Consider the following 114,736-nt stretch of genomic DNA (forward strand, 5'->3'; position numbering starts at 1 on the left):
GGCGCATCAGACAGCATCAAGCGGCTGAGCCTCGAACTTGGCGGCAACGCGCCGTTCATCGTCTTCGACGACGCAGATCTCGACCTAGCCGTCGAGGGCGCGATTGCCTCGAAGTTCCGAAACGGCGGGCAGACCTGTGTCTGCGCCAACCGCATCCTGGTTCAGTCGGGCGTGTATGACGCCTTCGCCGAAAAGCTTTCCGCCCGCGTTTCCACCCTGAAAGTGGGGCGCGGAACGGACGCCGGCGTCGATATCGGCCCGATGATCAACCGAGCGGCGATCGAAAAGATCAATCGCCATGTCGAAGACGCCCTCGCAAAGGGAGCGCGTATCATCTCGACCCCGCCCGCCCTGCCAGACGGCGACCAGTATACGGCGCCGATCGTCCTCGGCGACGCGACGACGGACATGCAGCTTGCTAGCGAGGAGACTTTCGGCCCCGTGGCTCCCCTCTTCCGTTTCGGTAAAGAAGAGGAGGCGATCCGGATCGCCAATGCCACACCTTTCGGGCTGGCCGCCTATTTCTACACCGAAAGCCTCAAACGCTCCTGGCGCGTTGGCGAGGCGCTTGAATTCGGCATGATCGGCCTGAACACCGGAGCCATCTCGACGGAAGTCGCTCCCTTCGGCGGCGTCAAGCAATCCGGCCTCGGCCGCGAAGGCGCCCAATGTGGCATCGAGGAATATTTAGAAATGAAGAGCTTCCACATCGGCGGGCTTGGCTGACACGGCCATCGCGCTTGACGGCATCCTCGATGGTATTGAACGCATGAGCAAACCCACTCATGCGTCGAGATCCCACGGGTTGACGATGATGGCACCAGTGTCTTCGAAGTCCGTGATATTCCGCGTGACAACGATGAGATCGTGTACGATCGCCGTCGCGGCGATCAAACCATCGACATCGCCACGGGGACGGATCGCTGCGATGCGACCCCATTCGACCGCAATCTGGTCTGCTACGGGTAGAATGCGCTCAGCATGATCGTGACGCAATTTGCGGAGCCACTCCGCAAGATGGCCAGCCGATTTCGGGTCGTTCTTCTGCTTGAGGGCTATGCCCCGCATGATTTCGCCCCAGCGTGAGCACGTTCAAATGGACCGCCAGAGGATCCACCGATCGCAGCCATAATACGGCCTGAGGCGTGCCACGGCGCGCCTCTGAGATGACATTCATATCCAGGAGATACATCAGAAGGCGACTTCTCGGCTTGGCGTCCTTGAGCGCTCAGCAACCGCTTCTGAGAAGTCGTCATCCCAAGCAGGTCCCGACAACAGATCATCCACCAGAGTCGGTTCCGCCAGCGCGCAACGCGTCGTAGTCGCGGGCCGACAGCACGACCGCTGTGCGTTGGCCACGTACGGTGACCACCCGCGGCCCGTCGACCCGAGTTTTCTGAACGACTTTCGAGAATTGGTTCTTAGCGTCCTTTAACTGCCATTCCATGATTCTGATCCAAGCTAGACTGTCTAGCTATGTGGCGTGTCTAGTTGCCGGGATCAATCTCAAGAGCGGTGCAGCAGCCCAAGTGGTTCGCGTGCGGCGTGCCTCGACGAACCTGAGCGGTCCAGTATTTTGGTCGGCCCCATGTTCGCAGATGGACGTCCTGGCCTTGCGTGGCAAACCGACCGTTTGCGTGACGGACGGAGTTTTCAGTATTCGATGGATGGTCCCTACTGAAACCGGTCGAGCGTCTTGTAATACAAGCCCACCAACGGCAGGAACCATGGCTTGCCGAAATGCCCGGGAACAGCCGGCCAGTCGAGCCCCTTGAGAGGGTTGCGGTCGGCCTTGCCCAGGATGGCATCGGCCATGATCATGCCGAGATGCGTAGACAATTGCGCGCCGTGCCCGGAATAGCCCATGGCGTACCAGACACCGTCGACGTAACCGGCGCGCGGATAGCGATCCTTGGTCATATCGACGAGCCCGCCCCAGCAATAGTCGATCTCGACGCCGGAGAGTTGCGGGAAGGTCTGAAGCAGGCTCGCCCGAAGGATCTCTCCGCTCTTTGCATCCGAACGCTGGTCGGATGTTGCGGAAAACCGAGCGCGGCCACCGAAGATCAGCCGGTTGTCAGGTGCCAGCCGGAAATAGTTGCCGATGTTCATCGACGTGACGCAGGTCCGGTTTCCAGGAATCGTCGCTGCAATTTCGGCATCGGTCAGAGGACGCGTGGCGATAATGAAGCTTCCGACAGAAACAATCCGGCGGCGGAAATAGCCGAAGATCGGAGGCGTATAAGCACCTGTCGCGACGAGCACGTGATCGGCCGTAATCGTCCCCCGAGCCGTCGTCAGGCTGTGCCGCCCGTTGCCTTGGCGATGATCGGTCACCGCTGCCTTCTCGAAAATGGTTGCGCCATGACGAGCAGCGGCGGTGGCGAGCCCCACGACATAGCGCCCCATATGCATCATCGCGCTCTTTTTCGACAGCATGGCGCCGTGGAAAGGCGAGCCGACCTCAACCTTGAGGTCAGCCGCAGTCAGAAGTGCCGTGTCCGGATCAACCTCGGCGTGGACGGCCTCGAAATTGCGGGCGATCGTATCGAAATGCTGCGGCTTGGACGCGAGTTTGAGCTTTCCGGCACGGCGGAAATTGCAATCGATCCCCTCCTCCGCAACGATCGCTTCGATCGCATCGATCGAGTCATCAAGCGCCCGATAAAGCGCGATGGCACGCTCCCTGCCGAGTTCGGCCTTGGCGGCAATGAAGCTGTGGGCAAGGCCGTTGTTGAGATGACCGCCGTTGCGGCCCGAAGCACCCCAGCCCACGCGTTCCGCCTCCAGCACCACGACCCGAACGCCAGCCTTTGCAAGATGGCGCGCTGCGGCAAGGCCGGTGAAGCCGCCACCGACAATGGCGACATCGTAATGTCCTTCGACCGGACCTTGCGCAGCACCTTCGAAGGTGGGGGCCGTGTCATGCCAGTAGGATTGGAACTTCATCGCCATGTCTTTCTCAAAGCCCGACGACGCCCGGCAAACCCGAGATATCGGCAATTTCAACATAGCCGTAATAGGGGTTCGCCGGTTCATGGCCACGATTGACCCAGACCTTGTTCTTGATTCCAAGGTCGTGGGCAGACATCAGATCGTAGCGGAAGGAGGACGAGCAGTGCAGCACATCCTCTGGACCGCAGCCCAGCATGTCGAACATATGTTCGAAGGCCTTGAACCGCGGCTTGTAGGCATTTGCCTGCTGCGCGGTATAGACGGCATGGAAGGGTGCGCCCAGCTTTTCGACATTCGACATGATTTGCGAATTCATCGCGTTGGAAAGGATGACCAGCGGGATTTCCTTGGCAACCCTGGCAAGACCCGCCGGTACGTCCGGATGCGGTCCCCATGACGGTACGCGTTCGTAAACTATCCTCGCGTCTTCTTCGCGGAAGGCCACACCGTTCTTCTTGCAGGTCCGCTCGATGGCATTGTGAACGACCTCGTTGTAAGGCTTCCAGTCCCCCAGAACTTCATCGAGGCGGTAGGCAGCGAAGTTCTTGATGAATTGCGCCATCTGCGTCTCGTCGAGTTGATTGCCGTAAAGATCGCGCGCAGCCTCGGCCATCTGGAAATTGGTGAGCGTCCCGTAGCAGTCGAAGGTGATGTATTTCGGACGGAAGTGAGCCATGAGAGGATCCTGTAAGTTTTCCTGAAGCGATTTCGTCTCTGCACATCATAAGCCGAGGTCTGGCCGCCCGGTCGACTGAAATCGGAACCGGCAAAGCAGATTGTTTCGTATCCGGCATGCTCTTTGGCAGAGAGTTGTGCGACGACAATCACCAGACAGGCTCGCAACCCGGATATGGCCGATACCCGCGGCATAAGATGCGGCGAACTGGCGAGGCTACGGCGGAAGATACCGCCGAAGACCTGTCCTTGGGACGATCTTCTGACGGCCCCGGTCTAATACTAAAAGAAACGGACTAGGGATCCCTCCATGAAGACAACCCAGATCGATCTTGCGGCTTTTGGCCCTGAACATCTCGACGGTGCCGTCGCACTTTCGCGCCAGGCTGGGTGGCCCCACCGCCTGGAGGACTGGCGGTTGATGCTTGCACTAAGCAGCGGCACAGTGGCCATCGAGGATAAAGGCCGCGTTGTCGGGACGGTCCTTGTGACGCGCTATGGCGACGATTGTGCTGCGATCAACATGGTCATTGTCGATGAAGCTATGCGCGGCCGCGGTCTTGGCCGAAAGCTGATGGATTGCGCCTTGATGATTGCGGGGAACAGGCCGCTTCGTCTGGTCGCGACGAACGACGGCCAGCCGCTTTATGAGAAGCTCGGCTTCCGGGAAACCGGTTCGGTCCTGCAGTATCAGGGCAGTGTGCCTGCAATCGAGCGGCCAGGTGGCGTGGCGCCTGCCGATCACGATGATCTCGATGCCATTGTAGCGCTCGACCGCGCGGCCTTCGGCGCGGAACGCCGTAGCCTCCTCGAATATCTCGCAAAGGTTGGGCAATTCGCGGTAGTCCGCGAAGCTGGCCGGGTTCGGGGTTTCGCAGCGCTTCGCACCTTCGGCCGTGGCGAAGTGATCGGGCCTGTCGTCGCCGCAAATGCCAGCGATGCCTGTGCCCTGATTTCCTTTTTCATTGCCAGCCGTCCCGGTGCTTTCCTGCGCGTTGACACGACAGCCGACACCGGTCTTGCACCCTGGCTTGCTGAACACGGCTTTGCCCATGCCGGCGGCGGCATCACCATGCGGACCGGCGGCATCGAGCCGTCGACAAGTCCCGCGCTGAAAACCTTCGCACTCGCCAACCAAGCCCTCGGCTGACCTGGAGACATTCATGTTTAGCAATTCCCTGATCGAACTCGACCGCGCACACCTGGTTCATCCGGTTGCGTCCTATCGCAGTCACGAAAATCTGGGCGTACGGGTCCTGGCGTCCGCCTCCGGCGCGACTGTCACCGATGCGAGCGGCAAACAACTGATTGACGGTTTCGCGGGCCTCTGGTGCGTCAATGCGGGCTACGGACATGAAAGCATTGTCGAGGCCGCGGCAAGGCAGATGCGTGAGCTCCCTTATGCGACCGCCTATTTCGGCCTTGGCTCCGAGCCGGCAATCCGGCTTGCCGCAGAACTCGCCGATCGCGCGCCGGGTGACCTCAATCATGTCTATTTCACGCTCGGCGGTTCGGATGCCATCGACAGCACAATCCGCTTCATCCGTTACTATTGGAACGCGCGCAGGCTGCCTGGAAAAGACCAGTTCATTTCTGTCGAACAGGGCTATCACGGCTCCTCGACGGTCGGCGCCGGCCTGACCGCCTTGCCCGCTTTTCATGCTGGTTTCGGATTGCCTTTCGACTGGCAGCACAAAATTCCGTCTCACTATGCCTATCGAAACCCCGCCGGCGCTGATCCGGAGGCAATCATCGCTGCCTCTGTTGCGGCATTGAAGCAAAAGATCGAAGAACTGGGCGGCGCCGATCGCGTTGCGGCATTCTATGCCGAACCGATCCAGGGATCGGGCGGCGTGCTTGTGCCGCCCAGAGGCTGGATGAAGGCGATGCGCGACGTCTGCCGCGATCTCGATATCCTCTTTGTCGCCGACGAAGTCATCACCGGCTTCGGCCGCACCGGCCCGCTGTTTGCTTGCTCGGAGGACGAGATCGTGCCGGACTTCCTGACGGTCGCCAAAGGCCTCACCTCCGGCTATGTGCCGATGGGTGCCCTCTTCATGTCCGAGCATGTCTATCAGACGATCGCCGACGGCGCCGGTGCTTCAGCGGTCGGGCATGGATATACCTATTCGGCCCATCCCGTCAGCGCCGCCGTCGGCCTTGAGGTTCTGCGGCTCTACGAGGGGGGTCTGCTCCAAAACGGCCGGAAGGCAGGAGCGCGCCTGATGGCCGGGCTTGAGAGCCTGAAGGACCATCCGCTCGTCGGCGATGTCCGCGGTCGCAGCATGCTGGCTGCCGTCGAGCTCGTCGTCGACAAGGAACACAAGACGCCGCTTCCGGCCGCTGCCGAGCCGGCGCGGCGCATCTTCGACCGTGCCTGGAACAACGGTCTCGTCATCCGCGCCTTCGCCAACGGCGTGCTCGGCTATGCCCCACCGCTCTGCTGCAGCGATACGGAGATCGACGCCATCGTCGAACGTACGCGCCGGACGCTTGACGAGACACTGGACGATCCGGCCGTGCGCGCCCTGGTGGCATGAGCGGGAGAATGAACTCCCGGCAGAGTTTTGCGTGGTCGTCGAAATTCCGTGAAGCTGTCATATTCGCAATTTTGTGCCGCAGAGCAGGTTCTTTTCGGAGAATCCAGTGGGCGATAGCTGCGAAACTGAAGGGAAGAAGAAAGCGGGAACCCCGAAAAATCGGGCTTTTGCAGGAAGAAAAAATACCTGCCGCGTCCACAGCAGCATTTAATTCTGTAGGCGACCCACAGCTGCGGCAATGAGGCGCTCACGAGAGAGGAATTGCACTTTGGCAAAGAACTTCGCGGATTTCCGATACCTCAGTTTTGATGTCGTCGGCACGCTGATCGACTTTGAAGGGGGCATCAAGGATTGCCTTGCCGGTATCTGTGCGGAGGCAGGCGTGAAAGTGGACGGCGAAGAAGCGCTGACGCTCTACCGTGAAGCGCGCTATTCTGAGAATGCCGATCTCTTCCCGGACGACCTCGTGCGCGTCTATCTGGTGATCGCCCCGAAACTTGGTCTTCCCGCGGAGCCGGCATATGGCGAGCGGCTTCGAGACTCCGCCAGGGATTGGAAAGGTTTTGACGACAGCAAAGACGCCCTGGTCCGACTTTCCAAGAAGTATCGGCTGATCGCCATGACGAATGCCCGGCGCTGGGCGTTCGAGCACTTTGCCGAGGAACTTGGCAATCCATTCTATGCGGCCTTCACAGCCGACGATACGGGCACCGAAAAGCCCGATCCGGCCTTTTTCGAAAGGGTGTTCGATTTCGTCGCCAGGGAAGGCAACACAAAAGAGGATATCCTGCATGTGGCGCAGAGCCAGTACCACGACATCGGCATCTCGCGCCGTCTCGGCATGACGAATTGCTGGATCGAGCGGCGTCATTCACAAAAGGGCTACGGCGGCACGATCGAGCCGGAGCAGTTCACCCAACCTGATTATCACTTCACGTCCATGGTAGGCCTCGCCAATGCCATGGAGGAGGCCGACATTTAAAACCAACCTCTCAAACGGACAAAATCCGCCGCAATAAGGCGGACGCCACAGACAATTCAACAAAAGGGGAATGCCATGAACGCCAAGATCACGAACTGGACCAAAGCAGACGACATGATGGTGGAAAACGCCATCCGCCGCGGTGCAACCCGGCGCGAATTGCTTCAACTGATGCTGGCTGGCGGTGTCGCCACGGCGGCAGGCGGCCTCATTCTCGGACGGGCGTCGAAGGCAGTAGCCGCCGCGCCGGTTTCGGGCGGCACCCTGAAGGCGGCCGGCTGGTCGTCCTCGACCGCTGATACGCTCGACCCAGCCAAGGCGTCGCTCTCGACCGACTATGTGCGCTGTTGCTCTTTCTACAACCGCCTCACCTTCCTCGATAAGAGCGGCACACCGCAGATGGAGCTTGCCGAAGCGATCGAGTCCAAAGATGCGAAGACCTGGACCGTCAAACTTAGAAGCGGTGTTACCTTCCACGATGGAAAGCCGCTCACGGCAGACGACGTCGTCTTCTCGCTGAAGCGGCATCTCGACCCGTCGGTCGGCTCGAAGGTCGCGAAGATCGCCGCCCAAATGACGGGTTTCAAGGCAATCGACAAGCAGACGATCGAGATCACGCTTGCAAATCCGAACGCCGACCTGCCGACCATCCTGTCGATGCATCACTTCATGATTGTCGCAGATGGCACCACCGACTTCTCCAAGGCCAACGGCACTGGCGCTTTCGTCAAGGAAGTCTTCGAGCCAGGCGTGCGCTCGGTCGGCGTCAAGAACAAGAACTACTGGAAATCCGGCCCGAACGTTGATTCCTTCGAATACTTCGCCATCAGCGACGACAATGCCCGCGTCAACGCGCTGCTTTCGGGTGATATCCACCTTGCTGCCGCGATCAATCCGCGCTCGAGGCGCCTTGTTGAGACCCAAGGGGACAGCTTCGTGCTATCGAAGACGACCTCCGGCAACTACACCAACCTCAACATGCGGCTGGACATGGAGCCTGGCAATAAGCGGGATTTCATCGAGGGAATGAAGTATCTCGTGAACCGCGAGCAGATCGTCAAGTCGGCGTTGCGCGGCCTCGGCGAGGTCGGCAACGACCAGCCAGTGTCGCCCGCCAACTTCTATCGCAATGCCGATCTCAAGCCGAAAACCTTCGATCCGGACAAGGCGAAATTCCTTTTCGAGAAGGCCGGCGTCCTTGGTCAGTCGATCCCCGTGATCGCCTCCGAAGCAGCCTCCTCCTCGATCGACATGGCGATGATCATCCAGGCCGCCGGCGCCGAGATCGGCATGAAGCTCGACGTCCAGCGCGTTCCTTCGGACGGTTACTGGGATAATTACTGGCTCAAGGCGCCGATCCACTTTGGCAACATCAATCCACGCCCTACGCCAGACATCTTATTCTCGCTGCTTTACACCTCGGAAGCGCCCTGGAACGAGAGCCAGTACAAGTCCGCGAAGTTCGACAAGATGCTGATCGAAGCCCGCGGCTCCCTTGATCAGGCGAAGCGCAAGGAAATCTACAACGACATGCAGATCATGGTCGCCGAGGAAGCCGGCACGATCATCCCGGCCTATATCTCCAATGTCGACGCCACGACGGCCAAGCTCAGGGGCTTGGAAGCCAACCCGCTTGGCGGCCAGATGGGTTATGCCTTCGCGGAATATGTTTGGCTCGAAGCCTGATGAAGCAAGGGGCCGGGGCGAAAACCGTCCCCGCTCCGCTTTCAGATTGCGCTATAGTCCTCCAGCCGAACGCCTAAGGGAGCGCGCGTGTGAACCAGCAAGTCCTATCCCTCATCTCGAGCCGATTGCTTATCGCTCTGATCACGCTGGTGATCGTGTCGTTTGCGGTCTTCTTCGCCACGACGATGCTGCCTGGCGACACGGCGTCGATCCTCCTTGGCCAAGCCGCCACGCCGGAAGCCGTCGAAGGGCTTCGCAAGGCCATGCATCTGGATGAGCCGGCGATCTTGCGTTTCCTGCGCTGGCTCTCCGGCCTCGTGACAGGTGATCTTGGCACATCCTACGCCAACGACATGCCGATCGGCGAATTGATCGGCGGGCGCTTCGTCAACACGCTGAAGCTCGCCGGCGTAACCGCACTGTTTTCGGTCCCGATCGCGCTGACGCTCGGCATTACCGCGGCAATGCTGCGCGGCTCCCTTTACGACCGGATTGTCACCATTGTGACGATCGGCGTGATTTCGGTTCCGGAATTCATGGTTGCGACTTCGGCCGTCCTTCTCTTCGCTGTCTACCTCAAATGGCTGCCGGCGCTCTCGCTTGCCAATGAAGTCCATTCCCTTGCAGACGTGCTCCGGGTCTATGCCATGCCGGTCATCACGCTGACCTTCGTGGTTTCCGCACAGATGATCCGCATGACGCGTGCAGCGGTCGTGGAAACGCTCACCACACCCTATGTCGAAATGGCTCTTTTGAAGGGCGCTTCCCGGGGCCGCATCGTGCTTAAGCATGCGCTGCCGAATGCGCTTGGCCCGATCGTCAACGCGATTGCTCTCTCCCTCTCCTATCTGCTCGGCGGCGTGATTATCGTCGAGACCATATTCAACTACCCCGGCATCGCAAAATTGATGGTTGACGCGGTCGCCACGCGCGATCTGCCTCTGATCCAGAGCTGCGCGATGATCTTCTGTCTCGGCTATCTGGTCTTGACCACGCTTGCCGACATTATCGCCATTCTTTCCAATCCGAGGCTCAGATGACGACAGATATTCAACAACAGCAGCCAGCCGCACGCCGGATCGGCTACCGCTTCAATCTCGTCGGGGCCCTGGGGCTCAGCGTCATTCTCTTTTGGGCCTTTATCGCTATTTTTGCGCCGCTTCTCATTCCTTATCCAGTTGGCGAAATCGTCGACTTCGATTATTTCGGCCCGAGGTCGGCGCAGTTCTGGATGGGATCGGACTATCTCGGCCGCGATATCTTCTCGCGCATCCTAATGGGCGCGCGCTACACGGTCGGCATATCGCTCGCTGCCGTTTCAATCGCCTGCGTCACCGGCGTTGTCCTCGGCATGGTCGCCGCCGTAGCCGGCGGATGGACCGACTCACTTCTCAGCCGGTTTCTCGACGCGCTGCACTCCATCCCAAGCAAGCTGTTCGGGCTTGTCGTCGTGGCGGCCGTGGGTTCGTCGATCCCGGTCCTGATCCTCACGCTTTCGGTAGTTTACATCCCCGGTGCCTATCGTTTCGCCCGGGCCCTGGCAGTCAATGTCAACGCCATGGATTTCATCACCGTTGCGCGTATCCGCGGTGAAAATGTCTTCTATCTCATCGGCTCGGAAATCCTGCCGAACATCTTGGGTCCAGTGCTTGCCGATCTCGGCCTTCGTTTCGTGTTCATCGTGCTGCTCTTGTCTGGCCTCTCCTTCCTCGGCCTCGGCGTCCAGCCGCCCTATGCAGATTGGGGTGCGCTCGTGCGCGAGAATATCGGCGGTCTGCCTTTCGGCGCGCCAGCGGTGATCTTTCCATCGATCGCGATCGCAAGCCTTACGATCAGCGTCAACCTTTTGATCGACAACTTGCCCCAAAAGATCCGGGACCGGAGCGCATGATGGCTAACCTCGTTGAAATCCGTAATCTGAAGGTCGAGGCGAAGACCGATTCCGGCCGGATCGTCGAAATCATCAAGGACGTCAGTTTCGACGTCGCGGCGGGTGAGATCGTCGCGCTGATCGGCGAAAGCGGATCGGGAAAGACCACCATTGCGCTGACCCTGATGGGTCATGCGCGCACGGGCTGTCAGATTTCTGGCGGCAGCGTGATGCTCGCAGGCAAGGACATGGCGAAGCTTCCTGAAAAGGAACGCGCCGCCATTCGCGGCCGAGAAGTCGCCTATGTGCCGCAGAGCGCGGCCGCGGCCTTCAATCCTGCAGCGACGATCATGGACCAGGTGATCGAAGTCACCCGCATCCACCAACTGATGCCCGCCGCTGAAGCGAGACTACGTGCGATCGAGCTTTTCCGGGCGCTTTCACTGCCCAATCCCGAAACCATCGGCGAGCGTTATCCGCACCAGGTTTCGGGCGGCCAGCTGCAGCGTCTTTCGGCCGCGATGGCCCTGATCGGCGATCCTAAGCTCGTCATTTTCGACGAACCGACCACCGCGCTCGATGTCACGACCCAGATCGAGGTGCTGCGCGCCTTCAAGTCCGTGATGCGCAAGGGCGGCATTGCCGGCGTCTATGTCTCCCACGACCTCGCGGTCGTTGCCCAGATCGCTGACCGGATCATCGTCTTGAAGGGCGGCGAGATACAGGAGAGTGGCGCGACAGGAGATATCCTGTCGGATGCAAAGCATCCCTATACCCGCGAACTGCTCGCCGCCTTCGAACCCAAGGCGCGAGGCACACAGCCGGTTGTGGCAACGGACAATCCCCACATCCTTGAAATCGAGAACGTGTTTGCCGGCTACGGCGCGATCCAGGTGGACGGTCTGCCTCTGGTGAGCGCCGTCCGCTCGGTCAGCCTCAAGGTCGAGCGCGGCCGCAATCTCGGTATCATCGGCGAGTCGGGCTGCGGAAAATCGACATTGGCGCGAACGATTGCCGGCATTCTGCCTGCCTCTGCGGGACAGATCGTCTTCAACGGGCGCCAACTGGCGCAGAACGCCCGCCGGCGCACCCGCGAGCAACTGCGGGAATTGCAGATCGTCTTCCAATATGCCGATACCGCGCTCAATCCAGCCAAGTCGATCGAGGATATTCTGGCGCGGCCGCTCGTCTTTTATCACGGCATGGCCCGCAAGGCCCGTGACAAGCGGATCAACGAGCTTCTGAACATGGTGCAACTGCCTTCTTCCGTGCGCCACAGACGTCCGGCAGAGCTTTCCGGCGGCCAGAAGCAGCGCGTGAATTTCGCACGGGCTCTTGCTGCCGATCCGAAGCTGATCCTTTGCGATGAGATCACCTCGGCCCTCGACACGGTCGTCGCAGCAGCTGTCATCGATCTGCTCAAGGAGTTGCAGCGGGAACTCGGCCTCTCTTACATCTTCATCAGTCACGACCTTTCGGTAGTGGAAGCGATCTGCGACGAGATCGTCGTGATGTATGCAGGCGAAAAGGTCGAGGAGATCCTGCCGTCCAACAGAGAGAAGGTGCCGAAGCACCCCTATTCGCAGCTGCTCTTTTCCTCCGTGCCGAAACTCGATCCGAGCTGGCTTGACGGACTTGAACAGGATCCGGAACTGGTGCGCGCCTATTGCCGGCGCTGAGAAAACGCCACTTCCTCACAACGGAAAGAGGCTGGTCAGCGGCATGTGGGCCTTGACGATCGGCGACTTCAGCACCACGAAGCTGAAATACTTGTCGATGCCGATATCCAAATCCGTCAACCGTTCCATGATGGTCTGGTACTCGCCGATGCCGGCGGTCACGAACTTCAGCATGTAATCGTAGCCGCCGGAGACCAGGTGGCACTCGATCACCTGATCGACCTTCTCGACGGCCGCCAGGAAGCGGGCGAAATCGATCTGCCTGTGATTCTTGAGGGTAATCTCGGTGAAGACCGTGAGCGTCTGACCGAGCTTGCCCACATTCACCTGGGCGGAATAGCCGACGATGTAGCCTTCCGCCTGCAGCTTCTTCACCCGCATGAGGCAGGGGCTTGGCGAAAGGTTGACCAATTCGGCAAGCTCGACATTGGTAATGCGGCCATTCTTCTGCAGCTCATAGAGAATTTTGACGTCGATCCGATCGAGTTTCATGCGAGCCCTGCCATGTTGGTGTCTCCGAAAGGCAACCGCAGCAGAAAATGCTGCGTTATGCCGATCCGACCATAGCATATAAGCCCCTCCTGTCATTACCGGTGCGTTCGCCTCGTCAAGCATAAACGGTTGCAGCAACGCGCAAGCACGGTAGAAAATGCTGACCTCTCTTGAACTCCAGCTACGTCTTTCTTGGCCAGGCGGTAGATTGATGGCTAAAGCTGGAGACGCCGATGCCTGCCCCCCTTCAAAAAATCGAAACGAAGCAAGCCCTACCTGAAAGCGCTGATGCGGTGATCATCGGCGGCGGCATCGTCGGCGTCTTCACGGCCTACTATCTTGCACGCCGGGGCCTGAAAGTCGCCCTTGTTGAGAAAGGCCTGATCGGTGCTGAGCAGTCGAGCCGGAACTGGGGGTGGTGCCGCCAGCAAAACCGCGACGCACGGGAACTTCCGATCGCGACGAAGAGCCTCCACCTGTGGGAGCGATTTGCGGCCGAAACAGGCGAAGATACCGGGTTCCGGCGCTGCGGCCTCCTCTACCTCAGCAACAATGAGACCGAGCTTGAAGGCTGGGCGCGCTGGCGCGATTTTGCAACAACCGCAGGCGTGACGACGCATATGCTCGACAGCGTTCAGGCAGCCGAACGCGGAAAGGCCAGCGGCCGACTGTGGAAAGGTGGGGTCTTTTCGCCATCGGACGGGACTGCCGATCCCTCGCGCGCCGCACCGGCCGTTGCCCGAGCAATCATGAAACTCGGTAGCAGCGTGCATCAGAATTGCGCCGCGCGCGGCATCGAGACGACGGCTGGCCGATTGAGCGCCATTGTTACCGAGAAAGGAACCATCCGGACGCGTATGGCCATCATGGCTGGCGGCGCCTGGGCTTCGTCCTTCTGCCGCCAGCTCGGCGTCCGCTTTCCGCAAGCCTCCATCCGCTCGTCCATCCTTTCTGTTTCGGCCGGGGCGGACGGTCTGCCGGATGCGCTCCACACCGCCGAAATATCGATTACCCGGCGGGGCGATGGCGGTTTCACTTTGGCCATCAGCGGGCGCGGGCGGATCGACCCGACACCGCAGCAGCTTCGTTTCTCAAAAGAATTTCTGCCGATGTTCGTCCGTCGCTGGCGCAGCCTTGCGCCCGGCGGCACAGAAGGCTGGCGCTCGGGCCATGAGAGCCTGGCCCGTTGGCGTCTTGATGCTCCGACGCCGATGGAGCGGATGCGCATCCTCGATCCTGATCCGCATCGCAACACCGTTGCGCTCACTCATCGCCGCGCCTGCGCGCTTTTGCCTTCTCTGGCTGCGACAACCATAACGGCAGCCTGGGCGGGATATATAGACAGCACGCCGGACGGCGTGCCAGCCATCGGCGAAATAGCCTCGGTCCCGGGCTTTATCCTTGCCGCCGGCTTCAGCGGACATGGCTTCGGCATTGGCCCGGGCGCCGGGCATCTGATCGCCGATATCACCACCGGCGCAGAGCCGTTGGTAGACCCACGGGCCTATGATCCAAGCCGCTTTGAGAACTCCGCCTGGGGGAAGGTTGCCGACTTCTAAAATGCGTATTTCTTGTGCATTAGTTTTTGATGCTTAATTTTGCGGCTTTCAACTTGCCTGTTCTGTTGCGGTGCGTCATAAATGGCGCATGAGCCGTTTCGACCTGACGATCCTTGTCATAGATGAAAATGCGATCCGCGCCTCGATCATCGAGGAGGGGCTGCAGGAGGCCGGCCACACGCGCGTCACCGTGATTCACGAGGTCCAGGGCGTCGCGCGCATCATCGAGACGCTGAAGCCCGACGTCATCATCATCGACATCGAGAACCCGAACCGCGACATGATGGAGCACCTGTTCCAGCTGACGCGAACGGTCAGCCGGCCGATCGCGATGTTTGTCGACCGGTCCGATACAGCTTCGATCGAAGCGGCCGTCGAGGCCGGCGTCTCTGCCTATATCGTCGACGGGCTGAAGAAGGAGCGGGTGAAACCGATCCTCGATATGACCGTCAGCCGGTTCAATGCCTTCAGCCGCCTGCAGCGGGAACTCGCTGACGCAAAATCGGCGCTCGAGGAGCGCAAGGTCGTGGAGCGCGCAAAGGGCATTCTGATGAAGATGCGCGGCCTTTCGGAGGAACAGGCTTTCGCGCTGCTACGCCAGACGGCGATGAACGAGAAGAAGAAGATGTCCGAGATCGCGCAAAGCGTCGTGACGGCAGCAGGATTGCTGATGTGACCCGGTGCCACGCCCATTCGATTGTCCGGAGGACTGCGGAGTGAATGCAGTGACGAGAATTGACACCCAGCAAGGGCGCGTCTCCGCGCCTTCACGACTCAGCAGCGAAGGCCCACGCGTTCTTCGCGCCGGCTTCATCCCGCTTGTCGACGCCTCGGTGCTGGTTGCAGCCGCGGAGTTCGGATTTGCCGAGAAGGAGGGTTTAACCCTCGATCTGGTCAGGGACGTTTCATGGGCGAATGTTCGCGACCGCCTGGCCTTTCGCCAGTTCGACATAGCCCATATGCTCTCGCCGATGCCCGTGGCGGCAATGCTTGGACTGGGCTCGAACCCCTCCCCGACCATCGCGCCCTTCTCACTCGGACGCGGCGGCAATGCGATCACCCTTTCCACGCGCCTCTTCGAACGGATGCGCGAAGCAGCAAACGTTTCGGAAGCAGCCAGCGCCCTTGAAAGCGCGCGCGCCTTTGCATTGGTGCTGAACCAGATGCGGTTGGCCGGCGAGCCGGTGCCGACACTCGGGATGACCTATCCCTTTTCCTCGCACAATTATGAATTCCGCTACTGGCTGGCCGCGGGCGGCATTGATCCCGACAAGGACGTCAAGCTCATCGTCGTGCCGCCCCCGCTCACCTCCGATGCCCTGGCTGCCGGCGCAATCGACGGCTTCTGCGTCGGCGCGCCCTGGAATATGGTGGCGTCCGAGCGCGGCGTCGGGCGGATCGTTGCGACGAAGCAGGACATCTGGCCCTCGGCGCCGGAAAAGGTCATCGGCATGCGGCCGGATTGGGCCGAGAGCCATCCGGAAACGGTCTCCCGGCTGATCGTGGCGCTGGATGCCGCAGCGCGCTGGTGCGATCATGCCGAAAACCACGACGCGCTGGCTGCGGTACTTGCCGATCAGCGCTATATCGCAGCACCCGTCGAAATCATCCGGCGTGTGCTAGCCGGCGAGTTCAGCCTGGACGCCAAGGGCAACCGCCGCATCGTCGACAATTATTTCATGTTCCACCGCGGCTACGCGAACTATCCGCGGCCGAGCCAGGCGCTGTGGATCTACAGCCAGATGATCCGCTGGGGCCAGGCGGCAATCAACTTAAACAGCGCACGCGCGGCAGCGTCTGCCTATCGGCCCGATCTCTATAGGACAGCGCTCGGCGACACATGCACGCCGCCGGACGCCGATGTCCGAGTCGAAGGCGACAGCGACGGTGACCGCTTCATGGACGGCAGTATCTTCGATCCGGCGCGCCTCGGGGAGTATGTCGACGGATTTTCAGTCAAGAACACCCTGCCCTTTGTTCCGACTGCCGGCGAGGTCTGATCTTCTGCTGCTTTGCACAAAAGGCCGGCAGCAGTTTGCGTTGGAAACGGCATTAGCACAAAATATGCACATTCTTATTTTAGGCCTAAAATTTAGGCATCGTCGCTGGTAGTGCTGATCCCCCTTTGATTTCAATGAGCTAGATCTCCGACCGGAAACTGGCATGCCGCTTGCAGGGATAATCTTGCCCGGATCAACGGCGATCTTGGCGGATAAGCGCGTGATAAGCGCTTGCAAAAGACATCGACGTCGCACGGTTTTTGCTGTCCGGGAACTCTCCCTTCCCGCAGACGCAATCTCCGGGCGGCGTTTTTTTTATTCCGAAAATTCCTGCGACGACCAACAAGGGGAACCAGCGCATGAACAAGATCCTCACAGGCGGCATAAGCCGCCGCAGCCTCCTGAAAACGACCGCCGCGACTGCCTTGATCGGCGCAGTCCGCACCGCTTTTCCCTCCGGCGCCTTTGCCGCAGCCGCAGCACCTGAAGTCACGGGCGCTAAACTCGGCTTCATCGCGCTGACCGACGCTGCTGCGCTGATCGTTGCCAAAGAAAAGGGTCTTTTCGAAAAACATGGCCTTCCCGATGTCGAGGTCGCCAAACAGGCGTCCTGGGGCGCAACACGCGACAATCTGGTTCTCGGCGGCGCTTCGAACGGCATCGACGGCGCCCACATCCTTTCGCCGCTGCCTTATCTCATGCATACGGGCAAGGTGACGCAGAACAATCAGCCAGTAGCGATGGCGCTGCTGGCGCGTCTGAATTACGACAGCCAGGGCATTTCCGTCGCCAAGGAATATGCCGATACCGGAGTCCAACTCGACGCATCCAAGCTGAAGGCGGCCTTCGAGAAGAAGAAGGCCGAAGGCAAGGAAGTGAAGGCCGCCATGACCTTCCCGGGCGGTACTCATGACCTTTGGATCCGCTACTGGCTTGCCGCCGGCGGCATCGACCCGGACAAGGACGTCTCGACCATCGTCGTGCCGCCGCCGCAGATGGTGGCGAACATGAAGGTCGGCAACATGGATGTCTTCTGTGTCGGCGAACCTTGGAACGAGCAACTCGTCAATCAGGGGATCGGCTTTACCGCAGCAACGACCGGCGAGCTGTGGAAAGGACATCCCGAAAAAGCGCTCGGAATGCGGGCCGACTGGGTCGAGAAGAACCCGAACGCCACGAGAGCCCTCTTGATGGCGGTGATGGAAGCCCAGCAATGGTGCGACAGCATGGACAACAAGGAGGAAATGGCGACCATCCTCGGCAAGCGTCAATGGTTCAACGTTCCACCGAAGGACGTACTTGGGCGCCTCAAGGGCGACATCAACTACGGCAACGGCCGTGTCGCCCACGGCACCGATCTTTACATGAAATTCTGGGCAGGCGGCGCCTCCTACCCCTTCAAGAGCCACGACACCTGGTTCATGGCCGAGAATGTGCGCTGGGGCAAGTTCGCGCCCGACACCGACATCAAGGCCCTCGTTGACCAGGTCAACCGCGAGGATCTCTGGCGTGATGCGGCCAAGGCTCTGGGTGTCGCCGCAGCCGACATTCCCCCTTCCCCTTCCCGGGGCAAGGAAACCTTCTTCGACGGCAAGGTCTTTGATCCGGAAAATCCGTCCGCCTATCTCGATAGCCTTGCCATCAAGGCCGCATCCTGATCCCCACCTCCGGCGCGCGACAGGCGCGCCGGCCTTTTATTTCCGACGAGGAGCCCTTCATGTCCGCCCTGGCAAAGAAAGAACCCATACCGGCAAAGATTGCGCCGAAGGCCGCAAATGTCGTCCGGCTTGCAGGCCCGCCGGCTCCCCGGATCGATGTGCGTGGCCTTGCGATGGCGGCAGCGCGCAACATCGTGCCGCCGCTTGTCGTGCTTGCGATCATTTTGACCATCTGGCAGGTGCTCTGTTCGTCGCCCGACGCCTCACTGCCCTCGCCGCACCGGGTCTGGCAGGAAAGCTTTGATCTGATCGCTTATCCGTTCTTCAACTATGGCTCGCAGGACATCGGGCTTGGCTGGCGCGTCATGATTTCGCTCCAGCGCGTCGCCTACGGCTTCGGCCTTGCCGCGGTCGCCGGGGTCGTGATCGGCGCCGTCATCGGCCAATCCGTCTGGGCCATGCGCGGTCTCGATCCGATCTTTCAGGTGCTGCGCACCGTCCCGCCGCTTGCCTGGCTGCCGCTGTCGCTCGCCGCTTTCCAGGATTCCAACCCTTCTGCGATCTTCGTGATCTTCATCACGTCGATCTGGCCGGTGATTATCAACACGGCGGTCGGCGTACGCAACATCCCACAGGACTACCGCAACGTGGCGCAGGTGCTGCGGCTTAATCATTTCGAATTCTTCTTCAAGATCATGCTGCCATCGGCAGCGCCCTACATCTTTACGGGCCTCCGTATCGGCGTCGGTCTCTCATGGCTTGCAATCGTCGCAGCCGAGATGCTGACTGGCGGCGTCGGCATCGGCTTCTTCATCTGGGATGCGTGGAATTCGTCGCGCCTGCCCGACATCATCGTCGCCCTGGCCTATATCGGTGTTGTCGGCTTTGCCCTCGACAAGCTGGTGGCCGCTGCAGGCCGGTTGATCACCCGCGGCGCTTCGGCCAACTGAGAGGAATACCCATGACCGCCTATCTCAAGCTCGACCACATCGACAAGCATTTCGACCGGGCCGGAACGCGCACCGAAGTACTGAAGGGCATCAGTCTGACGATCGCCAAAGGCGAGTTCGTGTCGATCATCGGCCATTCCGGTTGCGGCAAGTCCACACTTTTGAACCTGATCGCCGGACTGACGCCGGTCTCAGCCGGCGCTGTGCTTCTCGAAAACCGGGAAGTCAACGCCCCCGGCCCGGAACGCGCCGTCGTGTTCCAGAACCACAGCCTGCTTCCCTGGCTGACGGTCTACGAAAACGTCAACCTCGCAGTCTCCAAGGTGTTCGGCAGTTCCAAGAGCAGGGCCGAACGCCACGACTGGGTCATGTCCAACCTCGACCTCGTGCAGATGGCACACGCCAAGGACAAGCGCCCCTCGGAAATCTCCGGCGGCATGAAGCAGCGCGTCGGCATCGCCCGCGCGCTCGCGATGGAGCCGAAGATCCTGCTGCTCGACGAGCCTTTCGGTGCGCTCGATGCGCTGACCCGCGCCCATCTGCAGGATGCAGTGATGGATATTCATGCCCGTCTCGGCAATACGATGGTGATGATCACCCACGATGTCGACGAGGCCGTGCTGCTCTCCGACCGCATCGTGATGATGACCAACGGCCCGGCCGCCAAGATCGGGGAAGTCCTCGACGTGCCGATCGCCCGGCCCCGCAACCGCATCGAACTCGCCTCGGACCGCACCTACCTCAAATGCCGCGAAGCCGTTCTGAAATTCCTCTATGAACGCCATCGCTTTGTCGAAGCCGCGGAGTAAACTCTTAACCAGCACGGATGCGATATGGCTTGATATTGCGTCTCTCTTATCGCATCTGCGGCACCGTGTCCGTTCGCTCCTGCACTATCGGCACACTGTATCGAATGAATGCCAATAACCTGTGGCGCCGGTCTTATGAAAACTAGCAGTCTGAACGTCCTGGTCATTGATGAGAACCGCATTCGCGCCTCGATCATCGAGGACGGCTTGCGCGAGGCCGGCTATGACAGGGTCACGATCATCGACGACATGCATGGCCTTGCCAAGCGCATCACCGAGATCAATCCCGATGTCATCGTCATCGATCTCGAAAACCCGAACCGCGACATGCTTGAGAGCATCTTCCAGATATCGCGCGCGGTGAAGCGACCGATCGCCATGTTCGTGGACAAGTCCGATGAAGCCTCGATCGAGGCTGCCGTCGAGGCAGGGGTTTCCGCATATATTGTCGACGGCCTGAAACAGGAGCGCGTCAGGCCCATTCTCAAGATGGCGATCAGCCGTTTCAATGCCTTCGCGCGCCTCAGCCGCGAGCTGGAAGAAACACGCGGCGAATTGGAAAAGCGCAAACTGATCGATCGCGCCAAGGGGCTGCTGATGCGCAGCCGCGGGCTGTCGGAAGAAGAGGCCTACACGCTGTTGCGGCGCACGGCCATGAACCAGAACAGGAAAGTCGTCGAGATCGCTCAAAGCCTCCTCACCGCGGCAAGCCTGCTTGATCCAGGAGCGGACGTATGAGGAACAGGTATGACATTACCGCGGGCTTTGTTCCGCTTCTCGACAGCGCCCTCCTCGCCGTCGCCAAGGAAAAGGGCTTTGCCGAAACGCAGCAACTAGGCCTCACCCTCGTGCGGGAGCGCTCCTGGGCAACGATCAGGGATCGGCTGGCGGTGGGTCATTTCGAAGTGGCGCACATCCTTGCCCCAATGCCGATCGCCTGCAACCTTGGCCTCATGGCACCCGCGCCACGCATGATCGTACCGATGGCGCTTGGGCTTGGCGGAAATGCAGTTACCGTTTCCAGCGCCTTGTGGCGGGACATGGCCGACCACGGCGCAGCCGATCCCCTCGATGCGCGCTTAAGCGGTGCGGCGTTGAAAAGCGTGATTTCGCGGCGGGCAGGCGACAGGCTTCGTTTCGGTATCGTCCACCCTTATTCGGGACATAACTACGAACTGCGCTATTGGCTTTCTGGAAGCGGCATCGATCCGGATCGCGAAATCGAGATCGTGACCCTTCCGCCGCAGGATATGGGTGACGCGCTGAAGGCCGGTGCGATCGAGGGTTATTGTGTTGGCGAACCGTGGAATACCTTTGGTGTTTTAGAACGCGGCGCGCAGATCGCAACGGTCAAGGCGGCAATCTGGAAATCCAGTCCCGAAAAGGTACTGGGCGTGAACGGGCGGTGGGGCGACAGCCATCCTGAAGCCCTGTCGGCACTGCTGAGAGCGCTTTACAACGCATCGCTCTGGTGTGCTGATACAGCCAATCACGAGGAGCTTGCCGTCCTGCTTTCAGGGCCGGCCTATATCGACAGGCCTGTTGAATTGCTACGCCCGTCCGTCACCGGCGCACTCAGAACCGGCCGACATGCCACGCAGACGGTCGAGGACTTCTTCGTTCCGCACGCCAAGGCGGCAACCTTTCCATGGAAGAGCCACGCGCTCTGGTTCTACACACAGATGGTCCGGTGGGGCCATGTCGACCACACCGCGATGCATCAAACGGTTGCCGGCAACACCTATCGGCCGGATATCTACCGCAGGGCCCTGAAGTCGCTCGGCGTTGCCATGCCGGCTGCGAGTTCGAAAGTAGAGGGCGCCTTGCAGGTCGAAACACCGGTCGGCTCCAGCGGCACCCTGACGCTCGGCCCGGATGGATTTTTCGACGGCAAAATCTTCGATCCCGATCGTGTCGATGAGTATATCGCTGCTCAAAAGCAGGCTTAGCATGACGCCTATTTTGTATGCATTGCACAATATTTGACCGAAGATGCGGTGACTTTCGGGATGCCTATTCCGACCATTAAGGGCGACTTGCGGCTCAAAACAGCATAAATGGCGCAAATCTCAACTTGGCACGACCCTTGCATAGATAATAGCGAGGCCGAAGGGCCGCATTTTTCGGCGTCCAACGACGGGCGCCTCAAGCAAAGCCGCTGATCAGGACATCCCGCGCATTCCGTGTGTGCGCGACCTGGCCAGCGGCTTTTTGTTTTAACTCTCAACGATGGATTGGCACGACATTGTCGCGCCCCGGAGAAGCCATGCCTTTTTCTGAGAAAACACAGTCCATGTCTGCTGGTGAACCAGCCAGAGCATTGTGGATTTCGACGGTCGCCTTCACCGTCTGCTTCGCTGTCTGGACGATCTTTGCGATTATAGGCATTCGCATCAAGCAAGAGCTCGGGCTCAACGAGGCCGAATTCGGATTGCTTGTGGGCACCCCTGTGCTGACCGGCTCGGTCGTCCGGATCCTGCTTGGTATATGGACCAGCCGCTACGGTGGCCGTCTTGTCTACACGCTCACGATGTTGGCAGCAGCAGTCGCAACCTTCCTGCTCTCCTACGCAACGACCTATGCAGAGATGCTGATTGCAGGACTTGGGGTAGGCCTTGCGGGCGGCTCCTTCGCGGTCGGCGTCGCATATGTCTCGCCGTTCTTTCCGCCGGACAAACAAGGGACTGCGCTCGGGATTTTCGGTGCCGGCAATGTCGGGGCTGCCGTTACGAAGTTTGCGGCACCCTTCGTGCTGATCGCCTGGGGATGGCAGGCAGTTGCCGAGATCTGGGCTCTCGTTCTTGCGGCAACGGCCATCATCTTCTGGTTTTCGACCACAGACGACCCGGCATTTCGGGATCGTCGCTCTCGCGGCGTTGGATCCAAGAGCTTCTTGGAGGAGTTCGCTCCGCTCAGGAGCGTTCAGGTCTGGCGCTTCTCGCTCTATTATTTCTTCGCCTTCGGTGGCTTTGTCGCCCTCTCGCTATGGTTGCCCCGCTACCTGGTCGGCGTCTACGGCTTCAATTTGGAAGCCGCCGGCATGATCGCTGCGGCCTATTCCATTCCAGGCAGCATCTTTAGGGCATTCGGCGGCGTCCTGTCCGACAAGAAGGGCGCAAGAAGCGTCATGTATGCGATGCTGGCCGTTTCCGCCGTGGCCACCCTCATTCTTTCGCTGCCGGCTGCGGCCGCGTCTGCGTCCGGGTCGGATCCTGCCTTCGGCGTAACTCCCGTCATCTTCATCGTCGTCATCTTCGTGCTCGGCTTCTTCATGAGCCTCGGCAAGGCGGCCGTCTACAAGCACATTCCGGCCTACTATCCCGAAAGCGTCGGCGCAGTCGGCGGCATCGTCGGGATGATGGGCGGCCTTGGCGGCTTCATCCTTCCGATTGCCTTTGGGCTCCTCAAGGACATCACCGGCCTTTGGTCCAGCTGTTTCCTGCTGCTCTTTGTAATCGTCGTGGCTTCACTCATCTGGATGCACCTGTCCGTAAAGCAACTGTCGCGCCAAGGGCACTCCGCGCCCGCGGTGGCTGCCACCTAATCTGAGGACTTGGAAAAATGACCCAAAAACTCGTTATCATCGGCAACGGCATGGCACCCGGGCGCATGCTCGAGCACCTTTTCGAAAAGGCCCCGGGACAATACGAGGTCACGATCTTCAATGCCGAGCCGCGCGTCAACTACGACCGCATCATGCTGTCGCCGGTTCTCTCCGGTGAGAAGGACTACGAACAGATCATCATTCACGGCGACGGCTGGTACATCAAGCACGGCATCATGCTCTATAAGGGCCACAAGATCGTCAACATCGATCGCGCAGCCAAGACCGTCACCTCCGACCACGGCGTCACGGAGAGCTACGACAAGCTGGTGATCGCCACCGGCTCCGTGCCCTTCATCATCCCGGTTCCCGGCAAGGACCTGCCGGGCGTCATCACCTATCGCGACCTTGATGACGTGCAGGCGATGCTGCTGGCGGCTCAGTCGAGGGAAAAGGCGATCGTCATCGGCGGCGGCCTGCTCGGCCTCGAAGCGGCTGCCGGCCTTGCGTCGCGCGGCATGGACGTCACTGTTTTGCATGTCATGCCGACGCTGATGGAGCGCCAGCTCGATCCTGCGGCCGGCTATCTTCTGCAGAAGGCTGTCGAAGAACGTGGCATCAAGGTCATCACCAAGGCCAACACCAAGCAGATCGTCGGTAACGGCAGGGTCGAGGGCATCGAACTCGACGACGGCCGCATCATTCCGGCAACGCTGGTCGTCATGGCCGTCGGCATCCGCCCGAGTGTCGGGCTGGCGAAGGACGCTGGTATCGCCGTCAATCGCGGCATCGTCGTCGACAACGGCATGCAGACCTCTGATGGCAGCATCATGGCGCTCGGCGAATGCGCCGAAGTGGGCGGACAGGTCTATGGTCTCGTCGCACCGCTTTATGAAATGGCCCGCGTGGCCGCCTCGCATCTTTCGGGCGACACTTCGGCCGCCTTCGTTCACTCCGACACCCCGACCAAGCTCAAGGTCACCGGCATCGACCTCTACTCGCTCGGCGATTTCGCCGATGGCGACGACCGCGAGGAGATTGTGCTCCGCGACGCCTCGGCCGGCGTCTATAAGCGCCTCGTACTGAAGGACAACAAGATCATCGGAACGGTGCTCTACGGCGAAACCGCAGACGGCGCCTGGTTCAACGATCTCAAGAAGAAGCAGACCAATATTTCCGAGATGCGCGAGACGCTGATCTTCGGACAGGCCTACCAGGGAGGGTCCCCGCTGGACCCTATGGCGGCCGTTGCAGCCTTGCCGGATGATGCGGAAATCTGCGGCTGCAACGGCGTATGCAAGGGCAAAATCACTTCGACGATTACGGCCAAGGGCCTGACATCGCTTGACGACGTGCGCGCCCATACCAAGGCTTCCGCATCCTGCGGCTCCTGCACCGGACTTGTCGAACAGCTGATGGCGCTGACGCTCGGCGACAGCTACAATCCGGCTGCCGTCCAGCCGATGTGCACCTGCACCGAGCTCGGCCATGACGACGTCCGCCGCCTCATCAAGGCCAAGGGGCTGAAAACCATTCCCGCCGTCATGCAGGAACTGGAATGGAAGACCTCCTGCGGCTGTGCCAAATGTCGCCCGGCGCTCAATTACTACCTCGTCTGCGACTGGCCGGATGAATATGCCGACGACTACCAGTCGCGCTATATCAACGAGCGCGTCCACGCCAACATCCAGAAGGACGGAACTTATTCCGTCGTGCCGCGCATGTGGGGCGGCGTCACCAACGCTGCCGAATTGCGCGCCATCGCCGATGTCGTCGACAAGTTCGAGATCCCGATGGTCAAGGTGACCGGCGGTCAGCGCATCGACCTGCTTGGCATCGAGAAGGAAGACCTGCCCGCCGTCTGGGCCGATCTCGGCAAGGCAGGCTTCGTCTCCGGCCAGGCCTATGCCAAGGGCCTGCGCACGGTAAAGACCTGCGTCGGCTCCGACTGGTGCCGCTTCGGCACGCAGGATTCCACAGGTCTTGGCATCCGCATCGAAAAGTTCATGTGGGGTTCCTGGACGCCGGCAAAGGTCAAGATGGCAGTCTCCGGATGTCCGCGCAACTGCGCCGAGGCGACCTGCAAGGACGTCGGCGTCATCTGCGTCGACTCGGGCTACGAAATCCATTTTGCCGGTGCCGCCGGTCTCGACATCAAGGGCACCGAAGTGCTCGGACTGGTGAGGAGCGAGGACGAGGCGCTGGAGCATATCGTGGCGCTGACGCAGATGTACCGCGAGCAGGCCCGCTATCTCGAGCGCATCTACAAGTGGGCCAAGCGCATCGGCCTCGACGAGGTCCGCCGCCAGATCATGGGCGATGCCGAAAAGCGCAAAGCCTATTACGACCGCTTCGTCTTTTCCCAGAAATTTGCTCAGGTCGATCCCTGGTCGGAGCGCGTCTCCGGCAAGGACAAGCATGAGTTCAAGCCGATGGCGACGATTGGCTACCCACAGGCTGCAGAGTGAGGAGATGGACATGAACTGGATCGCAATTGGTGACATCTCCGATATCCCGCTGCGCGGTGCGCGCTGCGTGAAGACGCCGCAAGGCAAGATCGCCGTCTTCCGCACGGCCGAAAACGAGGTCTTCGCCATTGAGGACCACTGCCCGCACAAGGGCGGCCCGCTCTCCCAGGGCATCGTGCATGCCAAGGCGGTCACCTGCCCGCTGCACAACTGGGTGATCTCGCTTGAAACCGGCAAGGCGCTCGGCGCCGATAAGGGCGAGGTGCGGACCATTCCGGTCCGCAATGAGGACGGCGCCCTCTTCATCGCCCTCGAAAGCTTGATGATGGCGGCGGAATAGATGGCGGAAGAGGTCAAGACCACCTGTCCCTACTGCGGCGTTGGCTGTGGCGTCATCGCCAAGATCGCCGATGACGGCACTGTGTCCGTCAAAGGCGACCCGGACCACCCGGCAAATTTCGGGCGGCTGTGCTCGAAGGGTTCGGCGCTTGCCGAAACGATCGATCTCGACGGCCGCGTCTTGCATCCGGAGATCGCAGGACGGCGGGCCGGCTGGAATGACGCTCTTGATCTCGTCGCGCACCGTTTTTCGGAGACGCTTGCCGAGCATGGGCCAGACTCCGTTGCTTTCTACGTCTCCGGCCAGCTGCTGACCGAGGATTATTACGTCGCCAACAAGCTGATGAAGGGCTTCGTCGGCTCGGCCAACATCGACACCAATTCGCGCCTGTGCATGTCGTCTTCCGTTGCCGGCCACCGCCGCGCCTTCGGCGCCGATACCGTGCCCGGCACCTATGAGGACCTGGAACTGGCCGATCTGGTGATCCTTGCGGGTTCCAACCTCGCCTGGTGCCACCCCGTCATCTATCAACGGCTGGCTGCAGCCAAGGCGGCACGCCCCGGCATGAAGGTCGTCGTCATCGACCCGCGCCGCACGATGACTGCTGATATCGCCGATCTGCATCTGGCGATCCGGCCTGACAGCGACGTGGCACTGTTTGTCGGTCTCTTCGCGCATCTGATCTCTAGCAACGTCATCGACCAGAATTACGTGGCGGAGCATACGAACGGCTTTGCGGAATGCTTCGCAACGGCTTCCGCAGTGTCTTTCAACGACGTGCTGGAGCACACCGGCCTGCCTGCCATGCAGCTTCGCGAATTCTACCGCCTGTTTGCGGCAACGGAAAAGGTCGTCACCTGCTACAGCCAAGGTGTCAACCAGTCCTCGTCGGGCACCGACAAGGTCAACGCAATCATCAATTGCCACCTTGCAACCGGGCGCGTCGGCAAGCCTGGCATGGGGCCCTTCTCGCTCACCGGCCAGCCGAATGCGATGGGTGGCCGCGAGGTTGGCGGGCTGGCGAACATGCTTGCGGCCCACATGGCGATCGAAAGTGCCGAGGACCGCGACCGCGTACAGCGCTTCTGGCAGTCGCCGGCGATTGCCGAAAAGCCGGGTCTTAAGGCCGTCGACATGTTCAAGGCGGTCGGTGACGGCCGCATCAAGGCGCTGTGGATCATGGCGACGAACCCGGTGGTCTCGCTTCCCGATGCCGATGCCGTCGAGGCCGCGATCAAGGCCTGCCCCTTCGTCGTGGTCTCCGACGTCCTTAAGGATACCGATACCGCGCGTCACGCCGATGTCCTCCTGCCGTCCCTCGGCTGGGGAGAAAAGACCGGCACCGTCACCAATTCCGAACGCCGCATCTCGCGCCAGCGGCCTTTCCTCGATGCTCCAGGCGAAGCCCGTGCGGATTGGTGGCAATTTGTCGAGGTCGCGCGCCGCATGGGCTTTGCCGATGCTTTCGCCTTTGCCTCGCCGTCAGACATTTTCGACGAGCATGCCGCGCTCTCCGCCTTCGAAAACGATGGCGGCCGCGATTTCGACATCGGCGCCTATGCCGGCATCGAGAAAGCCGCCTATGACTCGATGGCGCCCTTCCAGTGGCCGCAGCCGACCGGCGACGAGAGGGCCATAACCCGCTTCTTTGCGAAGGGCGGCTTCTTTCATGCCGATCGCAAGGCACGCTTCATCGCGGTCGAGCCGGCCGTGTCCGACCGCACCAGTGCCGAATACCCGTTTACGCTGAACACCGGCCGCATCCGCGACCAGTGGCACACGATGACACGCACGGGCAAGAGTGCCCGCCTTTCCGCTCATATCGCCGAGCCTTTTGCCGAGCTTCACCCTCGGGACGCCATGGAAATCGGTATCGGCAATGCCGGCCTGGTCGAGATCGAGAGCCCGCACGGCAAAGCTGTCGTCCGCGCGCTGATCACAGGCCGCCAAGCCCGTGGCAGCATCTTCGTGCCCATGCATTGGAACGATCAATTTGCCGCCAAGGCGCGCATCGATGCCGTTGTTGCCCCGCTCACCGATCCCTTCTCCGGCCAGCCGGCTTCGAAGAACGTCGCGGTGGCAGCCCGGCCGTTTAAGGCGGCGCGTTACGGCTTTGCAGTCTGCAGGTTGAAGCCGGAAGCCCTCGATTCCACCTACTGGGCGCTTGCCAAGGCAGATGGCGGCTGGCGGGTAGAACTCGCCTTCGATCACGCGATCGACGATTGGTGCGATTGGTGCCGAACCACGTTCGGCATTCCTGACGGCATCGATCCGCTCGGCTACGCCGACCAGCAGTCGGGCGATCTGCGGCTCGCCTTCTTCGACGGCACGCGCCTGCTTGCCGGGCTGTTCCTCGCCCGCGAACCGGTCGCCGTCGCCCGCAACTGGGCGATCTCGCAGCTTGCCGCCGAACATGGCGACTTGCGCAAGCGCTTCGCGCTTGTCGCCGGCCGCCCCGGCGCCGGCAAGCCGGACCCGGGCGCCACGGTCTGTTCCTGCTTCAGCGTCGGCGTCAACCAGATCGTCGCGGCGGTTCGCGGCGGTTGCCACAGCGTCGAAGCCGTCGGCAAAGAACTTAACGCCGGCACCAACTGCGGCTCCTGCCGCGCCGAGATCAGGGGGATCATCGATGGATGTCTTGCAGCAGCCGCGGAATGATAATCCTGCCCGCATGGAGCCGCTTGCAAAGCTGCCCGTCTTCTGGGCGCTTGAAGGCAAGCGGTGTGTTGTCGCGGGCGGGACTGATGGCTGCGCCTGGAAGGCGGAACTTCTCGCCGCCTGCGGCGCTCATGTCGAAATCTACGCCGAAACGCTGAGCGACACGTTCAAGGCTCTCCTTGGCCGCACGCCAGAGCACCCCGCAGCCAGGTTGACCCACCATCCGAGGCATTGGCAGACGGAAGCGCTGACGGGAGCCACTATCGCCATTGCCGATTGCGACGACGATGCGCAAGCCAGGCGCTTCTTCGAAGCGGCACGGAAACTGGGTGTTCCGGTCAATGTCATCGACAAGCCCGATTTCTGCCAGTTCCAGTTCGGGTCGATCGTCAACCGCTCCCCCGTGGTTGTCGCGATCTCGACGGATGGCGCAGCCCCCATTCTTGCCCAAAACATCCGCCGCAAGATCGAGACGCTGCTTCCGCGTACGCTGAAATCCTGGGCCGAACTTGCCCAATCGATGCGTGGCAAGATCAACGGAATGCTTGATGCTGCTTCCGCGCGGCGTCTTTTCTGGGAAAAATTCGCCGACATGGCGTTCGACGGTTCTGCCGACCGCGACGCCGAAAAGCGGCTTTTGCTTGCCGCCCGCGGCCTGAAATCGACCGCAAGCACAACCGGACGCGTGACCCTCGTCGGTGCCGGTCCCGGCGATGCAGAGCTCCTGACTCTGAAGGCGGTCCGCGCCCTGCAGGCGGCCGACGTCATCCTCTTCGACGATCTCGTTTCAGCCGAGGTACTGGAGCTCGCCCGGCGCGAGGCCAAGCGCATGCTGGTCGGCAAGCGGGGCGGTCGCACCAGCTGCCGCCAGGAAGATATCAACGCGATGATGGTGAAGCTTGCAAAGGCAGGCAAGCGCGTCGTCCGCCTCAAGTCCGGCGACCCGATGATCTTCGGCCGCGCCGGCGAAGAGATCGCCCACCTTGATCGCGAGAACATCCCGGTTGACGTCATTCCCGGCATCACGGCCGCAAGCGCCATGGCCTCGCGCCTTGGCATTTCGCTGACCCATCGCGACTGCGCCCAGTCGGTACGCTTCATCACCGGCCATTCCCGCCATGGCGGATTGCCGGTGGATGTCGACTGGGCCGCCGCCGCCGATCCGCATGCGACCACTGTTTTCTACATGGGCGGCAGGACAGCGCCACTCATTGCCGACCGGCTGATCGCCGAAGGGCTCCCGCCCGGGACGCCGGCCGTCATCATGAGTGACGTGAGCCGCGCCACGCAGCGTGAATGGCACGGGCATCTCGGCGCTCTTGCCAACGGCATAAGCGAGATCGGTTACGACAACCCCGTCCTGATCGCGATCGGGGATGTTTTTGCCGCCCGGCAAAGATCCATGGATGCCGCGCCACAATCGGCCGCCGCGTCTTCCTGAGAAGCAGGCTGGCAACCTGAAGTGCCTGATGGCCTTGGCCATGCGTGAGAAGACGCCAATCGGTCGCGGCCGCGAAACGCATGGTCACCCGCGTCATCTGCACCGAAGATAGAGACGAGGCATGGGAGTCCGCCAAGAGGCGCATCCAGAAAGGTTCGGAAAATCCATGCCGACGAGCACTTCACCTACGACGATCTCGCGAGCCTAACGGGGCTGAACCGCGTCAATCACCGCAAGGAATACGAGACTGAGGACGAGAGTTTGCGGGCCTTGGGCCACAGTTCTACCTTTCTTCGGCGGCTTTTTCATCCAGTGCAGCCAAATCCTCCAGAAGGCGTACCGGCAAATCCATCCGCTCATGCAGGATGCTCATCACACCTAGATCGCCATTATTCAATTCGCGGAAAAACACATAATGCCGCCCATATCGGCTGAAATACGCCTCGCGTTTGACGTCAGCCGGCACCGCAAGCTTCTGCGGAAGCTTTCGCCATATCGCCTTGTCATCGCACAACCGCTGCAAATGGGTATGCAATCCCGTGATGTAGGTCACGGCTTGCTTATCACCCCATTTCTCGACGGTGTCGCGCCAAATCTTGTCCTGAGCGGCATCAGCTCGCGGATAGAACCGATAGGCAACCATTGTCAGCGGCGCTGATTACGGCGGATTACGTCCTCGGCCGTGACGGTGACAAATTCACTATCGTCCGCGCGCATGGCGGGGGCCAGTTCCTTTTGCAGCGCCTCCCATGCCTCATCACGGGTCTGCAAATCCCGACGGATCAAGGCACGAATGTACTCGCTGGCATTTTCGTAAAGACCACCCTCACCGATTTGCTGCTGGATATGGGCTTGCAACTGACCACCGACCTTCACATGGATGCTTCCCGATGCCATTGGCAATATCCTTTCGTTCTGCACTTATTGTGGGTTGCGTAGCACATATTGTCAATAAACATCACACTTGCCACTGGATCGGTTCGCTGTACCCCCGCAGGCATCTTGCGTGGCGAACACTCGCAACGGCGCGAAGCATCGCGCGATCCAGTCAGGGCCGTCCTGCAGGTGCCAAACTCTTCCTGCTGACCAGTGAGGGCCTCAGCAGGAGATGTTCCGGTTCGCTGCGGCCTTCGATCCTCGACAGAAGCGCCCGTGTCGCCGCTTCGCCGAGTTCCCTGCCCGACTGGTCGATGCTTGCCAGATTGATCAGGCTAAGAGCCGCGGTCGCGGAATTGTCGTAGCCGATCATCGCCAGGTCTTCGGGTATCCGGACGCCCATTTCCGCGGCCGTGCTCAAAAGCGTAATGGCATCGAGATCGCTCCAGCAGAAGACAGCGTGAGGCCTGTCACTTCGCGCCAGGAACGACCGCATTGCCTTTTCGCGCTTAGGAGAATTGACTGGAATATGGAAGATCGGTGCTGAGGAGCCAAGGCCTGCTCGCTGCATGGCGCGTCGGTATCCGATTTCACGCTGATGAACAACGGAAACCTTGTGGCCTTCGCGGGCCCCCAGGCTGAGCATCTCGATGTCGCGGTAGCCGCACTCGAGTAACGCCTCCACCGCGATTTCTGCCCCTCGCTGGTCATCGGCATTCACCGTGTCGAAGGTCTCCGCCTTCGGATCATGATAGCCGACAGCGACAATTGGAATTTGCGCGGCGAATTTTGCGATAATTTCAGACGGCAGGCGAGGAGCGACGAGGATGAGCCCATCCATCTTGTAGTCGATCATCGACTCGATGAGAGAGGTTTCCAGTTGCGTGCGCGCCTCGCTGACACCGATCATCGCCTGGTAATGCGACGGCGCCAGGACGCCATTCACACCGTCGATGACCTCGGGCAGGAACGGATTGCGTATGTCGATAAGGAGCAATCCTATCGTGAACGTGCGCCCGCGCAGGCCACGCGCGGTCCTTGACGGCCGATATCCCAACTCTTCGATCGAACCGGTCACTTTGGCGCGAAGGTTCTCGCTCACTCCGTATGCATCGCGCATGACCTTTGAAACCGCCGCAACAGATACACCTGCATGCGCCGCAACCGTCCGTATCGTCACGCGGTCGCGCTTTGCAGGCTTCGACTTCTCTTTGATTGGCATGAAATCCTCAGTTGCGTTCTGCAAGCCTTGCCGCCTCGCCAAATCACCATGGCAGACCAATCGCAAAATATCTATTGCACTCCCAGAAAAAATGTAGAACGTTATACGGAGAACGTTCTACAAACATGCGGAGGATTTGATGAACTTTCAGCCGAAAGCCGTCGGCGGCGATCTGGTTTCGCGCGCGTGGAGCGGCGATATGATCGCGCCTCTGTCGGACCGCGGTCAAGGAACGGCAGCAAGTTTCGTTGCCAAGACGTTCATCTGTGATGGCACAAAGATGCCTGCCGAACTCTTCATTTCGGCGCTCGGCCTTTATCGCTGTTTCATCAATGGCAAGCGTGTCGGCGAGGACCTCCTGACACCAGGCTGGACCAGCTACGACCATCGTGTGGCCTATCAGCGCTACGACGTTTCCCATCTCATCAAGTCCGGCCAGAACCGCATCGAAATCTGGCTTGCCGACGGATGGTACCGGTCTCCGCTCATGTGGGGTCAAAAGGCCATTCCCAATTGCTGGGGTGACCGGACGGCAGCCATGGCAGATCTGGTCGGACCGAACGGCGTCATTCTCTCAACGGACGCCAGTTGGCAAAGCGGGCTGCTGCCGATCCGCAAATCCGGCATCTATTTCGGCGAGATCTACGATGCACGCGAAGAACGACTCGTCGAGACCCACGGCACCGTGACGCTACCATTCGACAAGGCGTTGCTCGTCGCGCACGAAACGGCACCGGTGCGTGAATTGCCGGCGATCGCACCGATCGACACATGGACCGATGCGGAAGGGCGAACGATCTACGACTTCGGCCAGAACATCGGCGGCTATGTGCTCTATACGGTTCGCGGAGCGGCAGGCGCCGAAGTTCGAGTGGAGCATTCGGAGGTCCTGGGACCTGATCGTTATTTCGACAACCGCAACTACCGCACCGCGCAAGCGCATACGATCTATACGCTGCGCGGAACCGGCGACGAGACCTATTCGCCTCATTTCACCTTTTTCGGCTTCCGCTATGCCAGAGTGACGGTCACGGGCAACGCACACATCGTGACGATCTCCTCGGTTCCGATCTCCTCCTTGCCCAATCTGGCGGGCAGCTTCAGCTCGGGCAACGCTCTCGTCAACCGGCTTGTCCAGAACACAATCTGGTCGCAGCGCGCGAACTTCATAGAGGTCCCGACCGACTGCCCCCAGCGCGACGAGCGCCTCGGCTGGACGGGTGACGCTCAGGTGTTTGCCGCAACAGCCTGCTGGCTGACTGACAGCCGGACCTTCTTCCGGAAATATCTGCGCGACGTGATGGCCGACCAGCGTGAGGATGGCGCCGTCTCCCATTTTTCGCCCGACCCGACACGCCTGCATCCGGAGAATTTTCCGGGCTTTGCCGGCTCGACCGGCTGGGGCGACGCCATCGTCGTCATCCCCTGGGTTCTTTACACCCATTACGGTGATCGGGCAGTTCTCTCCGAATGCCTCAATGCGATGGTGCGCTGGGTCAATTTCGTCTGGTCAATTTCGGATGGCCCGATCGTGCGCCCGCCATCCCGCTGGGGCGACCGCGGCTTCACATTCGGCGACTGGCTGCAGCCGGTCGGCGACAACCGCAAACCGCGCCCGACAATTGCCGACGATTGCGCCGCGACACTCTACCATTTCATCTCCACCGATTTGCTGGCAAAGATCGCGGCGATCCTTGGCGACGAGGTGCTGGCAGAACGCATGACGGGCCGTGCTGAAGAAATTCGGCATGCATTCGCCCGCGAGTTCATCGCACCGTCCGGGCGCATTGCACATAACGACCAGACGTCCTACGCGCTGGCGTTCCTCCATGATCTGATCCCTGCTGAGCATCACGCGGCTGCCAGGCAGCACTTCCGACAGGTGATCGTCGATGCCGACTACAAGATCGGCACAGGATTCATAGGCACACCCGCCCTGCTGCCGGCCTTGACGAAGCTCGGCATGGACGACATTGCAGAAAAAGTGTTCCTGCAGGAGGAGGTTCCGGGCTGGCTCTACCAGGTATCCAAGGGCGCGACTACGATCTGGGAGCGCTGGGATTCAATGGCGCCCGACGGCACCATCTACGAGCCCGACATGAACAGCTACAATCATTATGCCTATGGCGCAGTATGCCAATGGCTGTTTGAAAACGTCGCTGGAATTTCGCCGAGTGCAACCGCCCCAGGATTTGCCGAGGTGATTGTCGATCCTGCGCCGATTGCCGCGCTCTCGCCGGTCACCGCCCACCACGACGTACGTCAAGGCCGAATTGAAGCTGCATGGGAGTGCCGCGGCAACAGGGTCACCTATCGGCTGACGCTTCCGGAGGGCTGCGTCGGCCGGTTCCGGCCCGGGTTGAGGCATCAGAATCCATCAATCAATGGAGAGCCTGTGGCCGAGGAGGCCATTCTTCGGCCCGGAACGCACCAACTGGTGTTTTCTCTCCCCCAATCCTGAGGAGCATATTCGTCCCGGTCAAACCGTTCAGAGGAGGAACGTCATGACAAACCGCATCAAAGTTATTCTCGCCGGCGCGTCGGCACTCATAGCACTGGTTGCCGCAGGGCCGTCGCATGCAGACGCGACCCTCTCGTTTCTGATCGATAACAACCCCGATACGGTCGCGGCTGCCGAGGCGCTGGTTGCTGCTTACGAGAAGATCGCACCGGATGTCACGATCGAAATCGAGCAGCGGCCGGGTGGTGGCGAGGGCGACAACATCGTCAAGACACGTCTTGCGACTGGCGAAATGTCGGACGTCTTCCTCTATAATTCCGGGTCGCTGATGCAGGCGCTGAAACCTGCGCAGACGCTTGCCGACCTCAGCGATCTGTCGTCGCAGGCAAAAGTGGACGAGAGCTTCAAGGCCGTCGTCGGCGCGGACGGCAAGCTCTACGGCGTTCCCTTCGGCACGGCGATGGCCGGCGGGATCCTCTACAACAGAAAAATCTATCAGGAACTCGGCCTGCCGGTTCCGAAGACGTGGACCGAGTTCATGGCCAACAACGAGAAGGTGAAGGCGGCCGGCAAAGCAGCCGTTGCGCAAACCTATCGCGATACCTGGACGTCGCAGCTCTTCGTTCTAGCCGATTATTACAATCTGCATGCCGCCGTGCCGAACTTCGCGGACGACTATACGGGCAACAAGGCGAAATATGCGACGACCCCTGCGGCGATGAAAGGGTTCGAGCGCCTGAAGGAGGTTCATGACGCCGGCCTGATGAACGAGGATTTCGGTGCGGCAAGCTACGATGACGGGCTCAGGATGGTGGCGACGGGCGAAGCAGCCCATTATCCCATGCTGTCCTTTGCCGTCGGCGCCTTGAAGCAGAACTATCCCGAAAATCTCAACGATGTCGGCTTCTTCGCACAGCCGGGAGACGACGCAGCCAAAAACGGCCTGACGGTCTGGATGCCGCCTGCCCTCTATATCCCGCTCGCAAGCCCGAATGCCGATGAAGCCAGGAAATTCGTGGATTTCGCCGGAAGCGTCGAAGGCTGCAAGATCATGGTTGAAACCAACACGGCTCAAGGTCCGTCCTTAGTCGATGGATGCGCGCTGCCCGCCGACGTACCGCCTGCGGTCAAGGACATGCTTCCCTATTTCGAAACAAAGGGGATGACGACGCCGGCGCTTGAATTCGTGTCGCCGATCAAGGGACCTGCCCTTGAACAGATCACCGTCGAGGTCGGATCAGGAATCCGTCAGCCGGCCGAGGCAGCCGCGCTCTATGACGACGACGTGCGCAAGCAGGCAAAGCAGCTCGGTCTACCCAACTGGTAACGGTCCTTCGGGAAAGCTGACCTCGCCCTCCCATGGGCGAGGTTCCACCCGATCGAAGAGGTAGCAATGACCGAGACGTACCACCGCTCACGCAGATCTCCTTATCCCTTGTGGTTCTTCATTCCGGCCGCGCTCGTCTATGGCGTGCTGTTTCTCGTCCCCACGGTCTCGTCGCTGTGGTTCAGCCTCACACGCTGGGATCTTTCAACCGCCGAGTTCATCGGACTGGAGAATTTCGAGCAGTTCTTTTCCGAGCCATTTCTGGTCAAGGGTCTCGTCAACACGGTGATCTATGCCGTCACGACATCCGGCCTGAAGACGGTATGCGGGCTCCTGCTTGCCGTGCTTTTGACCGGCAACATTTTCGCCCGGTCCTTCCTGCGTACGCTCGTTTTCTTTCCGGTCCTGGTATCGACAATCGGTATCGGCATCACCTTTACGGTGATGATGCATCCGACCAGGGGCATCATCAATGTCACGCTTGAGACGCTCGGCATCCCCGGACCGGGCTGGCTGACCAATCCGGCGCTCGCCCTCTTTTCCGTGGCCCTCGTCGATCTCTGGAAAGGCGTGGGTCTCGCCACCTTGATTTTCATCGCCGGCCTGGCAGCGATTAGCCCCGAATATTACGAGGCGGCCAGAATTGATGGCGCTACCCGCTTCCAGCAGTTCTCGCGCATCACCTTGCCTCTTGTGCGCCCGGCGACGATCACCGTCATCACCCTATCTTTGATCGGTGGCCTGCGGTCGTTCGATCTCATTTGGGCAATGACGCGCGGCGGGCCGGGATTTTCCTCGGACGTGATCGCGTCGGTCATCTACAAGCAGTATCAGGCGGGCTTCTACGGGCTGTCGACTGCGGGCAACGTCATCCTGTTTGCGCTGATCGCGATCATCATTCTGCCGCTGACGCTGTGGCTCAACCGGCGCGAGGTCGAGCAATGAGAAAAACGCGACCCTACGTGACGGGCGCGGTCGCACTTGCCATCGCCACCGTCATCTTCGTTCTCCCATTCGTCTTCGTTGCGCTCCAGGCGGTCAAGTCGAAGTCCGAAGCGTCCCGGCTCGACTTCGAGCTCCCGGAACAATGGTTGCTCTGGGAGAACCTCGCGGCAGTGTTCAAGGCTCGCGACTACCAGCTCGTCCTCGCATACTTCAATTCCACGCTGATCACCGTCGTCTCGGTTGCGATACTGATACTGCTTTCGGCAATGGTCGGATATGTCATGCAACGCCGGAAAACCCGCTGGAATGCCGTTGCCTCGGGTGCCCTGTTTATCGGGCTGATGATGCCGCCGGCGGTCGTTCCGACGATCGGATTGCTTCAGGAAATCGGCCTCTTCAAGACGATCACCGGAATGATCCTGATCCAGGTCGCCTATAATCTCTCGTTCTCGACCCTGCTCTACAGGTCGTTCATCTCGACCATTCCACGTGACCTCGACGAGGCGGCGCTGATCGATGGTGCCAAGCCCTGGCAGATATTTTTCCGGGTGATCCTCCCGCTGCTCAAGCCAGTGACGGTGACCAACATTGTCGTGCAGTCGATCGCAATCTTCAACGATTTCACAAACCCGCTCTACTATCTGCCGGGCAAGGAGAACGTCACCGTGCAGCTGACGCTCTATAATTTCCAGAGCATGTATACGAGCCAGTACAACCTGCTTTTCATGAACATCCTTCTCGTCACGATCCCTCCCCTCATCGTTTTCATCTTCTTCAACAGGCAGATCGTGGCGGGCATGACTGCCGGCGCAGTGAAAGGTTAGCGGAATGGCCGAACTCACCCTTACCCGGATTTGCAAAAGCTTTGGCGCCCTTGACGTCATCAAAGGCATCGATCTGGACGTGCGTTCCGGTGAATTCGTCGTGTTCGTCGGGCCGTCTGGATGCGGAAAATCCACGTTGCTCCGGATCATCGCCGGACTGGAAGAGTCGACCTCAGGTGCGCTTACGATCGGGGGCAAGGATGTGACCCACGCAGAACCTTCTGAACGCGGCATCGCCATGGTCTTCCAGAGCTATGCGCTTTATCCGCATATGACCGTTGCGGAGAATATCGGCTTCGGTCTCTCGCTCGCCCGCCGCCCGAAGGCCGAGATCGAGGCCAAGGTTCGCGCAGCAGCCGAGACCTTACAGCTCACCCATTTGCTCGACCGCAAGCCGAAGGCGCTTTCCGGCGGCCAAAGGCAGCGCGTTGCCATCGGCCGGGCGATCGTTCGCGATCCGAAGGTCTTCTTGTTCGACGAACCGCTCTCCAATCTCGACGCATCACTGCGAGCACAGATGCGGCTCGAGATCGCAGAACTCCATGCGCGCCTGAAGACGACCATGATCTATGTCACCCATGACCAGGTCGAGGCGATGACAATGGCCGACAAGATCGTCGTCCTGAACGGCGGTAGGGTCGAGCAGGTCGGCAGCCCGATGGAGCTCTACCGCAAGCCAGTGACGCCCTTCGTCGCGGGCTTTATAGGTAGCCCGAAGATGAACCTCTACACGGGCGAAATTGCGCATCGCTTCGGCTGTGAGACTTACGGAATCCGCCCAGAGCATATTCGTCTTTCCGAAGCAGAAGGCGAGTGGCAAGGCAGGGTAAGACATATCGAGCGCCTCGGCGCCGATGCCATCCTCTATCTGGATGTTCCGGACGTCGGAGAGATGGTGGTGCGCGCCGAGGGAGAAACGGCATTTGCAACAGGTGCTGCCGTTTGGGCAAGTCCGATGAAGGGCGCCGCGCATAAATTCGGTGCATAAGCGGTCTCTAATCCAGCATCAGAGAAACTCGCACCAAAAAAACGATCCGTGCACCAACACCGCGTGGCGCTTCTTCCGAGATTAGGCGGCGGTGCGCGCCGAGATGGGTGCTCGCGGGCCCTTCTTTTCCAGTAGCGGCATGACTTCCCTGCTGAACTCCTTGAGACCGCCGATCGGATCGACCCAGCTCATCAACACGCCGTCGATTACTGCATCCGCAAGTTCTGTCAGTGTCTCGACGATGTCCGAGGGAGAACCGATGAGGCAGCGATCGCCACGGGTCTGGGGTAGGCTTTTTGCCTTGTATGCTCGGTGATATCTCAAGGGATTCAGCTGAACCGCCGGATGATATCGACCAAGCGGTCGCAGGATCTCGCGAGTACCTTTGTAGGTGATGTGGCAACACCCAACAAGAGCCCCGACCGGCTGCGCTCCGCAGAGGCATACCAGGCAGAGAGAGGAACCGGAAACATGCCGAAAGCCAGTAGTTCGCGCGCAATGGTGAGATCCGCAGCACCATTGGGCAGTCGTAGCAGGACGGCCAAGCCCGTCGCCACGAGGTCATCGGCGCCAAAGTGGGGCTGAAGCTCAGCCAGCAAATCTTCCTGCTTGGCGACATAAGCGCGCTTCAAACGGCGGAGGTGACGCAGATAGTGGCCTTCCCGCATGAATTCCGCGGTCGCGAGCTGCACCGAAGGCCCGGGGGGCGGGGCGAGACACGCTGCAACCTCGGCAAAGCGAGCCATGAGGTCGATCGGCGCAACGATAAATCCGAGGCGAAGTGTGGGGCTGATCGTCTTGCTGAACGAGCCTATATGAATGACCCGCCCGGCGCGATCGAGCGATGCCAGCGCCGGGGCGGCCCGGCCTGTCAGCTGCAGTTCACTCAGATAGTCGTCCTCTATGACCCAGGCCCCGCTTGCTGCGGCCCAGCCGAGCAATCGGAGACGCCGTTCGAGTGATAATGTCGATCCGACCGGCGCCTGCTGCCCGGGCGTCACGACCACCAATTTTGCGTCGGGGGCGTGGCGCAGTCCATGGTCGATGTCGATGCCATCAGCATCGACGGGGACTGGCGAGAGAGACAGTCGCGCGAGTTCAAGGCCCTTGCGGGTGAACGGAAAGCCCGGATCTTCCATCCAGGCTTTCTGCCCTTCAACGCCGAGCACCCGAAGCGCGAGCCCCAGCCCGGCGGCATATCCACCGGTGACGATGATCTGCGACGGTGAGCAGTCGATGCCGCGGGCGACGGCGAGGTAGCCTGCTATCTCTCGCCTTAGCTCGAGCTCGCCGCGCGGATCCGGATAGTTGGGGGCCGCGCTCGCTTCAACACGGATTGCATTTGCGCGGATGCGCGCGAATAGCGTTGCCGGAAAGGTCTCCGTTGCCGGGACGCCCATCTGGAAGAAGGCGGGCCCCTGGGTCATCTCCTGATAAATCTCCAGGAACGATCCAGGACGTGGCGGCTGCTCGCTCTTCACCACTGGGCGAGGACGCGGGGCGACTCGGGTTCCGGCTGCGCGGGACGCAACGATCAATTGGGCTGCGTTCAGCTTCTCATAGGCGGTCCGCACGGTACCCCGCGCGACGCCGAGCTGGGCGGCAAGGTCCTGCCAGGAGGGCAATCGGGCGCCGGGCTCGAGCACCCCGCTTTCGATCGCGGTCGCAATTCCGCTTCGGATCTGCTCGGCGAGCGGCCTCTTGGCAGAACGGTCGACGTTCAGGTTCAGGGGCTTCGTCATCCCACCGTAGTACAGCATTCTTTTGCATTCTTGGTGCTTTTTTTTGGCCCTACGGAGGGGCATCTTCTTCCCAGCCCATCACACGGGCATCATCCGTGCGGCAAGAGGAGAAAGCCCATGAAGATCCGAACCATCATCACCGCTACGTTCATCGCCTTCTCGATGGCCGTCCCCGTCTCCGCCCATGATGGCGAAGCCGAAACCGTCGCGAAGAACTTCGAGGCGGCCATTCCCAATATCCCTGGCAAGTCGCTGATCGCCGTGGAAGTCGATTACGCACCGGGCGCGGCCTCACCATCCCACACCCACGCGAAGTCGTCATTCATCTACGCCTATGTGATCTCGGGCGCGATCGAGTCGAAGGTGAATGACGGCGAGACACGCATCTATCGGGCAGGCGAGAGCTGGTCCGAACCGCCGAACGCGCTCCATTCGATCAGCCGCAATGCGAGCAAGACCGAGCCGGCGAAGCTGATTGCTGTCTTTGTCCTCGACACTAATGACAAAGCGCTGACCACGCCCGTCAAATAACCTTCAAAGGAAGAACAACGTGACCAAACGACTCGACTATAATCAGATCGCTCCAAACGGCGCCAAGGCTCTCGGTGGGGTCTATGGATATGTCATGCAGAGCGGCCTGCCCGCTGAGCTGGTGGAGCTTGTCTATCTGCGCGTCTCGCAGATTAACAACTGCGCCTATTGCCTCGATATGCACACCCGCGATCTCACGAAGAAGGGCGTGCCGATCGAGAAGCTTGCCTTGGTTCAGGCGTGGGAGGAAGGCGGCAACCTCTTCAGCGAGACCGAGCGCGCTGCTTTGGCCTGGGCTGAGACGGTTACGCGTGTGGCCCAAACCGGCGTGCCGGATGAAACATACCAGGCAGCACGCGCGGTTTTCGGCGAGAAGGAGCTGGTCGACCTCACAATCGCGATCAGCTTGATGAACGCCTTCAACCGCATGGCGATAAGCTTCCGTAACACGCCCCAGGCGGCAATCGCAAAGTAACTGAAGCGCACCGCATCGTGACGCTCACCTTTCGAAGGAGTTCTTTCTATGAAAATCTTTGTTGCTGGCGCCACCGGTGCGGTGGGTCTACCTCTGGTACGCGCCCTGCGTACGCTGGGTCACGAGGTTACGGGAATGACGCGGCGCGGACCGGGTGTCGATCGCCTGCGGGAAGTTGGTGCTTCCGCCTCCACCGCCGATGCCTTCGACCGCCAGGCGGTCCACGATGCGATCGCGGGTGCTGCGCCGGATGTGGTCATCGACCAGCTTACATGGCTGCCTGCGGATCCCGCCGACATCATCAAGTCGATGCCAAACGACACGAGGCTCCATCAAGAGGGCGGCGGCAATCTGTTCGCTGCGGCGGAGGAATTAGGCGTCGGGCGCTACATTCTTCAGTCGCGTGGCTTCTTTCTCGACGCTCCGTCGGGGCGGCTCGCGGACGAGACGGCCCGACTTCGCTACGATGCACCCGGCCCGGTCGGCGAGAGCACGCGCGTGATCGGCGCATATGAAGACCGGGTGCTGGGCTCGACGGCGCTACAGGGTATCGTGCTGCGTTATGGTTTCTTCTACGGGCCGGGCACCTGGTATCGTCCGGGCGGCGCGATCGCCGAGCAGTTCCGCAAGGGCGAGGCGGCGATCATCGGCGATGGCGCGGCGGTCTGGTCCTTCGTTCATATAGACGACGCGGTGGCAGCGACCGTGGCAGCGATCACCGCTGAACCCGGAACGTACAATGTCGTGGACGATGATCCCTTGCCCGTATCCGAATGGATGCCGGCATTCGCTCGCTGGGTTGATGCGCCGGTCCCGCCTCGAATGAGTGAAGCGGACGCGTTGGCGGCCGCCAGCGAGGAAGCTGTCTTCTATCACACGAGACTGACGGGAGCATCCAACGCCCGGGCCAAGGCGAAGCTTGGCTTTAAGCCGCGCCGGTTGCTCTGGGCGGACAGCGTGCGCTGATCGCGCGCATCAACTGGACATCAGCGACGGGCCCTGCCCGCAGTCCCATCCCCTAATGCGGTTCAAATTGGGCGCCTTCACCGTTGTCACACTCGACAGGTCTTGCGGTCGCAGGATCAGAAACTGCCCAATGTGCGCCGTCGCCATTGCGGGTCGTCCACGGCACACAACGGCGATTCGAGTGAAAGGGCACCATGACCGATCCTATTCCTAAGCTCTCCTGGGACGATCTTCGTACTATACGCGCGGTTAGCAAGAATGGAGCTGTCTCCAGTGCGGCCGAAGTGCTGGGCGTCAACAGCGTCCCATCAGAGCGTATAGTGTCCCAAGCGCGACGATGTGCTTTGGTTCGAGCATCCGTCGTCAGACCGTACCATTTCGGACAAACAGCAACACCGGTTGATTTCGAGAGTATCCTCCTCGTTTACGCACCGATGGAGAAAAAAATGTCACATCACTTCGCATTTGAAACGACGGTCGTCACCTCGGAAGGCCTGGTATTGCTGGAACACGTTCTTGAACGCTGGTGTCAGGAACGAGGGCTAGACATCACGAGTCCAAAAGCCAAGGTGGCTGCAAGAGAGCTCGTCGACCTCTTCAAATTTGGTGTTCGAAAAGAGAAGGAGCTCGACTATTTGCTGCGCCACACGCACTAGCCAGCAGGCCAAGTTGGAGCGGACAAACCTTGCGCGCCGTACGACGATCTTGCCATTTTGTACTGCCGAACGCGACGGTGCGACGGCACGCGCGACGTCCGTGCGCATTGATCCCGAAGCACCGTCAGCATGATGGTTCGGATCAATCATCTGGAACACAACCGATTCGATGAAGCAGGAGGGCGATAGTTGTTTGGCGAAGCCAGAATCCGCGAAATTGCCCCGTCGTCAAATTCAAGCGTTTACGATAGATTCCTCATTTTCAGCCACATCAACTGTGATCGCCAAAATAGCGCGGCCGGACAGCTACCTCGTCCGGCGTTCATAACGGCATCGAACATTCCAGGGAATTCGTACCGGCAAGCCTCCATGCATCGCATAGATCAAAGAAAACTTGCCTCAAAAAGATCGCGCGAATAGTCGGCATGCGTGACGCCTGATTCTAGATCGGCTTTCGTCAGCTCATCGACGAAGGCGCCCTCTTTCATGACAAGCACCCTGTCGCACATGTGCGCGATCACGGCGAGATCGTGGCTGACGAGCACATAGGTCAGCCCCTGCTCGTCGCGCTTGTCTGCAAGGAGATTGAGGATCTCGGCCTGAACGGAGACGTCGAGTGCCGAGGTCGGCTCGTCGAGCAGCAGGATCGGTGGCGAAAGGATGAGAGCTCGTGCAATAGCAACGCGCTGACGTTGGCCGCCCGACAGTTCATGGGGAAATCGGTTGGCAAAGTCTTCCGGCAGCCCCACCTGCCGCAGAGCCTTGGGAACGGCAGACCAGCCATCGCGGTGTCCCATCGACAGGAGCGGCTCGGCAAGGGCCGTCCCGATGCGATGACGTGGATGAAGCGAGCCATAGGGGTCCTGAAACACCATTTGTGCGGTCTTCAGCTCATCGCGCAACCGGATCTTTCCGATGACTCTGCCGTCGAGTTCAATCGAACCCGTCCAGCCCTGCTCGATGCCGGCCAAGGATCGTAGGACTGTTGATTTGCCGCAGCCGGATTCGCCGACGATACCGAGCGTTTCACCCTTGCCGACTTCAAAGCTCACCTTTTTGACGACATGGTTGTGCGTCTTGCCCGCGCCATAGACAACATCGAGATTGCTGATCCTGATCACTCTGCCGCCTCCGTTTCGAGTGCCTTCCTGTCCAGCACCTTCAGCCGGCGGACAGGATTGCGGGGATCGGGAAGTGCTGCGATCAGGCCGCGCGTATAGGGATGCTGGGCGTCGTCGAGCCTGGTCAGCGTTTCGACAACACGGCCTGCATACATGACCAGGATCCGCTCGCAGAAAGCCGCGACCATGCGAATATCATGGCTGATGAGGATGAGACCGGAATTATTCTCCCGCACCAGCTCGTCGAGCAAAACGAGGACGTCCCTCCTGACACTGACATCGAGCGCCGAAGTGGGCTCGTCGGCAATGACCAGCTTCGGCTTGGCGAGCAGCATCATCGCAATCATCACCCGCTGACCCATGCCGCCGGATATCTGGTGCGGGTAGAGCGCCATGACACGGTCTGCATCGCTGATCCTGACGCGCTGGAGCATTCTTCTCGCGCTTTCGAGCGCTTGAGCACGGCCGAGCCCGAGATGAAGCCTTGCTGCCTCCGCCACCTGCCTGCCGATCGTCAGCACCGGGTTCAGCGAATAGCGCGGATCTTGCATGATCAATGCCATCTCCTTGCCTCGGAGCGCACCCATCTGCCGTTCGGTCCTTTCAAGCAGCGGGCTGCCGGCAAGTTCGAAACGGTCCGCCGAGATCTCCGCGCTCGGAGAAAGAAGGCGCATGATCGCCCGGCCGGCCGTCGATTTTCCGGAACCGGATTCGCCCACAATTCCAAGCCGTTCCCGCCCCAGATCAAAGCTGACCTCTCTTACGGCCGGTATTAAGCTGCGCCCAAAACGAACGGTCAGATTACGGACGGAAAGGATGGCTGAGGTTTCACGATCTTGCATGGCGCGGATCCAGGATGTCGCGAAGCGTGTCGCCAGCGATGTTGAAGGCAAGGCTCGTAAACAGAATGGCAATACCCGGCATGACGGCAACCCACCAGTAATCGAGCATGAACTTGCGGCCGCTTGATATCATCGCGCCCCATTCGGGCGCCGGCGGCTGGGCGCCAAGGCCCAGGAACCCGAGCGATGCCGCCGTCAGGATGATGCCTGCCATGTTGAGCGTCAGGCGCACGATCACCGATGGAACGCACATGGGTGCGATGTAGAGAAGCAGTATCCTCAACGAAGAAGCCCCATAGAGATGCGCTGCGGCGACGTAGTCGGTATTGCGGACGACAAGCGCTTCGGCTCGGGCAAGGCGCGCGATCGGCGGCCAGGCCGTGAGCGAGATTGCGATGATCGCCGTGTTCAACCCGGCGCCCAGGGCTGCGGCAAAGGCAAGTGCCAGGATCAGCGACGGAAATGAGAGGACAATATCGGTTGCGCGCATCAGGATCGCGTCCGTGCGGCCGCCGAAGAATCCTGCAACGATGCCGATGAGCAGGCCCACAGGGCCGACAATCACCGATATCGAGAGAACTGTCTGGATGGTGATCCTTGTCCCGTAGACAAGGCGGCTGAAGATGTCGCGCCCGAATTCGTCGGTTCCCGCAAGATGTGCGAGGCTGGGCGGCTGGAGGGCATCACCCAGCATCTGGACGTTCGGATCATAAGGGGCGAGCGCCGGGGCAATGATTGCGACGATGCAGAGCGCGGCAAGAATGAGGAAGCCTACCAGTCCAAGCGGCTCGTCGGCCAGTTTATGTCCGGCGCGAGCAAGCGAGGCGGCAACGCGGGCCGAAAATCCCGGCCGCTTAACCTCGCTTTCGGAGTGAAGCACATCGGTCATTGCGTGGCCTCCCGGGTGCGCGGATCAAGCAGCGCATAGGCAATGTCGGCTGCAAAATTCAAGAACATGAAGATGAAGCCAACGATGATCGTCGCGGCCAGGATGGCATTCATGTCGCCAATCATCAGCGCATTTGTCATATATTGTCCAATCCCCGGCCATGAGAAGACGATCTCGGTCACGACGGCGCCTTCCAGAAGATTTCCATAGGAGATCGCAAGGACGGTAATCAGTTGCACGGCAATGTTCGGCAGCACATGACCGATCACCGTGTTCGCGGGCCCGACCCCTTTTGCACGCGCTGCAATGACGTAGTCCTGGTTAAGCTGTTCCAGCGTAAAGCTGCGGGTCATGCGGGTGATATATGCCATCGCGGCGTAAGCAAGGATGATGGCTGGCAGAATGATGTGCGAGAGCGCATTCCAGAAAATTTCGGGCTCGCCTTCAAGCAGGCTGTCCACCAACATCAAACCGGTCCGCGGCGTTACGATACCCTCGTAGTAGACATCGACCCTGCCCGGACCGCCGACCCAGTTAAGCCCGGCATAGAAAATCACCAGCCCGACGATACCGAACCAGAAGACCGGTATCGAGTGGCCGACAAGGGCGACGACCCGCGCCGTCTTGTCGATCCAGCTGTCGCGAAAAAGCGCTGCCGCAAGTCCAAGCGGCACGCCTATAAATGTCGATATGATGACCGCCAGCGTGGCAAGCTCGAATGTTGCCGGAAATGCCTGAGCCAGATCCTTCGAAACGGGATTGCCGGTCAGGATTGCCGTTCCGAAATCACCCTGCAGCAGGCTCGCCAGATAAATGAAGAACTGCTGATAAAGCGGCAGATCAAGCCCCAGGCGCGTGCGCATCGCCGCGTAGGCGGCAGGGTCGGCAAGCTCGCCGACCACTGCGCCCACCGGGTCGGCTGGCATGACGCGGCCGATCACGAAGGTTACGCAAAGCAGTATGAACAGACTGATGATGAGTTGGAGGACGCGCTTTCCAAGCTCGTTTGCGGATAATTCCTTCATGATCGGCTGCCTGGCTCGGTTACTCGGTTTCGGCCTTGGTCACACCTTCGAGACGTGTCGTCATGTTCGGGTGGCCGATGTAGTTCTGGACGCGCGCGTTTTGAACAATCGGCTCATAGCGCTCGAAGAGCGGCAGCACCGCCGGCTTGAGGTCGACAAACATCTTCTGCATCTCGACATAGATATCGCCGCGCTTCTTGGCGTCCGGCTCAAGGGAAGCCTTTGCGGTCAGCTTCGTCAGCTCCGGGATATCCCAGGCCGAGCGCCAGACGAAGTTGCCGGCGTTGTTCGCCTCCTTCGAATTGTCCGGGTTGCTGGAGAACTGCTCCATGGAGCCAAGCACGTTCGGCATGTAGGCGCCCGTTTGCGGGATCAAGAGGTCGAAATCGCGGGCACGATGGGCCGCGATGATCTCCGATCCGTTACCCTGCTGGATATTGACCTTGATGCCGATCTGCGCAAACGAGGCCTGGATGGCCGTTGCAAGATCGATACGCGGCGTCTGTGCGATCGTCTTCAGGCTCAGCGAAAAGCCATCCTTGAACCCGGCCTCCGCCAGCAGCGACTTGGCCTTTTCGATATCGAGATGCCAGTCGGGGCTTGGAATCGCGTACTCGTAATTCTCCGGCACCGGCACCGTACGCACTCTGCCGTAAGGCCCCATGATCGTCTTTTCGATGCCGGCATAGTCGATACCGTAGGCAATCGCCTCGCGGACTTTCGGATTTGCCAGGTATTGGTTACCGGCATTCATGGACAGCACGTAGAACCCGCCGGTCGGTATGCGCTGGATCTTGAATCCCTGCTTGTTCTGGAAGGTCGCAAGGTCAGATGCACTCAATGCGCTTGCAATATCGATGTCGCCGCGCTCCAACATCAGCCGCTCGACCTGGCTTTCGGGAACATGTCGGACAACGACGCGCCGCATCTTCGGCTCACCGCCGACATAATCCTTGTTGACGTCCAGGATGACGATCTCGTTGGGAGTCCAGCGATTGAGCGTAAACGGCCCCGAACCGGCAGAGTTCGTGCGCAGCCACGCGTTGCCATAGTCGTTATCCTTGACGTGCTTCTCAACCTCGATGCTGTCGACAATGCTCGTGGTCACCATGGCGAGGCGATAAAGAAGCAATTCCGGCGTAACCTCGCCCGAAAGATCAATTCGCACGGTATGTTCATCGGGCGCCGTCACCAGCTTTTCGACATTGTCGGCATTGTAGCCGACCCGCTTCAGGTTGGCCGCAGCCGCCTGGTTCATCTTGAGGAGACGCGTCAGCGAAAAAACCACATCCCTGGACGTCACCGGATTACCGGAGGCAAACGCCGCCTCCCGGAGCTTGAACGTGATCCCTTTGTCATCGATCGCCCAGCTCTCCGCCAGTTGCGGAGCGATCTTTCCCTCCGGCGTTGCCAAGACCAGCCGGTCGTAGAGGTTACACATGATTTCATTGGCCTTGCCTTCCGTCGCCTGCTGCGGATCAAGCGACAGCACCTGGGCAAGCGACGTGCCGATGACGAGCTGGTCCTTCGGCGTTTCAGCGAAGGCGGCAGACGCAGTCAGCGCCAGAAAGCTAATGGCGGCTCCAACGAAGAGCTCCTTACGAAAAGGCTTCATTTCAATTCCTCCCTGGTCTACTATAGAAGACATATTATGTCATCGGTATGTCGTATTATGATTTATAGAACTTCCCACGGGTTGGCAAGGGCCGCCTTTGGGCATTTGCGACAGACACTGTGAGGGGTTGGAACAACAGAATGCGACGGACCCGGGAGCGACTTGCACAGCAGTTGATCGATCAAATGCGCGATCAGATCGAAACGGGAAAGCTCAAAGAGGGCGATCAATTGCCCACCGAGCCGCAACTGGAGAGGACTTTCGGCGTAAGCCGCACGGTTGTTCGCGAAGCCATCGCCGATCTTCGCTCGGCCGGCTATGTCCGGCCGATCCAGGGAAAGGGCGTGTTCGTCAGCAATCCGCATGCACAAAAGGCATTTTCCTTAACGCCAGTTGAAGTTAAGAGTATCCCGGAAACCCTTGAATTGCTTGAGTTTCGCATGGCTACAGAAGGTGAAGCGGCAGCCATTGCCGCCTATAGAAGAACGGCCGAACAGGAGGCTGCGATCCGCACGGCCAACCGCAAAATGGCGCAGATGATCGACGATGGCGCTCCCACGGTCGAAGCGGATTATGAGTTTCATATGGCAATCGCGGCCGCGACCAATAACCGCTTCTATGTTGACGTTTTGCGGCATTTCGGCCCTCGCGCCATCCCCAGAGGGCAGTTCCCGACGCTGCCCGAGGCCAATGATCGCGCCTATCTGAACAAGGTCCATGCGGAGCACGTCGAGATCCTCGACGCTATTGCAGATCAGGAGCCGGAGCGGGCGCGGCAGGCGATGCGAGCGCACCTGCTAGGGAGCCAGCGGCGCTACCGCATGTTGGCCGAACAGCAATAAGACCCCTCGACACCCTCCGAAATTCATATTATGTCATATGACATTGCTGTATTCGGGAGAGGTTTTCAAAACATGTATGCTGGAACTCAGGTCGCGGTTCGGGATGATGACGATTTCCGCGTTTTCGCACAGCTCGGACTGAAGCACATCTGCGCCGACCCGGCTGGATCGCCCGCGAGTTGGACGCTTGATGACCTTAAGCGCCACCGCGACAAGGTCGAAAGCTTCGGATTAATTCTCGATATGATCCAGTTGCCCCTCCCCTCGCGGCCGATCGAGAACGCGTCTTACCCCGACATTCTTCTCGCCGGGCCGAACCGGGATCGCCAGATCGATGCTGTCTGCGGGCTCATCGAGGATATGGCGGCTGCCGGCATCCCCTCGGCGAAATACAACCTCAACCTGATCGGCATTCCGCGCACGCCGATGGAGCCTGGCCGCGGCGGCTCGATGAACGAGGCCTTTCGCTGGGAGAAGACCGATCAGGCGGCGGCGCCGGGCCTCGCAGGCGAGCTTTCCGAGGAGGAAAACTGGGAGAGGATCGACTATTTCCTCGAGCGTGTGGTGCCGGTTGCCGAAAGCAACCGCGTGCGGCTTGCCTGCCATCCGCACGATCCTTACACGCCGCCCGGCTATCGCGGCGTCACCCGTGTCCTTGGAACGGTCGAGGGCCTGAAGAAGTTCGTGACCATGCGCCAAAGCCCCTATCACGGACTGAACTTCTGCCAAGGATCGATCGGTGAGATGCTTGAGAACCCGCGTGAGGAAATCGACGACATTATCCGCTGGTTCGGCACACGCGGAAAAATCTTCAACGTTCACTTCCGCAACATCAAGGGCGGAAAACTGTCCTTCATGGAGACCTTCCCCGACGAAGGCGACATGGACATGGTCCGCTCGGCGCGGATCTACAAGGAGGTCGGCTACCAATACATGCTGATGCCCGACCATGTCCCGACCATCAGCGGCAGGGATCCGTCCGGCGTCGCTTTCGCCTTCTGCTACGGCTATATCGCAGCGCTCGTCGAAGCGCTTGAGACCCAGTCGATTTAAGCCAGGCCACATCCTTTTCATCAAGAAACCCGAACAGGAATGAACAATGGATCCAATTGACCTCAAGAGAGCAGTGGGCAGCGGGCTGCTCTCCTTTCCCGTCACGCATTTTGATCAGGAACTCAAATTCGACGAGGACGCCTACCGCAAGCACATTGAATGGTTGGCCGGCTATGAGGCAGCCGCTCTTTTTGCCGCCGGCGGCACAGGGGAATTCTTTTCGCTCAATCCGCAGGAAATCCCTGCCGTCGTGACGGCCGCAAAAGTGTCGGCCGGAAAGACGCCAATCATTTCCGGCACCGGATACGGTACCTCGCTTGCGATCGACATTGCAAAAGCCGCGGAAAAAGCCGGCGCAGACGGTCTATTGCTGTTGCCGCCCTACCTGATGTTCAGCGAACAGGACGGCCTCGTCAGCCATGTCAAAGCGGTCTGCAAATCGGTCGGCATCGGCGTCATCGTTTATAATCGTGACAACGCGGTGTTGACGGCCGATAGCATCGCTAGGATTTGCGATGAATGCCCTAACCTCATCGGCTTCAAGGACGGCGTGGGCGATGTCGACAAGGTGATCGAGATCACCACGAAACTTCAAGACCGTCTTGTCTATGTCGGCGGCATGCCGACGCATGAGGTCTATGCGCAAGCCTATTTTGCAGCCGGGGTCACCACCTATTCGTCTGCCGTCTTCAATTTCGTGCCGGCACTCGCCCAGCGTTTCTATCAGGCTCTTCGTTCAGGCAATCAGCCTGTCATCGACGAAATCCTGAAAGACTTCTTCTTTCCCTTTGTCGCGCTGCGCAATCGGAAGAGAGGTTACGCGGTTTCGATTATCAAAGCCGGCCTTCGGGTGCTTGGTCGGGAACCGGGCCCCGTCCGCCCGCCACTCATTGATCTCAGCCCAGAAGAAATGACGCTGCTCGAGCGTATCGTTCAGGCAAACGACATTGAGAAAATTGCAGCGGAATGAAGAGGCGGCAGGGCTAGGCGGTTCCCCTCCCAACCGCCCTGAACCACCTCTTCTTGAACGGCCGCGCGGGCATAGTTCGACCCGCGCGGCCGTCTGCTAACCGGGCATATAGTGAATAGAATCTGACACCTAGTGTCCGCGCAGAAGCCCCGGTCCGGTCGTGGCAGGGCGTTCCGACCCTGCCCGGAAACCAGAAAATCCGAATGTCGCAGGTGACCAAAGTCAAGGGCAGGAGTGCGTGCCGGAGCGGCCCTTGGCTGAGCCGCTGCAGACACATCATCCAGCGAAGAATTTGCTCAGTACCGGAGCAAGAATCTCGGGGGCCACGTCATGGCTCTGATTATCCAGAGTTTCGTATGATCCATTCGGCAGCGCTTCCACAACGGCATCCGCGGTCTTATGCCACCAATCCAGGCTTGCGCCGACCACGATGACGCGCACGGGCATATTGATCAAAGCAAGCGACGCGCGTGTGACCATCAAAGCCGCTCCAGCAATTGCTAGCACTGAACGAATCTGCGTCTCAGCATTCCTGTTCTCGTTCACGTGCTCGAACGGGCGGAAGTCTGGCGTTCGCCGCGTCAGGGTTCGAGGTCGATAGCGGCCCGATAGCTGCCGTCCATGTAGAAAGGCACAGATGCGTGCTCGTGGACGATTTTCCAGGCACCCTCGGTCCGCCTGAGGCAGACCGTTTTGCGCTGCCACCAGTGCGCTCGCTGACCGTCGATCTTGGTTGTTGCGCTCACTTTGGAAAGTCCGTGGCAAAAAGCGAGGCCGCCGCTGACTTCGATGGTCAAATCGCGCTCCTCCAGGCCGACCGGTCCCTCCCAAGTATCGAGCCAAGCGGCGAGACCCGACACATCTGCCATGTGGGCAAGTGGCGGTGCCAGATCGAAGATGACGGCATTCGGGGTGTACTGCGCTCCGATTGCTGCTGCGTCCTTGTCATGATGGCCCTTGCGGACGGCTTCAAGTACCGCCTTTATCTCCATTTCTTCAGTATCGATGATCATGATCGTCTCCTTTGGGGTGGGTTTACCCAAAGGACGCGGCAGCGGCTCCCGATCCGACAGGGAACGAATCTTTTTCTGCCAGGAACGCCTATTCCGACCATGCAGGTGGTGGCGCAGGAATCTCCACTGGGGATCGGAAAGCGGCTGTCACCTCGTCGCTGTGATGACCAACCCATAAATAATCTGCGCTCGTTCAGCCCAGAATGTCCCGCCGCCGTTCAAGGCTTTCCGCCGGCCATTCTTCCTTCATGTCGTAATAGACCTCGAAGGCGCGGGCGCCGTCCGGTAGCCGAATCCAGGGGAGTTTCGAGCGAGTGAAGATGTGAACATCGGGCTCAATTCCGGTGGGCTCATCGAGTGTAGTAACGCGTACAAAACGTAGCGCGCGGCGTCCGCCGTAATCGCTCCACAATGCCACCTTGCAGAACGGGCAGCGATAGATATCGTGCCGGCGGCCGCTGTCGGTAGCCATCGCCACCGGCTCCGGTGCGCCTGACAAGAGCGTAATGCGGTCGGTCTCGATCAGCGCGTTGATGACGAAGGCGCTGCCAGTTTGGCGTTGACAGTCGCGGCAATGGCAGCAATGCACGAACATCGGTCTGGAATTCAGCCGGTAGCGTACTGCTCCGCAGAAACAGCCTCCTTCGAAGGTCGGTGGCATACGCGCCCTCCTTTGCTTCCGTGCCACAGGTTAGCCGACCCAGGGTATGCCTGCAACGGGTGGGGAGCAGCCGTAAGCCACAAAGGCAGCTTTCATAACGTTAGATTGCTCAGGACAAAGAAAGCGCGCCCTGTGTCAAACTCGTGGGAATCCCACAAAGGACTCTTATGTCGGCATCAAGCCACTAGCTCAACGGCAGGATCAGCACATCGCGCGACGGGACTTCGATCTGTCCGCCATGATAGTTCCAGCCGGCGGGCCACGACGCTTGCGCGCTGGTCAACGTTCCGAGCCCGTCGGAAAGCTCGACATCGGTCGCCTGCGGCCTGCGCGTCGGATTGACGAGCCAGAGAAAGCTGCCTTTTTCGCCTTTGTGGATGCGGGCAAAGACGGCATCGTTTGAAAGCGTCACGTGCCGGCTCCGGCCGCTCCAATTCATGAGCTCTTCGAAGAAGGCACGGTTCGCTTTGCCTTCGGTTCGGTAATAGGCAACCGAGGGGTTTGTGCCGATCAAAAGCGTGCGGCCTCTGCCGAAGCTGTTTTCGACGACCGCCAGACGTCCATCGTCAAAACGGCCGAGCGCCTTGCCGCCGGCAAGTTTATAGGATTGCAGCAGCCCGCCACCGTCGACGGCCAGTCCTTCCAGCTCGAGACGAATCCGATCGCCGATATCCGGCATGAACTCGACTTCCTCCTCCCGTGCACCGAAGACCTGGTCGAGGCCCATGTTCGGCTGGATCTGGCCGACATGGCCGCGGTCGCCGAAATATCCCGGGCAGGCTTCGGCAATCAGGATGCCGCCCTTTTCCACCCAGGCTTTGAGATGCCTTGCCTGTTCGGCGGTGAACATGATCGGATAAGGGAAATAGAGGAGATCGTAGTCGCCGATATCGTCGATATGAACCCAGTCCGGCTGCACCCCGTTCTCTAAAAAGCCGCGGTAGGCACCCCACATGGCTTCCGGATAGGGTTTTTCCTTGCGGTCGTGGTTCAGCAGATAGTCGAATTGCTGCGTTTCGGGCACCACAAGTATGCCGACCTCGCCACGCACCGGTTTTGCCTCCCAAAGTGCTGCCTGGGCCGGATCGTTTGCCCATTTTGCCATCTGGCTGGCGATTTCCGAGCGCGGCGTGCGCGCGCCGTCCATGCCGTAGGAGCCGAAAGCGCCGAAGAGCGGACCGTCGAGCAGCGGACGCCAGCGCAGGTTAAGAACGCCGCGCGCGCCGCCGGCAAGCGAAGTCATGCTCCAGAGGCGAATATCCTCCGGCTCAGCCACACGGCCATCTTCTTTGTCACGACCTATCACTTGCGGCTGCAGCCAGAGAGGCCCGCCTTGCCGCTCGGCATGCCAGAAGGGTTTACCGCGGGCAGCGGCACGGTTGATGTCGACGCCATACCAGGTCTTCCATGGTTCTGTACCCTTGCGGGCCTGGATCCAGGTGAAACCATAGATATCGACCTTGGAAGCAGCCAACCAGTCGTCGCAACCGTTTGCCGCCATGTTCGGAATGGCGCCGGAAATGCCATGGGCAGCAATGACGTTCTTCCGGTCGATGGCGCGGATCGTGTCGATGCGCCACTGCATCTGGCCGTAGAAATTGTCCCGCTTGAACTGCAGCCAGTCGATGCATTCCGGATAGGGCGCCATATGCACGGGCGGCTCGATATCCTGCCATTCGGCATAGCTGTAGCGGTGCCAGGCCTTGGCGAGCGCGCTCAGCGTGCCGTATCTCTTCTCCAGCCACTTGCGGAACGCTGCCTTGGCGTAGCTGCTGTAGTCGACATCGGCGGAATAATTGCATTCGTTCCAGACGTCGTAACCGTAGATCGCCGGGTGATCCTTGTAGCGGGTGGCGAGTGCGGTCAGGAATTGGCCGGCCGCCTCCTTCACCTCGGGGCAGTTGAGCGTCAGCGCGCCGGCGCCGCCGCCATTGTTGGAGAAGCCACCGGTTGCAGAAGAGACGCCCATGTAGGAGCCGAGCTTCGTGCCGTCGGCAGCGACCTGCAGCGCGTGGCTGAACTTGCGCACCGCCCAGTCCGGTACCGCGTGGATCAGCTCGGCGATCACCGTCTTGATCCCGTTTTTCGCGGCGAGATCGAGCTGACGGTCATAGTCGTCCCAATCATAGACGCCCGGAGCAACTTCGATCGCGCCCCACATGAACCAATGGCGGAAAATGTTGAGCCCGTCTTCGCCGGCGGTCGCGTAGTCACGCTCCCAGTCCTCGTTCGGCGGGTTGGACTTGCGGAAATAGACGGCGCCATAAGGGAACTGAATATCGTTTCTGAGCATTGTCCTGTCCTTTTCAATCGAGTCCGGGCAAGGCTTCGCCGTCCGGAGGAAGTTCCGGCTCGCGGGCATTCGAAGGGTCTGTCCGGTGGTTTTGAAAGCTTTTTTCTAGCGCGGCCCTCCGGCGAGAAGCTCGAGCGTGCGGATAAGGGCGGAATGGTCGCGCTCGCCGTCGCCATTGGCGACCGCTGCATTCATCAGCTGTTGCGTCGCTGCCGTGTTCGGCAGCGCGAGATCAAGCGCGCGGGCGGCGTCGATCGCGAGCGTCAGGTCCTTGCGGTGCAGGCGGATCCGAAAGCCGGGCTCAAAAGTCTCGTTGACCATGCGCTCGCCATGCACCTCAAGGATTCGCGAGGCGGCAAAGCCTCCCATCAGCGCAGCACGCACCCTGGCCGGATCGGCGCCAGCTCTTTTGGCAAAAAGCAGCGCTTCGCCAACCGCCTCGATCGTCAGCCCGACGATGATCTGGTTGGCGACCTTCGCCGTCTGCCCGTCGCCCACCCCGCCGACCAGTGTGATGGTCTTGCCCATCGTCGCAAGCAGTGGCCGTGCGCGCTCGAAAGCCTCCTGCTTGCCGCCGACCATGATCGTCAGCGAGGCGGCCTTGGCGCCAACCTCGCCGCCGGAGACCGGTGCGTCCAGATAGTCGCAGCCCAGAGCCCCGATCCGCGCGGCAAAGGCCTTGGTGGCAACCGGCGAGATTGAGCTCATGTCAATGATGAGCTTTCCGGTCGAAAGCCCTGAAGCGACACCATTTTCGCTAAAGAGGACGGCTTCGACGTCCGGTGTGTCCGGCAGCATCAGGATTACGATGTCGGCGACTTCTGCGACCGCCCTGGCGTTTGCCGCGGCGATGCCACCTTTGGCGACGAGATGCTGCGAGGCTTCCCTGACGCGGCTCAGATGCAATGTGTGGCCGGCATCGATCAGGTGTTCCGCCATCGGACGCCCCATGACGCCCAGTCCAATAAATCCGATGTTCATGGTCTTCTCACTTCCGCTTGCTCACGTTAGGTAAGGCTTCATCCATCCGAGGCCCTCGCGGGTGCCGGCCTTCGGCCTATACTCGCAGCCCACCCAACCGTCGTAACCCAGGCGGTCGAGTTCGGAGAGAGTAAAACCATAGTTGATTTCGCCCGTGCCGGGCTCGCCCCGGCCCGGATTGTCGGCGATCTGCACATGGGCGATCTTCTCCTTGAGCCGGACGAAGGTCGGGATCAGGTCTCCCTGCATGATCTGCATGTGGTAGAAATCATACTGGATGTAGAGATTGTCCGAGCCGGCTTTTTCGAGGATGCGCTCGGCATGTGCCGTGCTCGACAGGAAGAAACCCGGAATGTCGCGCAGGTTGATCGGCTCGATCAAGAGCTTGATGCCGGCGTCGGCACAGCGCGCCGCAGCGTTTTTGAGATTGCCGACAAGCACTTTCTCCAGCATTTCGAGATCGGCACCTTCCGGCACCAGGCCGGAAATGACATTGACCTGTCTGCAATCGAGCACCTTGGCATAATCGAGAGCAAGCGAGATGCCGGCGCGGAACTCCTCCACGCGGTCCGGCAGACAGGCGATGCCACGCTCGCCGCCGGCCCAGTCGCCAGACGGCACGTTGAAGAGCGCCTGTTTCAGGCCGCTTGCCTTCAAGGCATCTGCAACCTTTTCCTTCGGCTCGGCATAGGGACCGAGATATTCGAGCGCTCCGAAGCCATCCCTGGCCGCTGCGGCGAAGCGGTCGAGGAAGGGCAAATCCTGATAGAGGAACGAAAGATTGGCGGAGAATTTCGGCACTGCGTTTATCCTCAGGCATTGGCGGGTGCGACGAAGCGATGCCGATGAAGCATGCGCTTGTTGCGCGGATCGGGATTGGGAACGGCGGAGATAAGGCTTTTGGTATAAGCCTCCTGCGGCGCGGTGCAGATCTGCTCGGCCTCGCCGAGCTCGACGATCCTGCCGCGATGCATGACGGCGACGCGGTCGCAGAAGTAGCGCACCACGGAAATGTCGTGCGAGATGAATATGAAGCTCAGGTTCAGCCGCTGGCGAATGTCGAGCAAAAGGTCGAGGATCTGGCTGCGGATCGAGACATCGAGCGCCGAGGTGGCTTCATCGGCAATGATGATACGCGGATCAAGGGCAAGCGCCCGGGCGATGCCGATACGCTGACGCTGACCGCCCGAAAAGGCGTGCGGATACCGTTCCATGCCGATCGGGTCGAGGCCGACCATGCGCATCAATTCGGCCACGCGATCCTCCAGCGCCCTGCCCTTGGCAAGGCCGTTGACGACCAGCGGATCACCGATCACCTCTTTGACGGTCATGCGCGGATTGAGCGAGGCGAAGGGATCCTGGAAGATGAGGCGGACTTCGCGGTGGAAGCTGCGAAGCTCGCGCTTCGTTAGCGTGGTGACGTCGATCGCGCCGCCGTCCTTGCCGCGATATGTTATGCTGCCGCCGGTCGGCTCGACGGTGCGCAGGATGAGACGGCCGAGCGTCGTCTTGCCGGAGCCGCTCTCGCCGACGATGCCGAGATTTTCACCGGGATAGAGATCGAAGTTGGCGTCGTCGACGGCACGCAGCGCGTTCGCCTTGCCGTGCCAGCCGTAGATCTTGCTGAGATTGCGGACAGAAAGGATCGGCTGCGGCGCCGCAGACAGCGCAACGGCCGGCACTTTGCCTTCGACGTGGTGCGTGAGCTTGACCGTCGAGGCAAGGAGCTCACGCGTATAGGGATGTTCGGCGGCATGATAAATCGCATCGACCGGACCGCGTTCGACGATGCGGCCGAAGCGCATGACGGCAACCTCGTCGGCCACCTCGGCGACAATGCCCATGTCATGGGTGATCAGCAGCATCGCCATTCCACGGCTGACCTGCAGGCGCTTGATGAGGTCGAGGATTTCGGCTTGCGTCGTGACATCGAGCGCCGTCGTCGGCTCGTCGGCAATCAGGATGTCCGGATTTCCGGCGAGCGCCATGGCGATCAGGGCGCGCTGGCGCATGCCGCCGGAGAATTCGAAGGTGTATCGATCGGCCATCTGGTCCGGATTTGGAATTTCGACCTGGCGCAGCAGATCGATCGTTCTCGCCCGCGCGGTGGATTTGTCGACATCGCTGTGGACGCGAATGGCCTCGATGATCTGCGAGCCGATCGTGTGTACCGGTGAAAGCGAACTCATCGGTTCCTGGAATATCAAGCCGATGCGCCGCCCCCGGATTGCGCGCATCGGCCTGCTGCCGGGGAAAAGCGTCGCGATATCGGTGACCTCGCCGCCATTGCGCAGCAGGATCTTCCCGTCGGCGATGCGGCCAGGCCTGTCAACGATCTGCAGCAGCGAGCGGGCGGTTACGCTTTTGCCCGAGCCGCTCTCGCCGACGAGGCAGAGCGTCTGGCCGCGCTTCAACTGGAAACTGACATTCTGGACAGCGTGCAGGACATGTGTCCTGAGCTTAAAATCGATCGAGAGGTTCTCGACGGAGAGGACGACATCTTCGGGAAGATCGGCCATCGTTTCCTCCTTAATTGTCGTAGGGGTCGGCGGCATCGCGAAGGCCGTCGCCGAAGAAGTTGAAGGAAAGCACGGCAATGACCACTGCGAGCGACGGCCATATCAGCAGCCATGGAGCCGTCGCGACCGTGCGAATATTCTGAGCGTCCTGCAGCAGCACGCCCCAGCTCACCACCGGTGGTTTCAACCCGATGCCGAGGAAGGAAAGCGAGGTCTCGGCAACAATCATCGTCGGCACGGCAAGTGTCACGACGGCCAGGATGTGGCTCGTCAGCGACGGCAGGATGTGGCGGAAGATCAGCCGCGTCTCGCTTGAGCCGTCGAGCCTTGCGGCGGTGACGAAATCCTCGCTGCGCAGTGCCAGAAACCGTCCCCGCACCTCGCGGGCGAGACTTGTCCAGCCAAGCAGCGAGACGATGATGGTGATGACGAAATAGACGTTGACCGGTGACCAGGTCAGTGGGATCGCCGCTGCCAGACCCAGCCAGAGGGGAATGGTCGGCATGGCGCTGACCACCTCTATGATGCGCTGGATGACCGTATCGACCCAGCCGCCGTAGAAGCCGGAAATGGAGCCGAGCACGACACCCAGGATCAGCGACATGGCGACGCCGACGAGGCCGATCGACATGGACACGCGAGTGCCGTAGATCAGCCGCGAGAATACGTCACGGCCGAGCCGGTCGGCGCCGAGCAGATACATCGGATCGCTCCGGTTGATCGGGCCGATCAGATGACGCTCCGTCGGAATTAGGCCCCAGAGCCTGTAGAGCGGACCCTTAACGAAGAAGCCGACCGGCACGACCTTGGTATCATCGACGACGAAGGTGCGGCGCAGGGCCACCTTGTCGATCTCGACCTTGTAGCCCTTCACGTGGAAATTGAACTCGGAACTGCCGTCCGGTTTCGTCACGAAGAGGCTGAGGCCCTGCGGCGGGGCGTAAGTGTACTGCGGGCGCGAGGTCATCGGCAGAGCCGGCGCCAGGAATTCGGCAAAGAGGCCGACCAGATAGAGCAGGAGGATGATGGCGCCTGCTGCCATCGCCACTTTCTGGCGGACCAGCTTGCCGGCCACCAGCCGCCATGGCCCGACCGCAGCCGTCGAGATCGCCCTGCCCTCCTTCAGCGGGCTGATCGACGGTCCATCGACAGTGATCAGCGACGGTTCGGAATGCTTTCCCAATGTCTCGCGAACGCTCATGTCGGCCTCCTCAATTGAACCGGATGCGCGGGTCGAGCAGCGCAAGAAGGAGGTCGGACAGCAGCATGCCGACGAGGGTCAGCGCACTCAATAGCAGAATGAAGCTGCCGGCGAGATACATGTCCTGCGAGATGAGAGCCCTGAAGAGCAGCGGCCCAGCGGTCGGCAGGTTGAGGACGATCGCGGTGATTGTCACGCCGGAGACAAGATGCGGCAGCACCCAGCCGATCGCCGAGACGAAGGGATTGAGTGCGATGCGGACCGGGTATTTGAGGATGACCTTGTATTCCGGCAGACCCTTGGCGCGGGCGGTGATCACATAGGGCTTGTGCAATTCGTCCGTCAGATTGGCGCGCAGGATGCGGATCAGCGCCGCCGTTCCCGACGCGCCGATGATGATGATCGGTATCCAGAGATGCGCCAGGAAATCGCCAATCTTCGCGAGGCTCCATGGCGCTCCGGTATATTGCGGAGAGTTCAGGCCGCCGACGCTCTGACCGAGATATTTGTAGGCGACGTACATCAGCGTCAGCGCCAGGATGAAGTTCGGCACCGCAAGGCCGATGAAGCCGAAGAAGGTGAAGACGTGGTCAGCGAGCGACTGACGGCGCACGGCCGAATAGATGCCGATCGGCAGCGCAACGATCCAGACGAAAAGCAGGCTCAGCAGCGAGATGACCAGCGTCGAGCCCATGCGCACCCAGATGAGGCCAGAGACGGGCTGGTTCCATTCGAAGGAATGACCAAAGTCGCCCCGGCTGAGGATACCCCATATCCACTTCAGATACTGGATATAGAAGGGATCGTCGAAGCCGTAGATCTCCTTCAGCCGTTCGATCTGGGCCGGATCCACGGTCTGGCCGCTGTCGCTCATGGTGGCGATCATCGACGTCAGATAGTCGCCCGGCGGCAGCTGGATGATCAGGAACGAGATCAGCGACATGCCGAACAAGGTCGGGATCATGTAGAGCAGGCGCTTGAATATATAGCCAAGCATCGGATGTTCTCCTCCCGTTGAGAACGCCGGTCAGGCGCTTCCTTCGGACCTCCGTCCGCTTTCGGCCCCACCAGGCCGAAAGCACTCCTCCGGCATCAGTCTGTCACTTCAGTTCCAGGTGATATGCACGACCTCAAGCCGTTCGATGCCCGGCACCTCCACCTCAGCGCGGCCATCCTTGATGCTGAAGCTCGCGGCACGGTCGGCCACTACGAGCCAGGCCTTCGCCACAGATTTTCCTTCAGGAATCTCCACCGAGACGGTCTGCCCCCCCAGAGGGTAATTTTCGCGTATCGGACCTTTCATCATCATCGGGTTGGTGAGGTTGAAGAGGCTGAGCGCGATACCGTCGGCATTTTCGCGCAGCGCCAAATCGACGACCCCGGGACCGGCGACGGTAACGCGCGGCGTCTTGCCAAGCGCCCAGCGAACGGCATTGGCGAGAAGCCGGGCGTGGTCGACGGCGAAAACCTCCCAGAAAATTTCGCCGACATTCCAGGGAAAGTAAACCGAACGGCCGCCCTTGCCGGTTTCGCGAGCGATGACGGCAGCGCCTTCCGGCGCTTTGCGCGGATAGACCTCCTCCATCGGCAGATCGGGAAAATCCGGAACATATAGAAAGGGGGTCTTCGCATCGCCGGCCGGTTGGACGTCGATCAGCCGTGTGCCGCCCATGATACGTTCGGCCCCGCCAAAGCCCGCATTGAGCGGATGGTCGCCGGCGAGCGCGACATAGGTGTTCTTGACGATGCCGCGTGGGCCGGAGACGAATTTCGCGCCGAAGAGGTCCGAAAGGCCGAATTCGTCACGCCTGCGGCCGAATTCGTCGCGCAACGAGGTTTCGTAAGCCGCAATCACGCTGCCGCCGCGGTCGACATAGGCACGGACGGCGCCGCATTGCGCATCCGACAGGCAGGCCGCGTTGGCGAGAATGATCAGCTTGAAGCGGTCGAGATTTTGCTCGCTCAGGACCTGATCCGAGAGCAGCTCGAAGGGCAGACGCGCTTCAACGAGGGCGTGATAGACGCCGAGATCGTGCTTTTCAGCGGCATGCCTTTCTTCCGGCGCCCAGTGGCGCAGCGTCGTCGAGGGATCGATGACCGCGACTTCGGCCACCGGCTTCATGCTTTCGAGCACCGGCTCGACAGCGGCCTGCAGGGCGAAAGCGTCGGCAACCGGTTCGACCCAGCGCTTGTCCGGCACAACGCCGTTGAATTTGGTGAACCAGGCATAAAGACCATGTGCCGTGCCGTCGTTGATCCAGAGCTGCATCTCCTCGCCGGACGTCACCGCATCCTTCCAGCGATATTCCTCTTCCGGGCCGATCGAGGTGATGAGCACCACGGGACGATCCTGAAACGTGGCGCGGATGCGCTTGCCGTTGCGCCCGGCTGACCAGCCGAGTTCCAGTCCCTTGCGGCCTTGGTGATCGACGACGAGGAAGGGGCAGTGCTTGGCGATGACCGAGAGGTCAAACTCCATCAGCGAGGCGCCGCCCATATTGGGGATGAAGCTTGCATGCGGCCGGATCGCCTTCACGGCTTCGTCCCATTGAACGATCATGTCGGTCAGTACCCGGCGGCGCCACTGCACCCATGCCTGCCAGGCGGGATCTTCGGCATCCGGCTTCTTCGGCAGAGCATGGCCGAACATATCCTTGAAGCGGCGGGCGCTGTCTTCGCTGTAGTCGATGCCGTGGCCTTGCCACCGGTTGGCAAAGACGGCGTCGATATCATATTTGCGGACGATCTCCTTGACGACCTCCGGCATGAAGACGGTATTGTAGGCGCCATAGGCATTCGTCACCCAGACATCGGGATAGGCCCAGTGGCGCCGCGGCGTGCCGTCGGCATTGACCATCACCCATTCGGGATGGGCTTTGGCCGCATCCTCATGAATCGCATGCGGATCGACGCGGGCCATCACATGCATATCAAGCTTGCGGGCGGCCTCGACAAGCGCGCCGAAGATATCCTTGTCGCCCAAATACTTGCTGACATAGTGATAAGGCACTTCGCTCGGATAATAAGCGACGTAGCCGCCGGCGCTGAGGCAGACGGCGTTGGATTTCGTGCGCCTGAAGACATCAATCCAGAAGGCCGGGTCGTATTTCTCCGGATCGTCCTCCACGAAGGTAAGCTGGGTCCAGCGGGTTGCTGTCGTAAACCAGTCCGGCGTCCGCAGCGTGTCGGTGTTCTGTCTTTTGGCGTCGAGCATCGTCTTTGTCCAATCATTCGGCAAAGGGAGGCTTCGGCGCCGACCGCATGGCCGGCGCCGAAGTTGTATCTCGTTCAGGCCGTCAGACCTTGTAGAACTGCTCCGGCATGGTCGGAGCGGGTGTCGGCCAGCCGAAGGAGTTCGGCATGGTCCTGGTGATGTTCTTCATGCTGTTCTTGACGATGCCGTAGCCGTCGGGCGGCAACGAAACGCCGAAAACATAAAAGTTGTCGGCAGCCCCTTGCAGGATCTGCTTCATGACCTCGCGCTGGCCGGCGGGGTCGGAGGTCGCTTTGAGCTTGTCGTACAGCTCAAGCTGGCTTTTCGTTTCTACCGGTGGTTCTTCGGCATTGGCATTGCCCCGATCGCGGTACCAGAGTTGCCAGGCCGGAGCATACATGGCGTTTGCATCCGTCGGCACGTAGTAGCGCGGGTCGAGCATGGCCGCGACGCCGCCGTTTGCGCCGAACTGGTGGGCGGTCGCATCGAAATCGCGGCCCTGGCGCACGCGCGTTTCCCAGAGCGAACGGTCCATGGTGCGCATCTGCGCGTCTATGCCCACCGCCTGGAACATCGGAATGACCAATTGGAAGAGATCGAGGAAGACGGCACGTGCCTGATCGATCTCGAAGATGATCGTCAAACGCCGTCCCTCTTCGTCCAGGCGGAAATTCTGATCATCGCGCTTCGGCACGATCTGATCGAGCATGGCATTCGCCTTGTCGACGTCATAGGCCGTGAACTGCGTGGCAAGCTGCTCGTTATAGAGCGGATCTTCCTTCTTGATCGACGGTTGCGCCGGTGCGCCCTGCCCGACAAGCACGGCATCGATCAGCGACTGGCGATCGAGCGCCGTTGAAAGTGCCCCCCGGAAGTCCTTGTTTCGAAAGAGCTTCCGCTTCGTCTCGTCATTGTGGTTCAGATTGAATATGAAGTTCATCACATTGGCTTCGGTCGACGTCAGCGTATAGAAGTCGTAATCGCCCTGAGCGCGCGCATCGTAGAGCACCGATTTATTGTTCGGCGTTGCGATATACTGGTCCATCAGGTCGACTTCGCCCTGCATGGCTTTCAAGAGCAGAACCTGCGGGTCGGCAACCATCTGGTAGATGATCCGATCCATGTACGGCAGTTGGTTACCCTCTGTATCGACCTTCCAATAATAGGGATTGCGCTCGGCGACGGCGCGTTCGGTGTTTTCGCCGGGCGCGATGATGAACATCCATGCATGCAGGCAGGGCTTCTTCGAGGAGTTCAGAAAAAAGGCATTATCGTCCTGGAAGCCGGCGGCAGCCTGGAAGGAGGCTATCCAGCTTTCAAAACCACGCTGCCTGGCAAGCTCGTCGGCTTTGGGATTGTAGTCGATATGGAACTGCTCGAGATAGTGCTTCGGGCAACGCGTCGTCTGGTCGGCATTGGCCCAGGCAACCTGCAACGGGAACAAACCGTTCGGCTTTTCGAAAGTCACCTTGAACGTCTGCTCATCGACAATATCGAGCATCGCCGGCTTGCCGCCCGATTTCCAATGATCCTGGCCGACGAAGGCGACGCGTTTGTCGCTGAAGACCGTATCATACCAGAATTTGATGTCTGCCGTCGTGTAGGGATGACCGTCCGACCATTTCATGCCTTTGCGCAGGCGAACCGTATAAACCTTTGATTCCGCGTCGACTTCAAACGATTCAGCGACATTCGGCGTCACCCCCGACCAATCGGGGGTATAACGCAGCAGGGGTTCATAGGCCTGATAACGAAAAAGCATCGACAGCGATCCGCCCCCGACCAGCGCCATATTCCAGTCGCCCCCATATTTGCCGACGCTTTCGACCGGCTTGATGACCAGCGGATTTTCCGGCAGCCGATCCTTAAGAGGCGGGATGGCGCCGCTCGAAACCTTGTCCTTGAGAATATCCGCTTCGTTGAAGTCGGCGGCGAAAGCCGGCAGTGCCGGCAAAACGAGAACGGCCGAGGTCCCGGCCAGAAACGCACGACGTTTCAGCTTGATCATAGGTTTCTCCTCCAAGAATCCATGCCCTTAGCGTTATTTTTGGTTCTGGGCCTCGGATAAAGGAAGAATACATTTGGATATTGTTAGGTAAAGCGTTATGTTCTGTTATTGCCAAAAATCGATGTCGTTATGCGCACGATGCCCAAGCGGCAGACTGAACGGCGATTGAAAGAGCAAATGGATGGGAAGCAGGGGCCGGGTAACATTGCAGACGATCGCGCGCGAGGTCGGCCTGTCGAAATACGCCGTGTCGCGCTCGCTCGCCGGCAAAAGCGGCGTCAGCGAGACCACGCGGGCGCTGATCCGCGAAACCGCCGAGCGCCTGGGCTATATCAAGCCGGTGAGCCCGGCTGCATCCAACGATATCGCCGTCGTGTTCCACGACGCCGATCCATTGAACAGCGAGCTTTACATGCAGATCCAGAATGGCGTGCAAGGGGAAGCGCATCGCCTGGGAATGGGGCTGCGTTTCCGCTGGACCCACAATCCCGGCCAGCTTGAAGAACTCGCCCGCTCCTGCGCAGGCCTGCTGCTTGTCGGCCCCCATGACCGCGAGGCCGTTGCCGCGATAACGGCAACGGGAGCGCCGATCGTGAGGTTCGGCTGGGTCGATCCGCTGGAACCGGCCGACCAGGTGACGGGAACCGATCATGAGGCAGGTCAGGCCGTGCTCCAGTATCTCATCGATCTGGGGCATCGCTCGATTGCCTATGTCGAAGGCATGCCGGGCCTCAGAGGCCGCCGGGAGCGGTTCTACGGTGCACGGGAAGTCGCCGAACTTTATTCCGATGTCACACTGAGCGTTATGCAGTTCGATGAGCGCAGCGGTTTCGGAGATGCCTTCTGCGCGCTGCAGAAGAAAGGGGATAAACCAACGGCCTTTTTCTGCGCCCATGACGGATTGGCACTGACAGTTGTCTCCGAGCTGCTTGGACAGGGTTACCGCATTCCAGATGATATTTCTGTCGTGGGCTTTGGCGACTATTCACCCGCCACGCAGATTTCGCCGCCGTTGACGACAGTGCGCATGGAAGGGCAGGAATGCGGTGCGGTCGGATTGCGGCTTCTGCTGGAACGCATTGAAAATCCACCGCTGCCGGGTGCCCCTGCACGTCGTATCCATGTCGCATCCCGTATCATCGAGCGGCGGTCGGCTGGGCGCTGCAAGACCTCGATTCCTGCTTGATCCGGCAGCAGAATGCCGCGCCCTCTTCAGGGCGCGGCCATGTCTCGATCGTGACAGATCAGTCTTTACTCAGCAGCCTGCAGTTCCGGCATGGAAGCATCGCCTTCCTCCGGCAGGTCACCGGCCATTGCCGCAGCAAATTTCGTCTGGTCCAGTTCGTTCTCCCAGCGTGCGACGACAACCGTCGCGACCGCGTTTCCGACGAAATTCGTCAGCGCGCGGCATTCCGACATGAAGCGGTCGATGCCGAGGATGAGCGCCATACCGGCGACGGGAACCGCCGGAACGACCGAGAGCGTGGCGGCAAGCGTGATGAAGCCTGCGCCGGTGATGCCAGCAGCACCCTTCGAGCTCAACATGGCGACGAGCAAGAGCAGGATCTGGTCAGCAAGGGAAAGCGGCGTGTCTGTCGCCTGCGCGATGAAGAGAGCTGCCAGCGTCATGTAGATGTTGGTGCCGTCGAGGTTGAAGGAATAGCCGGTCGGGATGACCAGACCGACGACGGAACGCTTGCAACCGGCCCGCTCCATCTTGGCCATCAAGCCAGGAAGGGCAGCTTCCGAAGACGACGTGCCGAGCACCAGCAGCAGCTCTTCCTTGATGTAGCGGATCAGCGCCAGGATCGAAAAGCCGTTGTAGCGTGCAACCGCGCCAAGCACGACAAGCACGAAAAGCAGCGACGTCAGATAAAAGGTGCCGATGAGCATGGCAAGGTTGGCGATCGAGCCGATGCCGTATTTGCCGATGGTAAACGCCATCGCACCGAAGGCGCCGATGGGGGCTGCTTTCATCAGGATCGCCACGAGGCGGAAGATCGGCGCCGTCACGGCATGCAGGAAATCGACGACCGGCCGGCCGCGATCGCCGACCATGGCAAGTGCAATGCCGAACAGCACCGAGAAGAACAGCACCTGCAGGATATCGCCGTCGGCAAAAGCCCCGACGATAGTCGTCGGGATGATGTTCATCAGGAAGCCGGTAATTGTCGTGTCATGCGCTTTCTCGGCATAAGTCGCGACGGCCTTGGCATCGAGCGTGGCCGGATCGATATGCATTCCCGCACCCGGCTGGATGACATTCGAGACGATAAGACCGACGGCAAGTGCGAGCGTCGAAAAGACGAGGAAGTAGATCATCGCCTTGCCGGCGACGCGCCCGACCTTCTGCAGGTCGGACATGCCGGCGATACCGGTTGCGACCGTCAGGAAAATGACCGGGGCAATGATCATCTTGACGAGCCTGATAAAGGCGTCACCAAGCGGCTTCAGCGACGTGCCGATCTCAGGATAGAAGTGCCCGAGCAGAATGCCCGCACAGATCGCGAAAACTACCTGCACATAGAGGTGCCGATAGAATGGAACTTTGCCGCGCGCCGGCGCGGCTGGAATTGCTACACCCATAGTGTCCTCCATAAAGCCCCAAACCGATGACGGCCTCCCGGGGCGGAAAATTTGGAATTCAACAGCCACCCGGCTGTTTGCAGATACTTTGCAATGGGCGTGCCAGTCTGCTTTTCTGCAGTTAAGGCGCTGTTTTCTCATACGTTCTTGAAAATCGCCCCGGGAACGGAAGCCTGCTTGAGCGTCTTTTCGCACAAATTGATTTGACCCTTGTGCGAAATTGCGCACACTCTCCGCCATGCTTCAGCGATCAACCACGCAGGGCTTTCGAGCGCCGCAGGACGTCACCCGGCAGGCACGCAGTGCCTGGGTCCTGTTCTTGGCTGCATCGGCGATCCTGGTTGCGGCAGCGCTCGTGGGCGCCGAACTTTACGGACGCCGGTCCGCCATCGAATCGCTGAAAGGCCAAAGCCGCACCGACGCCAATCTCAAGGTCGCATTGCTGACCGCCGTGCTGGAGCGCCCTCGCGCCCTGCCGCTGTTGCTTTCGGAGGACCAACAGGTTCACGACGCGCTTTCGGCTGCAAAGAGCGACGCGACCGATCTCTTGAACCGCAAGCTGGAAAGGCTTGTCACCGGCACGCAAGCCGCCGTGCTCTACGTCATCGGCCCGGACGGGATCGCTGTTTCTTCGAGCAACTGGCGCGAGCCCATCAGTTTCGTCGGCAACGATTACGCGTTCCGGGATTATTTCCGCCGCGCGATGGAACAAGGCAGCGCCGAGCACTTCGCGCTCGGCAGCGTCAGCAAGCGCCCCGGTCTTTACATCTCGCGTCGGGTCGGGAGCGCAGCCGCCCCGCTTGGCGTCGTGGTCGTCAAGATGGAGTTCGACCGTCTGGAAGCTGACTGGCGCGATGCAAGCCGGCCGGCTTACGTGACGGACGACCGCGGAGTCGTTCTGATCACCAGCATCCCTTCCTGGCGTTTCATGACGACCCGGTCGGTGCCGCAGCAGGAGCTCGCGTCGATTCGAAGCAGCCTGCAATTCGGAGATGCACCGCTGGCGCAGCTTCCGATCATGCATCCGGCAGCCGTCAATCCGGACGCCTCCATCGTTTCTGCCGTTCTGCCCGGCAGCGGAGAGGCCCAGTATCTCCGCCTCTTTGCAGCCGTCCCGACGACGCCGTGGCGGCTGGAGTATCTGGTGCCGACCGAACTGCCGGTTGCCTCCGCCGTGCGGGAGATGCGGCTTCTTGCACTGGCGTTTTTGCTGCCCGTTCTCGCAATCGCCGCTTTTTTGCTGAGACGGCGGCAGGTCTCCGTACTGAGGATCGCCGGCGAGCAGGCGATGCGCGAGGAACTGGAACGGCGGGTCATTGCCCGGACGGAGGAACTGAGCCGGGCGCGCGATCACTTACAGGCGGAAATTTCCGATCACCGCGATACCGAGCAGAAGCTGCAAATCGTGCAGCAGGAACTCGTGCAGGCAAACCGGCTCGCCATCCTGGGGCAGGTCGCAGCCGGCGTCGCCCATGAAATCAACCAGCCGGTCGCCACCATCCGCGCTTATGCAGACAATGCCCGCGTCTTCCTCCAGCGAAAGCAATCGAGCCCGGCCCAGGAAAATCTAGGCGCCATTGCCCAGCTCACCGAACGGATCGGCACGATCACCGAGGAACTAAAAGCCTTTGCACGCAAGGGAAGGACGGCGGCCGAACCCGTCGAGCTGCGCGCCATCATCGAAGGTGCCGTCGTCTTGCTGAAGAGCCGGTTTGCCGGGCAGTTGAATGCGCTCGACATCCGTCTGCCGCCGCCGGGTCTTTTCGTGCTCGGCAATCGAATCCGGCTGGAGCAGGTCCTGATCAATCTCTTCCAGAACGCCCTTGAGGCGCTCGAAGGCCGTGACGATGCGAAGGTGGAGATATCCGTTGCCGAAACGGCCGAGCACGTCGCTATTACTGTTTCGGACAATGGTCCCGGCATTGCGCCGGCAGTCCTCGACACGCTGTTCACACCATTCCAGACATCTAAGGAAAAGGGCCTCGGGCTTGGTCTCGTCATTTCAAAGGATATTGTCGCCGATTACGGCGGCCGGATCGATGTCACAAGCAGCGGCAACGGCACATGCTTTACCGTTCACCTTCTAAGGGCAACAGCATGAGCGATCCGTTATCGATCTTTCTCATAGACGACGACAAGGACCTTCTCCGGGCCACCAAACAAACGCTGGAGCTTGCGGGCTTTAATGTTTCTGCCTTTTCGGCGGCGAGCGAAGCGCTTTCTGCCCTTAACTCCGATTTTGCAGGCGCAGTCGTCTCCGATATCCGCATGCCGCAGATTGACGGGCTGCAGCTTTTCAATCGCCTGCGCAAGGAAGACGAGGACCTGCCGGTCATCCTGATCACTGGCCACGGCGATATTCCAATGGCGGTGAAGGCCATTCAGGATGGAGCTTACGACTTCATCACCAAGCCGTTTGCAACCGACAGGCTGGTCCAGGCCGTCAGAAGGGCTGTGGAAAAGCGCCGTCTCGTTCTGGAAAACAGGTCTTTGCGCCGGGCAGCCGACCAGGCCCGCGACGACCTGCCGCTGATCGGCCAGACGGCGACCATGGAGCGGCTGCGCCGGACGTTGCGGCAGATCGCCGATACCGAGGTCGACGTGCTCGTCACGGGCGAAACCGGCAGCGGCAAGGAAGTCGTCGCGAGCCTGCTGCATCGATGGAGCCGCAGGGCGTCAGGCAACTTCGTTGCACTCAACTGCGGGGCGCTGCCCGAAACAGTCATCGAAAGCGAGCTCTTCGGCCACGAACCCGGCGCTTTCACCGGTGCGCAGAAGAAGCGCGTCGGGCGCATCGAGCATGCAAGCGGCGGCACGCTTTTTCTCGACGAGATCGAGAGCATGCCGCCCTCAACCCAGGTGCAGATGCTGCGGGTTCTCGAGATGCGGGAGGTGACGCCGCTCGGCACCAATGAGGTCCGGCCCGTTGACCTGCGCGTTGTCGCTGCGGCAAAGGTGGATCTCGCAGACCCGGGCCAGCGTGGTGATTTTCGCGAGGATCTCTATTACCGGCTCAATGTCGTCACTATCTCCATCCCGCCGCTTCGCGAGCGCCGCGACGACATTCCGCTTCTCTTTGGCCATTTTGCCGAGCGTGCGGCTTCTCGCTTCAAACGGGAGGTTCCGGCGATTTCGTCCGCCGTCCACCGTTATTTGCAGGATCATGGCTGGCCGGGAAACGTGCGCGAGCTGTCGCATTTTGCCGAACGCTTCGTTCTCGGCGTTGAGCAGGTTCCGGCAAATAGTTCCGATGCGGCGCCTGAGATGGGCGACGTGCTTCCGCTGCCCGAACGGCTGGACCTCTATGAAGCCAGCATCATCCGCGAGGCGCTCGATGCCAATGACGGCGACGTCCGCCGCACGATTGCGGAGCTCGGCATACCGCGCAAGACTTTCTACGATAAGCTACAGCGCCACGGCATCGTCCGCAGTCAGTTCGCAGCATCCAAATCCGGGCAGGTTTAACAGAGCTAGCAAATGCCACCGGAGCCGGCTGCGTCCGTACCTCTAAACCTTGGCCGGCCAGAGTTTGGCGCGCAATGCTTCCGCAAGGTCTGCAGAAGACCTGCCATTCGACCACGATTTCGACATCGGGACTCGCAAAAATGAATGCTGCAGAATCGCAAAAATCCGCGGCAAAGCAGGTCGTTCCATGCTGCTTTACAATCATGATTGGCAGCGCTACCATTGCTCGCGTGACGCCCGGGGAGGAGCCCGTCTGACGTCATCTGGATAGCGTATCGACATGCCTTGCCGGACCGGCAGCCGACTGCAGATCACAAGATCCGCAGCGGAGCGTCGACCATGCCGGCACCCATTCGATGCCAGTCCAAACATGGCAACAAATGGGAGGATTCGATGTACAAGACACTGGTCGGCGGCATCCTGGCCGCGGCTGCATTCACGCTTTCCCACTCCACGGTTCTTGCCGAGCCGGAAATCGTCAGCGGGCCTGCGGCCGAAGCTGACTGCTTCGTGCCGTGGGCGGCCGAAACCAAATTCTTCAAGTTCCCCAAGAAGGACGGCCCATTCCGCATAGCGCTCGCCAACGGTTATATCGCCAATACCTGGCGCATTCAGATGATTCAGACGGCAAAGGCCTATGCGGCGCAGCCGGACGTCGCCGCCAAGCTGAAGGAGTTCAAAGTCGTGTCGACCGGAGAGGACGTGCCCGCGCAGATCTCGGCAATCAACAACTTCATCGATTCAGGTTATGACGCCATCGTCGTCAATGCCCAGAACCCGACGGCATTCGGACCGGTCATCAAGCGCGCCAAACAGGCCGGCGTCATTCTGGTTGCCTTCGACAACATTCTTGACACCGAAGACGCGATCAACGTCAATGTCGACCAGAAGGGTCTCGGCGTATTGTGGGCAAACTGGCTGGCAAAGCACTTGCCTGACGGTGGCAAGGTCCTCGAAGTGCGCGGCGTGGCCGGCACGTCGGTCGACACCGACCGCCACAACGGCATCCAGGAAACCTTCGCCGCGACCGGCAAGAAATGGGATGTCGTCGAAGTGCTCGGCAAATGGGACGATCCGACGGCGCAAAAGGCGACCGCTGACGCAATTGCCGTGCACAAGAAGTTCGACGGCATCACGGCGCAGGGCGGCGATACCGGTGTCGTGCAGGCGATGATCGATGCCGGACATCCGTTCGTGCCTTTCGGGGGAGAGACGGAAAACGGCTTTCGCAAGTTCTGCGCCAAGCATGCCGCCGAAGGCCTGAAATGCTCGTCGGCCGGCACGGGACCCGCACAGGTGGCGGTTGCCATCAAGACGGCGATTGCCGCGCTCGAGGGCCAGGTCGTGCCGCAATCCATCAAACTGCCGCTGGCAATCGTTGAAGACCCTAATTTCAAGGCAGGCCAGGATTTCTATCCCGACCAATCCGACAATTTCTTCGTCGGAAACGCGTTCCCGACCTGCGGCATCAACTTCACGGCCCAGGAGATCATGGGGCAGTCGAAGGAAAACCAGTAGACCGGGTCCAAGCCGATCGCTTGAACGGCGCGCCGCGGCCTTGCCCGCGGCGCACATGAAAAACCGGCCTTGAGGAACCTTATGACCGCACCAGAGATACCGGCAGCAACGCCCCTTTTTCAGATGAGTGGTGTTTCGAAGCGTTACGGCGGCGTTCACGCGCTGGAAAATGCCGAGCTTGCCGTGGAACCGGGACGGATCCACGCCATTCTCGGCGAGAATGGCGCTGGCAAGTCGACCCTCATAAAGATCATGGCAGGCGTCGTCGCGCCCGACGAGGGCCGGATGCTGCTCGAAGGACGTCCGGTCAGTTTCAGATCCCCCGCGGAGGCCTCTGCTGCCGGCGTCACCTGCGTGTTCCAGGAGCTTTCGCTCATTCCCGATTTGAGCGTAGCCGACAACATCTGCATCGCCGCGCCGCCACGGCGCTTCGGCCTGATCGATCGCAAGGCCCAGCGTGCGGTCGCCGAGGAGATGCTCGCCCGGGCAGGCGCCGAGGACATTCATCCGCGGGCGCTGGTCAAGGATCTATCATTGTCGCGCCGGCAACTCGTCGAGATCGCCAAGGCGCTTGCGTGGAAGCCGCGCATTCTGATCCTCGACGAGGGAACGTCGGCGCTGACGGCAGCAGATGTCGCCAAGGTCTTTTCGGTATTGAGGCGGCTGAGGTCGGAAGGACTGGCGCTGCTTTATATTTCGCACCGCATGCAGGAGATCGCCGAATTGGCCGACGAATGCACGGTTTTGCGCAACGGCCGCAACGTCATGCATTTTGCGGCCGGGACGCGCAGCGACAACGAGATCGTCGAAATGATGATCGGCCGCGAATATAGCAACGCCTTCCCGCCGAAGCCGACACGAGCGGCCGCCGATACGCCTCCTCCGCCTCTTGAATGCCGCAATCTCGGCTGGGGGGACAGCCTGCGCGACATTTCGCTCACGGTCGGCAAGGGTGAAGTCGTCGGCCTTGGCGGTCTGGACGGGCAAGGGCAGCGCGAACTGCTGCTTGCCCTTTTCGGCGTACTTCGCGGCACAACCGGCGCTGTCCTTGTTGATGGCAAGGCCGTCGCGCTCGCCAGTCCGGCGGCGGCGCGCTCAAGGCATATCGGCATGGCACTCATCCCCGAGGATCGCAAGACCGAAGGTTTGATGCTGCCGATGACAGTCCGAGAAAATCTCTCCTTCGCAGTTCTGGACCGGGTCTCCAAGGGGGGCGTCATAGACCGGGAAAAAGAAGAACAGTTGATCGATGAGATGGTGCAGTTGCTGGCGATCAAGACGGCCGGCCTCGACATCCCGGTCGGTGCGCTCTCCGGCGGCAATCAGCAAAAGGTCGTCATTGCCAAGTGGCTGATGCGCCGGCCGCGCATCATTCTCCTCAACGATCCGACACGCGGCATCGATGTCGGCACCAAACAGGAAATCTACCAATTGCTCCGGCGGCTTGCCGAAGCAGGCGCGGCCATCCTGTTCTATTCGACGGATTATGACGAGCTGATCGGCTGCTGCGATCGTGTCCTGGTATTCTACAATGGCAGCATCGTGCGCGAGTTGAAGGATAGCGGCATCACGCAGCATGCGTTGGTCGCCAGCGCACTCAACGTCGAGGGCGAAAAGGCGGAGAGCGCGGCATGAAGGAATGGCGTTACCGGTTGAACGAACGGCGCGGCACGCTGATGGCGGCCGGCATTTTTCTCGTCATGTTCGCCATCTATGTCTCCAATCATCCCGCCGGATTGACGGCCAATGTCGTGCAGACCGCCGCCAACAAGGGTGTTCTGCTCGCCTTTGTGGCGATGGCGCAGACGCTGATCGTGATCACGGCGGGCATCGACCTATCGGTTGGCATGATCTTCATCCTCACCAATGCGCTGGCCTCCTGGATCGTCCTCGGCACGCCGATCGAAACGGCCTTCGGCGTCATCGCCGTGCTGGCCACGGGCCTTGCCTGCGGGGCATTGAACGGCCTGATCGTCATTTATGGCAGATTGCAGCCGATTGTCGCCACCATCGCGACGGGCGCGGTCTTCTTCGGGATCGCCCTGCTGCTGCGGCCCTTTCCCGGCGGCTCGGTCAATGAGGGCCTGGCCGATATCATGACCGGCAAGGTCTTCGGGCTCGTACCTGCCAGCCTGGTCGCTCTGACTGCCGTCGTTCTCGTCATTTGGGTGCCGTTCAGCCGGTCGATCATCGGGCGGGCGGCCTATGCATCCGGCTCGTCGGAGATTGCGGCCTACATGTCCGGGCTGCCGATCCGCCGCGCCAAGTTTACAGCCTACGCGCTGGCCGGCCTTCTTGCCTCGATCGGCGGGCTGTTCCTCACCTTCTTCACCTTTACCGGCGAGGCAGCTCTTGCCAGCGGTAACGCCTATACGCTCTTTTCAATCGCCTCGGTCGTGCTTGGCGGCGTATCCTTGTTTGGCGGCAAGGGTAGCGCGATCGGTGCGATCTTCGGAGCGCTCGCCTTCCGCACCATCGGTGACCTGCTTTTCGTCTTCGATTTCGATCCGCTGTGGCAGCCGCTGTTCCAGGGCGTGGTGCTGCTCGTCGCCGTCAGCCTCGGAGCGTTCGGATTGTTCCGCGTCCGCAATCGCCTGGAGTGGTTCGGATGAGCAATGTAACGCGAGAAGAGCCCGTGAGCCTTCTTTCGAAATCCGTGCGCCGGCTCGATCCGGCGATCGCGACAGCCTTCGGCTGCATCATCCTCCTGCTGATCATCGGAAGTTTCTATTCGAGGAGCTTCCTGTCCCCGGAATATCTCCTGCAGCAGTTGAAAGTGGCATCCTTCCTTGGCGTTATTGCCACCGGCATGATGATCGTCATCCTGCTCGGCCAGATCGATCTTTCCGTTCCATGGTCGGTCGCCGTCGGCGGAATGATGGCTTGTGCGGCCGCCGCCTATGGTCCTGCAGGCGAGATTCTTGCTGTTCCCTTCGGCATTGTCTGCGGCATGGCGATCGGGCTTACGAACGGGATCGGCGTCGCTTATCTGCGCATCCCCTCGATGATCATCACGCTGGCGACCAACGCCGTCGCTCAAGGGTTGATGGTCCTTTATACCGGCGGTTTCTCGCCGCAGGATTCAGCAACGTCCGCGATGCGTTATCTCGCAACCGGCTTTCTTGTGCCTGGCATACCCAACGCCGTACTCATCTGGGCAGTGGTCGGCGCCTGCACGGTCTTTGCCCTCACACGTACGACATTCGGCCGCTCCGTCTACGGCATCGGCAACCGGGAGAGCGCGGCCTATCTTTCCGGCATTAACACCCGCCGGATCGTCCTCATCGCCTTCATCGCTTCCGGGGCACTTAGCGCCTTTGGCGGCGCCCTACTTGCCGGCTATGCATCGAAGGCGGCCCAATCGATGGGCGATACCTATCTACTGCCTTCGATCGCCGCCGTCGTGCTCGGCGGAACATCCATTCTCGGCGGCAAGGGCTCCTATGTCGGCACGGTTGCCGGCGTGATCTTAATTACGCTCCTGCAATCGATCCTCTCGGTCATGCAGATGCCGGAGGCCGGGCGGCAGATCATCTACGGCATGGTCATCATCGCGATGTTACTGCTTTATGGCCGCAGCCCTGCCAACCGGTGATCTGGGCCCGTTGGCTTTATCCAGCGTCAGGGTCTCAGAATCCGAGCACCACGGCACCACCGGTCAATCCAGCACCCGCAGCGGCCAGAAGCACCGTTTCCCCGGAAGCAAAACGACGTTCTTCGTTGGTAATCGACAGCGACAGGGGAATGGTTGCGGCAGACGAGTTTCCGTAATCACCAATCGTGCTGACGGCCTTCTTGGCTGGTATGCCCAGCTTCTCGCATACAGCGCTGAATATCCGCGTGTTGGCCTGATGCGGGACGAACCGGCTGACATCCTCGACCGCGACACGCGACTGATCGAGCGCCCGCATTGAGGTGGCCGTCATCATCTCGACGGCGCGCGAAAACACCTCGCGTCCATCGCGCATCGTCATGAGAAAATCCTCCGCCCTCATGCCCGGCGCAAAGGGGCGGCTGCTGCCTCCGGCGGCAATCGAGATCAAGTCATAGCCGCTTCCGTCAGCAATAAGATCGACGCCGAGGAGACCGGTGCCGGATCCCGTTGACGGCGAAAGCACGACCGCACCGGCAGCATCGGCAAACAGAACCGAGCTTGCGCGCTCGGCCGGGTTGATCCGGCGGCTCAAGATGTTCGCCGCAACGACGAGCACCGGTCGTCCCTGGGTGCGGACAAAGCCGTCGGCGAGCGTCAGCGCATAAAGAAAACCCGAGCAGGCGCCTGCAAGATCGATCGCTCCGGAATTCGTAAGGCCGAGGTGATGGGCAAGCAAGGGGGCGGACGGCGGCAGCAAATGGTCAGGGGTCGAGGTTGCAAGCAGCGTCAAGGCGATTTCGGCCCGGTCGACACCTGCATCGCTAAGCGCCATGGCGCCGGCGTTGGCCGCCAAAGCGCTAAGCGTATCACCCTCTTCCGCCCAGTATCTGGAGAGAATGCCCGTACGACGTTCGATCCAGCCGGATTCGAGGTCAAGGGCCGTCTCGATCTCGCTGTTGTCGACCCGTCGCCCCGGCACGCTGTGACCGAAGCCTGCCAGCCGCGACGACCTCACAATCGACATGCGGGTGCTCCAAATTGCGAGGCGGCTTCCCCGATCGCGTCATAGGCCCGGCCGAGCTCTTCGGCGGTGACGCAATAGGGCGGCATCAGGTAGATGACGTTGCCGAGCGGCCGGATCAGCAGACCACGTTCACGGAAGAACGCGCGCAGCTTCGGCCCGACGTTTGCCAAGTAGCCGTAGCCACCGACTCCCACATTGAGGTCGAGAGCAGCAATCGTTCCCTTTTGCCGGACGTTCCGGAAGCGCGTGTCCGCGGCGAAGCGGGCCAAAGGCCCGCGATGCGCCTCCGCGAGAGTATCGATCCGCGCCTTGACCGGCTCATCCCGCCAGACCGCAAGATTGGCAAGGGCTGCTGCGCAGGCGATCGGATTGGCCGTGTAGGAACTTGAATGGAAGAAGGTCTTGCGGCGGTCGGAAGAGAGATGGGCCTCGAATATTTCCGCCGTGCACAAAGTCGCCGCCAACGGCAGAGCGCCCCCTGTGAGGCCTTTCGACGTGCAGAGAATATCCGGCGTGATCGCAGCCTGTTCGCAGGCAAAAAGCGTTCCCGTTCGCCCCCAGCCGGTCATCACCTCATCGGCGATGAGAAGCGTTCCATGACGCTCGGCAATCTCCTTGAGGCCGGCAAGAAGCGACGGTGGATACATCTTCATGCCGCCTGCCCCGAGAATGAGCGGCTCGACCAGCAGGGCTGCGACTTCGCCTGACCGGCAGATGCACTCGAAGGCATCGAGCGTTTCCAGCTCGCGGCCCACCGCTGGAAACGGCAACCGGTCGACGGCAAAAAGCAGCGGTTCGTAAGCGGCATTGAACACGCCGCGCTCGCCCGCTGACATCGTGCCGATCGTGTCGCCATGATAGGCATGCTCCATGACCGCGATACGATTGCGCCGCTCACCTTTATTGTGGAAAAAACCGAGCGCCATCTTCAGCGCGACCTCGACTGCGGTCGATCCGCTGTCGGAGTAAAAAACATGGGCCAGGCCCGGCGGCGCAACGGCGATCAGGCCCTCGGCCAGCTCTTCGGCCGGCGCATGTGTGTATTCGGCGAAGATGAGCTGGTCATAGCGCTCCGCAGCGGCAGTAATCGCCTTCATGATCGTAGGGTGCCGGTGGGCGTGGGTGATCACCCACCAGGACGAGATGGCGTCGAGAACGTGGTTGCCGTCCTCGTCGATGAGGTAAGCGCCTGCCGTTTCCACGATCCGCTTCATCGGCGGTTCCAGCGCGTGCTGGGTGAAGGGATGCCATACGACCGAGCGTGTCATGCCAGCGCTCCCTTGATGTGCTCGATATCGACGTTTCTGCTGAAGGCTTCGCGCAGTGTCTCGGGCGTGACGGTCGGCAACCACGGCAGGCGGCCAAGCGAGCGAACTCCCCCGATCTCGGCAATGACCCGCTGCGTTTCGGCGTTCTCGTCACCGATGAAGGCAATCCCAAGGATCGGGATTGCGCGGTGCTTCAGCGCCTCGAGCGACAGCAGCGCATGATTGATTGTCCCGAGCGCAGTCCTGGCGCAGAGAATGACAGGAACCTGCCAGCCGGCAAAAACATCCGCGAATAACAGCCGGTCAGTAAGCGGCACGAGCAGGCCGCCGGCACCTTCCACGATCAGCGGCTCATCGGTTTCAGGCAGGGCCAATCGGTCGGAGGCAATCGTAATGCCGTCGCGCCTCGCAGAAAGATGCGGGGATGCCGGCGTCTTCAGCCTATAGGCCTCCGGAATGATCCGCGCGGGAAGAACCCCGCCAAGCCGCATGACGGTTTGGCTGTCGGTCTCTTCCTCAAGTCCCGATTGCACCGGTTTCCAATAATAGCCGTCGAGAGCTTGCGTCAGTGCCGCGGCGAACATGGTCTTGCCGATCCCGGTATCCGTGCCGGTGACAACGTAACGCTTCGTCACGCGCGCTCCTCCACCATCACTGCCGCAAGCCGTTCTAACATGCTGGAGATCATGCTGGAATCGACGTTCAGCGTGATCGCGATCCTCAGCCGGGCGGTACCCTCAGGAACGGTCGGCGGCCGGATTGCCCGGATGTCGAAGCCCTCGTCACGCATGCGCGTGGCAATCCGGACGGCACGCACATTGTCGCCGATCATCACCGGCAGGATCTGCGATCCGCTGCCCTCGACACCAGTTGCAGCCGTGAGTGCGGAATTTGCAAAAGCCCGCAGCGCGTCGAATTCCGAGCGCCGTTGCGGCTCGTCGTCAAGAACCCGCAGTGCTTCGCGAACAACGGACGCCATCAAAGGCGACGGGGCCGTCGAATAGATGAAACCACGAGCGCGGTTGACGAGGTAGTTGCAGATGACGGCACTGGCCGAAAGCAGCGCTCCCGAAACGCCAAGCGCCTTGCCGCAGGTATGAAGGACGATGAGGTTATCTTGCGCTTCCAGACCTGCCGAAAGACCGCGCCCCCCCCGGCCGAAGACACCGGTCGCATGCGCTTCGTCCACGACCAGGAAGGCGCCATGCGCGTTCGCGATGCCTGCAAGTTCGGCAAGTGGCGCGCGATCGCCGTCCATGGAATAGAGGCTCTCGACGGCAATCCAGGGCCTGCCGGTACCGCCCGCCTGGCGCCATTTCCTGATTGCCGCATCGAAGGCCTCGACATCATTGTGCAGGACCGGCATCGCCTGCGCCTTGCCCGCCGCGATCCCCTCATGTGCACTGGCATGGATCAGACCATCGTAGACGATGAGGTCCTCGCGTTGCGGAAGGGTCGAAAAGAGGGCGGTATTGGCGGCGTAGCCGCTGCCGAAATAGACGACCCTTCCGGTCCCGAAATATGCGGCAGCTTCGGCCTCTAGCGCCTCGTGCTCCGGATGATTGCCGCGCAGCAGTCTTGACCCCCCTGCCCCGACCGGAACGCCGCGCTCGATCGCCTCGGCAATCGCGTTCTTGAGACGCTTCGATTGAGCAAGCCCCAGATAATCGTTCGACGTGAAGTCGATGCCGCTCTGGCCGATCAGCGCACGTGCACGGCCCTTTCGTTCAAGGCCAGCCAGCGTCCGCTCATAGCGGGCAAGGCCCGCAAAGCTCATTGTGCCGTCTCCGGTTCTGCTGCACCCAGCTCCATTGGCCTCAGGCCAAGACGGCGAAATAGAGCGCTGTCATGATCTTCCCCGGGATTGTCGGCCGTCAGCAAGGTGTCGCCGATGAAGACGGAATTGGCGCCGGCGAAGAAACAGAGGGCCTGCATCTCGTCGCTCATGCCGGTGCGTCCCGCCGAAAGCCGCACATGCGAGGCCGGCATCAGAATGCGGGCAAGCGCAATCGTGCGCACGAAGTCGATCGGGTCGACGGGTTCGGCGTCGGCAAGCTTTGATCCCGGGATCGGGATCAGCATGTTGATCGGCACGCTCTCGGGCGGCACGGGAAGGTTGGCAAGCGTCACCAACATCGCGATGCGGTCCTTCGTCGTTTCACCCATGCCGAGGATGCCGCCGGCGCAGACCTTTATGCCGGCATCCCGGACGTTTGACAGCGTCTCCAAACGGTCGGCAAAGGTCCGCGTGGTGATGATCTCGCTGTAGAAGCGCTCGGAAGTGTCGACATTGTGGTTGTAATAGTCGAGGCCGGCCTCGGCGAGCGAGGCCGATTGAGCGGGCGTCAGCATCCCAAGCGTCATGCAGGTTTCCATGCCGAGCGCCTTGACGCCGTGAACCATAGCGACGATCGCGTCCATGTCGCGGTCCTTGGGACTGCGCCATGCCGCTCCCATGCAGTAGCGCGTCGCACCACCCTCCTTGGCCTTCCGCGCTTCGGCAAGGACGCGCTCGACTTCCATCAGCTTCGAAGCCTTGAGCCCGGTCGGATAGTGTGCGGACTGGCTGCAATAGCCGCAATCCTCCGCGCAGCCGCCGGTCTTGATCGAAAGCAGACGGCTCATCTGGATCGCATTGGGGTCGAAGTTCTCGCGATGGACGCTGTGTGCACGAAAGAGGAGATCATTGAATGGCAGATTATAGATAATTTCTGCCTCATCGATCTGATATGGGACCGGGAACGCTATCTCACGCTCATTTCCGCTCGCGCTATCAGCCATTTTACCCTGCATCGAATCAAATCCTCTCCCGCAAATGCATCGATATAGATATCTTGCATTTTTATCTATAATTATCCGGCGCAAGGTAGCGCAAGGGGCAGAGTCCAGATTTCTGCAGATAACAGATTGCGGCGATGCAAATCAGACCGGCGGCATCTAGCCGACGATCGCGAAACGTTCGGCATCAGGAGCGGCGCCGCTTCTTGCCGGCCGGCGGCCGATCCACTGAACATGCCGCTCCAGCACCGTTGCCGCGTGCTCCGTTTCGCCCTCACGAAGGAAGCTAAGGATCGCCCGATGATCGCGGTCCTTCGGCGTCATCCAGCCTGAATTCCAGGTCGCGAACAAAAACCGCGCGCTGGCGGCATGCAGATCGTCGATTGCCGCCAATAGACGGGGCATCCCGCATGGCGACAGGATCAGGCGATGGAAGCGCCTGTTGGCGGATTCCCAGCCGCGAACGTCGAGCGCCTGGTCGCCTTCAAGGATGGCGCGTTCTGCCTGATCGAGGATGGACGGCGTCAAATGGGGAGCGGCATGACGAAGCGCCAGGACCTCGAGCGCGGCGCGCATGCGCGCCACTTCCTGCACTTCTGCAAGATCAAACGATGCGACCCTGACGCCCCGCCTTGGCTCGCTGATCGCAAGCCCCTGCGCCTCCAGCCGCCGGAGTGCTTCGCGCACCGGCACATGGCTGGAGCCGAATTCCTCGGCAATGTGATCCTGCTTGAGTTTGGAGCCGGGTTCGAGTTGCCCTGTTACGATCCGGTCGGCAAGAACGCGGCTTATCCGTGCGGCAATGGTCTCGTCATTATGGTCGGTCATTTTTTATAGATAATTCGCTTCGGCACGGCTGTCGAGACGGCAGCCATCATGGGGCAATTCTCAGGAACTGATCGCGACCTGGGCATCGTAGAGCCGCCTGTAATGGCCGCGGCGCTCCAGCAATTCGGCATGCGAGCCCTGCTCGACCACACGCGAGCCGGCGACGACGATAATTCTGTCTGCATCGCGTATCGTTGCCAGCCGGTGTGCGATGATCAGCGTGGTGCGGCCTTGCGCGAGCATGGCCAGCGATTGCTGGATCTCGCGTTCTGTTTCGGTATCGAGCGCGGACGTCGCCTCGTCGAGAATGAGGATCGGCGGGTTCTTTACGAACATGCGCGCAATCGCCAGGCGCTGCTTTTGTCCGCCCGACAATTTGACGCCGCGCTCGCCGATGAGGGTGTCCAATCCGTTCGGCAGCGATACGATCATGTCGTCGAGCTTGGCGCGCCTGACCGCCTCGACGATATCCGCTTCGGTGGCGTCGAGCCTTCCATAGGCGATATTCTCGCGGATCGTCCCAGCAAACAGGAAGACATCCTGCTGCACAACGCCGATCTGACGCCTGAGCGAGGCAAGCGTCATATGGCGGATATCAATACCGTCCACCGAGATTGCCCCGTTGCCGACTTCATAAAAGCGCGGCAGCAGCGAGCATATCGTCGTCTTGCCGGCGCCGGATGGGCCCACAAATGCAACTGTCTCGCCTGCCCTGATCGTCAGATTGACATCCTGAAGTGCGGGCTTACCGGAACTGTAGGCGAAGGACACGTCTTCATAGATGATTTCGCCCTTCAGGTGGTCGATATCGATCGCATCGGGTGCGTCTTCGATGTCGGGCTCGGTGTCGATCAATTCGGTAAACCGCCGGAAGCCGGCGATGCCCTTCGGATAGGTCTCGATGACGGAATTGATCTTCTCGACGGGCCGGAAGAAGACGCCGACCAGGAGCAGGAAGCCGATGAAGCCTCCCGCCGTCAGCTCTCCGGCCAGAACGAAGTAGCTGCCGGCGATCATCACAATCATCTGCGTCAACCGCATGCTCATGTAGCTGAGCGACGTGCTGGCGGCCATGATGCGATAGGCTTCGAGCTTCGTTTTCCGGTAGCTTTGATTGTCGTTTTCGAAGAGCGCACGTTCATGGTCCTCATTGCCGAAGGCCTGCACGACCCTGACGCCGCCGACGCTCTCCTCGATCCGGGCATTGAAGTCGCCGACGCGTCCGAAGAGTGCCCGCGAATTCCTCGTCATCCGGGTCCCGTAGCGGCTCGTCACCCACGCCGTCAGCGGCACGATGACGGCGGTGACCAGCGCCAACTGCCAATTCACTGACACCATCAGGATAAGTGCGCCGATGAACGTCATCACCGCTATGAAAAGATCCTCGGGACCGTGATGGGCAACCTCGCCGATCTCTTCGAGATCCTTGGTGAGGCGGCCGACCAGATGCCCCGTCTTCTGGTTGTCGTAATAACTGAAGGAGAGTTTCTGAAGATGATCGAAGGCCGCGCGGCGCATATCGGTCTCGATATTGATGCCGAGCATATGCCCCCAATAGGTGACGATCGCCATCAGGCCGGTATTGATCGCGTAGACCACCAGAAGACCGGCAGAGGCCAGCAGAATAAGCAGCCAATCCTGGCCGACCAACAGCCTGTCGACAAACAGCTTCACGGCCATCGGAAAGCCGAGCTCGAGCAGGCCGGAGACGATCGCGCAGCTGAAATCGAGCACGAAAAGGCCGCGATAAGGCCTGTAGTAAGAAAGGAAACGGCGAAGCATTTCGACCCTTAAAGGTATGAGCTTAAGCGGCGGCATTGACGATAAGCGCGCATTGATGCGAAACGTGACCCGCATTCTCATATTTTTTGACGGGAGCCAATAGGGCGCTGTGCATGACATTGCATCTTGATAGGAAACGGGCAACTGCCGCTGAGGCGAAAGGTTCCGACGCGGGCACCGCTTCCATGCTCTCGCTTCGAGGCGTCAGCTTCGTCATCGAAGGCCGTACGCTGCTGCATCCGCTGACGCTGGATTTTGAAGCCGGCAAAACGGTCGGGCTGATCGGCCATAACGGTTCCGGAAAATCGACGCTGCTGAAGCTTCTCGCCCGCCAGCAACAGCCTTCTTCCGGCACGATACGCTTCGAAGGCAAGGCGCTTGCCGAATGGCCGGGCCGCGCCTTTGCCCGCCGCCTCGGCTACCTGCCGCAGCAGACGCCGGCAGCGCCGGGGATGCTTGTCAATGAGCTTGTCGCGCTCGGCCGCTACCCCTGGCATGGTACGCTTGGCCGCTTCGCAGAAGCAGATCGCATTAAGGTTTCCGAAGCGCTGGAACTTACAGGCATCGCCTCATTCGCCGGCAGGCTTGTCGATACACTGTCGGGCGGAGAGCGCCAGCGCGTATGGCTGGCTATGCTTGTGGCGCAGGATGCCGATTGCCTGCTGCTTGACGAACCCATCTCCGCACTCGACATCGGCCATCAACTCGAAGTGCTGACACTGACCCAGAAACTCTCCCGCGAGAAGGGCCTCAGCGTCATTGCCGTGCTTCACGACGTCAACATGGCGGCGAGATTCTGCGACGAAATCGTCGCGCTGCATTTGGGGCGCTTGATCGCGCAAGGAACACCCGCCGAAATCATGAAACCTGCCGAACTCGACAAGATCTACAATGTCCGGATGGATGTGATGCAGCAACGGTCCGGCCGGCTTGTGGCGGTGGCCCAATAAAATCCCTGGATTGCAAGTTCGAAGGCGGGCTTTTTTCACGCCTGAAAGTTGACAGTCATTGGCAACTTTAATACGTCTCGGCCTGGAAGCCACGGCCCCGCGCCCCAGCCACCAGCATTTCATTTCGATATCGAATTTGCACGGGGAGCAGCGATGTCCTTTCGTTCCACGCTTGGCCGCACCATTCTTTCTCTTTCATGCAACACAGGCTTTTTTCTACCAGCGATTGCGCAGGATCAGGCAGCGACCGTGCTGCAGCCTGTCGTCATCCAAGGGGATGGCGGTGCAGGCAGCAGCGGCATTTTCGAAGAGGATGGTTACGTTGCGAAAGCCGGGCGCGCAACCGGCAAGAGCGATACCCCGCTCATCGAAACGCCGCAGTCCGTGTCCGTGATCACGGCGAGTCAGATCGAGGCGCAAGGTGCCGAAACGCTGAATGCGGCCCTGCGTTATAGCGCAGGCGTCGCCGGCGAGAACAACGGCTCGGATACCCGCGGCTATGGCCTGCAAATCCGCGGCTTCAACGTCTCCGACGAAATCTTCTATGTCGATGGCCTTCATTCGAAGGGAACCGAATTCGCCTCCTTCCTGTCGCTGGAGACTTACGGCGCCGAAGCCATCGAGCTAGTGCGCGGCCCGGCTTCCGTACTTTACGGGCAGAACAGCCCCGGCGGCATCATCAACTACTCCAGCAAACGCCCGACTTCCGAAGCGTTCGGCGAAGTAGGCCTCAGCGTCGGCAGCTTCGATCGCTACGAGGCACAATTCGACATCGGCGGTCCGATCACCGAAGACGGCGTGTTCAGCTACCGTCTGACGGGTTTCGGCCGCAAGGGCGATACACACGTGGACTTCGTCAACGACGATCGCATCTACCTCGCACCCTCCGTCAAATGGGCGCCGGACGACGAAACGAGCCTGACGGTCTTTGCGAAATACCAGAAGGACTTCACCGGTTGGGGCATCCAGTTTCTGCCGGCATCCGGAACCGTCCTGCCGAACGAAAACGGCGAAATTCCACGCGACAGGTTTGTCGGCGAACCGGATTTTGACCGCTATGATCTGACGATTGCGACGATCGGCTACGAGTTCGAGCACCAGATCGACGAGACGTGGGCTTTCCGGCAGAACGCGCGCTATTCATATCTGAAAAACGTACAGGAAGGCGTTTTTGGCAGCGGACTTGCCGCTGACGGACGCACCCTCATGCGCTATGCCGACGAAGGTCGGTCGCAGCTCGCAAGCTTTGCGATCGACAATCAGGCAGAGGCAATGTTCGACACAGGTCAGCTCGAGCATAAGATGCTTTTCGGGCTGGATTATCAGTATACGCATTTCAAAGACTGGGGCACTTATGCCGACGTCGATCCTATCGATGTCTTCAATCCAGTCTACGGTTCGCCGCTGCCAGCACTTGATGTCTATACCGATGCGAAGACGACGCAGCACCAGGTCGGCCTTTATGTGAACGACCAGGTCAAATTCGATAAATTCGTGCTGACGGGCGGTCTGCGTCACGACTGGGCGCGAACGGAAACGCTCGAGCAGCTTGACGGTAGCCGTACAGACAAATCCGACAGCGCCTTTACCGGCCGCCTCGGCCTTGTCTATCTGGCCGACAACGGTCTTGCACCTTATGCCAGCTATTCGACCTCGTTCATGCCGGTCCTTGACGATCCGAGCTTCGACCCGGAAACCGGACGGCAGTACGAGGTCGGCGTGAAGTATCAGCCGGAAGGCTATAACAGCTTCGTCACTCTTTCGGCGTTTGATCTGACGAAAGACAATGCCGTTCGCTATCAAGGAAGTACTGCCGTGCAGAGCGGAGAAATCCGCTCACGCGGCATCGAACTCGAAGGCGTCGCAAGCCTCGATCAGGGCTGGGATATCAAGCTCGCTTATGCCTATCTCGATACCGAAATCATGGACGATACCGAGGGAACCGGCGGCAACACGCCCTACGGCGTGCCGCGCCATCGCGCGTCGCTGTGGGCAAAGTACACGGTCCAGCGCGGCACGCTGGAGGGTCTCGGCCTTGCCGCAGGTGTCCGTTATATCGGATCGACCTATGGCGACGATGCGAATTCCTTCAAGGTTCCGAGCGCCACGCTTGTCGACCTTGCCGCAAATTACCAGTGGAAGGACTACGAGTTCCAGCTCAACGTCAGTAATCTGTTCGACAAGCGCTATGTGGCCTCTTGCTTTTCGGAAACGGCCGGATGCTTTTTTGGCGAGGGCCGCAAGATCGTCGGCTCGGTGAAATACCGTTGGTGATGTTTACCCGGCGGACATTACTCGGCGCGCTTGCAGCATCGCCTTTCGCACCGGCGGCCTTCGCAGGGCTGCCGCGCCGCATCGTCTGCCTCGAATGGACGTCGGCCGAAATGCTCGTATCACTCGGTGTGCCGCCATTGGCGGTTGCCGATCTCAAAGGCTATCGGGACTGGGTCGCTGCGCCCGCCCTGCCCCTGTCGACACTTGATCTCGGCGCTCGCGGTGAACCGAACCTCGAAGTGATCAGCGCGATTCGTCCCGATCTGATCGCAGGCGCCTATGGCTACGGGATCGACGAAACGATGTACACGCGCTTTGCGCCGGTGTTCAGCGTTCCTTTTTATGAAGGCATGAGCACGCCGCTTGCCCAGGCGGAAGCCGAAACCGTAAAGCTCGGCGCGATCGTTGGACGGCAGGACGCAGCACGAAACCTTGTTAGCGAAACCATGCGGACGATCAATGATACCGGAGACGCCCTTCGTACACGTCCGGCGGGGCCGATCGCGATCATCAGCATGTTCGACGACCGTCAGGTGCGGGTCTATGGCAGGGGCAGCCTGTTTCAAGACGTGCTTGACCGCGTCGGCCTTGTCAACGCGTGGACCGGAGAGACATCGCAATGGGGATTTTCAACCGTTGGCATCGACGCGCTTACGGCAATCGGCAATGCCCACCTGATTTCGCTCGATCCCATCCCGCCGCATATCCGCATCCGCATTGAGCAGAGTTCGCTCTGGACAAACCTGCCCTGTGTCAGAGCCGGAAATGTCGCAACGATCCCGCCGGTCTGGCCCTTCGGCGGTTTGGCCGCTGCCGCCCGTTTCGCCACTTTTATCAGGAACTTCGTGCAGGCATGATGGTGATCGATCAGCCGATATCGGCGCAACGCAGCGACCTTTGGAAACTGATCCTGCTCGTCACCATCCCGGCAATTGCCGCGATGGTCCTGACCTTTGGCGGCGCGGAACGGCTGTTGCCGCCGGCCTCCTGGTGGTCCGCGCTTGTCAATACCGACAATGCGAAATCGGAAGAGCTGCTTTTCCGGCATGCCTTCATGCCGCGTGTCGCTGTCAGCATCCTCGCCGGCCTGGGGCTCGGGCTATCCGGCATCTTAATCCAGCATCTGCTTCGCAATCCGCTGGCAGAGCCGACGACGATTGGCACGAATGCCGGAGCGGGGCTGGCCTTGACTGTCGCAACGCTCTACGCCCCCGGCGCGCTCGAAAACGGACGTGGTGCCATCGCCCTTCTGGGCGGCGCGCTAACGACGCTCGTCGTCTTCGCGCTCGCACAGCGCCGGCAATTTTCGCCGGTGGCCGTCATTGTCTCGGGGCTTGTCGTCAGTTTGACCTGCGGCTCGGCGAGCGCCCTCCTCATGGCGATCAACCGCGAGTACACCGAGGATCTTTTCATCTGGCAGAGCGGATCGTTGATCCAGAATGGCGACGCCGTCGCCCGAACCCTCCTTCCGCAGATTGCTGTTTGCAGTGTCTTGGCATTCATGTTCCTGCGGCCTTTGCGGCTGCTGGAAGCCGGCGATGAAAGCGCCGGCAGCCTTGGCATGAGGCCGGCAGCCATCAGGCTGATCGGTCTTTCGATTGCAGTAGCAATGAGCGCATTCGTCGTTGCGGCAGCCGGTGTCATAAGCTTCATTGCACTAGCCGCCCCTGCCTTCGCGCGCATAGCCGGTGCAAGGACGCTGCTGCAGCGCATGGTCTGGTCGCCTCTGATTGCCGCCTCGCAGCTTTGGCTGGTCGATCAACTGATCCAGTTCCACTTCGGAGAGGTGGCATTTCCGGCAGGCGCTGCGACAGCACTACTCGGCACGCCTTTGCTGTTCTTCTTCCTGCTTCGTTTGAAGACCGTCACCCTGGGCAGCCGAGAGGGCACATTCACCGCCGTCACTCCTTGCGGAATGCCGGCGCTTCTTCTGCTTGCCGTAGCACTCGTTGTTGCAACAGGTCTTGCTTTCTTCCTGGGAAAGGGTGCAAACGGCTGGGGTTGGATCGCGGCAGCACAGATTGGCGAATTGGCCGAATTGCGGCTGCCACGGATCGGCGTGGCGCTTGCGGCCGGAGCCATGTTTGGCGTTTGCGGCACATTGCTCCAGCGGATGACTACAAACAGCATGGCCGCTCCCGAAGTGATCGGTGCCTCAGGTGGGGCGAGCCTCGGCGTACTTGCTCTTTTTGTCGGCACGTCCAGCATCGATCGGCTTTCACTGGGAGTGGCCGCAAGCTTCGGCGCCTTCGCAACACTCGCGCTCGTCCTGTTTATCGCTGGCCGGCAGCGCCTTTCGCCGGAGAAGCTTCTACTAGCAGGCACATCTGTGACGACGCTTGCTTCGGCGCTGGCCGCTCTCGTTCTTGCGAGCGGCGATCCGAGAACGGACTTCCTGCTCGCCTGGCTTTCAGGTTCCACTTATACGGCGACGCCCAGCCAGGCGATTGCGACAGTGGTTGTTGCACTCCTTCTTCTTTCTTTGGCGCCTTTGACGGTCCGCTGGCTCGCCGTCCTGCCGCTTGGCGAAACCGTGTCGCGCTCCCTGGGCCTCGGTGTCGTTTCCGCTCGCGCCATCCTGCTTTGCCTCGTCGCAATTCCGACGGCCGTCGCAACACTGGCGATTGGACCTTTAAGCTTCGTCGGGCTGATGGCGCCGCATTTCGCGAGAATGTCGGGTTTCCGCAAACCGGCCGTCGAAATATTCGCTTCTGGCCTATACGGCTCAATCATCCTGATTGCGGCCGACTGGGCGGGAAGAACTATCATTTTTCCGTGGCAGATACCGGCAGGTCTGCTGACAGCTCTCGCCGGCGGCCCGTTTTTTCTGATCGCGATGAGCCGCTCCCGATAGACATCGCCTTTCGCCTTAGGAGCCGAAACGATCAGTCGCCGTTCAATGCAAGCGAACGAATCTCGCGATCGGCCGACTGCAGCAGTTCGAAAGCGCGGTACCTGTTTTTGTGCAGGACCGCAATCGCGCCACCCGTTGGATGGAACGTTTTCGACAGATGCGACATCGCCTTCATCGCTTCCGGCAGAGAGTCGTTGTGTCCGGCGGCTACGGAGCCGAGCATTGCCGCACCCAATAGCACCGGCTCTTCGGTGTCAGAGATTGCCACCGGCACATTCGTCGTGTCGGCCAGAAGCTGTCGGACAAGATTGCTTTGCGCGGCACCGCCGCTGGCAACGATCAGGTCAAGCTTGATGCCGTCTTGCGCCAGCTTTTCCAAAAGCTGCTTGAGGCCATAACCAATGCCGCAAAGGCCGGCAATATAGAGCGAAATCAGATTGGAGATATCGACATCCAGTCCAATGCCTGCGACGATCGCCCGTGCATCGGGATCGGCATGCGGCGACCGGTTTCCAAGAAATTCCGGCACGACATGGATAGACTTCGCAAGTTCGACGGCACGCGTTAGGTCCGGGCATATTTCCGCGACCTGCCTATCCAGCCATGCAACGAGAGTGAGACCCGCCGCTTCCGCCTTTGCGCGCGCCTCGGCAGATGCCGGATGCATGGTCACCAGATGGTCTATGGCCGCACCTGCAGCCGACTGCCCGCCTTCCGTCAGCCAGAGCCCCGGCACCATTGCTGAGTAATACGGACCCCAGACGCCACCGACGAAAACCGGATTGTCACTTGAAGCCATCGAACAGGCCGACGTACCGAAGATATAGGCAAGCCTGTTTCTGACATCCGAACGGCCGTTTGCGTCCGCGCCGCCGAGTGTGCCGGCGCCGCCTGCATGCGCATCGATCAGCGCCGCTCCGACGGGAGTTCCGGCCGGCAGCCCAAGATCGGCAGCGGCGTGTTCGCTGAGCCCATCTGCCAGCGCCGTGCCTGGGTCGACGATGTCCGTACCTATCCTGGAAAAGCCTTCTGCTGCCAATTCTTCGAGCCCGATCGCCTCAAAGTACTGGGCGTCCCAGCGCTTTTCGTGGGCAAGATAGGTCCATTTGCAGGTGACCGTGCAGACAGACCGGCTAAGCGAGCCGGTTGCACGCCAGGTCAGAAAGTCCGCAAGGTCAAAGAAATGGCCGGCAGCGGCAAAGGAGGCCGGCAGATTGCGCTTCAGCCAGAGAAGCTTCGGCGTTTCCATTTCCGGGGAGATCCGCCCGCCCACATAACGCAGGACCGCGTGGCTTCCAGCATTGATCTCGGCCGCTTCGCCAGCGGCGCGGTGATCCATCCAGACGATAATATTGCGGTTGGGATCGCCGGAAGGACCGACGGCGACCGGCGCACCATCGGATTTCACCGCAACGAGAGAACAGGTGGCGTCGAATCCCAGGCCGGCGACGGCGGTGGCTGAGATCCCAGCCATTGAGACGGCTTCCCTGGCGCTGTCGCAGACGGCTTTCCAGATCTGTTCGCTGGATTGCTCGACGATGTGGCCCGCCTCATACCAGATCGTGATCGGACGTTTGGCGGACGCCAGCAGCGCCCCGTTCTCGTCGAAGACCCCTGCCCGTGCGCTGCCTGTACCCACGTCGACGCCGATAAAAAACCGCGCCATGGTCAAAGGTCCGTGCTATGCGGCAGGATGACGAGGTCACGGATCGTCACGTTGCGTGGCCGCGTCAGCATGAACAGCACCGCCTCTGCAACCTCCGTGGCTTCCATCAATCCTCCTGCGGCTATCGTCTCATCGAGCTTTTCCTGAGGCCAGTCGCTGATCAGCGCCGTGACGACAGGACCGGGCGCTACCGCGCCGACGCGAATGCCGTGTTTTATAACCTGGCGCCTGACCGTATGGACAAACGCCTGCACCGCATGTTTGGACGCGGTATAGATCGGCTCCCAGACCACGGGCACCAGACCGGCGATCGAACTGGTCATGATGATGTCGCCGGTCTTCCTTTCCACCATATGAGGCAACACCGCCTGGACAGATCTGAAGGCCGCATTGATGTTCAGGTTCAGCATCCGGTCCCAGGAATCGGGATCACCGTCGACGACGTCTCCGCCGATGTAGGAACCGGCATTGGCGTGGAAAATGTCGAGCTTTCCGAACCGTTCCAGGATCTGCGGCATCATCGTCGAGACGCTGGCCGGGTTGGTCAGATCGACGACCAGAGGGAAGGCGTCCGTACCCAGCTCGGAGCATATGCTCCTCAGAGAATCGCCTGCTCTGTCGATGAGAGCAACGCTCACACCCTCCTTTAATAAAGACTTGGCGCATTCAAGACCGATCCCCGAGGCAGCTCCGGTAATCGCTGCGACCTTTCCAGAAAGTTCCTGTCCCATATCAATCCTTGCTTTCGTAGTTGTATCAGGCACGGCCGTGCGAAACTCTCGACCGGCGCGCCAGCGAGTCGACGATGACTGCAATGGCAAGAACAGCACCGGTGATCATGTAGCGAAGGGCCGAAGACAGATCGAGCATCGTCAGACCGCTTGCGATCGACTGGATGACGATGATGCCGAGAAGTGCTGAGTAAGCGCTGCCGCGACCACCGAAGAGGCTTGTTCCGCCGATGACGGCTGCTGCAATCGCATTCAAGTTGACGTCTCCCGTCCCGGCCTGCTGGCTTGCCGAGGCAAGACGCGCCGCGGCGAGCACCCCGCCAAGTGCGGCAAACATTGCGCAGAGAACGAAGGCGCTGGTGTATATCCGCCGTACATTGATGCCTGCGCGGCGCGCGGCCTCGCGATTGCCGCCGACGGCCGCCATCGACCGCCCCCATTGAGTCCGTGTCAGCGCGTAGTTCATCACGATCGCCAGCACGACGAAGAGGGCAAACATCCAGGGGATGCCGCGGTCCTGATTGAGATAGAAGACGACGAATTCGAGAAGGATGGTGATGGCAGCCACGCTGGTGACGAGGCCACCGATCGAGCGAGACGAGAGGTTGGCTTGCCGGCGCCGTTGAGCGGCCCGATAGCCTGCAATCAGCATCACGACTCCCGGCAGCAGCGCGAAAAGATATGCAAGCGGGCGCGGAATGACGAGCAGCTGACCGAAGTTCACCAAGGACGAGCCATAGGGCAGGTTGATCGAGCCTGTGGCGCCGAGCAGATAGAGCTGCATTCCGAGCACCGCCAGCAGACCCGCGAGCGTCGAAACGAAGCTCGGCATTCCGAGACGATTGAAAAGCAGCGCATAGAGCGAGCCGATCAATCCGCCGACAAGGACGGCGGCGATGATCGCGGCCGCGACGGGCCAGCCCTGATTGACCCAGAGCATGCCGACCATGGCCGAAGCAAAGCCGCTGATTGAGCCGACAGACAGATCGATCTCGCCAACCATCAGCACGCAGACTATACCGAGCGAAATCACACCGACAGTCGACGCGTCGAAAAGCAGGTTTGCAAGGTTGTTGCTGGAAAGGAAGGTCGGATTGAGGGTGCCGAACACGGTCCAGATGATCACCAGGCCGACGACCACCGGCAGGGAACCGAGATCGCCGGAGCGCACCTTGTCGATGGACGAGCGGATCTTCGCACCGATACCGGCATCATGACTGACGCGAACATCGCCGCGATCAAGCAGCGTTGCGGTTTGTTTCACATCGCTGGTCATGGGTGACCCTCCTGCCTGATATCCTGCTGCGCCTGACGGCGGCCCGCGCGGCGCGAGACCGCATTTTCTGTTGCTCCGGTAATAGCAGTGACGAGTTCCTGGTTGGACGCATCAGGATAGAAAATTCCATTGTTCCGCCCGAGCCTGAGGACGACGATGCGATCGGCCACCGCACGAACGTCTTCCATATTATGGCTGATCATCACGACCCCGAGCCCGCGGTCGCGCACGCGCTCGATCAGGTTCAGCACCTCGGCAGTCTGGGCAACGCCAAGAGCAGCGGTGGGTTCATCGAGCAAAATGAGCTTCGGCTCCAGGAGCAGCGACCGGGCAATCGCCACCGTCTGGCGTTGTCCACCGGAAAGCGATGCAATCGGAATGCGGACGCTGGGAATGCGGGCAGAAAGCTCGTTCAGAAGCGTCCAGGCACGAACCTCCATCGCCGTCTCATCAAGCCTCAGCGGAGCGAGCTCCCGGCCGAGGAAGATGTTGGCAACGACGTCAAGGTTCTCGCAAAGTGCAAGGTCCTGAAACACGGTCGCGATGCCCAGGGATAAGGCCGCACTCGGGTCGGTCAGCGTCACCTTGTTGCCGCGGAAGGTGATCTCACCCGAACTCGGCTGGTGCACGCCGGCAAGGATCTTCACCAGCGTGGACTTGCCGGCGCCGTTGTCGCCGACGAGCGCCACCACTTCGCCGGCATGAACATCGAGATCGATATCGGTGAGCGCCGAGACGGCACCGAAATGTTTCGAGATCCCTCGTAGGCTGAGCACCAATTCGCCGGCAGAGGCTGTTTGATCGGGAGCGTCAGTCATCTGTCGCGAGCCTTTCATCATGAATTTTCGACCCTCCGGCCGCCCACAAGGACGGTCGAAGGGCAACTTGGGAGGGAACCGATCAGCCGCCGATGCCGAGCGTCTTGCAGCCTTCGGCGTAGCGATCCGTGCAGAGCTGCTCCGGCGTCTGGATCGGCTTGCCATTGACCGTCTTGTCGATGATCTCGGCCTTCAGGTTTTCAGCGGTAACGAGCGCCGGCGTGAAGAGTTGCGTCGGCGTATCGAAGAGCTTGGTGTCGGCCTTCGGCGCTTCGCCCGACAAAAGCTGGATGGCGACATTCGCCGCAGCCGCGGCCACGATCTCGCTTGGCTTGGAGATGGTGTTGTACTGATCGCCCGCGATGATGAGCTGCAGACCCGCGATCGTCGCATCGTTGCCGGTGACCGGCGGCACAGGATCGATGCCGGCAGCCTTAAACGCTGCAACGGCAGCACCACCCGTGCCGTCATTGGCGGCCACAACGCCGATGATCTTCTTGCCGAACCGGGTAATCTGGCCGCTTGCCCATTGCTGAGCCTTCGGCGGAGCCCACTCCGGCGTATCGAACTCCGCAAGGATCGGATAGCCGCCTTCGGCAAGGCCGGCATGGATACCCTTCTTGATCAGGCCTGCTGCAGCATCCGTCGGCGAGCCGTTGATCTGAAGAAGGCCACCGTCGCCGGCCTGGACGTTCTTCGCCTTCAGATGATCGACGAGCGATTTGGCGATCATCTTGCCGATTTCCTCGTTGTTGAAGGAGACGTAATAGTCTGCGGCGGCAGATGGGATCGGCCGGTCATAGGCAATGACCTTCACGCCCTGGCTCTGCGCCATCTTGACGAGCGACGCGGCAGCTGTGGAATCGACCGGGTCGAGCACGATTGCCTCGGCGCCCTGCGAAATCGCCGAGTTGAACTGCTGCTGCTGGCGCGAAGCGTCGCCGTTTGCGTTCTGGTAGATCACCTTGCAGCCGGCGCAGAGTTTCTTCATTTCCGCTTCGAAGCCCGGATAATCGTGCTCCTCGTAGCGTGTGGAGCTCTGATCTGGCATCAGAAAGGCGACCGTTGCATCGGTCACCTTTGCAGACTGCGCAAAGGCGGACGTACCGCTGAGAAGACCGACGGCGAGCGCTGCTGCGCCTGCTAATTTCCATGCGAATTGAGTCATAGGAATCTCTCCGTTCCCAAATTGTAACTGTTTCGATGAAGCCTCAAGCTCGCCTCGAGCTCGACACCCTTTGTGCGATCCGGCCTTTCGAAGCGGGTTCTTGACCGGCGCTTCAGGCTGGTGTGCGGACAAGCAATCCCGTTCGGACAACTGGTGTCCGTTCGCCTCGCCCTGATTGTTCGTTTCCTCCTCCCCGGTCCTCCCTTTTAGGCGGCCTCCACCGCTCTTGCGTTTTGTGCCAGCAATGTTCTGAAGCGCGAGGGCGCCATGCCCTTCTGATCCAGAAATCGGCGATTGAAATTCGAGATATTGTTGAAGCCGGCCGCAAAGCAGATGTCGGTGATCGACATGGCTGTCTCGCTCATCAGCAGGTGGCAGGCAAAGTTGATCCGCAGCCGGTTCACATATTGAACGAGCGCCATTCCGGTGTGCCGGCGGAAGCTGCGGGAGAACGCGCTCGGGCTTTGCCCAGTCAACTCGGCAAGGTCACCCTCGCTGAAGGGTTCGGTTAGATGCGTGTTGATATAGGCCAGCGCCTGGTTCACCCCAGCAGACATGAACCCCGACGGATCCGGATGATAGAGCGCACTTGCAAGGGTACGCGTGCCCTGTGCAGAACTCAGCGCGTTGAGCACGTTCATGAAAAGCTCGATCCGGCGAATTCCTTTGGCTTCGACCAGTTCCCCGAGGAGCGGGCCGACGCGCGTCGTCGTTTCGGGCGTGAATAGCGCACCCCGGCGGCTCATTTCCAGAATGCCGGCACAAGCCGAAAGCTCCGGAAAAACCCGGCTTGCATCCGCAAGGAAAGACTCAGTGAATTGAAGCACCCGGCAGCGCAGCGGTAGGCATGTGCCCGGCGGCACGTCGCTTACCCAATTATGCGGCAGGTTCGGTCCGGTGAGCACAAGGTTGCCCGGTTCGAACTCGCCGATGAAATCACCGACGAAATATTGCCCCGTCGTTGCGACGACATGGTGGATTTCATATTCGGGATGGAAATGCCAACGGACCGTACGGTAGGGGTAGCCATGCTCCCAGGCCTTGAAGGACTCGCCGCTGCCGATCGCGACCACTTCCAAATCCGGATTCATGGAACCTTCCTCCCTGCGCTCTGACCGGAGTTTCTCCGGTAATGGCGCCTCCTCCCAGAGGTCATCGCTTCTTATGACAGGACTTTACGCGCGGACATCAGCGATCGCTACTACGCCATCGACCCCTCACTGATACTTTTTTGACAATTCTACTGCAATTTGTGGCAAATCGCGCAAGTTTCTCCGTCTCGGCACAGCCGATCAACGGCAAACGTCGAAGCCAGCACGTTCCGGCGCCGAGTTGTGCGACACCGGCCCCAAACCTCACTTACGTGTAACGGCTGTTCAAGCTATGCTGAAGAACGTGGGATGGAGATTTTGCAGCATGGCGAAGATCGTCTTCGGAATGAACCAGTCCCTGGATGGCTATGTCGACCATCAGGAATTTGCACCAGATCCCGCGCTCTTTCGTCACTGGATAGAGCACGTGCGCGACCTCACCGGCAGTGTGTACGGTCGCCGCATGTACGAGGTCATGCGCTACTGGGACGAAAACCGTCCTGAGTGGGGTGCGGAGCAACACGAGTTCGCGGCGGCGTGGCGGCGCCAACCGAAGTGGGTCGTGTCGCGCTCGTTGAAGGCGGTCGGTCCCAACGCCACACTTGTCGAGGACGACATCGAGGCGGTGATCCGTGGCCTGAAAGCTCAACTCGTTGGGGAGATTGCAGTTTCCGGACCAGACCTGGCACGAAGCCTAACCGACCTTGGTCTTGTCGATGAGTATCGACTCTACTTCCACCCAATCGTGCTTGGTCGCGGCAAGCCATTCTTTGCCGGCCCACGGCCGCCGCTCCGCCTCATGGCGAGCGATTTAATCGGCGAGGACGTGATCAGGTTGACGTACGTTCCTGCCTGAACACGCAACTCGCCGCGCGTCCGCCTACACGCTCGCCAAATCAGCGCTGGGGCTTGCATTCGATCGAGGTGAAGTTCACTGCCTATCGGCGGGCGCAATGAGAAATCCACCGCAGAGCACTCAACCATCTATTATATTTGGCTGGAGTTCGGCGTCCTCGGCACAAAGCCCACCCCAAATCCGAACAACCGACCAATCTTCTCCAATGTTTCAAGCGTTGGGTTTGCCGTGCCGGCTTCGATCTCCGCGACTTGGCGCCTAGTAAGTGCCAGCATCTTGGCAAACTCGTCTTGCGTCGTGCCAAAGCTCTTGCGGATTTCCCTGACCGCGCCGGGTAACCGCAGGTCGCCATTGCGCGCACGCTCTGCCAGGTTGCGCCTGTTTTCCAGGATTTCTTCTTTGGTGGGCTTCTTCCAGCGTGCCATATCTCATTCCCAATCACGAGCACGTCGCCGAAACGCTATCAGCAATTTCGGCACACCGCCCCATGGCTCGTTCCAGAATTTCCGATGGCGCTCCCATATCTTTTGCCATACTGGGTGCGTGTCGTAGGCGTTCGGCAAACGCGGAAAGCGTAATCAGAAGCCCGCCTTGCTGATCCGGTTCAGGCATAAGTTCGGCACAAATGCACTTCCAATCCGGGAGATGGTCTCGACCACCGTTGCGCATCAGAGCCCAGCGGGTAGAGCGAACAATCCCCTCTTTGGCGAGCCGCATGGGCGTGAAGTCAAATAGCGGAGACAGACGGATTGTTCCGTCAGGATGTTTGCTGAGGGCCGAGTTCCGGCCGTGATTGTCAGGATTGCCGAGCGCCAAGTTGGTGACGTCGCGTTTCAGGTATTCGGCAATATCCGCGAACGGATCGGCCGAGTAACGACGCAGAACATCGATGTACGCCTCGTGCGTGCCGACATGGCCGAAATCGGCGACACCGATCGCGGATACGAGGCTTTCCTGTCCCAGCCGCACGGTTTCACCGCCTCCACCCTTCTTCCGGTCGAAACGGGGGATAATCAGCACGCCTTCGGCATAGGTGGAGGGTTCGCGGACGTTCAGACCGATCTCAAGGGCGATTCGAGAGTAAAGCGCCTCGCCTTCGAGAATGAGGCGATCGACGGGCTCAGTGCTTCGAACTAGCTTGACGATGACATAACGCACGGCCTCACCATCGGCGACGAAGCTGTCTGGGTAGTAGAGCCCGTCATTCGCTTGCGTCATGGAAACCTTTGGCCACTCCCCTTGCAGGCCACTGGAGCCCGAGGCGAGCATTCCAAACCGATCTGCGACTTCCATGAAGCGATCCGACCGCTCGAGGATTTCCGCCTCTGTCACGCCTTGGCGTCGTACGCCGCGCAATCGGTCCGCTTCAGCGTCAGCGGCTTCCTTGATGCGAATATTGCCTACTCCGCCCGTCGCCGAACGGAGAAGCAGGGGAAGGTCCGAAGCGCGCGAGCCTTCAGCAAGCCCGAGGTATTCGGCCAGTTTTCTCCTAGCGTGCCCTTGTGGCATCAGGTCCAAAAGGAATGGTGGCCAGTTAGGGCTGTATCGGCTTTCAAGGTCCACGGGATTGCGGACGGACAAGGCGCGATGGTCGCGAACCGTCTTTCCCGCCGCGAATTCCGCCGAGGCCTGCGTGACGAAATAGTCAAGATCGTAATCGACTATTGACGCACCCTGATAGCCGGCCGAGTCGTCCTTAAGTTCCAGGGTCGCGGCTTGATGCCACTCTCCGTTAAGATGCGTTTGAAGCGCCAGCTGCATTATTTGACCCTTTCAGTGGATCAATTAATGCTAATTTAAAAGAAAATCAACCCACTTTAATGGGTTGAAAGACGATGCTACTCACTTCTGCTGCCAAGAGAGTTCGGCCCGGCGTCTGTATTTTCTTCGCTGTCTGTGCGGAGCGATCTTCGTTGGCGCGCGCTGATAAAGCCGCTTTAGTCATCGAGTGTAAATTGCTCTCTGATGTCGTCAAAAGGTAGTATCCAGATTGTTTCGCACTTTTCAGGCGACGGCTCCGTGGGTTAAATATTGCGCCGCGTAAAGAGGACCATGTTCATGTACTTGCGGGTGGACCATTGGCTGGCTGCGATATGCCTGAGCCGTGCCGCCGCGAGACCTGTGCGCCGGCGAATTTCCTTCGGCGACGCGACCGGTTTGGCATAAGGCGGCCGGACTCTAACCGAAGCGGCGGAGCTTTCTCGCCTGCCCCATATGACATTACGAATCCGGCGTGATCAGCTCAACTGTCGGGAAATAGGTCCGATAACGACCTATGTCCCGCGTCAGCAAGGGTAGTTTTTGCACGGCGGCTTGCGAACCAATGAAAAAGTCCGGTAACACACCAGTGCGCGAACCGCCGGCCCTGCGGTATTGCCTAAATACCTTTCCGGCGAGAAACAACGCCGCGCGCGGCAACGAGGCAAGTTCAAAGCCAGCCGCTTCAATGAACGCATCCAGGTCTTCGATGCGTTCATAACGAACAGCGAGTTCTGCATAGATCACATCGTTGATCAACAATGGCCCCGCAAGGCTGGCAGCTTCCAGCTGCGCGACAGACCAGTCCGCCCAAATCGGATCATTGGTTACAAGATCGAGCAGGACATTTGTGTCAACAAGCGTCACGCTTCGCCACGTGTCATCGCCATGATGGCATCGGTATCGAGACCCTTCCCGGCATGGCCACGAAGTCTTTGGAAGCGGCTCGGCGGCTGCTTCTTGTCAGCCCTTGTCAGAACAACGCTTCCATCTGCAGCTCGAAGGAAATCTACCTTGCTGCCAGGAGCGATTCCGAGCAGGTCCCGAACCGCCTTTGGAATTGTGACCTGACCTTTTGCTGTGACTGTTGTCGTCATTTCCGCGACCTTGTAATACCGGACGCCACAAAGGTATTACCATCAGGCACTAAAATCAATATCATGCGCCTTATTCACTCGAGGCCCTTACAAAGTAACCAGCCGATTGCTACCCGCGGAGGTCGAAAGCGGGATCTCGCCTCCGGCACCAAGCGTCATGAACTCGGACGAAATAAGCGCGAACGCAGTAAGCGACAGAGCGAGCACGCCGCTCCACGCGGCGACACGTCCTTCGTCCTTGTACTCCTCTGATATAGCTTGCAACGACATTGATCATTCCTTTTTGCGGGTACTGCTGTTGGGTTCGGCGCGTGCGGTATCAGTGACCCGGTCCGACTGTTGAGCTTGTTCGTTTCACTTCGTGGGAACCGCACACTCCGCGCGTTGAGCGGGTCAAGACATAGGCGAATGGCAGGCTACTGAGCCTGGGTGGTAGGCCCGAACAGGAGCTCATTCACATCGACGTCGTCGGGCTGCGAGATCGCGAAGCGGCAGCATTGATCGTGGTTTCTCGTTCGGATCCATGGTCGCTTAGCGTCTAACAGAATGACGAGGCCTGGATTAGTCGACTGATCTCGCATGGAGTTGTGAGCTAGTTTCATGAATTGACGCATCTACGATGCAAGGTGGGCTGGCCAAGTGCTCACAATGATTTCAATGTCCAGTCTCTGCAAATTCGGTACAACCGCGATTTGCCCTGCAGGAGCTTGATGAATGCCCCGAGCGAGTGTCAATGATCTGATGGCCTTTCTGGCGGTCGCCCGAGAGAAGAGCTTCACGAGAGCGGCCGCGAAGCTCGGCGTCTCACAGTCTGCGCTCAGCCACATCGTCCGGCAGCTCGAAACGCGGCTCGGCGTCCGCCTTCTGACCCGTACGACGCGCGCCGTCTCGCTGACTGACGCCGGAGAGAGACTGTTCCAGGGCGTTGGCCCGCATTTCGATGAGATCGAGGCCGAACTCGAGGCTCTAACAGAGCTGCGGGAAAAGCCGGCGGGGAACATCCGCATCACGGCCTCTGACCACGCGATAAACTGGGTCATCTGGCCCAAGCTCCGGCGTTTTCTGCCAAACAACCCTGACATCAAGGTGGAGCTGGTGCGCGAGAACGGGCTGTCGGACATCGTGACGGAGCGTTTCGACGCAGGAGTCCGGATGGGCGAGCAGGTGGCCAAGGACATGATCTCGGCACGCATCGGTCCTGATTTCCGGTTCGCCGTCGTCGGCGCCCCCTCATATTTCGAGACCAAGGGAGTTCCCGAGACTCCGCAGGACCTCGTCCGACACAACTGCATCAACGAGCGCCTGCCCACCTATGGGGGTTTCTGGCGATGGGAGTTCGAAGACAACGGGCACGAGATCAAGATCCGGGTCGAGGGACAGCTTGCCTTCAACAATTCCTATCAGGGCTTGGAGGCGGCATTGGAAGGGTTTGGCCTGGCATACGTGCCGGAGGACGAGGCTCTGCCTCATATAGCGGAAGGCCGTCTGGTACGCGTCCTGGAATCATATTCGCCTTACTGGGACGGCTACCACCTCTATTACCCCAGCAGAAGACAACCCTCTCCGGCCTTCGTGGCGCTTGTGAACGCTCTGCGCCATCGGGAATGACGGCAGGCCGTCAGGTGCGGCGACGATCCGATTTTTGGCAATCTGGCGACACCGTCATCGCCTGGGACTGGGCGGAGGGATTGCCGCGTCCTTCGCGTTGAGCCAGCGTCACTGGACGAAGATGGCCAAGGGAAGCGACGACCCGAGGCGGATCGGCCGCGGAGGAGAAAACGACAGCAACGACACTCCATGCGCCGTAGAGCGAGGGAATTCCCGCTGCGACCAGGTTCAGGATAGGCATCGACGGCAAGGGCGGGATCGTCGGTCGCAAGCATTCTCGGGCGTTGGTAGCAATTTTGGAGGGAAGATCTGCTTCGCGGCGGGTCCTTTGGAGTTGACGGCGGCCTGCGGAGACCGCCGTCTTGGCTTCAAGCGAGGTCCGGAAGGCCGCCGATTAACTTGTCGAGCGTGATCGGATAGTGCCGGACCCTGACGCCGGTCGCGTTATAGATGGCGTTGGCGATCGCGGCGGAGACACCGCACAGGCCGAGCTCGCCGACGCCCTTAGCCTTCATCGGGGACGACATCGGATCCGTCTCGTCCATGAAAATCACCTCCTGATGGGGGATATCTGCATGCACCGGCACCTCATAGCCTGCGAGGTCATGATTGACGAAGAGGCCGCGGCGGATATCTACCGCAAGCTCCTCGGACAAGGCGCCGCCCGCGCCCATCGTCATCGCGCCGATAACCTGGCTGCGCGCCGTGATCGGGTTGAGGATGCGCCCTGCCGCGCAGACGGCGAGCATCCGGCGGATGCGGCTCTCGCCCGTGGCGACGTCGACGGCCACCTCCACGAAGTGCGCTCCGAAGGTCGACTGCTGGTGCGTTTCGGAGAGCTCGCCCCATTGGATCGTATCCTCGCCCACAAGACCGTCAGGACCCGCCGCCTCAGCAAGCGGCACTGAGCGGTTGCCCGAACGGACCTCGCCGTTTTCGAAGACGACGTCCTCGGAATTGAAACCAAGTTTCTGTGCGACGGCTTCCCTGAGCTTGACGCAGGCTGCGTAGACGCCCGCTGTCGAACAGTTGCCGCCGAACTGCCCGCCGGAACCGGCAGAAATCGGGAAACGGGAGTCCCCGAGATGGACGCCAACCTTGTCGACGGTGACGCCCATCATCTCGGCCGCGGTCTGCGCGATGATGGTGTAGCTTCCCGTTCCGATGTCGGTCATGTCTGTTTCAACGGTAACGACCCCTTCCCGATCGAGGCGGACGCGAGCTCCGGAGGGAAGAAGGAGATTATTGCGGAAGGCGGCCGCGACGCCCATGCCGATCAACCAGTCGCCCTCGCGCTTCGACCCCGGTCTTCCTCTTGCGCTCCACCCGAAGCGCTCAGAGCCGAGCTTCATGCATCCGACGAGATCGCGGTGTGAGAACGGCCGCTCAGGCTTCTCGGGGTCGACCTGGGTGTCGTTGATAATCCTGAACTCGACCGGATTGATGCCGAGTTTCTCGGCCATCTCGTCAATAGCGACCTCCAGTGCCATCAACCCCGGCGCCTCCCCCGGAGCGCGCATGGCATTACCCTCGGGGAGGTGGAGCGTTGCCAGCCGCATTGCCGTCATGCGGTTCGCACCGGCGTAAAGCAGCCTTGTCTGGTTGACGGCCGTCTCCAGACCGCCGCCCGGAAGGTCGCCCGACCAGCTTTCATGAGCGATCGCGGTAATCTTGCCGTCGCGTTCCGCTCCGATGCGGATGCGCTGGATGGTCGCCGGCCGGTGGGTCGTGTTGTTCATCATGAGCGGACGCGGCAGCGCCACCTTCACGGGTCGTTTCGCAGCCTTTGCTCCAAAAGCGGCAAGGACGGCGTCGGCCCGCAGGAACAGCTTCCCCCCGAAGCCGCCACCAATGAAAGGCGACATCAGGTGGATCTTCTGCTTGTCGATATCGAGGGTCGTCGCGAGATCCGACCGCCACCAGTCGATCATCTGGCTGGACGTCCAGACCGTCAGCTCCTCGCCGTTCCAGGCGGCGATGGAAGCATGCGGCTCCATCATCGCGTGGGACTGGTCCGGCGTCGTGTAAGTCTCGTCCAGGGTGATCGGAGCCGTCCTGAAGGCTGCTTCGAAATCGCCGGCGGCTGAGTCCGGCTGCTGCGACTCGTCCGGCTTCACCGCCGAATCCATCGCCTCCCTGAGATCGAAGACGCCCTTCTCTTCGGCATAGTCGACCTTGACCAGCGCTGCGGCGGCGCGGGCTTGTTCAAAGGTTTCGGCCACGACGACGGCGATCGCCTGGTGGTAGTGCTGGACCTCATCGCCGCCGAAGAGCTTGGCAGTGTTGAACCTGCCCTTCTTCCGCTCGCCGACTTCAGGCGCGCTCACAACGGCAAGTACGCCCGGCGCCCTCTTGGCAGCGGAGACGTCCATTGACTTAATGCGTCCCTTGGCAATCGCGGCTCCGACCGGGTAGCCATAGGCATAGGGTGTGGTCGGGTCATGCCACTCGTATGCGTACATGGCCCGGCCTGTGGTCTTGAGCTGGCCGTCGATGCGGGGGATGGGGCGGCCGACCACTTTGAGCTGGTCGATCGGGTTGGTTGTTGCTGGCCTATCGAACTGCATGGCTCACCCCCTGGCTTCGGCGATGACCGCGGCGAGCGTGCGCTCGACCAGGTCAACCTTGAAACGGTTCTGTTCGGTAGGACGTGCGTCCGCGAGAAGGATACCGGCGGCGGCGCGCGTACCTTTCGCAAGAGCGGCTTCGGCCGCCTCGACACGCCAAGGCTTGTGGGCAACTCCACCGACGGCGACCCGTCCGGTTCCATCCGGTTGGATGACGGCGCCGACGGAGACGAGCGCGAAGGCGTAGGAGGCGCGATCGCGGACCTTCCTGTAGATGTGGCGCCCCCCGATCGGCGGCGGGAGAATGACCGCCGTGATGAACTCGCCGCTTTCCAAGACGGTCTCAATATGCGGCGTATCGCCCGGCAGACGGTGGAAATCGGCGATGGGGATGGAACGCCGGCTGCCGTCCCCCTTCAACGTTTCGACCACGGCATCCAGCGTCCGCATGGCGATCGCCATGTCGCTCGGATGGGTGGCTATGCAGGCGTCGCTCGTGCCGACGACAGCGTGCTGGCGGCTGAAGCCGCCGATGGCCGAACAGCCGGTGCCTGGCTGCCGCTTGTTGCACGGCTGATTGGTATCGTAGAAATAGGGACAGCGCGTGCGCTGCAGGAGGTTTCCCGCCGTCGTCGCCCTGTTGCGGAGTTGGCCGGATGCGCCGGCGACGAGCGCTCGGGAGAGCAGCGCGTAATCTCGACGGACTGTTTCGTGTGCGGCGAGCTCGGTATTGCGGACAAGCGCTCCGATGCGCAGCCCGCCCTCCGGGGTGGCTTCGATCTTGTCTAGGCCGAGGTCGTTGACGTCTATCAGATGCGTCGGCGTCTCGATCTCGAGCTTCATGAGGTCGAGAAGGTTGGTACCGCCGGCGATGAACTTCGCGTCCGGATTGGAGGCGGCCGCCTTGGCCGCGGCCTCGACGGACGAGGCACGCTCGTAGGTGAAGGCTCTCATGCTTTTGTCTCCGCGACTTCGACGATGGCGTCGAGAATGTTGGAATAAGCGCCGCAACGACAAATGTTGCCGCTCATGCGCTCGCGGATTTCGGCCGGCGTGACGGCCGTCTGTGCGGTTAGGTCGCCAGTGACGTGGCTCGGGATGTTCGCCTTGATCTCTTCCAGCACCGCCACGGCCGAACAGATTTGTCCGGGCGTGCAGTAGCCGCATTGGAATCCGTCGTGCTTGACGAAGGCCGCCTGCATCGGGTGGAGATCGCCTGGCTTTCCGAGACCTTCAATCGTCGTGATCTCGTCACCCTCGTGCATGACGGCCAGCGTCAGGCAGGAATTGATGCGATGGCCGTCGACCATGACCGTGCACGCGCCGCACTGGCCGTGATCGCATCCCTTCTTCGTGCCCGTCAGATGAAGATGCTCGCGCAACGCGTCGAGCAGCGTCGTCCGGTTGTCTACGTCGAGGTCGCGGCTCTCGCCGTTGACCGTGAATGAAACCTTCGATGTATAGGCCATTTCATTACCCGCGGACTGTGCCACCGCCTTCCCGGCGGCCCCGGTGACCGCGACAGTCGCGGCCGACGAGATAAGTAAGTCCCGGCGGGACATTTCAAGTTGAATCAGGGTCTGCATGTCCAGTTCCACTTCGTTCGTTGGACGGAGGCGCGCGCGAGATCGCTCGAGCAACGACACCGTTCGAAACGTAGAGAATGCTGGGACAGCGATTAGGGGTGCTTTCGCGCATGCAGTTATCGATCTGGCTCATGAAAGCTCCTTGCCTGAACCTGCGAGTGGGCACCAATCCCGGCCAGCGGGGCGAAATACTCTCTTCTCGTGGAACCGCAGGATCCTGTCACGCCCGAGATCTTCACGACGCTCGCAAAGCCTCTGCTCGCAGTTTTCGACGCGGGGGAACGATGTTTTCACCTTGTGCCGGAGCAATGGCCACCGGTGCTGCCATAGATACACGCGGATACAAAAATGAGGTTTCGGGACACATCCCTGGTTCAAATGTCGTGTGAAATCCCAATGCGACCCATAGGGCCGAGAATGGCCTAATTTTACGAAGGATGACGAAATGAAAACTATCCATGCTATCGCGCTCGCCCTTGCTTTCGCGGGAAGCGGATCTCCTCTCGGTGTGGCGCGCGCTGAGGAGCCATTGCAACGCACCGATCTGCTGAAGAACGATGTCGACATACCCGGTCGCCAAGTCGTGCAGGTCCGCGTTGACTTCGCACCAGGCGTTCTGGCCGCGAGGCATTCCCACCCCGGCGAGGAGGTTGCTTATGTCCTTGAGGGAACGCTGCAATACGAGCTCCAAGGCCGAAAGCCCGTCGTGCTTACGGCCGGGCAATCCTTGTTCATTCCATCAGGCGTGGTTCACTCGGCAAAGAACGTCGGTAGCGGCAAAGCATCGGAGCTGGCAACCTACATTGTCCGCAAAGCCCAACCACTCGTCGAGCCTGCGAAATAGGTCCCGCGAACCTCATTTTTTCGGCGAACGCCGATTTTGAGGCTTTTTTAACAGTATCGGCCCCAAGCAGCGACCCGGCATGCTCTTAAAACCAAAGATCGCGCACACAGCGCCCTTTGGAAGGAAGGTCTTCAAACGTGTCGAGGCCGTCGAAATGATCAATAGGCAGGTCATGAACGAGATCCGGCGGCGCAAGCCGCAAGTTTACAGCCATGCGCCGTCGGCCATCCTCTTGAAGCCGTAAGCCCCGCCAGCTCAATACACACGCGCAGGATGGGCAGAACAATATTTCGAGAGACGACTTATCCCTGCCTGCGCGGGTGTAGGAGGCAGTCTGCCCGGTGACCGCGATACGCTCTCCTTCGAAATCATAGGCCCATAGAGCGCCGTAGCGTCGGCAGAGCGTGCAGTTGCACGCCGTGATCGAGCTGGGATCACCTTCAAGTGTCCAGCTCGCCCTGCCGCAATGACATGAGCCCGTCAGCATGATCGTAGGTTCAATCCTGCTTCATATTTAAGGACGCCATCCTGCCCCAATCACGCGATGACCGCAATTGCCGCGATCCGGCTGGTGTCGCGCCCTAAGCGGCCAGATGGGTTTCCACTAGACTTCGGCATTTCCACGATCTACATTCGAGCCTCGGTGAGCCTGAAATTGTATCAGGTCTCAGCCCCTTCGCGTCGCCCACCGCAAAGAATTGCGGTTCGGGCCTGCGCTTCAGCCCTCAATCCAGCGTAATCTCACCGTGCAAGCGGGAGGAGTTTCCATGGCCACTGCCCAATGCGCCTGCGGCGCTCTTAGACTGATGTTTAGCGAACCGCCGCAATTGACTGCGCTGTGTCACTGTTTCGCTTGCCAGCGAAGGACTGGTGCGCCATTCAGCGCTAATGCGTTCTACTCGATTGACTGTGTCGAAATATTTGGAACGTCGACAGAATTCATTCGTACTGGCGACAGCGGTCGCAAGGTCCGAATGCATTTTTGTCCCATTTGCGGCTCGACCGTCTATTGGAAGGCTGATGTTTCGCCGTCCTGGATCGGGGTGGCGGTAGGTTCATTTGTCGAGCCGGCCTTCGCGCCGCCTGCCATGTCAGTATTCGAACAATCGAAACATAAGTGGGTGCAGCTTGACGAAACGATAGAGCCTTTCCAAGGCCTTCCAATTGGCCAATATTAGCGGGAATCGACGCGGGAAGGCTAGCAGTCGGTGGGCGCACCGAGCTTCGGCTTTCGGACGCCGGCCCGGCGCCAGGCCAACACGTGGATAGCCGGCATCCGAAACCCTTCACAATAGGCGACATCCATATCGGCCTCCTTCCCCCTGCCAGCATCTTGAATCTGATTGGCAGCCCTTGGAAATCTCTTCGATTCAAGACAAGATCATCACGCTCTAGTGTGGGGGGACGCCGATGGAAAACCATGAGCCGTTTTTGCGCGACGCGATTGCGCTCTCAAAATCCGCGATGGAAGGCGGCGACGAACCATTTGGCTCGGTGCTTGTGAAGGGCGGCGAAATAATCCTTCGTGCCGAAAACAGCGTCTTCACCGGCCACGATATGACGAACCACGCCGAGATGAACCTGGTAAGACTGGCGGCGCAGCACTACGACTCTGCTTTTCTCGGTGACTGCACGCTCTACACCAGCACGGAGCCGTGCGCGATGTGCTCCGGGGCGATTTATTGGTCGGGCATCGGGCGTATGGTGTTTGCGTGCTCCGAAACGCGGCTTGGCGAGATCGCTGGGATCGGGTTGAACGTGCCGAGCCGGGCGGTGTTGCAAACGGGCGCGCGCAACGTCACTGTGATTGGTCCGACGAACCTCGAAGACGATGCCGCCAAAGTCCATCAGGAATTCTGGCCGAAGCATCTGGGCAAGGCATAGTCTCTTTCGTCCGAAATGCCGCTGGAGGGCACATCGAGGAGGTGTGTCTGGACACCTCCGACGCATCTTCTCAAATGGGGTCTTCACCCATTGCCCGCGCAACGCGCGCCCTATGGCCGCTGTGGGCCGATAGCGGAAGAAGCGCCGTTGTAGCCACATGCATATTGTCATGCTCTTTGATGTCGACGCTACTATCGCCGATGATCGGGTCAAAAAGAGCTATGTGCATCGAGTATGAGTCGACTCCCTCGCGACGGCTTGGCAGCTCAGTCAATATGGAAGCGGGACACCGCTTACCAAATACGGGTCCAAGAGCAGCGATCACCGCTGGCAGAAAACGGGTACGTACCTCACGTTTTTCCATCTTGAACCCCTAATACTTTGGTCTAAAGTTCAATGTGCTGGAGGCCGCGAGGAGGCGGCTTCTCACAAAAAAGATGTCATCCTTGGGAGGGAAATGATGCAGAAATTTGATATCGCAATACCACCAAATGACCTCAATCTGCTCCAGTCGGTTCTTGACGCTTGGTGCACACAGCAGCGCATCCTGCGCAAGGATGCGACCGCAGAAGCAAAGATACTGATCAACGAGTACAAGCGCGGCATTCGCTCGCAGATCGCACTCATCGACGCACTTATAAACAGCACCACGCACTAGCGGGTTCGACATCCGCTTATAGTCGAGAACCCGGCCTAACCAGCCGGGTTTTTCATGCCCATGAATCCTAAAGGATCGCGCTGCCGTCGATGCATGTCACCACATTACCGCCGATCCAAGTTTCGTGACCGAGCTGTTCCACATGTATGCGGCCTGCACGTCCCAAAACAGTCCCCTGGCTGGCCACATACGTAGATGGCGCGATGCCGCTTCCAATCAGCCACTGGGCGAGACCGGCATTCAGGCTACCCGTGACCGGGTCTTCGAAACCAGCCGCCGTAAAGGCGCGTACCTCGAAATCGGCCTCACGCCCATCTTTCGTTTGTATCCATGGAGCAACGATACCAACCCGCAGACCAGTCAGGACCGCGAAATCCGGGCGTAGCGCAAGAACCTCATCCCTGGAACGCAGTAGCACTGCCAGCCAGCCAGGCCCGTTGTCCACCCAATTCGCGTCAACGATAGCATCTGGAGTAAGATGAAGCCCCCTAACGATCCGCGCCAAAGTCTCGGGCTCCACGGGTCCGGTGCGACGTAAATCGGGAGCTGCGAAGGAAAGCCGGTCGCGGTCACGGCGAATACGGATAAGGCCCGCTTCGCACTCTTGGATGATCTCGCTGCCGTGAGCCTTTCCACCGGCAGCCAACCATACATGACAACTCCCTAAGGTAGGGTGGCCTGCGAAGGACAGCTCTTGTGAGGGCGTAAAAATCCGGACGCGATAGTCTGCGTTGGCCGCCCTCGGATGAAGCAGAAAGGTTGTCTCGCTAAGGTTTGTCCAGTTGGCGAAAGCGGCCATTTCCGAGTCAGTCAATGCATCTGCGCCAACTACGACGGCGAGCGGGTTGCCTCGCAAAGGCAGCGAAGAGAAGACATCAACCTGTTGGAATGTGAATTTCATGGTTCCTTGCCTCAACATGATCGCCCTTGTGTTCGGAACGAGATCGTCGCGACGAAACACCGCAAAAGCGCGTGATATACGACAACGGGAGCCCCTGACTAAAGGGTGGAATACTCGCTTTCGCAGAATTTGGCCGCAAAATTCAAAGTTATGCGACCGATTTTTGCGAAAGCTCGCGCGTCTTACGACGCCATGTCTCCTTCGCGCCAAAAGCGGACATTCGATCTCGTCAAGTTTCAAACTGCGACCGATGCATCTACACCGCAAACGCAAAAGACACCGCGGCTTCCACGTGGATCGCGTTCGAACCCATAGTTCCTCGGCGGTTCCAAATTCTTGAAAAGCGACGTATAACGCGAGAAGCTTACAACACGTTTTATGCATACACCGCATGGCGAGCTCGCCCAATGTCATTTTAGTCTTCTTCACTACGATCAGATCTCTTTACTAACACCAACGCGCTTCCTGGGTTATTACATATGAATCCGGTTACGATATTTGGAGCGATGGTCATCGGTACCGCATCGCTACTCTCGTTGGGCGTCCTCCCGATCCTGCTTGGTGGATTGGACGAGGTAGGCCGACTGAGCAAAGCTGGGATCGGCCAAGCGGCAATGTTCGAACTGTTCGGCCTTGCATTGGGTTCTGCCGCGGGCGGCTACTGGATGGGGCGCGGCGCCATGCGGTTGAAGACGGTGGCTGCAGGCCTCGCGTTGGCAGTCGTGAACGTGGCCACCGCGCACTCTGGAAGCGAAGTGATTATTCTGCTGGATCGCGCGGTAGCAGGATTGCTTGGCGGGCTACTCTTCGGCGCGGCGAACGCGATCATCGTGCGCTCGAACAATCCCGACCGCTTGACTGGTATCCTTGTCGGCGCTTCCGTGGTTCCCCAGATTGGTCTGGCCTATTTGATCCCGGTCGTTCTCATTCCCAAGTTTGGGATCGAGGCTGGTTTCTATGCACTCGCCGCCGGGGCGATGGCAGCGGCCGCGTTCGCTGTCACCCTCGTGGACCGGGTCGCTATCCACGTTGCCTCTGAACGAACTCGTATCTCATTCAGCGGCCCGCTGATGCTGTTTTGTATCGGCACCGTTCTTCAAAGCGGCGGGCTGGGTGCAGCCTGGACCTATATCGAGCGCGTTGCCAATCAGCACGGGCTCAGCCCTTCCATAGTCGGGCTGGCCTTTTCTTCCGCCCTTGCGGGCCAAGTTGCTGCGGCGTGGCTCTCCGCGTGGGTGGTTCCGAAGATCGCAAAGTGGCCCACGCTGTTTTCGCTGGTGCTTGCTCAGACAGTTTTCACAGCCGTCGCCGTGCAGATCGCCCTGCCAACAGCCTTCGTCGTTTCCGTCTGCGTTTTCGCCAGTACGGCAGCAGCGGCACAGGCGTTTCAGATGGCCGAAATCGTCAGGCTCGACGTGACCAGAAAGGCCGCTGTCCTGATCCTGCCGATGATCCTCTTCGGAAACGGACTGGGACCTTTGCTCGCGTCGTTCGCGACAACAGAGGTCGATGTGCTCGGTGGCTGCTGGGTGGCTGTCGCGATGTCTGCGATATCCCTTCTTCTCTATGTCGTCTGTGCCGCTGTCTCCGCTCGGCGACGGCTGACTTCCCCAGTGGAAGCTAAAGCCACACTCGGCAGCTAATCCATATCGGGTCAAGTCAGCAGGCAGCCAGAATATCTGTCGCGTAGGCGAGATCCGCGTTGCCATCGAACTGCGGAAAGCGTTCGACTAGCGGCTCCAACAGAGCCCGGACGGCCGAGGACTGTTGCTGCCGAACCCTGAGCCGTGCCAGACTAAGTGTGGCGCGTATCTCCCACGCTGCAGCGGCGCGCGACTGCGAGATAGAGAGGGCGCGCGAAATGAAAGTCTCGGCCTCGATCATACGTCCTGCCGTCAAATGGTGCTCGCCAGCGCCGCGGAAGTGTTCCGAGGCACACCAATGCTGTGGCGCGGATTCGATACGGTGAAGATCCACGGGCCTGTGAAACCCACAATGGATGCTCGTCATCATGTCCGCATGTGACGGAACATGCGGCATCCAATCGATCGGCGCTGTGTCAAAGGACCTGCGGCCGTCGCGAAGACGTTCCAAAGCTTCGTGGGCGCTTGGGACATATCTTGACCAACCGGGATTCCTGTACTCCCTCGCCAGTTGTTCGTGCAGCTTCGCGCTCTCGGCCGCCTTTTCGATGAGGCCCGCCCAGAGATATACGCACAGGCCGCACCACGCCACCCATGCGACCGTCGGAACGTGCCCTCCATCGAGCGCTATCCGATGAGCCTCATCCATCTCGTCCAATCCAGAGACGAATTCACCCCGGATCCATAGAGCGCGCGAGCGGAGGACACGCACGCTCGGCACGTGGTCGAACGCGATTGACGTACCGGGTTGTGCTTGTGCTGCGAGGTCGAGCGCGCGGTCACAGTCGCGCACGGCGGCGCCGAACTCGGAGCGATAATACTTGGTGTAACCGTTGAGATAGTGCGCTGTTCGGAAGGAGTCGGAATCCTTCAGGCGTTGAGCCAGTTCGAAGACGCCTGCACCATAGGATTCGAGGTCCTCGACATTTGCTCCAGTTAACGCACCGATCGTCAGCGTCACGAGCGCGCTCATCTGATGATCAGGGGCGTTCAGACGCTTCGAGAGTTCAAGGGCGCGCAACGCAATGGATCCGATGCAGTCGATGAAGTTCGGCGGATCAGGCGGCTGTGTGTCGAGAAGCATCTGGGCCGCGTGGCCGCAGACGCGCATCTCCAACCACAAGGCATCTTCGGTCTGCAGGTCACGAGGTATCATGCGAAGCGTTTCTATCGCCCGGTGCACGTATTCCACCCTGACGTTCAGAGACTGACTGAAGCCGATTGCTCCTGCCATCAATCTCAGAGCTGTATGCCAATCACGGCTTCGAACTGACCAATCGTGTGCCGCGCGCCAATCGTCCAGGATGATGGCATGCCTCCGCCTGATGTCCTCTTTCGAGGCTTCGAGTTGATTGATTGCGCCCAGTCGCCGCAAAGTATGGTCCATGAAACGGGCGTAGGCTGCGGCGGCGTCTTCGCTTTCGAGCAGCTTGAGCCTCGCATAGACCCGCATCGTTTCGAGGAAGCGGAACGATGCATTCTCCCCGCTGAAGTCGACTGTGAGGAGTGACTTCGCCGCCAGGTTCGCCAAGGCATGATGAACCCCGTCACCGGACAATGTCTCGTCTGCAACGATTGATCTCGCATCCTCGGCCGCGAAGCGCGCCGGAAAGACGCCAAGGCGCCGCATAACCAGCGCTTCCTCCGCGCTTAGGGCGTCGTAACTCCAGTCGACTGCCGCCTGCAGCGTCCGGTGTTTTGGCAATGCCGTTCGCGCGCCCCGTGTCAGAACATTGAACCGATCGTCGAGCCGACGTGCGAGCTCCGAGATCGTCATGGTGTCGCTCGTCGCCGCGGCGAGTTCTATGGCAAGCGGACTTCCGTCCAGCCGTCGGCAGACCTCGCCCAGCAGAGAGGCGTTGGCGTCATCGACAGCGAACGCGAGCGAGCGACGGCCGGCAGCCTCCGCGAACATCTGGATTGCAGCGTAGGCCATGGCTGACCGCCCAGTCAGCACGGCACCCTCAGGTGGACAATCCAGTGGCTCGAGCGGAAATATACGCTCGCCGGGGACTCGTAGCGGTTCCCGGCTGGTGGCGAGGATCGAAACGCCACCGGTCCTGCTGGTCAAACTTGCCACCAGCGCCGCCACATGA

Annotated in this window: 101 protein-coding genes and 3 pseudogenes (2 of these 104 running past the window's edge); 51 read left to right on the plus strand and 53 right to left on the minus strand. The window is 60.3% G+C overall.

Going from position 1 to position 114,736, the window contains the following annotated elements:
• Positions 1–726: the 3' portion of an NAD-dependent succinate-semialdehyde dehydrogenase gene (locus tag N2599_RS27795; RefSeq protein ID WP_027510271.1), read on the plus strand. The gene continues 732 nt to the left of window position 1, outside the view; 726 of the gene's 1,458 nt are visible here — the last part of the coding sequence; its start codon lies beyond the left edge, outside the window; the stop codon is at positions 724–726.
• A 57-nt stretch (positions 727–783) separates the two neighbouring features.
• On the opposite strand, the pseudogene N2599_RS27800 reads toward N2599_RS27795, so the two are convergent.
• The 4 genes and pseudogenes from N2599_RS27800 to N2599_RS27815 all read right to left on the minus strand — a co-directional run bounded on the left by N2599_RS27800 (position 784) and on the right by N2599_RS27815 (position 3,631).
• Positions 784–1,192, minus strand: a pseudogene (locus N2599_RS27800) (type II toxin-antitoxin system VapC family toxin).
• Positions 1,192–1,447 (minus strand): annotated as a pseudogene (locus tag N2599_RS27805) (type II toxin-antitoxin system prevent-host-death family antitoxin). The pseudogenes N2599_RS27800 and N2599_RS27805 overlap by 1 nt, the downstream one beginning before the upstream one ends.
• A 227-nt stretch (positions 1,448–1,674) precedes the next feature.
• Positions 1,675–2,949 carry an NAD(P)/FAD-dependent oxidoreductase gene (locus tag N2599_RS27810; RefSeq protein WP_027510272.1) on the minus strand — a complete coding sequence of 425 codons (1,275 nt, stop codon included), beginning with the start codon at positions 2,947–2,949 and terminating at the stop codon, positions 1,675–1,677.
• Between the two features lie 13 nt (positions 2,950–2,962).
• Positions 2,963–3,631 (minus strand): haloacid dehalogenase type II, encoded by a 669-nt coding sequence (locus tag N2599_RS27815; RefSeq protein ID WP_027510273.1) that lies wholly within the window; start codon positions 3,629–3,631, stop codon positions 2,963–2,965.
• 309 nt (positions 3,632–3,940) lie between these two features.
• Here N2599_RS27815 and N2599_RS27820 point away from each other — a divergent pair, with 309 nt between their 5' ends.
• The 7 genes from N2599_RS27820 to N2599_RS27850 all read left to right on the plus strand — a co-directional run bounded on the left by N2599_RS27820 (position 3,941) and on the right by N2599_RS27850 (position 12,387).
• A complete protein-coding gene (locus N2599_RS27820) occupies positions 3,941–4,780 on the plus strand; it encodes a GNAT family N-acetyltransferase (protein WP_027510274.1) in 840 nt (279 codons plus the stop codon).
• A gap of 13 nt (positions 4,781–4,793) precedes the next feature.
• Positions 4,794–6,170 (plus strand): aspartate aminotransferase family protein, encoded by a 1,377-nt coding sequence (locus tag N2599_RS27825; RefSeq protein WP_027510275.1) that lies wholly within the window; start codon positions 4,794–4,796, stop codon positions 6,168–6,170.
• A gap of 238 nt (positions 6,171–6,408) precedes the next feature.
• Entirely contained in the window at positions 6,409–7,152 is a 744-nt protein-coding gene (locus N2599_RS27830) for an HAD-IA family hydrolase (protein WP_156915275.1), read from the plus strand.
• Positions 7,153–7,227: 75 nt separating this feature from the next.
• Positions 7,228–8,838: an ABC transporter substrate-binding protein gene (locus tag N2599_RS27835; protein WP_027510277.1), complete on the plus strand. Its 1,611-nt coding sequence runs from the start codon at positions 7,228–7,230 to the stop codon at positions 8,836–8,838.
• Between the two features lie 89 nt (positions 8,839–8,927).
• On the plus strand, positions 8,928–9,878 hold the full coding sequence (locus N2599_RS27840) for an ABC transporter permease (RefSeq protein WP_027510278.1): 951 nt from the start codon (positions 8,928–8,930) through the stop codon (positions 9,876–9,878).
• Positions 9,875–10,729: an ABC transporter permease gene (locus N2599_RS27845; protein ID WP_037142046.1), complete on the plus strand. Its 855-nt coding sequence runs from the start codon at positions 9,875–9,877 to the stop codon at positions 10,727–10,729. The genes N2599_RS27840 and N2599_RS27845 overlap by 4 nt, the downstream gene beginning before the upstream one ends.
• Entirely contained in the window at positions 10,729–12,387 is a 1,659-nt protein-coding gene (locus N2599_RS27850; RefSeq protein WP_027510280.1) for an ABC transporter ATP-binding protein, read from the plus strand. Before N2599_RS27845 ends, N2599_RS27850 begins: the two co-directional genes overlap by 1 nt.
• Positions 12,388–12,402: 15 nt before the next feature.
• On the opposite strand, the gene N2599_RS27855 is transcribed toward N2599_RS27850, so the two are convergent.
• Positions 12,403–12,879 carry an Lrp/AsnC family transcriptional regulator gene (locus tag N2599_RS27855; protein ID WP_027510281.1) on the minus strand — a complete coding sequence of 159 codons (477 nt, stop codon included), beginning with the start codon at positions 12,877–12,879 and terminating at the stop codon, positions 12,403–12,405.
• Between the two features lie 233 nt (positions 12,880–13,112).
• Here N2599_RS27855 and N2599_RS27860 point away from each other — a divergent pair, with 233 nt between their 5' ends.
• The 13 genes from N2599_RS27860 to cysG all read left to right on the plus strand — a co-directional run bounded on the left by N2599_RS27860 (position 13,113) and on the right by cysG (position 30,306).
• Positions 13,113–14,438: an NAD(P)/FAD-dependent oxidoreductase gene (locus N2599_RS27860; protein WP_027510282.1), complete on the plus strand. Its 1,326-nt coding sequence runs from the start codon at positions 13,113–13,115 to the stop codon at positions 14,436–14,438.
• An 88-nt stretch (positions 14,439–14,526) separates the two neighbouring features.
• Entirely contained in the window at positions 14,527–15,114 is a 588-nt protein-coding gene (locus tag N2599_RS27865) for an ANTAR domain-containing response regulator (RefSeq protein ID WP_027510283.1), read from the plus strand.
• A gap of 49 nt (positions 15,115–15,163) precedes the next feature.
• Complete coding sequence (locus N2599_RS27870) at positions 15,164–16,438, plus strand: CmpA/NrtA family ABC transporter substrate-binding protein (protein WP_156915276.1); 1,275 nt, start codon at positions 15,164–15,166, stop codon at positions 16,436–16,438.
• 359 nt (positions 16,439–16,797) lie between these two features.
• Complete coding sequence (locus N2599_RS27875) at positions 16,798–18,096, plus strand: CmpA/NrtA family ABC transporter substrate-binding protein (protein ID WP_027510285.1); 1,299 nt, start codon at positions 16,798–16,800, stop codon at positions 18,094–18,096.
• A gap of 59 nt (positions 18,097–18,155) precedes the next feature.
• Positions 18,156–19,046 carry a nitrate ABC transporter permease gene (gene ntrB / locus N2599_RS27880; protein WP_027510286.1) on the plus strand — a complete coding sequence of 297 codons (891 nt, stop codon included), beginning with the start codon at positions 18,156–18,158 and terminating at the stop codon, positions 19,044–19,046.
• 11 nt (positions 19,047–19,057) lie between these two features.
• Entirely contained in the window at positions 19,058–19,855 is a 798-nt protein-coding gene (locus N2599_RS27885; RefSeq protein ID WP_027510287.1) for an ABC transporter ATP-binding protein, read from the plus strand.
• A 135-nt stretch (positions 19,856–19,990) separates the two neighbouring features.
• Positions 19,991–20,593, plus strand: a complete 603-nt coding sequence (locus N2599_RS27890) for an ANTAR domain-containing response regulator (RefSeq protein ID WP_027510288.1) — start codon at positions 19,991–19,993, stop codon at positions 20,591–20,593.
• Positions 20,590–21,804 (plus strand): CmpA/NrtA family ABC transporter substrate-binding protein, encoded by a 1,215-nt coding sequence (locus tag N2599_RS27895; protein ID WP_027510289.1) that lies wholly within the window; start codon positions 20,590–20,592, stop codon positions 21,802–21,804. Before N2599_RS27890 ends, N2599_RS27895 begins: the two co-directional genes overlap by 4 nt.
• 317 nt (positions 21,805–22,121) lie before the next feature.
• The gene (locus N2599_RS27900; protein ID WP_027510290.1) at positions 22,122–23,399 is read left to right on the plus strand and encodes an MFS transporter; all 1,278 of its coding nucleotides are present in this window, start codon (positions 22,122–22,124) and stop codon (positions 23,397–23,399) included.
• 17 nt (positions 23,400–23,416) lie between these two features.
• Positions 23,417–25,867, plus strand: a complete 2,451-nt coding sequence (nirB, locus tag N2599_RS27905; RefSeq protein ID WP_027510291.1) for a nitrite reductase large subunit NirB — start codon at positions 23,417–23,419, stop codon at positions 25,865–25,867.
• A gap of 4 nt (positions 25,868–25,871) precedes the next feature.
• Positions 25,872–26,207 carry a nitrite reductase small subunit NirD gene (nirD, locus tag N2599_RS27910; RefSeq protein ID WP_027510292.1) on the plus strand — a complete coding sequence of 112 codons (336 nt, stop codon included), beginning with the start codon at positions 25,872–25,874 and terminating at the stop codon, positions 26,205–26,207.
• Positions 26,208–28,865 carry a nitrate reductase gene (locus N2599_RS27915; RefSeq protein ID WP_027510293.1) on the plus strand — a complete coding sequence of 886 codons (2,658 nt, stop codon included), beginning with the start codon at positions 26,208–26,210 and terminating at the stop codon, positions 28,863–28,865.
• Positions 28,837–30,306 carry a siroheme synthase CysG gene (cysG, locus tag N2599_RS27920; RefSeq protein ID WP_027510294.1) on the plus strand — a complete coding sequence of 490 codons (1,470 nt, stop codon included), beginning with the start codon at positions 28,837–28,839 and terminating at the stop codon, positions 30,304–30,306. Before N2599_RS27915 ends, cysG begins: the two co-directional genes overlap by 29 nt.
• 283 nt (positions 30,307–30,589) lie before the next feature.
• Here the strand turns inward: cysG and N2599_RS27925 are convergent, their stop codons facing one another.
• From N2599_RS27925 to N2599_RS27935, 3 genes are all read right to left on the minus strand, one after another.
• Entirely contained in the window at positions 30,590–30,949 is a 360-nt protein-coding gene (locus N2599_RS27925) for a type II toxin-antitoxin system RelE/ParE family toxin (protein ID WP_027510295.1), read from the minus strand.
• A gap of 2 nt (positions 30,950–30,951) precedes the next feature.
• Positions 30,952–31,203 (minus strand): ribbon-helix-helix domain-containing protein, encoded by a 252-nt coding sequence (locus N2599_RS27930; protein ID WP_027510296.1) that lies wholly within the window; start codon positions 31,201–31,203, stop codon positions 30,952–30,954.
• Between the two features lie 151 nt (positions 31,204–31,354).
• A complete protein-coding gene (locus tag N2599_RS27935; protein ID WP_027510297.1) occupies positions 31,355–32,404 on the minus strand; it encodes a LacI family DNA-binding transcriptional regulator in 1,050 nt (349 codons plus the stop codon).
• Positions 32,405–32,543: 139 nt separating this feature from the next.
• On the opposite strand from N2599_RS27935, the gene N2599_RS27940 reads away from it, so the two are divergent.
• From N2599_RS27940 to N2599_RS27960, 5 genes are all read left to right on the plus strand, one after another.
• A complete protein-coding gene (locus N2599_RS27940) occupies positions 32,544–34,865 on the plus strand; it encodes a family 78 glycoside hydrolase catalytic domain (RefSeq protein WP_027510298.1) in 2,322 nt (773 codons plus the stop codon).
• Between the two features lie 43 nt (positions 34,866–34,908).
• The gene (locus N2599_RS27945; protein ID WP_027510299.1) at positions 34,909–36,192 is read left to right on the plus strand and encodes an ABC transporter substrate-binding protein; all 1,284 of its coding nucleotides are present in this window, start codon (positions 34,909–34,911) and stop codon (positions 36,190–36,192) included.
• A gap of 66 nt (positions 36,193–36,258) precedes the next feature.
• Entirely contained in the window at positions 36,259–37,137 is an 879-nt protein-coding gene (locus N2599_RS27950) for a carbohydrate ABC transporter permease (protein ID WP_027510300.1), read from the plus strand.
• Positions 37,134–37,961 carry a carbohydrate ABC transporter permease gene (locus N2599_RS27955; protein ID WP_027510301.1) on the plus strand — a complete coding sequence of 276 codons (828 nt, stop codon included), beginning with the start codon at positions 37,134–37,136 and terminating at the stop codon, positions 37,959–37,961. The genes N2599_RS27950 and N2599_RS27955 overlap by 4 nt, the downstream gene beginning before the upstream one ends.
• A 4-nt stretch (positions 37,962–37,965) precedes the next feature.
• Positions 37,966–38,949 carry an ABC transporter ATP-binding protein gene (locus N2599_RS27960; protein WP_027510302.1) on the plus strand — a complete coding sequence of 328 codons (984 nt, stop codon included), beginning with the start codon at positions 37,966–37,968 and terminating at the stop codon, positions 38,947–38,949.
• A gap of 81 nt (positions 38,950–39,030) precedes the next feature.
• Here N2599_RS27960 and N2599_RS27965 read toward each other — a convergent pair whose 3' ends face one another.
• Entirely contained in the window at positions 39,031–39,273 is a 243-nt protein-coding gene (locus tag N2599_RS27965) for a hypothetical protein (protein ID WP_027510303.1), read from the minus strand.
• Between the two features lie 5 nt (positions 39,274–39,278).
• Entirely contained in the window at positions 39,279–40,691 is a 1,413-nt protein-coding gene (gene pdxR, locus N2599_RS27970; protein WP_027510304.1) for a MocR-like pyridoxine biosynthesis transcription factor PdxR, read from the minus strand.
• A 117-nt stretch (positions 40,692–40,808) separates the two neighbouring features.
• On the opposite strand from pdxR, the gene N2599_RS27975 reads away from it, so the two are divergent.
• The 4 genes from N2599_RS27975 (at position 40,809) to N2599_RS27990 (ending at position 43,319) form a co-directional block, all read left to right on the plus strand.
• Positions 40,809–41,222 carry a cupin domain-containing protein gene (locus N2599_RS27975; RefSeq protein ID WP_027510305.1) on the plus strand — a complete coding sequence of 138 codons (414 nt, stop codon included), beginning with the start codon at positions 40,809–40,811 and terminating at the stop codon, positions 41,220–41,222.
• Positions 41,223–41,241: 19 nt separating this feature from the next.
• Positions 41,242–41,697, plus strand: coding sequence for a carboxymuconolactone decarboxylase family protein (locus N2599_RS27980; RefSeq protein WP_027510306.1), 456 nt, complete (start codon positions 41,242–41,244; stop codon positions 41,695–41,697).
• Positions 41,698–41,745: 48 nt separating this feature from the next.
• Complete coding sequence (locus N2599_RS27985; RefSeq protein WP_027510307.1) at positions 41,746–42,663, plus strand: NAD-dependent epimerase/dehydratase family protein; 918 nt, start codon at positions 41,746–41,748, stop codon at positions 42,661–42,663.
• A 194-nt stretch (positions 42,664–42,857) separates the two neighbouring features.
• Positions 42,858–43,319 (plus strand): hypothetical protein, encoded by a 462-nt coding sequence (locus N2599_RS27990; RefSeq protein ID WP_156915277.1) that lies wholly within the window; start codon positions 42,858–42,860, stop codon positions 43,317–43,319.
• 383 nt (positions 43,320–43,702) lie between these two features.
• Here the strand turns inward: N2599_RS27990 and N2599_RS27995 are convergent, their stop codons facing one another.
• Genes N2599_RS27995 through N2599_RS28015 form a run of 5 tightly spaced genes read right to left on the minus strand, consistent with a single transcriptional unit; the run spans position 43,703 to position 48,811 of the window.
• Complete coding sequence (locus N2599_RS27995) at positions 43,703–44,440, minus strand: ABC transporter ATP-binding protein (protein WP_027510309.1); 738 nt, start codon at positions 44,438–44,440, stop codon at positions 43,703–43,705.
• Positions 44,437–45,282, minus strand: coding sequence for an ABC transporter ATP-binding protein (locus N2599_RS28000; RefSeq protein WP_027510310.1), 846 nt, complete (start codon positions 45,280–45,282; stop codon positions 44,437–44,439). Before N2599_RS28000 ends, N2599_RS27995 begins: the two co-directional genes overlap by 4 nt.
• A complete protein-coding gene (locus tag N2599_RS28005; RefSeq protein ID WP_027510311.1) occupies positions 45,269–46,171 on the minus strand; it encodes an ABC transporter permease in 903 nt (300 codons plus the stop codon). Before N2599_RS28005 ends, N2599_RS28000 begins: the two co-directional genes overlap by 14 nt.
• Complete coding sequence (locus N2599_RS28010; RefSeq protein WP_027510312.1) at positions 46,168–47,196, minus strand: ABC transporter permease; 1,029 nt, start codon at positions 47,194–47,196, stop codon at positions 46,168–46,170. Before N2599_RS28010 ends, N2599_RS28005 begins: the two co-directional genes overlap by 4 nt.
• 19 nt (positions 47,197–47,215) lie before the next feature.
• On the minus strand, positions 47,216–48,811 hold the full coding sequence (locus tag N2599_RS28015) for an ABC transporter substrate-binding protein (RefSeq protein ID WP_027510313.1): 1,596 nt from the start codon (positions 48,809–48,811) through the stop codon (positions 47,216–47,218).
• A gap of 140 nt (positions 48,812–48,951) precedes the next feature.
• On the opposite strand from N2599_RS28015, the gene N2599_RS28020 reads away from it, so the two are divergent.
• The 3 genes from N2599_RS28020 to kdgD all read left to right on the plus strand — a co-directional run bounded on the left by N2599_RS28020 (position 48,952) and on the right by kdgD (position 51,676).
• Positions 48,952–49,653, plus strand: coding sequence for a FadR/GntR family transcriptional regulator (locus tag N2599_RS28020; protein WP_027510314.1), 702 nt, complete (start codon positions 48,952–48,954; stop codon positions 49,651–49,653).
• 72 nt (positions 49,654–49,725) lie between these two features.
• On the plus strand, positions 49,726–50,706 hold the full coding sequence (locus N2599_RS28025) for a mannonate dehydratase (RefSeq protein ID WP_027510315.1): 981 nt from the start codon (positions 49,726–49,728) through the stop codon (positions 50,704–50,706).
• A gap of 46 nt (positions 50,707–50,752) precedes the next feature.
• The gene (kdgD, locus tag N2599_RS28030; protein ID WP_027510316.1) at positions 50,753–51,676 is read left to right on the plus strand and encodes a 5-dehydro-4-deoxyglucarate dehydratase; all 924 of its coding nucleotides are present in this window, start codon (positions 50,753–50,755) and stop codon (positions 51,674–51,676) included.
• 276 nt (positions 51,677–51,952) lie between these two features.
• Here the strand turns inward: kdgD and N2599_RS28035 are convergent, their stop codons facing one another.
• The 11 genes from N2599_RS28035 to N2599_RS28085 form a co-directional block, all read right to left on the minus strand.
• A complete protein-coding gene (locus tag N2599_RS28035; protein ID WP_027510317.1) occupies positions 51,953–52,156 on the minus strand; it encodes an alpha/beta fold hydrolase family protein in 204 nt (67 codons plus the stop codon).
• 101 nt (positions 52,157–52,257) lie between these two features.
• A complete protein-coding gene (locus N2599_RS28040) occupies positions 52,258–52,689 on the minus strand; it encodes a YybH family protein (RefSeq protein ID WP_037142057.1) in 432 nt (143 codons plus the stop codon).
• A gap of 193 nt (positions 52,690–52,882) precedes the next feature.
• Complete coding sequence (locus N2599_RS28045) at positions 52,883–53,350, minus strand: GFA family protein (protein WP_027510319.1); 468 nt, start codon at positions 53,348–53,350, stop codon at positions 52,883–52,885.
• Between the two features lie 184 nt (positions 53,351–53,534).
• Positions 53,535–55,643, minus strand: coding sequence for a beta-galactosidase (locus N2599_RS28050; RefSeq protein ID WP_027510320.1), 2,109 nt, complete (start codon positions 55,641–55,643; stop codon positions 53,535–53,537).
• 105 nt (positions 55,644–55,748) lie between these two features.
• The gene (locus N2599_RS28055) at positions 55,749–56,624 is read right to left on the minus strand and encodes a 2-hydroxy-3-oxopropionate reductase (protein WP_027510321.1); all 876 of its coding nucleotides are present in this window, start codon (positions 56,622–56,624) and stop codon (positions 55,749–55,751) included.
• A gap of 21 nt (positions 56,625–56,645) precedes the next feature.
• Complete coding sequence (gene otnI, locus N2599_RS28060; protein ID WP_027510322.1) at positions 56,646–57,425, minus strand: 2-oxo-tetronate isomerase; 780 nt, start codon at positions 57,423–57,425, stop codon at positions 56,646–56,648.
• An 11-nt stretch (positions 57,426–57,436) separates the two neighbouring features.
• Positions 57,437–59,143, minus strand: a complete 1,707-nt coding sequence (locus tag N2599_RS28065) for an ABC transporter ATP-binding protein (RefSeq protein WP_027510323.1) — start codon at positions 59,141–59,143, stop codon at positions 57,437–57,439.
• Positions 59,144–59,153: 10 nt separating this feature from the next.
• Positions 59,154–60,344 (minus strand): ABC transporter permease, encoded by a 1,191-nt coding sequence (locus N2599_RS28070; protein WP_027510324.1) that lies wholly within the window; start codon positions 60,342–60,344, stop codon positions 59,154–59,156.
• A 10-nt stretch (positions 60,345–60,354) separates the two neighbouring features.
• Positions 60,355–61,341: an ABC transporter permease gene (locus N2599_RS28075; protein ID WP_027510325.1), complete on the minus strand. Its 987-nt coding sequence runs from the start codon at positions 61,339–61,341 to the stop codon at positions 60,355–60,357.
• A 108-nt stretch (positions 61,342–61,449) separates the two neighbouring features.
• Positions 61,450–63,558, minus strand: coding sequence for a family 10 glycosylhydrolase (locus N2599_RS28080; protein ID WP_027510326.1), 2,109 nt, complete (start codon positions 63,556–63,558; stop codon positions 61,450–61,452).
• A gap of 82 nt (positions 63,559–63,640) precedes the next feature.
• Positions 63,641–65,566 (minus strand): ABC transporter substrate-binding protein, encoded by a 1,926-nt coding sequence (locus tag N2599_RS28085; RefSeq protein WP_027510327.1) that lies wholly within the window; start codon positions 65,564–65,566, stop codon positions 63,641–63,643.
• Positions 65,567–65,747: 181 nt separating this feature from the next.
• Between N2599_RS28085 and N2599_RS28090 the strand changes: the two genes are divergently transcribed.
• Complete coding sequence (locus N2599_RS28090; RefSeq protein WP_027510328.1) at positions 65,748–66,752, plus strand: LacI family DNA-binding transcriptional regulator; 1,005 nt, start codon at positions 65,748–65,750, stop codon at positions 66,750–66,752.
• 65 nt (positions 66,753–66,817) lie between these two features.
• Here the strand turns inward: N2599_RS28090 and N2599_RS28095 are convergent, their stop codons facing one another.
• Positions 66,818–68,152, minus strand: a complete 1,335-nt coding sequence (locus tag N2599_RS28095) for a dicarboxylate/amino acid:cation symporter (RefSeq protein ID WP_027510329.1) — start codon at positions 68,150–68,152, stop codon at positions 66,818–66,820.
• Between the two features lie 238 nt (positions 68,153–68,390).
• On the opposite strand from N2599_RS28095, the gene N2599_RS28100 reads away from it, so the two are divergent.
• From N2599_RS28100 to N2599_RS28125, 6 genes are all read left to right on the plus strand, one after another.
• Positions 68,391–70,253, plus strand: a complete 1,863-nt coding sequence (locus N2599_RS28100; protein ID WP_027510330.1) for a sensor histidine kinase — start codon at positions 68,391–68,393, stop codon at positions 70,251–70,253.
• Entirely contained in the window at positions 70,250–71,617 is a 1,368-nt protein-coding gene (locus N2599_RS28105; protein WP_027510331.1) for a sigma-54-dependent transcriptional regulator, read from the plus strand. Before N2599_RS28100 ends, N2599_RS28105 begins: the two co-directional genes overlap by 4 nt.
• Positions 71,618–72,010: 393 nt before the next feature.
• A complete protein-coding gene (locus N2599_RS28110; protein ID WP_027510333.1) occupies positions 72,011–73,135 on the plus strand; it encodes a sugar ABC transporter substrate-binding protein in 1,125 nt (374 codons plus the stop codon).
• An 81-nt stretch (positions 73,136–73,216) separates the two neighbouring features.
• Entirely contained in the window at positions 73,217–74,770 is a 1,554-nt protein-coding gene (locus N2599_RS28115; protein WP_027510334.1) for a sugar ABC transporter ATP-binding protein, read from the plus strand.
• Positions 74,767–75,747: an ABC transporter permease gene (locus tag N2599_RS28120; RefSeq protein ID WP_027510335.1), complete on the plus strand. Its 981-nt coding sequence runs from the start codon at positions 74,767–74,769 to the stop codon at positions 75,745–75,747. The genes N2599_RS28115 and N2599_RS28120 overlap by 4 nt, the downstream gene beginning before the upstream one ends.
• Complete coding sequence (locus tag N2599_RS28125; RefSeq protein ID WP_027510336.1) at positions 75,744–76,730, plus strand: ABC transporter permease; 987 nt, start codon at positions 75,744–75,746, stop codon at positions 76,728–76,730. Before N2599_RS28120 ends, N2599_RS28125 begins: the two co-directional genes overlap by 4 nt.
• Before the next feature lie 34 nt (positions 76,731–76,764).
• Here the strand turns inward: N2599_RS28125 and bioZ are convergent, their stop codons facing one another.
• The 7 genes from bioZ to N2599_RS28160 all read right to left on the minus strand — a co-directional run bounded on the left by bioZ (position 76,765) and on the right by N2599_RS28160 (position 84,410).
• Positions 76,765–77,754 (minus strand): 3-oxopimeloyl-[acyl-carrier-protein] synthase BioZ, encoded by a 990-nt coding sequence (gene bioZ / locus N2599_RS28130; protein ID WP_027510337.1) that lies wholly within the window; start codon positions 77,752–77,754, stop codon positions 76,765–76,767.
• Positions 77,742–79,022 carry an adenosylmethionine--8-amino-7-oxononanoate transaminase gene (locus N2599_RS28135; protein ID WP_027510338.1) on the minus strand — a complete coding sequence of 427 codons (1,281 nt, stop codon included), beginning with the start codon at positions 79,020–79,022 and terminating at the stop codon, positions 77,742–77,744. Before N2599_RS28135 ends, bioZ begins: the two co-directional genes overlap by 13 nt.
• Complete coding sequence (bioD, locus tag N2599_RS28140) at positions 79,019–79,657, minus strand: dethiobiotin synthase (protein WP_027510339.1); 639 nt, start codon at positions 79,655–79,657, stop codon at positions 79,019–79,021. Before bioD ends, N2599_RS28135 begins: the two co-directional genes overlap by 4 nt.
• Entirely contained in the window at positions 79,654–80,799 is a 1,146-nt protein-coding gene (locus N2599_RS28145) for an 8-amino-7-oxononanoate synthase (protein ID WP_027510340.1), read from the minus strand. The genes bioD and N2599_RS28145 overlap by 4 nt, the downstream gene beginning before the upstream one ends.
• Positions 80,796–81,803 carry a biotin synthase BioB gene (gene bioB / locus N2599_RS28150; RefSeq protein WP_027510341.1) on the minus strand — a complete coding sequence of 336 codons (1,008 nt, stop codon included), beginning with the start codon at positions 81,801–81,803 and terminating at the stop codon, positions 80,796–80,798. The genes N2599_RS28145 and bioB overlap by 4 nt, the downstream gene beginning before the upstream one ends.
• Positions 81,804–81,959: 156 nt before the next feature.
• On the minus strand, positions 81,960–82,628 hold the full coding sequence (locus N2599_RS28155; RefSeq protein WP_027510342.1) for a GntR family transcriptional regulator: 669 nt from the start codon (positions 82,626–82,628) through the stop codon (positions 81,960–81,962).
• Between the two features lie 60 nt (positions 82,629–82,688).
• The gene (locus tag N2599_RS28160) at positions 82,689–84,410 is read right to left on the minus strand and encodes an ABC transporter ATP-binding protein (protein ID WP_027510343.1); all 1,722 of its coding nucleotides are present in this window, start codon (positions 84,408–84,410) and stop codon (positions 82,689–82,691) included.
• Between the two features lie 185 nt (positions 84,411–84,595).
• Here N2599_RS28160 and N2599_RS28165 point away from each other — a divergent pair, with 185 nt between their 5' ends.
• The 4 genes from N2599_RS28165 (at position 84,596) to fhuB (ending at position 90,488) form a co-directional block, all read left to right on the plus strand.
• Positions 84,596–85,360, plus strand: coding sequence for an ATP-binding cassette domain-containing protein (locus tag N2599_RS28165; protein ID WP_027510344.1), 765 nt, complete (start codon positions 84,596–84,598; stop codon positions 85,358–85,360).
• 153 nt (positions 85,361–85,513) lie between these two features.
• Positions 85,514–87,634 carry a TonB-dependent siderophore receptor gene (locus tag N2599_RS28170; protein WP_051336578.1) on the plus strand — a complete coding sequence of 707 codons (2,121 nt, stop codon included), beginning with the start codon at positions 85,514–85,516 and terminating at the stop codon, positions 87,632–87,634.
• On the plus strand, positions 87,634–88,491 hold the full coding sequence (locus N2599_RS28175) for an ABC transporter substrate-binding protein (RefSeq protein ID WP_063829600.1): 858 nt from the start codon (positions 87,634–87,636) through the stop codon (positions 88,489–88,491). The genes N2599_RS28170 and N2599_RS28175 overlap by 1 nt, the downstream gene beginning before the upstream one ends.
• Positions 88,488–90,488, plus strand: a complete 2,001-nt coding sequence (fhuB, locus tag N2599_RS28180) for a Fe(3+)-hydroxamate ABC transporter permease FhuB (protein ID WP_027510346.1) — start codon at positions 88,488–88,490, stop codon at positions 90,486–90,488. Before N2599_RS28175 ends, fhuB begins: the two co-directional genes overlap by 4 nt.
• A gap of 31 nt (positions 90,489–90,519) precedes the next feature.
• On the opposite strand, the gene N2599_RS28185 is transcribed toward fhuB, so the two are convergent.
• The 6 genes from N2599_RS28185 to N2599_RS28210 all read right to left on the minus strand — a co-directional run bounded on the left by N2599_RS28185 (position 90,520) and on the right by N2599_RS28210 (position 97,238).
• Entirely contained in the window at positions 90,520–92,154 is a 1,635-nt protein-coding gene (locus N2599_RS28185) for an FGGY-family carbohydrate kinase (protein WP_027510347.1), read from the minus strand.
• A 2-nt stretch (positions 92,155–92,156) separates the two neighbouring features.
• Positions 92,157–92,885: an SDR family oxidoreductase gene (locus N2599_RS28190; RefSeq protein WP_027510348.1), complete on the minus strand. Its 729-nt coding sequence runs from the start codon at positions 92,883–92,885 to the stop codon at positions 92,157–92,159.
• A gap of 25 nt (positions 92,886–92,910) precedes the next feature.
• Positions 92,911–94,161, minus strand: coding sequence for a sugar ABC transporter permease (locus N2599_RS28195; protein ID WP_027510349.1), 1,251 nt, complete (start codon positions 94,159–94,161; stop codon positions 92,911–92,913).
• On the minus strand, positions 94,158–94,979 hold the full coding sequence (locus N2599_RS28200) for an ATP-binding cassette domain-containing protein (RefSeq protein ID WP_027510350.1): 822 nt from the start codon (positions 94,977–94,979) through the stop codon (positions 94,158–94,160). The genes N2599_RS28195 and N2599_RS28200 overlap by 4 nt, the downstream gene beginning before the upstream one ends.
• A gap of 82 nt (positions 94,980–95,061) precedes the next feature.
• The gene (locus N2599_RS28205) at positions 95,062–96,147 is read right to left on the minus strand and encodes an ABC transporter substrate-binding protein (protein WP_027510351.1); all 1,086 of its coding nucleotides are present in this window, start codon (positions 96,145–96,147) and stop codon (positions 95,062–95,064) included.
• 206 nt (positions 96,148–96,353) lie between these two features.
• On the minus strand, positions 96,354–97,238 hold the full coding sequence (locus N2599_RS28210) for an AraC family transcriptional regulator (protein WP_027510352.1): 885 nt from the start codon (positions 97,236–97,238) through the stop codon (positions 96,354–96,356).
• Between the two features lie 325 nt (positions 97,239–97,563).
• Here N2599_RS28210 and N2599_RS28215 point away from each other — a divergent pair, with 325 nt between their 5' ends.
• Entirely contained in the window at positions 97,564–98,094 is a 531-nt protein-coding gene (locus tag N2599_RS28215) for a dihydrofolate reductase family protein (RefSeq protein ID WP_027510353.1), read from the plus strand.
• A gap of 131 nt (positions 98,095–98,225) precedes the next feature.
• On the opposite strand, the gene N2599_RS28220 is transcribed toward N2599_RS28215, so the two are convergent.
• The 6 genes and pseudogenes from N2599_RS28220 to N2599_RS28240 form a co-directional block, all read right to left on the minus strand.
• Entirely contained in the window at positions 98,226–98,519 is a 294-nt protein-coding gene (locus N2599_RS28220; protein WP_027510354.1) for a helix-turn-helix domain-containing protein, read from the minus strand.
• A gap of 13 nt (positions 98,520–98,532) precedes the next feature.
• Positions 98,533–99,855, minus strand: coding sequence for a type II toxin-antitoxin system HipA family toxin (locus N2599_RS28225; RefSeq protein ID WP_027510355.1), 1,323 nt, complete (start codon positions 99,853–99,855; stop codon positions 98,533–98,535).
• Between the two features lie 243 nt (positions 99,856–100,098).
• Positions 100,099–100,235, minus strand: a pseudogene (locus tag N2599_RS38140) (IS256 family transposase); the annotation flags it as partial.
• Between the two features lie 79 nt (positions 100,236–100,314).
• Positions 100,315–100,719, minus strand: a complete 405-nt coding sequence (locus tag N2599_RS28230) for a type II toxin-antitoxin system VapC family toxin (protein ID WP_027510356.1) — start codon at positions 100,717–100,719, stop codon at positions 100,315–100,317.
• Entirely contained in the window at positions 100,716–100,949 is a 234-nt protein-coding gene (locus N2599_RS28235; RefSeq protein ID WP_027510357.1) for an AbrB/MazE/SpoVT family DNA-binding domain-containing protein, read from the minus strand. The genes N2599_RS28230 and N2599_RS28235 overlap by 4 nt, the downstream gene beginning before the upstream one ends.
• Positions 100,950–101,036: 87 nt before the next feature.
• Entirely contained in the window at positions 101,037–101,219 is a 183-nt protein-coding gene (locus tag N2599_RS28240; RefSeq protein WP_027510358.1) for a hypothetical protein, read from the minus strand.
• Between the two features lie 444 nt (positions 101,220–101,663).
• Here N2599_RS28240 and N2599_RS28245 point away from each other — a divergent pair, with 444 nt between their 5' ends.
• Positions 101,664–102,557 (plus strand): LysR family transcriptional regulator, encoded by an 894-nt coding sequence (locus N2599_RS28245; RefSeq protein WP_027510360.1) that lies wholly within the window; start codon positions 101,664–101,666, stop codon positions 102,555–102,557.
• Between the two features lie 10 nt (positions 102,558–102,567).
• Here N2599_RS28245 and N2599_RS28250 read toward each other — a convergent pair whose 3' ends face one another.
• The 4 genes from N2599_RS28250 to paoA form a co-directional block, all read right to left on the minus strand.
• Positions 102,568–102,828, minus strand: a complete 261-nt coding sequence (locus N2599_RS28250; protein ID WP_156915278.1) for a hypothetical protein — start codon at positions 102,826–102,828, stop codon at positions 102,568–102,570.
• Positions 102,829–102,925: 97 nt separating this feature from the next.
• A complete protein-coding gene (paoC, locus tag N2599_RS28255) occupies positions 102,926–105,124 on the minus strand; it encodes an aldehyde oxidoreductase molybdenum-binding subunit PaoC (RefSeq protein WP_027510362.1) in 2,199 nt (732 codons plus the stop codon).
• A 3-nt stretch (positions 105,125–105,127) separates the two neighbouring features.
• A complete protein-coding gene (locus N2599_RS28260; RefSeq protein ID WP_027510363.1) occupies positions 105,128–106,078 on the minus strand; it encodes an FAD binding domain-containing protein in 951 nt (316 codons plus the stop codon).
• Positions 106,075–106,710 carry an aldehyde dehydrogenase iron-sulfur subunit PaoA gene (gene paoA / locus N2599_RS28265; RefSeq protein ID WP_037142064.1) on the minus strand — a complete coding sequence of 212 codons (636 nt, stop codon included), beginning with the start codon at positions 106,708–106,710 and terminating at the stop codon, positions 106,075–106,077. The genes N2599_RS28260 and paoA overlap by 4 nt, the downstream gene beginning before the upstream one ends.
• Positions 106,711–107,155: 445 nt before the next feature.
• Here paoA and N2599_RS28270 point away from each other — a divergent pair, with 445 nt between their 5' ends.
• Positions 107,156–107,554: a cupin domain-containing protein gene (locus N2599_RS28270; RefSeq protein WP_027510365.1), complete on the plus strand. Its 399-nt coding sequence runs from the start codon at positions 107,156–107,158 to the stop codon at positions 107,552–107,554.
• An 85-nt stretch (positions 107,555–107,639) separates the two neighbouring features.
• Here the strand turns inward: N2599_RS28270 and N2599_RS28275 are convergent, their stop codons facing one another.
• Complete coding sequence (locus N2599_RS28275; RefSeq protein ID WP_084606467.1) at positions 107,640–108,041, minus strand: GFA family protein; 402 nt, start codon at positions 108,039–108,041, stop codon at positions 107,640–107,642.
• A gap of 280 nt (positions 108,042–108,321) precedes the next feature.
• Between N2599_RS28275 and N2599_RS28280 the strand changes: the two genes are divergently transcribed.
• The 3 genes from N2599_RS28280 (at position 108,322) to N2599_RS28290 (ending at position 110,096) form a co-directional block, all read left to right on the plus strand.
• Complete coding sequence (locus N2599_RS28280) at positions 108,322–108,732, plus strand: GFA family protein (protein WP_027510366.1); 411 nt, start codon at positions 108,322–108,324, stop codon at positions 108,730–108,732.
• Positions 108,733–108,964: 232 nt separating this feature from the next.
• Positions 108,965–109,438, plus strand: a complete 474-nt coding sequence (locus N2599_RS28285; protein WP_027510367.1) for a nucleoside deaminase — start codon at positions 108,965–108,967, stop codon at positions 109,436–109,438.
• Between the two features lie 457 nt (positions 109,439–109,895).
• Positions 109,896–110,096: a hypothetical protein gene (locus N2599_RS28290; RefSeq protein ID WP_037142067.1), complete on the plus strand. Its 201-nt coding sequence runs from the start codon at positions 109,896–109,898 to the stop codon at positions 110,094–110,096.
• 67 nt (positions 110,097–110,163) lie between these two features.
• On the opposite strand, the gene N2599_RS28295 is transcribed toward N2599_RS28290, so the two are convergent.
• Positions 110,164–110,997: a PhzF family protein gene (locus tag N2599_RS28295; protein WP_167333903.1), complete on the minus strand. Its 834-nt coding sequence runs from the start codon at positions 110,995–110,997 to the stop codon at positions 110,164–110,166.
• Positions 110,998–111,611: 614 nt separating this feature from the next.
• Here N2599_RS28295 and N2599_RS28300 point away from each other — a divergent pair.
• Entirely contained in the window at positions 111,612–112,640 is a 1,029-nt protein-coding gene (locus tag N2599_RS28300; protein ID WP_167333904.1) for a hypothetical protein, read from the plus strand.
• Positions 112,641–112,656: 16 nt separating this feature from the next.
• Here the strand turns inward: N2599_RS28300 and N2599_RS28305 are convergent, their stop codons facing one another.
• On the minus strand, positions 112,657–114,736 hold the 3' portion of the coding sequence (locus tag N2599_RS28305) for an ATP-binding protein (RefSeq protein ID WP_156915280.1). It continues 695 nt past the right edge of the window; 2,080 of the gene's 2,775 nt are visible here — the last part of the coding sequence; its start codon lies beyond the right edge, outside the window; its stop codon occupies positions 112,657–112,659.

The sequence above is a fragment of the Rhizobium sullae genome (assembly GCF_025200715.1).
Lineage (GTDB): Bacteria > Pseudomonadota > Alphaproteobacteria > Rhizobiales > Rhizobiaceae > Rhizobium > Rhizobium sullae.

What these genes read in the sequence shown, in the direction of transcription:
- N2599_RS27875 (WP_027510285.1), top strand. Translation starts at nt 16,798, where the DNA reads ATGAACAAGATCCTCACAGGCGGCATAAGCCGCCGCAGCCTCCTGAAA.
- N2599_RS27935 (WP_027510297.1), bottom strand. Translation starts at nt 32,404, where the DNA reads ATGCCAATCAAAGAGAAGTCGAAGCCTGCAAAGCGCGACCGCGTGACG.
- N2599_RS27835 (WP_027510277.1), top strand. Translation starts at nt 7,228, where the DNA reads ATGAACGCCAAGATCACGAACTGGACCAAAGCAGACGACATGATGGTG.
- N2599_RS28000 (WP_027510310.1), bottom strand. Translation starts at nt 45,282, where the DNA reads ATGCAAGATCGTGAAACCTCAGCCATCCTTTCCGTCCGTAATCTGACC.
- N2599_RS28200 (WP_027510350.1), bottom strand. Translation starts at nt 94,979, where the DNA reads ATGACTGACGCTCCCGATCAAACAGCCTCTGCCGGCGAATTGGTGCTC.
- N2599_RS28290 (WP_037142067.1), top strand. Translation starts at nt 109,896, where the DNA reads ATGATGCAGAAATTTGATATCGCAATACCACCAAATGACCTCAATCTG.
- N2599_RS28040 (WP_037142057.1), bottom strand. Translation starts at nt 52,689, where the DNA reads ATGATCATCGATACTGAAGAAATGGAGATAAAGGCGGTACTTGAAGCC.
- N2599_RS27900 (WP_027510290.1), top strand. Translation starts at nt 22,122, where the DNA reads ATGCCTTTTTCTGAGAAAACACAGTCCATGTCTGCTGGTGAACCAGCC.
- N2599_RS28080 (WP_027510326.1), bottom strand. Translation starts at nt 63,558, where the DNA reads ATGCTCGACGCCAAAAGACAGAACACCGACACGCTGCGGACGCCGGAC.
- N2599_RS28135 (WP_027510338.1), bottom strand. Translation starts at nt 79,022, where the DNA reads ATGACACGCTCGGTCGTATGGCATCCCTTCACCCAGCACGCGCTGGAA.
- N2599_RS28210 (WP_027510352.1), bottom strand. Translation starts at nt 97,238, where the DNA reads ATGAATCCGGATTTGGAAGTGGTCGCGATCGGCAGCGGCGAGTCCTTC.
- N2599_RS27940 (WP_027510298.1), top strand. Translation starts at nt 32,544, where the DNA reads ATGAACTTTCAGCCGAAAGCCGTCGGCGGCGATCTGGTTTCGCGCGCG.
- N2599_RS27960 (WP_027510302.1), top strand. Translation starts at nt 37,966, where the DNA reads ATGGCCGAACTCACCCTTACCCGGATTTGCAAAAGCTTTGGCGCCCTT.
- N2599_RS28195 (WP_027510349.1), bottom strand. Translation starts at nt 94,161, where the DNA reads ATGACCAGCGATGTGAAACAAACCGCAACGCTGCTTGATCGCGGCGAT.
- N2599_RS28075 (WP_027510325.1), bottom strand. Translation starts at nt 61,341, where the DNA reads ATGCTTGGCTATATATTCAAGCGCCTGCTCTACATGATCCCGACCTTG.
- N2599_RS28100 (WP_027510330.1), top strand. Translation starts at nt 68,391, where the DNA reads ATGCTTCAGCGATCAACCACGCAGGGCTTTCGAGCGCCGCAGGACGTC.
- N2599_RS27930 (WP_027510296.1), bottom strand. Translation starts at nt 31,203, where the DNA reads ATGGCATCGGGAAGCATCCATGTGAAGGTCGGTGGTCAGTTGCAAGCC.
- N2599_RS28055 (WP_027510321.1), bottom strand. Translation starts at nt 56,624, where the DNA reads ATGAACATCGGATTTATTGGACTGGGCGTCATGGGGCGTCCGATGGCG.
- N2599_RS27855 (WP_027510281.1), bottom strand. Translation starts at nt 12,879, where the DNA reads ATGAAACTCGATCGGATCGACGTCAAAATTCTCTATGAGCTGCAGAAG.
- N2599_RS28275 (WP_084606467.1), bottom strand. Translation starts at nt 108,041, where the DNA reads ATGCTGACGGGCTCATGTCATTGCGGCAGGGCGAGCTGGACACTTGAA.
- N2599_RS27950 (WP_027510300.1), top strand. Translation starts at nt 36,259, where the DNA reads ATGACCGAGACGTACCACCGCTCACGCAGATCTCCTTATCCCTTGTGG.
- N2599_RS28065 (WP_027510323.1), bottom strand. Translation starts at nt 59,143, where the DNA reads ATGGCCGATCTTCCCGAAGATGTCGTCCTCTCCGTCGAGAACCTCTCG.
- N2599_RS27990 (WP_156915277.1), top strand. Translation starts at nt 42,858, where the DNA reads ATGACCGATCCTATTCCTAAGCTCTCCTGGGACGATCTTCGTACTATA.
- N2599_RS28295 (WP_167333903.1), bottom strand. Translation starts at nt 110,997, where the DNA reads ATGAAATTCACATTCCAACAGGTTGATGTCTTCTCTTCGCTGCCTTTG.
- N2599_RS27845 (WP_037142046.1), top strand. Translation starts at nt 9,875, where the DNA reads ATGACGACAGATATTCAACAACAGCAGCCAGCCGCACGCCGGATCGGC.
- N2599_RS28120 (WP_027510335.1), top strand. Translation starts at nt 74,767, where the DNA reads ATGAAGGAATGGCGTTACCGGTTGAACGAACGGCGCGGCACGCTGATG.
- N2599_RS28020 (WP_027510314.1), top strand. Translation starts at nt 48,952, where the DNA reads ATGCGACGGACCCGGGAGCGACTTGCACAGCAGTTGATCGATCAAATG.
- N2599_RS27850 (WP_027510280.1), top strand. Translation starts at nt 10,729, where the DNA reads ATGGCTAACCTCGTTGAAATCCGTAATCTGAAGGTCGAGGCGAAGACC.
- N2599_RS28175 (WP_063829600.1), top strand. Translation starts at nt 87,634, where the DNA reads ATGTTTACCCGGCGGACATTACTCGGCGCGCTTGCAGCATCGCCTTTC.
- N2599_RS28185 (WP_027510347.1), bottom strand. Translation starts at nt 92,154, where the DNA reads ATGGCGCGGTTTTTTATCGGCGTCGACGTGGGTACAGGCAGCGCACGG.
- N2599_RS28125 (WP_027510336.1), top strand. Translation starts at nt 75,744, where the DNA reads ATGAGCAATGTAACGCGAGAAGAGCCCGTGAGCCTTCTTTCGAAATCC.
- N2599_RS27985 (WP_027510307.1), top strand. Translation starts at nt 41,746, where the DNA reads ATGAAAATCTTTGTTGCTGGCGCCACCGGTGCGGTGGGTCTACCTCTG.
- N2599_RS28145 (WP_027510340.1), bottom strand. Translation starts at nt 80,799, where the DNA reads ATGAGCTTTGCGGGCCTTGCCCGCTATGAGCGGACGCTGGCTGGCCTT.
- N2599_RS27815 (WP_027510273.1), bottom strand. Translation starts at nt 3,631, where the DNA reads ATGGCTCACTTCCGTCCGAAATACATCACCTTCGACTGCTACGGGACG.
- N2599_RS28165 (WP_027510344.1), top strand. Translation starts at nt 84,596, where the DNA reads ATGCTCTCGCTTCGAGGCGTCAGCTTCGTCATCGAAGGCCGTACGCTG.
- kdgD (WP_027510316.1), top strand. Translation starts at nt 50,753, where the DNA reads ATGGATCCAATTGACCTCAAGAGAGCAGTGGGCAGCGGGCTGCTCTCC.
- ntrB (WP_027510286.1), top strand. Translation starts at nt 18,156, where the DNA reads ATGTCCGCCCTGGCAAAGAAAGAACCCATACCGGCAAAGATTGCGCCG.
- N2599_RS28045 (WP_027510319.1), bottom strand. Translation starts at nt 53,350, where the DNA reads ATGCCACCGACCTTCGAAGGAGGCTGTTTCTGCGGAGCAGTACGCTAC.
- N2599_RS27925 (WP_027510295.1), bottom strand. Translation starts at nt 30,949, where the DNA reads ATGGTTGCCTATCGGTTCTATCCGCGAGCTGATGCCGCTCAGGACAAG.
- N2599_RS28010 (WP_027510312.1), bottom strand. Translation starts at nt 47,196, where the DNA reads ATGAAGGAATTATCCGCAAACGAGCTTGGAAAGCGCGTCCTCCAACTC.
- N2599_RS28005 (WP_027510311.1), bottom strand. Translation starts at nt 46,171, where the DNA reads ATGACCGATGTGCTTCACTCCGAAAGCGAGGTTAAGCGGCCGGGATTT.
- N2599_RS28095 (WP_027510329.1), bottom strand. Translation starts at nt 68,152, where the DNA reads ATGGGTGTAGCAATTCCAGCCGCGCCGGCGCGCGGCAAAGTTCCATTC.
- paoC (WP_027510362.1), bottom strand. Translation starts at nt 105,124, where the DNA reads ATGCAGTTCGATAGGCCAGCAACAACCAACCCGATCGACCAGCTCAAA.
- N2599_RS28245 (WP_027510360.1), top strand. Translation starts at nt 101,664, where the DNA reads ATGCCCCGAGCGAGTGTCAATGATCTGATGGCCTTTCTGGCGGTCGCC.
- N2599_RS28015 (WP_027510313.1), bottom strand. Translation starts at nt 48,811, where the DNA reads ATGAAGCCTTTTCGTAAGGAGCTCTTCGTTGGAGCCGCCATTAGCTTT.
- N2599_RS28205 (WP_027510351.1), bottom strand. Translation starts at nt 96,147, where the DNA reads ATGACTCAATTCGCATGGAAATTAGCAGGCGCAGCAGCGCTCGCCGTC.
- paoA (WP_037142064.1), bottom strand. Translation starts at nt 106,710, where the DNA reads ATGCAGACCCTGATTCAACTTGAAATGTCCCGCCGGGACTTACTTATC.
- N2599_RS28225 (WP_027510355.1), bottom strand. Translation starts at nt 99,855, where the DNA reads ATGCAGCTGGCGCTTCAAACGCATCTTAACGGAGAGTGGCATCAAGCC.
- nirD (WP_027510292.1), top strand. Translation starts at nt 25,872, where the DNA reads ATGGACATGAACTGGATCGCAATTGGTGACATCTCCGATATCCCGCTG.
- N2599_RS27945 (WP_027510299.1), top strand. Translation starts at nt 34,909, where the DNA reads ATGACAAACCGCATCAAAGTTATTCTCGCCGGCGCGTCGGCACTCATA.
- N2599_RS28025 (WP_027510315.1), top strand. Translation starts at nt 49,726, where the DNA reads ATGTATGCTGGAACTCAGGTCGCGGTTCGGGATGATGACGATTTCCGC.
- N2599_RS27810 (WP_027510272.1), bottom strand. Translation starts at nt 2,949, where the DNA reads ATGAAGTTCCAATCCTACTGGCATGACACGGCCCCCACCTTCGAAGGT.
- N2599_RS28170 (WP_051336578.1), top strand. Translation starts at nt 85,514, where the DNA reads ATGTCCTTTCGTTCCACGCTTGGCCGCACCATTCTTTCTCTTTCATGC.
- N2599_RS27820 (WP_027510274.1), top strand. Translation starts at nt 3,941, where the DNA reads ATGAAGACAACCCAGATCGATCTTGCGGCTTTTGGCCCTGAACATCTC.
- N2599_RS28085 (WP_027510327.1), bottom strand. Translation starts at nt 65,566, where the DNA reads ATGATCAAGCTGAAACGTCGTGCGTTTCTGGCCGGGACCTCGGCCGTT.
- N2599_RS28110 (WP_027510333.1), top strand. Translation starts at nt 72,011, where the DNA reads ATGTACAAGACACTGGTCGGCGGCATCCTGGCCGCGGCTGCATTCACG.
- N2599_RS28215 (WP_027510353.1), top strand. Translation starts at nt 97,564, where the DNA reads ATGGCGAAGATCGTCTTCGGAATGAACCAGTCCCTGGATGGCTATGTC.
- N2599_RS27890 (WP_027510288.1), top strand. Translation starts at nt 19,991, where the DNA reads ATGAAAACTAGCAGTCTGAACGTCCTGGTCATTGATGAGAACCGCATT.
- N2599_RS28070 (WP_027510324.1), bottom strand. Translation starts at nt 60,344, where the DNA reads ATGAGCGTTCGCGAGACATTGGGAAAGCATTCCGAACCGTCGCTGATC.
- N2599_RS27975 (WP_027510305.1), top strand. Translation starts at nt 40,809, where the DNA reads ATGAAGATCCGAACCATCATCACCGCTACGTTCATCGCCTTCTCGATG.
- N2599_RS28090 (WP_027510328.1), top strand. Translation starts at nt 65,748, where the DNA reads ATGGGAAGCAGGGGCCGGGTAACATTGCAGACGATCGCGCGCGAGGTC.
- bioB (WP_027510341.1), bottom strand. Translation starts at nt 81,803, where the DNA reads ATGGCTGATAGCGCGAGCGGAAATGAGCGTGAGATAGCGTTCCCGGTC.
- N2599_RS28260 (WP_027510363.1), bottom strand. Translation starts at nt 106,078, where the DNA reads ATGAGAGCCTTCACCTACGAGCGTGCCTCGTCCGTCGAGGCCGCGGCC.
- N2599_RS27860 (WP_027510282.1), top strand. Translation starts at nt 13,113, where the DNA reads ATGCCTGCCCCCCTTCAAAAAATCGAAACGAAGCAAGCCCTACCTGAA.
- cysG (WP_027510294.1), top strand. Translation starts at nt 28,837, where the DNA reads ATGGATGTCTTGCAGCAGCCGCGGAATGATAATCCTGCCCGCATGGAG.
- N2599_RS28050 (WP_027510320.1), bottom strand. Translation starts at nt 55,643, where the DNA reads ATGCTCAGAAACGATATTCAGTTCCCTTATGGCGCCGTCTATTTCCGC.
- N2599_RS28235 (WP_027510357.1), bottom strand. Translation starts at nt 100,949, where the DNA reads ATGACGACAACAGTCACAGCAAAAGGTCAGGTCACAATTCCAAAGGCG.
- N2599_RS28105 (WP_027510331.1), top strand. Translation starts at nt 70,250, where the DNA reads ATGAGCGATCCGTTATCGATCTTTCTCATAGACGACGACAAGGACCTT.
- N2599_RS27915 (WP_027510293.1), top strand. Translation starts at nt 26,208, where the DNA reads ATGGCGGAAGAGGTCAAGACCACCTGTCCCTACTGCGGCGTTGGCTGT.
- N2599_RS28155 (WP_027510342.1), bottom strand. Translation starts at nt 82,628, where the DNA reads ATGACCGACCATAATGACGAGACCATTGCCGCACGGATAAGCCGCGTT.
- N2599_RS28160 (WP_027510343.1), bottom strand. Translation starts at nt 84,410, where the DNA reads ATGCTTCGCCGTTTCCTTTCTTACTACAGGCCTTATCGCGGCCTTTTC.
- N2599_RS27885 (WP_027510287.1), top strand. Translation starts at nt 19,058, where the DNA reads ATGACCGCCTATCTCAAGCTCGACCACATCGACAAGCATTTCGACCGG.
- N2599_RS28270 (WP_027510365.1), top strand. Translation starts at nt 107,156, where the DNA reads ATGAAAACTATCCATGCTATCGCGCTCGCCCTTGCTTTCGCGGGAAGC.
- N2599_RS28220 (WP_027510354.1), bottom strand. Translation starts at nt 98,519, where the DNA reads ATGGCACGCTGGAAGAAGCCCACCAAAGAAGAAATCCTGGAAAACAGG.
- N2599_RS28035 (WP_027510317.1), bottom strand. Translation starts at nt 52,156, where the DNA reads ATGGTCACACGCGCGTCGCTTGCTTTGATCAATATGCCCGTGCGCGTC.
- N2599_RS27865 (WP_027510283.1), top strand. Translation starts at nt 14,527, where the DNA reads ATGAGCCGTTTCGACCTGACGATCCTTGTCATAGATGAAAATGCGATC.
- N2599_RS27955 (WP_027510301.1), top strand. Translation starts at nt 37,134, where the DNA reads ATGAGAAAAACGCGACCCTACGTGACGGGCGCGGTCGCACTTGCCATC.
- N2599_RS28280 (WP_027510366.1), top strand. Translation starts at nt 108,322, where the DNA reads ATGGCCACTGCCCAATGCGCCTGCGGCGCTCTTAGACTGATGTTTAGC.
- nirB (WP_027510291.1), top strand. Translation starts at nt 23,417, where the DNA reads ATGACCCAAAAACTCGTTATCATCGGCAACGGCATGGCACCCGGGCGC.
- N2599_RS28190 (WP_027510348.1), bottom strand. Translation starts at nt 92,885, where the DNA reads ATGGGACAGGAACTTTCTGGAAAGGTCGCAGCGATTACCGGAGCTGCC.
- N2599_RS28285 (WP_027510367.1), top strand. Translation starts at nt 108,965, where the DNA reads ATGGAAAACCATGAGCCGTTTTTGCGCGACGCGATTGCGCTCTCAAAA.
- fhuB (WP_027510346.1), top strand. Translation starts at nt 88,488, where the DNA reads ATGATGGTGATCGATCAGCCGATATCGGCGCAACGCAGCGACCTTTGG.
- bioZ (WP_027510337.1), bottom strand. Translation starts at nt 77,754, where the DNA reads ATGTCGATTGTGAGGTCGTCGCGGCTGGCAGGCTTCGGTCACAGCGTG.
- N2599_RS27825 (WP_027510275.1), top strand. Translation starts at nt 4,794, where the DNA reads ATGTTTAGCAATTCCCTGATCGAACTCGACCGCGCACACCTGGTTCAT.
- N2599_RS28300 (WP_167333904.1), top strand. Translation starts at nt 111,612, where the DNA reads ATGTTCGAACTGTTCGGCCTTGCATTGGGTTCTGCCGCGGGCGGCTAC.
- N2599_RS28115 (WP_027510334.1), top strand. Translation starts at nt 73,217, where the DNA reads ATGACCGCACCAGAGATACCGGCAGCAACGCCCCTTTTTCAGATGAGT.
- pdxR (WP_027510304.1), bottom strand. Translation starts at nt 40,691, where the DNA reads ATGACGAAGCCCCTGAACCTGAACGTCGACCGTTCTGCCAAGAGGCCG.
- N2599_RS27830 (WP_156915275.1), top strand. Translation starts at nt 6,409, where the DNA reads ATGAGGCGCTCACGAGAGAGGAATTGCACTTTGGCAAAGAACTTCGCG.
- N2599_RS28240 (WP_027510358.1), bottom strand. Translation starts at nt 101,219, where the DNA reads ATGTCGTTGCAAGCTATATCAGAGGAGTACAAGGACGAAGGACGTGTC.
- N2599_RS27895 (WP_027510289.1), top strand. Translation starts at nt 20,590, where the DNA reads ATGAGGAACAGGTATGACATTACCGCGGGCTTTGTTCCGCTTCTCGAC.